The following is a 115343-nucleotide window of genomic DNA, read 5'->3' as shown; positions in this document are numbered from 1 at the left end:
TGCTTCATCGGTATGGCGGATTTCGTTGGCAAGGGCTTTTGCGTGTAGAATATTTTTAGGTTGATGGGTGAAGGTATGGTTTGCGACTAAATGACCTTCAGCTTGCATACGTTTGACGACCTCTGGATACTTTTGTATTTGTTCACCTACACAAAAAAAGACTGCTTTGGCGTTGTATTGCTCCAAAAGGTCTAAGAATTGTGGTGTGAGTTCTGAGGGACCATCATCAAAAGTTAGCGCTACTGTTTTTACTGGACGCCCCTTTAAGAAGTATTGTGTTTTAACAAAATAAGAGAGGCGGATATCGAATACGCCCCAAGAGGTAATGCCTAAAAACAACACTATTAATAACACATATACCCACCAAGGAGCATTTTGTATAAATGCTGTTACAAGAGCACTGATAAATATTGCGATTGTAAAAAGATGTTTGTTCAATGTTTAAATAATAAAATGTTGGTACTTTGTCAAGGAAAATCTCACACGGATTTACACTAATTTGATTTGGCTTAAAATACTTTACAATGTATTTACCTACGAATGTCTTAAGTGAATTAAATATTTTGTATTAGTTTTTTTATACAATGAAAGTATATTTATATTAAGCACGGCAAAAATAACATACATTTTACTTCCTTACAAATATTTTAATTACTTTTTCTCGAAACGTAGAAAATAAGTTTTTATTGAAAATCTTTTTACTCTTTTAGTACAAAACTTTCTTCTTAAAAATTAAATAAGAACAATTTCATTATGAATCTTAATATGTTATTTATGTAAACACCTATCTTTCAAAGAGAAATTTTACACATAACTTCATATTTTATCAGCTCTAATGATGAAGGTTAAATATTATTAAAATACTCATATGCTGATAAACACAACAAATATAGAAAGAAATGAAACCTTCCGAAAAGTTTAATTTTGAAAGAAGCTTACTAAATATCATCATAAATATAGCTCAAATATAATTGATTACCAGACCAATACTAATACACTTTGGGAAAGTCTACAAACTAAAAAGCGACCTTAAAAGTCGTTTTTTTTATTTCTTCAACAGTAGAAAACTAAAATCTTTGCCTCTATACGAATTTACTAATAAAATATGTTGTATGGGGGTGGAGAGAGTAAGCTCGCAAATGGCAGGAAGGGTTTGCTTTTGTAGTACTTGGCAAGCAAACCAAAGTCCGAAGGATGAGGCTGTGTAATACTCACTACTTAGGGTTTTGTAGTGCAAGGTAGGGCGTTGCCAAGAACGGTTTTCTGTTTCACCGGTAAGTATCAAATCTATGTTAGAGAGAGTAAGATGGTGGCGAAAAAGAAAGTCGTTTAGTGCTGTTTGTTGTTGCTCGGGGGTGAGTTCATTGTACAAAGCCACATCTACAAGTTCTCCATAGGTATTGGGGGTAGCCTCTGCTGATAAAGCAAAGAAACTCGCGCCTTCTCCCTTTTGGTCAAGCCCTACTAAATCATATAAATACAAAGTGTGCGGGCTGTGTTCATCTACACCTCCTACCAAAGCCGTATTGATAGCATCTTGTTCCATTTGCATTTTAGCATCTAACAAAGCCGATTCAAATGATACAGCCCCATTTACATAGGTAAAGTTTTCTCCTTTGCATTGCAACAAAAGAGCTATCTGCCCCGCAACAGTATTATGAGTAGATTGTATAAAAGCCGTGGGGGTGAGGTGCTCCTCGTTGTCGTTGATAAGCGCTGTAAGGAATTTTTCAGAATCTTGTAGGCACCCCATACCCGTACCCACCAAAATAGCATCAGGGGTAGTGATATGCGCTTCTTTAAGGGCTTCAGTAGCTGTGGCTATACCCATTTTTACACCTTTAGCCATACGACGGCTGGCATTAGGGGCAATATATTCTTTATAAGAAGGTTCTTGAGCGTAACACACTTCCTCTGGAGTAACCTTTAGGGCTTCATCGAGGAAATGAGGTGTTAGGAAAGTAGGTTGAGCCGATATGCAGGCTATTCCGTTGATATAAGAATTCATTCAATTAACAATTTACAATTAATAATTAACAATTTAGGAGTTAGAAATTAGGGATTAGGAATTAGTATTAGAGTTCGGCAAAACTTGTGATGCTTTTTTCACTCTCAAATACGATACCAATCCTAACAACAGCACTATCCCCACAGCATAATACACAAAAGCAGGGGTGATAATTTTATCGCCTGTGGCATAGCTGTGCATACCTGTAAGGTAGAAATTCACACCAAAATAGGTCATTAGAATACTGCTAAAGGCAACAATGCTCATAAAGTTGAACACCCATCGTCCGCGCCAATGGGGTATCAAGCGCAGGTGTATCACCAAGGCGTAAACCATAATGCTAATCAATGCCCAAGTTTCTTTAGGATCCCATCCCCAATAACGTCCCCAGCTTTCGTTTGCCCACATACCACCCAAAAAGTTGCCTATGGTGAGCATTACGAGTCCTACTGTAAGAGCTAATTCGTTTACAATAGTGAGTTCTTGTTGTATAAGATTGATTTTATGAGCGTTCTTGCGAGTGGTAACTATCATCAGTAGGAGGTTGATAACACCTAAGAGCATTCCTAAGGCAAAAGGTCCATAACTACCTACAATCACGGCAACGTGCAACATTAGCCAATAGCTATTGAGTACGGGTTGGAGGGTACCAATAGCAGGATCCATCCAATTCCAGTGGGCAATCATCAGTATCATAGCGGTTACAAAAGCGGTAGCAGCAACCGTAAGAGGGGAACGTCGCGAAAAGAAAAGTCCTACCCCAATAGCCGACCATCCTACATATATCATACTCTCATAAGCATCGCTAAAAGGTGCGTGACCTGAAAGATACCAACGTACAGCAAGTCCCACAGTATGCAGGATAAAACAGAGCCACAACAAGGCTATCCCTATTTGAGTAAATCTTCTAAAAATTTGTTTTGGCATAAAAATATGCCATAGTAGTACTATAAATAACACTGTACCAAGATACAAATATGCTTGAAAGAGTTGTTCAAAAATATTGATGCGATTGTACCACAATTCAGTTTGTACTTTGGCTGGAGAGGGCAATACCTCAGCCGAGTAAAACTCTTGTTGTAGTTTGATATTGTTGAGCACCTTATCAGCTTTGCTATAATCGCCTGTTTCAGTGGCTTGTTGTAGCAAAATAAGGTAAGCAGGCAGTGCATTTTTTACAAATTGTTTGTACAGTGGGTCGGTGATTTGGAGGGTATCGTTTACGTAATCTAAGTGCGAAATCCACTTATGATTAGGGTCATTAGGCACAGGGAAGACCTTAAAGATATCGCCTTGTAATGCTCTGTTAAGCAAGCCAATACGTTGGTCTACTTCCTTAAAATCTTTTTGAAATTGGTTAGGAGTATTCGTGTTGTAAATATCTTTCAATAAAGAGGCGAGCTTGTACTGCCCTTTTGCATCAAAAAAATCTTTAGGCTTTACCCATTTGGTTCCTTTAGGGACTCCCAAAAAGTGATGTAAACTGTCATTAGCTTTCTTTACATAGATAATGTCGGATTCATACCACGCTTGCGGACTGAGGAGCATAGAAAGCAAAACTTGATCGGAAGTAAGCCCTTTATAAGTATCGTGTTTGCTAAGTTTTCGTAAGAGTTCTGAAGAGAAGGTATTCACGGGCTTAAAGCGTCCATCATCTTGAATAAGCATTGCACCAAACTTTTCAGCGTGCGCTTTGTTGGGTACTACCATAGGAGTTTGGGCAGTAGCCAAAGAGCCAAAACATAATGCCAAAACGATTGCAACCCTTTTAGCTTGTAGGTCTTTAAGTTGCTGATTGAGTTTCCTAAATCGGGATTTGCCTACAAACATAAATGCCAACATACTACCGAAGAGCAGTATATAACCTATGTAAGTGATGAGGGTACCCCAAAAGTCACGATTTACCGAGAGTATAGTACCTTGTTCATCGGGGTGAAAAGAAGATTGAAACAAGCGATAACCTTCATAATTGAGAATGTGATTCATCTCAATATCATAAAGGAAACTCTCCCCTCCCCTACTCACAGTTACTTTGCTTTTAAAGGAAGCATAACTATTCTCGGTACCAGGGTATTTTTCAGCTATAAAATCGTTGAGGGTGAGACTAAAAGGCAATTTTTCTTCGCGTGCTCCGTAGCTTAGGTGAAACTGCAAGCCATTCAAATCTATAGTGGTAGAAGGGTGTTGCACACCGCGTTTGCCCATTACTGTTACTTCTTTGCGCTGATTATCTGAAACAACTTCCAATACCAAGGCATTCATTCCCTCACTTATACGTTTAAACGATTTATAGGTAATACTAAAAGGTTTGCCTTTAAAGTCAGACGACCACTGATAATGATTAGAGGTATGTGAAGAAAAAAGCACCTCTTTTTGTTTCTTTTTGCGCAAGGGAGCTCCTTGATAATTGCCGTCTACCATTACAGTGATATAAGTGCGGTCGGAAAGGTAAGTATTTGTAGTTTCTCCTTCGCGTAGAGAAATCATACCTTCATTGCCAAAGTAGCGCGTAACCCCAGCCCCTACAATGATAAACACCCACGAGAGGTGTAACACCAGCACTGCCCAATTTTCTTTTTTGAGCAATCGATAGCGAGAAATATTCCCTATAAAATTTACCACAAAAAGCCCCATTATCGCCTCAAACCACCAAGTGTTATACACCCAAATGCGGGCGGTATCGGTATCATAGTCGTTTTCTACGAAAGTACCCACTGCCATAGCTATGGCAAAAGCAATGAAGAGAATTGCCATCAGCTTGGTGGAATAGAGGAAAGAGATGAATCTGCGTACTATCATAATTGGGGGCAAAGGTAGTGAGTAATTAACAAATTAGCAAATTCTTCAATTAACTAATGAAGAGAGCTGAGAATCCGGAAGAAAACAAAAAGGTTCGGAAGATGTTTTTTAGTGAAAAATTAAAAAATAGCTTCTGGAGGAATATAGTTAGCTTATACAAAGCTTATAGGAAGCTTGAACGAATCTTGGACGATTGGTATACAATAGCTATATAAAAAATTGAGAATTAGCAGTTAAGAACTAAGAGAAAAAAGAGTTTTGAGCGAAGGTAAAGTAATAAAAAACGAAAGGAACTACCTAAAAAGGCAGTTCCTTAATTGTATAACTATAAAAATACTTATTTACAATTGATAAGCTGTTTGAGTGCAGTCATTTCTTTATATTTCTCACGGGCCTCCCCAGCAGGATAACCAAAGTAAGTTTGTCCGCCCTCCAACGATTTAGAAATACCGCTTTGAGCTAAAATCACCGCTTTTTCACCTATGGTGATACCGCTGGTTATTCCTACTTGTCCCCAAATAGTTACTTCGTTTTCTATCACTACACAACCAGCAATCCCTGTTTGTGAAGCAATGAGACACTTCTCTCCTACTACCGTATCGTGACCTATATGCACTTGATTATCTATCTTTGTTCCTTTTTTGATAGTGGTATCACCTGTTACTCCTCTATCAATGGTACAAAGAGCACCTAAATCCACATTGTCCTCAATTACTACACGTCCGCCTGACTTGAGTTTATCAAAACCTTCGGGGCGTTTTTTGTAATAAAAAGCATCTGCTCCGAGCACTGTGCCGGCGTGAATAGTTACGTTATCACCTATCACACAATCGTCGTAGATACTCACATTAGAATGAATACGGCAGTTGTTGCCTATTACTACATTGTTACCCAAAAAAGTACCTGGTTGCACTACTGTATTTTCACCTATACGAGCTGAAGGGGCAATAAGTGCAGTTGCTTTTTGAAAAGGTTTAAAAAAGTCGGTGAGTTTATTAAAATCGCGAAAAGGATCATCGGATATTAAAAGGGCTTTCCCTTCAGGGCATTCTACTTCTTTGTTGATAAGTACAATAGTAGCCTTAGAATGCAAAGCCTTCTCATAATACTTAGGATGGTCTACAAAGACTATATCTCCTGCTTGTACCACGTGAATTTCGTTCATTCCAAGTACGGGAAAATCCTCTGCACCTACGTATTTCGCATTGATGATAGTAGCTATTTGCTTAAGGGTATAAGGCTGTGAGAAACGCATAATTAGTCTTTCATTCTTTCGACGTAAGTACCTTTTTCAGTTTCTACCTTAATGCGGTCACCTTCGTTGATGAAAAGAGGTACATTCACAATAGCTCCTGTTTCGACAGTAGCAGGTTTGGTAGCATTAGTAGCTGTATTACCTTTTACTCCTGGTTCTACGTGCGTAACAGTAAGAATAACGTTAGCAGGCATTTCTACTGAAAGCGGTGTTTCGTCTTCGGCATTGAAGATTACCATCACGGTTTCACCTTCTTTAAGTAAATCGGGGTAATCGAGCATATCTTTGCGAATATGCACTTGGTTAAAGTCGTCGTTGTTCATAAATACGAACTCATCGCCTTCGGCATACAAATATTGGAAAGAACGAGTTTCGACACGTACATCTTCAATTTTGTGACCAGCAGAGAAAGTGTTGTCAAGAATTTTGCCTGTGGTAACACTTTTGAGTTTAGTACGTACAAAAGCAGGCCCTTTACCTGGTTTTACGTGTAGAAATTCAATAATTTTGTAGATATCGTGATTGAAGCGAATGCACAATCCTTTTTTAATGTCTGCGGTTGTTGCCATTTATTCTATTTTAAGTTATTTGTTTTTAGTTTTAAGTTCTTACTCTTTTATTAATTCACCGTGATAGCCTTTCATAATACCGTGCTGTGAGCGACGCACGAATTGCAATATCTCATCGCGTTCTACAGTGGCTTCCATTTCAGCTTCTATATAGTCCAAAGCGTGAGAAGTACTAAGCTTCTTTTGGAAAAGTACACGATAAATATCTTGTATCTCACGTATTTTCTCAGTAGTAAATCCACGACGATGTAACCCTATAGAATTCACTCCTACATAAGAAAGTGGATTGCGTGCGGCCTTTACATAAGGAGGAACATCTTTACCTACGAGCGAACCTCCTGTTACAAAAGCATAACTCCCAATAGAACAAAACTGATAAACAGCAGTCATTCCTGCCATCACAGCACAATCACCTACAGTTACGTGTCCTGCAAGAGTAGTACCATTAGAGAAAATACAGTTGTCCCCCACAATACAATCGTGAGCGATATGAGAGTAAGCCATTATCAAGCAATTGTTGCCTACTACAGTTCTCATACGGTCGACGGTACCTTTATTGATGGTTACACACTCTCTGATAGTAGTACTATTGCCTATGTGAGTAGTGGTTTCTTCACCTTTATACTTGAGGTCTTGCGGAATGGCTGAAATTACAGCTCCAGGAAAAATTTTGCAGTTTTTCCCAATACGCGCTCCCTCCATAATGGTTACGTTAGGTCCTATCCAAGTACCCTCACCTATTTCTACATTTTTACTGATAGTAGTAAAAGGCTCTATCACTACATTTTTAGCGATTTTGGCATCGGGGTGGACATAAGCCAAAGGTTGAATCATATACTTTTATTTTACTTTAACAATTTGAGCCATTAGCTCAGCTTCAGTAGCCAACTTTCCGTTCACATAAGCGTAAGCTTGCATATGGCAAATACCACGGCGAATAGGCGTTAGCAATTCTAACTTGAATATAAGGGTATCCCCTGGCACTACTTGTACCTTGAACTTTACATTGTCTATTTTCATAAAATAAGTGAGATAATTTTCGGGGTCAGGAACAGTACTAAGTATTAATACTCCTCCCGTTTGTGCCATTGCTTCTATTTGGAGCACTCCAGGCATCACAGGAGCTCCTGGGAAGTGCCCTACGAAGAAAGGTTCATCCATTGTTACATTCTTTAAACCTACGACGTGTTTGTCAGAAAGTTCAAAGATTTTATCTACCAACAAGAATGGCGGACGGTGAGGTAACAACTTCATTATATCAACAGTATTGAGTAACGGCGGTTGATTGATATCTATAGAAGGAACGTTGTTACGACGTTCATTTTTTATAATCTTAGAAAGTTTTTTAGCAAATTGAGTATTGGTGAAATGCCCAGGTTTGGTAGCAATTACTTTACCACGAATGCGTGTACCTACCAATGCCAAGTCGCCTATTACATCCAATAGTTTATGGCGAGCAGCTTCGTTAGGGTAATGCAAAGTAAGATTATCGAGCACTCCGTTAGGTTTTACTGAAATATTATCTTTGTTGAAAATCTTTTTAAGTTTCTGCATCGTACTATCAGAAATTTCTTTATCTACATATACGATAGCATTATTCAAATCTCCTCCTTTAATCAAACCGTGATCGAGTAAAGCCTCGAGCTCGTGCAAGAAACTAAAAGTACGAGCATCAGCTATTTCGGTTTTAAATTCGGAAAGTTTATTGAGGTAAGCATTTTGAGTGCCCAAAATCTTAGTACCAAAATCTACCATTGTAGTCACTTGGTATTCCTCGGCAGGAATGAGAGTAATCTCACTACCTGTTTCATCATTTACGTAGGTAATTACTTGTTTTACTATATATTCATCACGCTCTGCATCTTGAGGAGTGATACCCGCTTTTTCAATAGCTTCTACAAAATATTTAGAGGAACCATCCATAATGGGAGGTTCAGAGGAGTTGAGCTCAATAATCACATTATCCAAATCCATACCGACGAGCGCTGCTAAGATGTGCTCACAGGTCTGGATTTTCACCCCCTTTTTCTCTAAAACAGTGCCACGTTCTGTACTTGCTACATAGGTAGCATCAGCTTCGACAACGGGGTTTCCTTCTAAATCGGTACGTACAAAGGTAAAACCATTGCCTACTGGTGCAGGTTTGAGCACCATTTTTACTTGTTTACCAGTATGTAACCCAATACCTTCTAAGGTAATTTCTTTGGATAAAGTATTTTGCTTTACCATAGTGTATTTATTTTAATTTTTTTTCTAATTCTTCTAAGCGTTTAAGTAAGTTAGGTAATTTTCTAAAAATGACATAAGCTTTGTTGTATTCGGCGTGCCCCAAAGCGGGAGAGCCTTGTATTGCTTCATCGTCTTTAAGGTTGCGACCTACCCCTGTTTGGGCTTGTATTTTCACGCGATTGCCTATTACTAAGTGACCTACGATTCCCACTTGACCACCTATCATACAATTTTCGCCTACTTTAGTTGAACCAGCGATACCTGTTTGGGCAGCAATCACTGTATTTTTACCTATTTCTACATTGTGGGCAATATGTATTTGGTTGTCTAACTTTACCCCCTTACGAATGATAGTAGAACCTAAAGTTGCACGATCTATAGCTGTTTCTGCACCTATATCTACAGAATCTTCAATCACGACATTACCTATCTGTGGCACTCTGCTGAACTCTCCTTTTTCATTGGGCTGGAAGCCAAATCCGTCAGCACCTAATACTACTCCACTGTGGAGCATACAATTTTTGCCTATGACAGTTTCGGAATATATTTTACAGCCTGCAAAAATAGTAGTCCCCTCACCTACTGATGAGTTATCACCTATGTAAGTGTTAGGATAGATTTTCACATTATCGCTTATCACTACATTTTCGCCAATATACACAAAAGCTCCTATATATACATTTTGTCCTATTTTAGCAGATGAAGCGATAAACGAAGGTTGTTCTATACCTACTTTATTCATTTTCACTTGATTGTAAAATTCTAAGAGTTTAGTAAAAGCGGCATAAGCATCGTCTACTCTCACTAAAGTTGCTGATATTTTATCTTCAGCCTCAAAGTCCTTATTTACAATCACTATAGATGCTTGAGTAGTATAAATGAAATGTTTGTATTTAGGGTTTGCCAAAAAAGATATACTCCCTTCACTTCCCTCTTCAATTTTTGAAAGTTTATAGACTTCAATTTGGGGATTTCCTTCTACTTCACCGCCGAGTACATTGGCTATTTGTAATGCTGTAAATTTCATTTAATTAGTTTATAATCAAAACGATATAAAACAATATTTATATGTTTTTGTCTTAAAAAAGGTTGTTTTTCGCAACAAAAATATAAAAATTATTTCATATAGCACTCTTTTTGCTATTTTTTTTCTCTATTGGTAATTTTACTCCCTCCTTTTCTACCTTACTTTGGATAGCAAATATAGTATCGTTCGGTTACTTGTGAAAGAGGTTCTAAGTTGATGGCTTCAGAGGTTTTAGTAAGATCTACTACTCTTCCATTTTTGGTGAGAATCTTAATTATTTCCTTTCCTGGATTATACGCTCTGTTAGTCATCACTCCTGTAAAGACAAAGTACTTAATATGCTTTTCTTCTACTCCTTTAGCAAGAGATAGTTTCTGCAGTCTCTTTATCTTCTGTTCTTCAAAATCGTTTAAGCGGACTTTTATTTTTAGCAAATCGCGATTGAGCAACATTTTGCTGAGTTTAGAAAGGACTACATCGGGGTGGAACTGCCATTCTTTCATTGCTGAAATAATATCTGTATCGTCTAAAAGAGCAAACATCTCAAGTACTTCTTGTGAGAAATTATCTTTGGATATCTTGTTTTTCACAAAGAAAGCTAAGGCGGTGGACATAGTCAGTTCTTGCCCTTGTTGCACCAACTCTTTGGCACGATTGAGCAACCTGATGAGTATCTGCTCGGCTACTACGCTGGTTTTGTGCAAATACACTTGCCAATACATCAAGCGGCGAGCTATTAGGAATTTCTCTACTGAGTATAAGCCTTTTTCTTCGACTACTAATTCGTCGTTGCGTACGTTAAGCATTGAGATAAGGCGTTCAGAATTTATATTCCCCTCGGCGACTCCTGTGTAAAAACTATCGCGTTTTAAGTAATCGGCTCTGTCCATATCTAACTGACCAGAGATGAGTTGATGCATAAACTTACGAGGGTAAGTACCTTGAAATATTGCTATAGCGGTATCTAATTTGCCATTAAATACCTTGTTAAGCTCTTGCATAAAGCGCAGCGAGATTTCCTCGTGAGAAATACCTTCGACAATGCTGTGTTCCATTGCGTGAGAAAAAGGCCCGTGACCTATGTCGTGCAACAATATGGCAATATAGAGCCCTTCAGCCTCTTTTTCAGAGATTTGTATTCCCTTGAAACGGAGCATCTCTACTGTTTTCTGCATCAAGAACACACACCCCAATACGTGCTCAAAACGAGTGTGTTTAGCCCCAGGGAACACCAAATATGAAAGCCCCATTTGGTTAATGCGTCTGAGTCGCTGGAAATAGGGGTGCTCAATAATGTCGAACACCAGAGTGCTGGGGATATGGATAAACCCATAAATAGGGTCGTTGATAATTTTTAGCTTATTTCTTGAGCGCATTGAACTGTTTGTTTTTTAACCACTCGGCAGTAGCTTGATAAGTACCAATACAAGCATCGGCTTGTTCCTTATTCACATTATTTTCTTTTATTTGCTTATAAAACAACGGATACTCTTGTGAGGGTTGTTCGGCTTCTTTGTGCAAACTGTATTGAGTGGTTTTTCTCAAAGGTGATATAATAGTGAGTTTATCAGGGGTTAAGTAACCTAAATCCTGATAAGTAGCAATATAAGCGCGTGGCTGATAACCTTCTTTTAGTACATCTTGCCCTATGAACTTAGAGGTATAATTAAAATTTAGCAAACCAAAAACGGTAGGCATTACGTCTATTTGTGATATCATTGTATCTACTTTTTTAGGAGCGATAAAATCGGCAACAATAAAACAAGGGATGCGATAGCCATCTAAAGGCAGTTCGGTGCTACCTGCACTCGATGCACAATGGTCGGCTACAATCACGAAAAGAGTATTTTTGTACCATTCTTGTTGTTTTGCCATCTCAAAGAATCGCTTGAGCGCATAATCGGTATATTTTACTCCACCTGCACGTCGTTTTTCAGTAGGAGGGATATCAATTTTACCTTCAGGATAAGTAAAAGGGCGGTGATTGCTCACGGTCATCCAGTGATTGAAGAATGGTTTGCCAGCTTTAGCTTGTTCATTCATCACCTTTATAGCTTTGTTTGCCATATCTTCATCGCAAACGCCCCAAATATTAGAGAAAGTAACTTCTTCGGGTGCAAAGCTCTTGCTATCTACAATATCGTAGCCATTACCAGTGAAGAAATCCTTCATATTATCAAAATAACTATCGCCTCCATATAGGTATTTTACATCATAGCCTTTACTTTTGAACACGCTACCCGTGGTAAACTTATCTTTATTGTCTTTGCGCTTCACCACGCTTTCCCCTGGAGTAGGTGGTATACAAAGAGTTAGGGCTTCCAGACCACGTACTGTACGGTTACCTGTAGCATACAAATTAGTAAAAAACAAGCTGTTATTAGCTAAGCTATCCAAGAAAGGTGTACGGTTATCAGTATTACCATACATTGTAAGGTATTCTGCCGAAAGACTCTCTACTGAAATGAGGAGCACATTGCGGTGTACTTCGGTAGTATCGCCTACAATTTTTCGTTCGAGGGCAGGAGCATTGAGTTGTTTGAGCACAATGCTTTCAGCCTCTTTATCTGGTAAGGTAGGATAAAACTGAAAGAAATCTAACTCACTATGGGTAAAAGCATAATAAAACTTGTAAACACCATTACTTTGTATTTCTTGAGCAAAAGTATTTTCGGCAGTCATAGCATCAAGCTGGGGTAATCTCCACATTCCTATAAGCACTAACAGCAAATAGGGTACTACTATAACCGTTTTTTCAAAGAGGGTAGGTATTGTTTTGAGCGCACTCTTAGTCTTGAGAAATAAATATATAGTAATTGCCAATACTACTACAAAAACCCCTGTAAATAAGGGTACTACAGGGTAACTCTCCATTATATTACCTATCACTTCATTGGTATAAATAAGGTAATCTACTGCTATAAAGTTATAACGAATCCCGAACTCATTCCAAAAGAAATATTCGCTTACTGCATTCATCACTATGGCAAATACATAGATAGCCAACGTAATAAAATACAATGCATTGCGCAGTTGGGCTCTGTACTTAGGCAAAAAGAGCAAAAGAGCAAAACACAGCGTTTTAAAGCCGAAGAAAGCTAATGCGATTTCGGGAATCACACCTCCGTATTGAGCAAATATATTGTTAGGATAAAACTGTATATAGAGTAGTATGAGGATAAATGCTCCTAAAATAATGCCTCCGTAAGGTTTTTTGTACTTCACATTGGCAATAAAGAGGAAATAAAGCATTAAAATACTACTTGCCAATACTATTACAAAAGCGTCGGATAGTAAGCCTATGAAAAGCATCTTAAACACACTCCACACCGAAAATGTGGTAGCAGTGATAGGGTGCACCATAAAAACGATGCGCATCACAAACGATACGATAAGGTATAAGCTAGCTATATAAGTAAAAGGCTTTATTCTTTCTAAAATGGACTTCATAGATAGTTATTTTTGAATGGTAAACATTGTAATTTCTCTCTTAAAAAAAGAAACGCCTTAAAAAGACTCATAAGGCGTTTCTTTTTAAAAATGAAAATTTCTTTATTTATTGATTTGTGTTGAGCATAATTGGCATTGCCAACATTAGCACTTTCTCACCCTCATCAAGTCCATCAACAGGCGTGATAAGTCCGGCGCGATTTGGCAACGACATTTCTATCAAGATTTCATCAGAGTCTAAGTTATTAATCATCTCTTTCAAGAACTTAGAGTTGAAGCCTATTTCTAAATCGTCTCCCTGATAGTTGCAAGTGAAACGTTCCTCACCTTTATTGCTATAATCTACGTCCTCAGCTGAAATTACCAAGCTAGAACCAGCTATTTTCAAGCGCACTTGGTGGGTGGTTTTATTTGAAAACAACGACAAACGGTTAATAGAACTATAGAATTGCGAACGATTTAAGATAAGTTTGTTAGGATTTTCTTTAGGAATTACTGCATCGTAGTTAGGATATTTACCATCTATAAGGCGGCAGATGAATTCCATATCGTCAAAAGAGAATTTTGCATTGCTCTCGTTGTATTCTATTGTTACTTCTGTTTCGCTACCTGCTAAAATACCTTTGAGAATGTTCAACGGTTTTTTAGGCATAATGAAATCAGCCGCTTCATTAGCTTTGATGTCTAAGCGTTCGTATTTCACTAATTTATGAGCATCAGTACCTACAAAGGTAAGTCCGTTTTCACTGAATTGGAATAAAATACCGCTCATTGTAGGACGTAAATCGTCATTTCCTGCTGCGAAGATAGTCTTTTGCACGGCAGTAGCTAATACATCGCCTATCATCGTTACTTTGCTTGCTTCAGGCAAAGCCACAGGGCGAGGGAACTCCTCTCCATCTAAATAAGCTAAGGTATAATTACCGGTAGTAGAGCTAATTTCTATTACATTATTCTCTTTTACCAAAAAGGTAAGGGGTTGTTCTGAAAAGGTTTTAAGAATATCTGTCAATAATTTAGCTGATACTGCTATGCTCCCTTCTGAATCTGATTCTACTTCCAAAGTACCTCTTACAGTAGTTTCCAAATCGGAAGCAGAGATAGTTAAAGAATTGGTAGACAGTTCAAACAAAAAGTTATCGAGTATAGGCATTGTATTGTTGTTATTGATTACACCGCCAAATACTTGTAACTTCTTTAATAAGTAAGAACTTGATACTATAAACTTCATATTTTTATATATTTTAAATGACAAAACTTACCCCTTTGCGGAGTAATAATGGCAAAAGTAGAAAGAATATTTGTTACTACCAAATTTTTTTAGATATTTTTTAATTTTAATGTGAGTTCGACATAAGAGATAGTATGACTTACACTACAGAAATTCTTAGCACGACAAGCAATTACAAATAGGTAGTTTCGTCGTTTTTTTAAATCTCCCACGAATTCCAAAAAATAGAAACTTTGTCAACAATAGAAAAACGAATCTATAAACAACAAAGAAAGACAGTTTTTATTTGAAGCAATCTTATACTTAGCTTATACTAATCTTATAGGAAGAACGAACAATGAACGGTGCGAGCCGCACGGGCAGATAAACGAAAGACGAAGAAAAGACGAAGAAAAGACGAAGAAAAGACGAAGAAAAGACGAAGAAAAGACGAAGAAAAGACGAAGAAAAGACGAAGAAAAGACGAACAAAGGACGAACAAAGGACGAACAAAGGACGAACAAAGGACGAAGAAAAGACGAAGAAAAGACGAACAAAGGACGAACAAAGGACGAACAAAAGACGAACAAAAGACGAACAAAAGACGAACAAAAGACGAACAATGAACGAACAATGAACGAAGAAATACTAAAGAGAAGAGGAAGATAAGATGGCGTTAATAGCTTTTTAAAAATAAAAAATAATATATTTTGCTTATTTCTATTTGTAATTAAAAAAAACTTTGTATTTTTGTGCCATTATTTTAAACATAAAATTATGGAGAAATTTGGTGATATCATCAATGTAAATACACCTGTGCTCATTTGTTTTTATTCTGAAGGTATTGAAGTTTCACTACATATGAATGCTGTATTACGCGAAGTAGTTACTATTTTGAGGGATAGAGTAAAGGTTGTGAAAGTAGACATTAACAAGAATAAAGAATTAAGTAAGGCACTGAAGATAAGTGTCTTGCCTACTGTTATTATCTTTAATAATATGAATCTTATTTGGCGGGCAGAAGGCTTTCAAGACAGTGAAGTTTTACTAATGGAACTTAACAAATTTCTGTAATTAATGATTAAAGGTCAATAATTAATGGTTAGTTCTAATTCCTAATTTCTAACATAATGAGGAATTAGTAATCCTACCACTAAATCGTAACTATTGATACCTTGTGATTGTTTGTTTGCTTTCAAGAATGCATCGTAGCTTGCTTTAAAAACAGGCTCAGCTTTGTTCTCATATTGTTGCCAAAACAAACGCACTTCTTTATAGTTTTCAAAGATACCTTTGTGAATTTGAGAGTGAAGGCTTTCATATTCAGTAGGGGCTACTTGAGCTACTTCATTGAGAAAATAGCGCAAGGCAAAGAGTTCTGCACTGTATTTAAAATAAGGATTATCAGTTTTTAGAGCTGCCAAATACCCTAAATAATTTGCTTCTTCTTCGGCAGCATAACCCATTTGATGTGCTATCTCGTGGCAAACAGTAATAGGCACACTATAACCTATCATCTTTCTGTTTACTTGGGCTTCATTAGTAAACGGATTCAAATACCCACTATATCCCATATAGGTAAGCAGTTTACTGTAAAGAGAAGGTTTAACACTTTTCATTGCTTTAAAGTCTGTAACACCTTGTTTCTCCAGAGGATAGCTGTTATAAGCAATGCGATATATTTCTTTTTGTGAAAGCCAAAAGTCTACTTTAGTAGTATCATTGGTTGCTAATCGGGAATGGATTGTGTTGGCTCTGTCAATACACGTTTGTGTAGCTTTCAGCAGTTGGGCTTGGGTATATTCTTTAGAAATGTGCAAAGATTCCGATAAAGGTACCCTAAAATAGTTGAACCCCCAGAGGAGGAAAAAGACAAAGGTAATACGTATTATTTTTGAAAATATCTTATCTAAGATTTTTAAGGGGGCTTGCCATAACTTTTTGAAGTGTTTTACTACGGCTAAAAATATACCTATAATGAGCAACGTGTATAGAATATCGCCCATAGAAAAAGGTATCCACCCGAATAAAAAGTGCAACACTTTAGCTATATACGGGTAGATACCTTTACTATAAATATGTTCTGTAACGGTAGGAAAAGTACGAAAAACAAGCCAAATAACTATGTAAATAGCAAAAACACTATATTTCCATACTTGTTTCCTTTCCATTATTTCTTATCGTCTTTACCTTCCAAGTCTCTCTCAAATTGTTTTACTTCTTTGAGTTGCTCTATAATCTTATCAATAGTTTCTTTTTTGTCTATTTCAATAGGAATTTCCACTTTAGTGTACTCCCAACGAATTACTAAATTTACTTTTTCATTAGAAATGTTCTCGAATGAGAACTCTAAAGCTTCTTGTAAATCTTTGGTTTGAGTAACAGGCACTGTAAATTCAATAGCATTCTCATTAGGGTCATAGCTATAAGCTCCCCACGCATCGGCATCGTAATTGAGAACTACCGTCCACTGGTGAGCTTCAGGAGTTACAAAAATAGCATAATCGCCCTTTTTTACCGATTTACCTCCAAATTTTACAGGCTGAAGAAAACTAATACTCGTAGCTTGATTAGCTCCTAAACGCCAAATCTTCCCATAGGGGACTAATTCGCCAAATATTTTACGCCCGCGCACACTTGGACGACCGTAATCTACTGTAATTTGACTCACAGAAAACTGTTGTGTAATTACCTGACGTGGACTTGCCATAGGGTAGCTAAAGTTCTGCGCATAAGACGCAAGACTTATCAAAAAAACTACTATAAGGATTAGTTTCTTCATATTATTCGAAGTTTAGATTTAATAAGAACCCACGACTCTTTAAACCATTAAGGTTACCTGTCCAAGGGCTATTGGGATTATTATCGGGTATCAACTCATTATTAACTGAAAATAGGGCTCTCAGAGAAGGAGAGACTCTAAAGTAAGGAGTGTAGAAGTCAATACCTAAACCTAATTCATAGAAGAAAACATTTCTTGTAGCACGGAAAGTCTTTTCGGAGTTATCGACATTTAGATTCGCATTACTACTCAAGTTAAACACCATCGAAGCTCCTGCCGTTACGTAGGGTTTTACGTTATACCAGCGCTTAGCACTATACTTTAGCAATAACGGAATATAAATATAAGTAGAAGGAACATCACGCATCGAATCTCTCGAATCGGAGAATCCAGGGAAGATAAGAATACGCTTGTTGTACACCAAACCTGGCTCAATTCGCAAATCGAGATGTTTCACTAAACGCACAGAGCCTGTAAGACCTACGTTAAAACCTAATTTACGGTCAGTTTGTATTTCTCGCAGATTAGCTGTGCGATAATTTAAGTCGCGGTAATCTATTTTGAAGTCAAACACATTGGTACCAAAATAGTACCCCCATTGAAAGCGTTTGTCATCAAAATGTTCTAAGTTCATAATAGGCTCTTTGATTTGCCCATACAAATTCAATGCTCCTAAAAATAAGAACAACCCTATAAGACTCTTTTTAAATGTTTTCTTATTCATTTTTTATTGTTAAAGTTCTATTTATTAGCTATGTAAATGGTGACTACTCCACCTAAGGTTTTAGGATAATATTCAGTTTTCTGATAACCTACCTTATCTAATATCTCTTGAAACTTCTTCCCGTAAGGAAAATGGATAGCCGAATCAGATAAGTACCTATAAGCCGACCTGTCTTTAGAAAAGAGTTTGCCAATGAGGGGCATCATATAATTTGTATATAGATGATACCCTTGTTTGAAAGGGAACTTTTTAGGTACAGAAGTCTCTAATACCACCAAGCGCCCCTTAGGTTTCAGCACTCTGAGAATTTCACTTAGTCCCTTTTCTAAATCTTCAAAGTTGCGTACTCCAAAGCCTACCGTTACAGCATCGAAAGTAGCATCAGCAAAAGGTAGTTGCTCACTGTCTCCGTGTACTAAATTAATGCGGTCAGTAAGTTTTTTTTTAGCTATCTTTTCGCGTCCTACTTCCAACATTCCCTCTGAGATATCTAATCCTGTAATTCTCACATTTGGAATAGTAGTAAGAGCAATTGCTAAATCGGCTGTGCCTGTAGCTACATCAAGCACCGTAGTAGGGTGTATCTCTGCTACTTTTTGTACTACAAATTTACGCCATTTTACATCTGAGCCCCACGAAATCAAACGGTTCAAACCATCATAAGTATCTGAGATAGTGTTGAACATTTGGGTAACTTGTTCCTTTTTACCCTGTGCTGAATCTTGATAGGGCGTAACAGTGTTCTTAGGCATATAGTGCTGAATTTTTTGCAAAGATAGAAATTAATTTTCAATTGACAATATTTTTGTCTCTTATTCACATACCGCCCATTCCACAACCCTAGCTTTACCTCTTACCTATTTAAATGCCTTTGTATTATTCTTAATAATCGCTTCTTTCTCGGCTTCTGGAATAGAGTATTTATGACCATAAGCAGCTCCTTCCCAATCACCGTAAGAATAGTTAGGGAGCACAATAAAACGCTTGCCAAACTCTGTTTTGTTCTTATGTACTGCCTCTGAACGTTCTTTTGGAGTACCACCATCGAAATCTTTGGAAAAGTCGGAAAGGTTGTCGCCCATCAAGAGCACGATGTCGTAGTCTTTTGCAATTTGTAATCGACGGTTTTCTTTACTCTTCTCAGCAGAACGCAAGATAAGCCGATTGTCCGAAGGCAAAGGAAAATTGTACTTGCGCAAGTTCTTGGTCGTACCTTCACGTTCGTTGTCACGACGATTAGTCACATAGAAAATAGCTACTCCCTTGCTATCGGCGTATTTAAAGAACTCTAACGCGCCTGTTAGCGGTTTGGCATCGCCTAAAACTGTCCATTCTTCCCACGCTTTCTGTGAATAACTAATACCCTGTTTTGCACAATAGGCTTCAAAGGGCGAATTGTCCAAAAAGGTTTCATCTATATCGGTAACAATTGCCAGCGGTTTATCGCCCTTTTTAGCAAGGGCTTCGTCCAATCGCAATTGTGCCACGTTGAAGGCTTGCAAACACAAAGCTTCATATTCAGCAGCGTTTTGCTGAAAGTAAGACGACCACAATTTGCCGTTGGCAATGAGGGCACTTTCTTGCGTAGTAGTTTGCGTTGTGGTAATGTTTTTAGTAGCACAGCAACTGCCAAGCAGTAAAGCTACTACTCCAATGAGTAAATAATTCTTTTTCATTTCTATTTAATTTGTCAATTTGCTAATTTCCCAAATTTGCTAATTATCTTGTCTACTATTATCTGCGCAAGCTTTTCTTTACTTTCTAAAGTCCAGCCTGCAATATGAGGAGTGAGAATCACATTATCCGCTTCCAATAGGTATTTAAACGATTGGGACATTTGTTCGTCGCTAAAGAAGTCTTCAAACGATGCCTTTTCATATTCTAACACGTCTAAGCCTGCCCCTAATACTTTCCCGCTTTGCAAGGCGCGTACCAAATCATCGGTAACTACGCTCTTCCCACGTGCAGTATTTAAGAGCCAAAAACTCTTAGCAAAACTATTGATAAACACTTCATTCACCATACCTATAGTTTGTAAAGTTTGAGGTGTGTGCAAGCTCACTACATCTGCCTGACGAAAAAAGTCTACTAAGGTTACTTGCTTGGCATTCTCGTCACCTTTGTTGGGGAGTATATCGTAGCAAATCACACTACAGTCAAAACCGCGCAATTTCTTAGCAAAACTCTTTCCCATATTTCCGTAGCCTATAATACCTACTGTCTTGCCGTCGAGCTCCCAACCTCTGTTCTCCTCACGCAACCATTTGCCATTTTTAATTTCGTTATTAGCTTTCTTAAACTTGTTTAGCAATGCCAGAAGCATACCGAGTGCGTGTTCGCCTACTGCATTTCTATTGCCTTCAGGGGCTGCGATGAGCGTTATACCTTTACTTTCGGCATAAGCTACGTCTATATTTTCAAGCCCTGCACCTACTCTGCCTATGAATTTCAATCGAGTAGCCTTGTCTAAGAATGTCCTGTCTATAGTAAAACGACTGCGTATAATAATGCCTTCGTAATCAGCTATTTTAGCCTCAATAGACTCTTTAGAGCTTGTATAGTCTTCATAATTTTCAAAACCCTGTGCTGCGAGTTGTGAAAGCATCAAGGGGTGGTTTCTGTCTATATATAATATCTTCATTTTAAAGTGAATCCTTTTTTATCTTTTTAAAGTGAATCCTTTTTTATCTTTAAATATAAAGAGCCTAATATAGGTCTTAATTTTTTGCAAAAATAATAAATAATTACGAACTACAAGTGAAGAACCACAAATAATTTGCTAATCCTCAAATTTGCTAATTTGCTAATTATCCCCTACCTTTGCCGTCTATTAATAAGAAAAATTATGTCACTATCCTATTTACAACCCGTTGATGAAGCTTTTACCTTAGACGATTACAAGCCACAACAAGTGGGTTTCCAACTCCATAAACACCTCCCCTCCCTTGGTTTACCTGACCTTACCGACGTGAAAATTGCCTTTTTCTGTATCGAAACCGAAGGACAGTCATTCTATCGCTTCCGTCAGCATCTGTATTCTCTCTTTATGGGAAATTGGAATTTTGCCATTGCCGATTTGGGTAACTTGCCCTTAGGCGAAACCGACGACGATACTCATTTTGCTATCAAAGAAATTGTAGCCGAGCTTATTAAGCAAGACGTTATCCCTGTGGTGCTGGGTGGTTCGCAAGACTTTACTTATTCCCTCTACCGCGCTTTCGATAGTCTCGAACAAATGGTGAATGTAGTGTGTGTAGATGCTAAGTTCGATTTTGGCGATACCGAAGAACTCTTTGTAGAGAGCTCCTATATGAGCAAACTCATTTCAGAACCTCCCGTGAATTTACTCGATTTTACCAATCTCGGCTATCAGTCTTACTACGTAGCTCAAGAAGAGCTCGATTTGCTCGAAAAAATGTGTTTTGAGGTACACCGCTTGGGCAATATAGTGAATGATTTGAAGATTATCGAGCCCGCAATGCGTGATGCCGATATCGTGAGCGTCGATATGACCTGTGTGCAGGCAAAAGATATGTTAACTGAAGGTAATGTAAATGGCTTCAATAGTAGGGAAATATGTGCTATCACGCGTTATGCAGGTATCAGTAGTAATGTGCAAGTGGCAGGTATTTTCGATATCCCCAATACCGATTTGGCAAGTCAGCTACTCGCCGAAATGCTTTGGTATTTCTACGAAGGATTTAACTTCCGTATCAAAGAACTACCTGTGATAAACGACGAGAATTATACTAAATACATCGTACCCATTGAAGATATCCAAATAGAGTTCTTCAAAAGTACACAAACCGAACGCTGGTGGATGAAACCCGGAGGCGATAAATACTCCGGACCTCAAAACCACATACCCTCCGGACTTATTCCTTGTCTACCTCAAGACTACGAAGAAGCCATTAGTGGCACTATCCCCGAACGTTGGTGGCGCTCCTATCGCAAATCAGTATAAACAAATATCTTTTCTATAAAGCCATAGAAAATCGCAATTTCATTTACTTTAAATTCGCTTTTTGTTCATTTATTCTTTATCCACCCTTGCGGATCGTACCGTTATTTGTTCGTTTTAGGTTTACTTTAGCTTCGCTTTCTCTTCAAATAAGTCTTGTCTTTCAGATTGATAGTCTTCACTAATTTCTCTTTAAGGCTTGTCCCCCTTCGGGGGTTCGGGGGCTTTCGTCATTCGTCATTCATCTTTTCCTTCACTTTTCCTTCATCTTTTCTTCGTTCATTGTTCGTTCATTGTTCGTCTTTCCTTCTTTCATTCTTCGTTCATTCTTCGTTCATTCTTCGTCTTTTCTCTATCTGCCCGTGCAGGTCGCACCGTCTTTTGTTCATTGTAGCCCCATTGTAAACCCACTGTAGACCCACTGTAGACCCACTGTAGACCCACTGTAGACCCACTGTAGACCCACTGTAGACCCACTGTAGACCCACTGTAGACCCACTGTAGACCCACTGTAGACCCACTGTAGACCCACTGTAGACCCACTGTAGAACCACTGTAAACCCACTGTAGACCCACTGTAGACCCACTGTAGACCCACTGTAGACCCACTGTAGACCCACTGTAGACCCACTGTAGACCCATTCTTTCTTCGCCTGTTGTTCGTTTATCCCATAAGCCTCCTTTAATTTAACCATTAACCATTAATCATTAATCACTAACCATTAACCATTAACCATTAATCTTTATGATTTCAAATTTTTATATATCATTTTTTTATCCTATTTTTGTCGCGAAAAAAACACTCTCTCTTCTATGTTATTATCTTTTGAAGAGAGTATAATCACTTAAATTATGTCATTAATCAAATCAATCTCAGGTATTCGTGGTACTATTGGAGGTGTACCCGATGAAAATCTAACCCCTATCGATGCCGTAAAATTCGCTGCCGCTTATGGTACGTGGCTCAAAGAAAACCTCAACAAAGCAAATATAAAAGTAGTTGTAGGAAGAGACGCACGTATTTCGGGCGAAATGATACAGAACTTAGTACAATACACCCTTGTAGGATTAGGCATTAATGTAGTGGATATCGGGCTAAGTACAACTCCTACCGTCGAAGTGGCTGTTACAATGGAAAAAGCCGATGGGGGCATTATTCTCACTGCAAGTCATAATCCTAAACAGTGGAACGCCCTAAAACTTCTTAATAATAAGGGAGAGTTTCTCAGTGCTAAAGAAGGTGAAAGAATTCTGACCATCGCTCAAGAGAACAAAGTGGTTTTTGCTGACGTAGAAGATTTAGGAAGTATTTCTCACGATAATACCTATATCCAAAAACATATTGAGGCAGTGTTAGGGTTGCTAACATCTTCCACTATCGAATCCATACGCAATTGTAAATTCAAAGTGGTTGTTGATGCAGTGAACTCCACAGGAGGTATTGCAATTCCAAAATTATTAGAACGTTTTGGCATAGAAGTAGTTCGTTTGTATTGTGAACCAAACGGACATTTTCCTCATAACCCCGAACCTTTAAAAGAACATTTGGGAGACATCTGCAAAAAAGTACTTGAAGAAAAAGCTGATTTTGGTATCGTAGTAGACCCCGATGTAGATAGATTAGCTTTTATTACGGAAGAAGGTGAAATGTTCGGCGAAGAATATACTTTGGTTGCTTGCGTCGATTATATTTTAGGAAAAACCAAAGGAAATGTAGTCTCTAACCTCTCTTCTTCTCGTGCGTTGAGAGATATAGCCGAAAAGCACGGTGTACAGTATGCAGCAGGAGCTGTAGGTGAGGTAAACGTAGTTGCTAAAATGAAGGAAGTGCACGCAATCATAGGTGGTGAAGGCAATGGAGGTATTATCTATCCTAAACTACACTATGGTCGTGACGCTTTGGTAGGTGTAGCGTTATTCCTTTCCTTACTTGCTGAAAGAAAATGCAGTGTAAAGACCTTGCGCAATAGTTATCCTGCTTATTATATGAGCAAGAACAAAATACAACTTACCAAAGACATTAACCCCGATAATATCCTACGTGAAATGCAAAAGAAGTACGCACACGAGCAAATCAATACTATCGATGGCTTAAAGATTGATTTTCCTCAAAGCTGGGTACACTTGCGAAAATCTAATACTGAACCTATTATTCGCATTTACACTGAAGCTAAAAGTCAAGCAGAAGCCGATGAACTTGCTCTGCGTTTCATTGAAGAAATGAAAGCCGTTGCTTTTGTAAAGTAACTGATTCATAATTTACTAATTATTAAAACTCCCTATAAAGCTGTTAGCTTTATAGGGAGTTTTCTATATCTTTTTCTCTAATTCCTTAGAGCTCAAGAGCTTGTTTAGGATTGCTATTCATTAGAATTTCTACAGGATTTTCGAGAGCTTCTTTTACAGCTACTAAAAATCCTACTGATTCACGCCCATCGATGATACGGTGGTCGTATGAAAGAGCGACATACATTACAGGAGCAATCACTATCTGTCCGTTGCGCACGATAGGGCGGTCGACGATGTTGTGCATACCCAAAATCCCTGATTGTGGCGGATTGATGATAGGAGTAGAAAGCATAGAGCCAAACACGCCCCCATTAGTAATCGTAAAAGTACCACCGGTCATTTCATCTACCGTAATTTGTCCATCACGAGCGCGGGTAGCTAAGCGTTTTACTTCGGCTTCCACACCTCTAAACGAAAGGTTCTCGGCATTGCGAATCACGGGAACCATCAAGCCTTTAGGTCCTGAAACGGCTATAGAGATGTCGCAGAAATCGTAAGTTACCTTGTCTTGTCCATCAATCATCGAATTGACATCGGGGAAGAGTTTAAGGGCACGCACGACGGCTAAAGTAAAGAACGACATAAAGCCGAGACTCACATTATGGCGCTCTTTGAAAGCGTCCTTATATTTGGCGCGCAACTCGTAAATAGCCGTCATATCCACCTCATTGAAGGTAGTGAGCATAGCGGTTTCATTCTTAGCACTCACCAAACGTTCGGCTACTTTGCGACGCAACATACTCATCTTAGTACGCACTTCTTTGCGAACGCCACCCGTAGGAGTCCCCATCGAAGGTTTAGAGGCTTTAAGTGCATCATCTTTGGTAATACGACCGCCTTTACCTGTACCCACTACTGCTGATACAGGAATCTCGCGTTCTGCTAATATTTTACGAGCGGCAGGACTTGGAACTTGCTTTGCAGAAGATGCAGGTGCTATAGGAGCTGTAGGTTTGGGTGCCATAGGAGCTTCCTGTTTAACTGGTTGTGATGGTGAAGTACCTGCTGATGAAGCTCCTGCTGGTGCTTTTGCTTTAGTATCAATCAGGCATACCACTTGTCCTACTTTTACAGCTTCGCCTTCTTCGGCTTTCAGTGTAATGACTCCACTGGCTTCAGCGGGAAGTTCGAGAGTTGCCTTATCGGAATCCACTTCGGCAACAGCTTGGTCTTTGGTTACATAATCACCCGTTTTTACAAGCCAACGGGCTATTTCTACTTCGGTGATAGATTCCCCAGGTGAAGGGACTTTCATTTCCAACATATCGTTTAGTTTTAGGTGTTAGGTATTAGTTATTTTGTTCTCAAAATGTTTTTCAATTTTGCTAAGAATCCTTTGCGTTCTTGCCTGTCGTTTTCCAAAAGAGCTTTGAGTTCTTGTCGGTTGAGAGTTATAAGCATATAGTGACCATCGAGTTTTTGTATTTTCTCTTGAGGCAATCGCTCTAAAAAGGTTTGGTAATCGAGCCCATCAAGTACCTCATAAGCATCAGGGTCGTTTTCATCGCCGTTGATAACTACCAAACTAATGCGCCATAACTTTATATCATCTTGACTGAGGTTTACTTGGGTGAAATCTACAAAAGGTGGGTATTCATATGGCAAGATAGTAGGAACGCCCTCTGTAAGGGCATAAGCTCCCAGCACCTCTCCTTTGTCATTTCTAAAAAACTGCTGACGTGCGATATATGCATCAGGGTGTTCATATAGTTGTTTTTCTATGAGCTCGCTAAACGCTTTAACCTTATCTTCAGCGGCTAATAACCCGTTTATCATTTCGTCTGACAAACATATAGGACGGTAGACACCGAACAGATAAGATCCTCCTTTTTCACCTTCATAACATTTGATGCCAAATTTAATATCGTTTCTATAATCGTACGTAATGGCATTAGGTTCATAAACTTCTCCTTCTTCATCAACTACTTTGCTACCCAATGCGGTGGCTACTTTGCCAATAAACTCATACGCACCTAACCAATCGGCTTCGGTACTGGGAGTAAAGACGCGCACACCGTAGTCTTGGGTTTCGGTGTCGTAAGAGACCTCAAAACCGCGACCACTGATGCCTTCTTGTCCCATCAGCATATAGCCCCAATCACTGAGCGGTGCGTTCATCACTTGAGAGTAATGCTCGTCGTTATCATCAATAGAGTATTGTACAAATCCGTCACGTTGGAGGTCGAGCAATTGCTGAGGAGTCATTTCCTTAGGTGCTTGTGTATTTTTAATGTAAAAAGTTCGACTCATTTTTTTAGGTGTTATGTGTTAGAAAGCTCCGTTCCCCATAGGGGTTGAACTTTACCAAAGTTTGCGACGAGTTGCTCGTCGTACTACGATTTAGGTTCATAAGGTGGTATATCTAACTTTTCAGGATTTCCTTTTAGAGTAACTAAAATCACTCCGTTTTTAGCTTTCTCACCGTATTTTTCAGTAGCTTTTTTGTCTTTTAGCACTACGATACTCTCTACTCTTTTAGGGCTGACATTGTTCATAAAAAGCTTTCCTACTTCAGGATCTGAAAACTCTACATCATTGACAATAACCAGAGGAAAATCTTTGTTAGGATTTTCTATTCCTGATAGGTTATCTTTCTTAGAAGTGTCTTTGCTTTTCTTCAACGTAATGATAACCACTCCTTTTTCGGCTTTACTGCTACATAAAACAGTAGCAGAAGGATCTTTAAGTGCGCTTTTAAGTACGTTGATATTCTCAATATCATTAGGATCAATTGCGTTTAAAAAGATACTACCTATCTTGTTATCGTCTATCAGAACGCCATTCACCACGAGCAAGGGTGAATTCTGCTCTCGTGACACAATTTTGGTAACTGTTTTTTGCGCTGATAGTGCATAAGTGGTTATCAGCAATAGTAATGTAATAATTCGTTTCATATCAATTGGTATTTTTAGTTTTTTATTATTCAAATACAGCTGCGATAGCTTCGTTGTGGCGTTTGCGGTCACGAGTATGGCTACCAGAAGCAGGGGCTGCATAGGCGGGAGTACCTACATAATGCCATTTTACCAAATCGAAATTCATTAACATATAACCATAAGCGCCCATATTTTTAGGTTCTTCTTGCGCCCAAATAAAGTCGGTGGCGTGTTTGTACTTCGCTATAATGGTTTTGAGCTGTGTTAGCGGTAGCGGGAACAGCTGCTCGATGCGCACTAAGGCTATATCGTCTCTGCCAAGTTTTTCGCGTTCGGCATAGAGGTCGTAGTAATAGCGACCAGAGCAAAATACTACGCGTTTTACTTTTTGAGCTTTAACGAGAGGGTCGTCTAACACCTCTTGGAACTGTCCACCAGCTAAGTCTTCCACAGTTGAAATCACTTGGGGGTGACGCAATAAGCTTTTAGGAGTGAATATTACCAACGGCTTACGGAAGGTAGTCTTCATTTGGCGACGTAATAGGTGGAAAAAGTTAGCGGGGGTAGTACAATTGGCTACATACATATTGTTCTCAGCACAGAGTTGCAAATAGCGTTCTATGCGTGCTGAAGAGTGCTCAGCTCCTTGTCCTTCATAACCGTGAGGGAGTAACATTACCAATCCGTCTTGCACTTTCCATTTGTCTTCACCACAACAGATATACTGGTCAATCATTATTTGTGCGCCATTGGAGAAGTCGCCGAACTGTGCTTCCCATATGGTGAGCGTGCGCGGACTTGCCATTGCATAGCCGTACTCATAGCCCAAGACTCCATATTCGGATAACAACGAATTGTAGATATGGAAAGTACCTGTTGCCAATTGTTTGGCTTTGAGGTCTTGCAAGAAGCATATTTCTTCTTCGGTATCTTCTGTTTTGAGCACAGCGTGACGGTGTGAGAACGTACCGCGTTGCACATCTTCCCCAGTAATACGTACATCGTAGCCCTCAGTAAGGAGTGAACCATACGCCAAGAGCTCTGCCATTCCCCAATCGATATGGTTGTGTGCATACGCTTCTTTACGGTCGGCTACAATCTTCTTCACCTTACTGATAAAAGGTTTATCGGCAGGCAATTCAGTAAGTACAGCAGCTATTTCGTCGAGTTTTCGTTTGCTAATAGTCGTATCTACCTTTTGTAACATTTGTTTTGGCGACGCTATTTCAAAGCCTTGCCATTCGGTTTGCATAAAAGGCTTTAATATCGTAAGTGGTTCGCGACGAGATGCTTCGAGGTCGGCATCAAGAGTAGCTTTATAAGCATTCTCTATCTCGGCAACATAACTTTGCTGTATGAGCCCTTCTTCGATTAGCTTCTGTGCGTAAATATTGCGGGGATTGTCGTGCTTACTTATAATTTTGTACAAAAGAGGTTGTGTAAAACGCGGTTCATCGCCTTCATTATGACCGTATTTACGATAGCCAAAGAGATTGATATACACGTCTTTGCCAAAGGCTTGGCGGTAATCGATTGCCAAGAGAAAAGTGCGCACTACGGCTTCGGCATCGTCGGCATTTACGTGAAGCACAGGCGAATCGTTCATCTTTGCAATATCGGTACAGTACAACGACGAACGCGAGTCGGCAAAATTAGCAGTAAACCCTACTTGGTTGTTAATCACTATATGCACGGTACCCGCGTTGGTAAAGCCTCTCAAGCCACACATCTGCACTGTTTCGTAGACGATACCCTGCCCTGACACAGCAGCATCACCGTGAATAATGATAGGCAAGGCTTGTCGGAAATTCCCTTGACAATAACGGTCTTGTTTCGCACGAGTAATACCTCCCACAACTGCATTTACAGCTTCGAGGTGCGAAGGGTTAGGAACCAAATTCATATCTACGTTTTTTCCGGCACGAGTAGTGCGTTGGGTGGTGATACCCAAGTGGTATTTTACATCACCGTCGAACCAATCGTCCATTTCGTAATCCTTACCGTCGAACTCGGAAAAGATATCCTTTGGATTCTTGCCGAACACATTGGCTAATACATTTAATCGCCCACGGTGCGCCATACCGAGTACTACGTGTTTTACGCCTTGCTCGGCAGCAGCTTCCACCATAAAGTCGAGACCTGCGATGAGCGCATCGTTGCCTTCAAGCGAAAAGCGTTTTTGACCTACATACTTAGTATGAAGGAAGTTCTCAAAAGAAGTGGCTTCATTAAGTTTGTTAAGGATTTGCAGTTTTTCTTCCTTAGAAAACTGAGGTTTATTGTGATTTTGCTGTAATCGTTTGGTGAACCAATCGCGCTCTTGGGGATTGTGAATATACTGATATTCTACCCCTATCGACTTACAATAAGTAGTATTCAACGCCTCAATAATTGCACTTAAAGGCGAGGGAGCTAAGCCTATTTCACGGGCAGCATCGAAGGTAGTATTGAGGTCATCCGTCGTAAGCCCGTAGTTTTCGATAGCCAAAGTAGGTGTATATGGCTCACGAGGACGTAGCGGATTAATTTGTGCGAATAAGTGACCGTAAGTGCGATACCCATTGATGAGGTTAAGCACGGCAAACTCTTTCTTGACAGTTTCGGAAAGCGCAGGGTTTTCGTTACCCACCACTTGTTGTACCATTACGGGTACCGCTTCTTCTACCGGAGTGCCGTATTGCTCTTGAGCAAAATCGAAGCCTTGAAAGAAAGCGCGCCAACTGGGTTCTACCGCATCGGGGTTTTCGAGATATTTATCGTATAAATCGCCAAAATAAGCCGTACTTGCGGCATTCAAAAAAGAATACTTATCCATAAAAAGCAATTGTTTCGTTTATTTTTCATTAATGATAGGCAAAGGTAATGTTTTGTTTTGGAATAACCATACTTTTTATGAAATATTTTTAAGATAATGTATTAGTAATTTGGGAATTAGCCAATTAGAAAATTAGCAAATGAGAATTCAGAATAAAAAAGGAATATCTAACCTTATGAAAATCTTAAAAATCAATAAAAATTGAAACTACAAAATAGTTATGATATTTAAAAATATCAACTCATTAAGCGGATAGTTTTCTTTATATAGATATTATCTATGAGAAATGAGGAAAAAAAAGCCATTTTGGAGGGAGTTTGACCGAAGCTAAAGCGAACCTAAGACGAAGCTAAGACGAACAAAAGACGAACAAAAGACGAAGGAACGCTATTAATAACCTATATATTAGATGTTTATAAGAGCCATTTATGATAGATAAAATCTATTGAAAAGAGGAAATTTAGTAATGTTTATTGTGAAGGCAATTTGCCAATCGCCCCTACAATGTAACTAAAAGAAATTGATTATCAATGTAATCAACTTTTCCAAAGGTGCGAGCCACACAGGCAACTTTGGCAAAGTGTAGCGACGCAAATGCAATTTAAGACTTTTAGAACAGCCTCAATGTAGCTCTTGAAGTATCTTGGCACTTTTTTTGTAATTATATATTTTCAAAAGATTTGGTTTTTATGAAGAAATACTTTTTTATAGCACTCCTCTGCTGGGGAGGTACTGCTCTTTGGTCTCAAAACAGCGAGGAAATAAGTAAAGAACGCGCTGGTTATGAACAACCTTATCACCCTGAGGAAGACGGTGATGCACGTATTACACAACTGCTAAAACAAGCTAAAAAAGAACACAAAAAAGTGTTGGTGCAAATAGGTGGGAATTGGTGTGTGTGGTGCTTGCGCTTTAACCATTTGGTGACTACTACGCCTGAACTGAAAAGTATTTTGGATAAGAAATATATTTTTTATCACCTAAACTTCTCACCTGAAAACAAGAATGAAAAGGCTTTTAAAAAGTATGGAAACCCTGGCGCACAATATGGTTATCCCTCTTTTTTGATTCTGAACGAAAAAGGAGATGTGCTTTTCACTCAAAAAAGTGAAGATTTAGAATCGGGGAAGGGGTATGACGTGAAGAAAGTAAAGAAATTCTTGCAAGGAAGGTTATAATTTGCAAATTAGAAAATTAGAGAATTAGCAGATTGTGTTATTGGCTAAATTGACTAATAATTTTGATAATTTCAACGGCTTGAGTGGCAGGTACGGGATTAGCACCTTTGCCTGTTAAAGCTTGGTAAAGGTCGTTGTAAAAAAGCCAATAGTTACCGTGTTGTGCAGTGGTAAACAAACGTTTTTCAAGTGTATGGAGAATGCCATTAGGCTCGGTAACAGAAGGTAGCCACTGAGAGGCTGAAGGGATAGTGCCCGCTACTAAGGCATTTTCTTGTCCGTCGAACCGCTGTTGAAGAAAGGAACCCTTAGTGCCGTGCAAGGTGTACTCCCATTGGCGTTCCAAAGCATAGGTAGTGGATTTAAGGCGGACGCGTAGTTCGTTTTCGTAAAAGAAAATCAGTTCAAAATAATCGTCGGTTTGAGTACCTTTGCGAAGGTAACCCAAATCGGCATACACGTTTTTAGGAGTACCGAATAGCTGGAGCGCTTGGTCTATGAGATGTGCTCCTAAATCGTAGAGAGCCCCTCCCCCACGTTCGGGAGTTTCCTTATGAGCCTTGACACTAATTTCACTTCGGAAACGGTCGAAGCGGATTTCTACTTCTTTAAGTTCGCCCAGTACACCACTGTTTACTATTTCTTTTACCTTTAAATAATCGCCATCATAACGCCTATTTTGGTAAACGGAAAGCAACTTGCCTTGTTTTGTAGCCAATGTATTGAGTTCTTCAGCCTGCTCGACAGTAACCGTAAAAGGCTTTTCAACCAATACATTCTTATTTGCTAATAACGCTTCTTTGGCGTACTCATAATGGGTTTGCACGGGGGTATTGACCACTACCAAATCTATCGCAGGGTCTTGTAGCATTTCGTTTACTGAGCGATAGAGTTTAGCGCCAGGATATAGAGCGTGCGAATCGGAACGATGGCGTTCTACTATCGCATAGAGGTGATACTGTGGGTGTTGTGCTATGAAAGGGGCATGAAATACCCGTCCACTCATACCAAAGCTGGCAAGGGCTACATTAATAGTCATTAGATAAGTATTTATAATTCTTTTAGGGAATTGATAATGTCCTTCATCTGCTGGTAATTCTTTTCTTTTTTGCTAGCTAACGTCCAGGTAAAAACTTGGTAGTAGGTCTTTTTAGTTTCGACAATAGCCACCACGTAAAAGACTCCGATACCATTGACGGTTTCGGTAGTTTCAACTACTACAGCAGGATATTTATTAATGGTAGTTTCGGTAATTTGTTTATCAGTAGGGCGCATCATCTTGGCTTCTGCCCAACCTTTTTTGCAGATGCTAAAATAGTCCTTTAATCCGAAGGATTTAACAAAGGCTTTTTTGTTTTTAATATGCAAAGAGTCCTTTAACACTTGGTAAAGTACCTCATTAAGCTCCTTGCGGTCTTCATCGATTACTGCAACAAAAAGCTCGGACTTACCGTTGCCATATTGCAGAGAGGCTTCTTCATAAAGATTATTTTGGCTGGTAAGAGAGTTAGGTAGTGTCATTTCATATCTATCTTCAACTTTCACTACTTGAGTGGCTTCAGAGGAGGTATCGCTCACTCTGCAAGCCGTAGCTAAAAGGAAGACAAAGATGAAATGCAAGTTACGTTTTAAACGCTTCATCTCTTTCCTAATTTAGTTTTTTCCGCCACAAAAGTATAAATAATTTTTAAACTAATCAACTTTTTAGCAAAAAAATAACACAAATACTTTTTTAGTTGAAAAAAAAGGTTGAATTTTGTACCCGAAAATACAAGAAGATGCTACCGCTGAAAGACACATTAAAACACAAAGGTTTACGGAATCAATTAGCTGATTTATTGAGAGAAAAAGGCATAAAGGACAAGCGTGTATTGGAGGCTATTCGCACGATACCACGCCACTTGTTTATGGATAGCAGTTTTGAAGACCACGCTTACCAAGATAAGGCTTTCCCGATAGAGGAAGGACAAACTATCTCTCAACCTTATACCGTAGCTTTCCAAACGGAATTGCTACAAGTATCACCTCGACAAAAAGTATTGGAGATAGGTACGGGCAGTGGCTATCAAGCTAGCGTACTGCTATATTTAGGGGTACAGCTTTACACTATTGAGCGACAACAGAAACTCTTTAAGCAAACACAAAAACTACTTCCCAAACTAATGAATCGTACTGTGCATATGTACTTTGGCGACGGTTATAAAGGGATTCCTAACGAAGCGCCTTTTGACCGTATTTTGGTAACGGCAGGCGCTCCTTATGTGCCGAAAGCGTTGCTTGCACAATTGGCGGTAGGAGGACGTTTAGTAATTCCGATAGGAGAAGAAACTCAAACAATGACGCTTTACGAACGCATATCGGAAAAAGAATTTCACAAGACTACGCACGGGACTTTTCAGTTTGTACCGATGCTAAAAGAGAGAAACTGATGATTAATGATTAATGATTAATGGTGAGTGATTAGTAGTGAATGATTAATAATAATTTATATGAGAACCATTGCTTTTGTTTTACTATCGTTATTGCTGTTTTCGTGTAAAACAGTACAGCGCCCTAAAATGACAGCTCCTATGGATGAAGCTGCTATTAAGATCCTTAATGAAGGAACGTATTATGTGTATTCTGAACCTATAGAAAAGCAAGCACCCTTGTTCTTTCCGCTACTGCCCAAAGAATACCAAGAAAAAGCACAATCTTCAAGTAAATTCAAATTGCAAGTAAAAGCCGATTCGCTTTATGTGAGTTACCAAAAAGTAAAGGATAGTACAAAAACCGTTACGATGAGGGCTGGCTTCAAAGGCAAACAGAAAAAGAACTTTTGGCAACGCTATAATAGGTTTAGAATCTATCCGTTTATTCCTATTTATTTAGGAGTGGATATTGATAGAATACGCATAGCTCCTGATAAAGATGGGGATTTGTTAGTAGAAGTTTACAAAGACCGACAAGGTGCGGTTATGTTTGTACAGTTTTTCAATACTTACTACGATACTTTTGTATTTAGACGCGAAGAACATAATGAATTACCTGAAAAAACTACAACAGAGTAAGTTAAGATTTTTGGAGTTAGCAGATTAAAAAAGAGCAAAGCGACTTAACGTTTTGCTCTTTTTGTTCCTTAAATAAGTTTCTAAGGGTAATGATACGGGAAGTTTACTGCTTTACATAGGTTTCTACTAAAGTATGCTTTTTACCTTTTTCATCTTCTCCTGAAGCACTAAGAGTAAGTTTATTCCCTACTATAGACATAGATTCTGCTTCTCCAGTAGTTGATTTTAAAACTATAGTATTGCCTGAGACAGTGTAAATAAATGAAATAGATTCACACTTACATTCGTTGTTTTTTAAAGTATCAAGCGCACAATTAGAGAATACCCCTTCTTTTTCTAAGAAAGTGAAAGATCTACGATAAAGGCATTTTTTAGAGGCTTTAGATATCTTTTCACCATCGTCAAAAACAATATCCTCTACATTCTTTCCATCAATAGTCATACTTTCTAACTTCCAAGTGCCAATTAAGTTCTTGTTTTCTACACTTCCCCCGCTGTCGCTTTTACCACAAGCGATAAGGGTTACTAAAATTACTGCCATAATGGCTACTACCTGTGTAGCAGTGCAAAAAGTCGCCCACGCTACGTTTTTGTTTTTGTTTTTCATTGCTATTGTTACATAAAATTAAGTTTATACCTACTCTGTTCAGGCTTTTCGGTTACCGCCTTTTAGGTAGGTTTCGCTATAATAAAGCAATAAAAAACGTGGGAACATTCCTTATTGCTCAATTTCTGAAGCCCGACCAAAGGCTATGTTACAAAGCAAAAGGAATGCCCACGTAACCGCAGGCATTTCCACTTTCACTTTCCTTGTAACATTGAAAAATTGGTCGTTTTCAGAAATTAGGAAACTGTAAAGCGAAACGCTATATGTTATTTTATAATATGTTTTAAAAACTATACAAGTTAGTACTTCTTATAATAGTTATTTTGGTTTGATGAGGCAAATGTACAAAAAAAATATCATTCCTGCAAAATAAAAGAGTATTTTTGACAAAAATATTGTGTTATCAACTTTGGCAAAGTTTAAAACTTTGCCAAAGTATGTGAAGCAACAAAAAAGCAATGTGCTTTTTCTTGCACATTGCTTTTTTTATTTATTACTTCTTATTTCTTATTTGTAAAGATTGCGAAGTTCTTTAGCGGTATCCACCATTGCGTGGAGAGCTGCTTTGGTTTCTGGCCAGTGGCGCGTTTTGAGTCCGCAGTCGGGGTTTACCCACAATTGCTCTTTTGGCACTACCGAAATGGCTTTCTTCATCAAGTTGGTCATTTCTTCTTGTGAAGGTACGCGTGGTGAGTGAATATCGTATACCCCAGGTCCTATTTCGTTAGGATATTTGAAGTCGCCAAAAACATCGAGGAGTTCCATTTGTGAGCGAGAGCACTCTATGGTAATCACATCGGCGTCCATATCGGCGATAGCTTCAATCATATCGTTGAACTCGGAATAGCACATATGGGTGTGGATTTGAGTTTCGTCTTTCACACCTGAGGCTGAAATGCGAAATGCTTTGATTGCCCAATCGAAGTAGGCTTTCCACTCGCTCTTGCGCAATGGCAAACCTTCGCGGATAGCTGGTTCGTCAATCTGAATAACTTTGATGCCCGCTTTTTCGAGGTCTACTACTTCATCGCGGATTGCTAAAGCTATCTGCAAACAAGTTTCAGAACGCGGTTGGTCATCGCGTACAAACGACCATTGCAAGATAGTTACAGGCCCTGTAAGCATACCTTTTACGGGCAATTTGGTAAGCGATTGTGCGTATTTACTCCAGCGTACAGTCATTGGTTCAGGACGAGAAATATCACCAAAGATAATCGGTGGTTTTACGCAACGTGAACCGTAACTTTGTACCCAACCGAATTTGGTGAAGGTGTAACCTTTGAGCAATTCACCAAAGTATTCCACCATATCGTTGCGCTCAAATTCGCCGTGTACGAGAACATCGATATTGGCATCTTCTTGGAAACGAATAGACTCTTCAATTTCTTTTTCCAATAACTTGTCGTATTCAGCTTGAGTGAGTTCTCCTTTTTTGAAACGAGCACGCCAGCTGCGTACCTCGTCGGTTTGAGGGAATGACCCAATAGTAGTTGTAGGGAAAAGAGGTAAGTTTAACGCTTTGTGTTGTGCTACTTTACGCTCGTTGAACGGACTATGGCGCACATCGTCTTTGGCTGTGATGTTGTTCACGCGCTCTTTAACTTTGTTGTCGTGGATAAGCGGTGAAGTTTTACGTGTTTCAGCTGCTTTTTTGTTTTCTTCAAAAACGGCTTTTACCTCAGGAGTTATGTGACCTGTAGCAAGGGCTTGCAAAGTAGTTACTTCTTTTACTTTTTGTTTAGCAAAAGCCAACCATTGTTTGATTTCAGGGGTAAGCACTTTCTCGTTGTTTTCGAGTTCGAGGTTGCAAGGAGAGTGCAATAATGAGCAAGAAGTAGCTATCAATAGGCGATCAGCACCGATAGCTTCTTTAGCTTTCTCAATCAATGCTAATGAATGTTCGAAGTTATTTTTCCAAATATTACGTCCATCTACTACTCCAAGCGATAGTTTTTTATCGGCAGGAAGAGCTTTGAGCACTTTGTCAAGCTGAGCTGCTGCGCGCACTAAATCGATGTGCAATACATTGAAAGGCAATGATACAGCTAATTCGGTATTATTATCCAATGCTCCGAAGTAGGTAGTGAGGATAAATTCGGTAGTAGGGAATTTGCTTCTTAGCTCGGTATATACTTTTTTGTATACATCGGCAGCACCTTTAGGAAGGTCGAGAGCTAAGTAAGGCTCATCTATTTGAATAGTTTTAGCACCTGCATCTACTAAACTTCGTACGATTTGTACGTACACAGGCAATAGACGTTCAGCCAAGTCTAAACGGTGGAAACCTTGTTCTTTTTCTTTACCGAGAAGCAAGTAAGTTACCAAGCCGATAAGTACAGGTTTAGTGTCGAAACCGTGTTTTTTAGCCAAGTTATACTCTTGCAAAGGTTTGTTTACAAGAATTTTGAAAGATTGGTCTTTGGTAAACTCGGGTACGATATAGTGATAGTTGGTATCAAACCATTTGGTCATTTCCATTGCAGTAATATCGATACCATCTTTTTGATAGCCACGTGCCAAAGCGTAATAACGTTCTAAATCACGCAAATGTTTAATTGGTGCAAAACGCTCAGGAATAGTGCTTACTGTAAACGAAAAGTCAAGCATTTGGTCATAAAGAGAGAAGTCGTTAGAAGGAATCAAATCTACTCCTGCTTCTTTTTGTAGTGTCCAGTTATGTACACGAATATTTTCAGCCACAGCTAAGAGTTCTTCTTCTGATATTTTACCAGCCCAGAAAGACTCATTGGCTTTTTTAAGTTCTCGTTTTTCACCGATACGAGGATAACCTAATACGTTTGATTTCATATATTTTTATTGAAATTTTAATTGGGCGCAAAGATATGAAAAATAATATCGGTACACAAATTTTTAATAATAAAATTTGTGTACCGATATGAATTTAGAATATTTTCCTAAGAATAAACTTCAAAACAGAAAAGCTAAAAATATTATCTGTTGTTTATTGTAATACTTCTTTTACTTTATCGGCGGCTTCTTGGAAGAGGATTGCTGAGTGAACCGCTAAGCCTGAATTGTCTAATATTTCTTTAGCAAGCTCGGCATTCGTACCCTGCAAGCGCACTATGATAGGCACTTTGATAGCATCGCCCATATTTTGGTAGGCATCTACTACCCCTTGTGCTACACGGTCGCAACGCACAATACCACCAAAGATATTGATAAGGATAGCCTTTACATTAGGGTCTTTGAGGATAATACGGAAAGCAGCTTCTACGCGTTTGGCATCGGCGGTACCTCCTACATCAAGGAAGTTAGCAGGTGAACCACCCGCTTGTTTGATCAAGTCCATCGTAGCCATTGCTAAGCCTGCACCATTTACCATACAGCCCACGTTACCATCAAGAGCAACATAGTTGAGCCCTACCGCTTTAGCTTCTACTTCTACTGGGTTTTCCTCTCGTGTATCGCGATAAGCCGCATACTCAGGGTGACGGAAAAGCGCATTGTCATCAAGAGTTACTTTGGCATCTACTGCCATTATCTTATTGTCAGAAGTTTTTAGAACAGGGTTAATTTCAAACAAACTGGCATCAGAAGACACATAAGCATTGTAGAGTGCTGTTACGAACTTCACCATTTCTTTTTGAGCCTCACCCGTAACGCCTAAGTTGAAAGCAATCTGGCGAGCTTGGAAAGGTAAGAGCCCTACGGTAGGGTCGATTTCTTCGGTGAAGATAAGGTGCGGCGTTTTTTCGGCAACTGCCTCAATATCCATTCCTCCTTCGGTAGAATACATAATCATATTTTTACCTTTGGCACGGTTCAATAGTACCGACATATAGAACTCTTTAGGCTCGCTTTCTCCAGGATAATATACATCTTCGGCGATGAGCACTTGATGTACTTTTTTCCCTGAGGGGGGCGTTTGAGGGGTAACGAGTTGCATACCTATAATTTGAGAAGCTATAGGCTCTACTTGGTCTAAACCTTTAGCTAACTTAATGCCTCCGCCTTTTCCACGCCCTCCAGCGTGTACTTGTGCTTTTACCACGTACCACTGAGTATTAGTGGCTTCGGTGAGTTGTTTGGCTGCCTCTACGGCTTCGGTGGGGGTGTGAGCAACAATGCCACGTTGTACGCGCACCCCAAAACTCGAAAGGATTTCCTTTCCTTGGTATTCGTGTAAGTTCATACGAGAATGATTTGGTAACTATTTGGCAAAGATACAAAACAATTTATTAATTAGCAATAAATAATGAACAATTTTTAGTGTTAACTTCTTATCTCTTACCTGAAAGTACCTCTTTCGGCACTCCGCCTTTGTGAAGCATAATGGCAGTTGTTTTGAACTCTACAAAGGCTTTAGTTACATACAAGTAGCCTTCATAATCGTTGCGCAAGCCCCAAGAGTTTTTCACGATGTAGTACTCACGTCCGTTTTGGTCTTTGGCAAGCCCTACGATGTGCATTGCGTGGTCATCGGTAGTTTGATAGTTGTCAAAATCACGCTGACGCATCTCGGGGGTGATGGTTCTCTCGGCAGTAGGAGGATTAGAAAAAAGATACAAGGCTTCCTCGTTACTCATCTCACTCACTTCTTTTTCAGGCACAAAAGCCACTCCGTTTTTCCAACTGAAATAACGCTCACTCACATCGGCTGCCCACGCTACAGTATAACCTTTTTTAAGAGCGTTGTCAATGGTTTTTGTAAGGTCGGTCATTGCGATATTGTAAGCATAATCAAAGCTCCAGTTATCGGGTACTGCCATAAATACGTTTTGGTATTTAGGTTGGTCGGCATACGATACCATTTCTATATAGTCGGCAGGATTGATACCTACGCGCTCTTTAGCAAAGCTCTGAGGAGTATATTTTTTGCCTTCATACATAAAACTTTCGGGTACTGCACCTAAATAGGCATCGATGGTCGCTGTGAAAGCAGGTAACCAATTAGGAGTGAGTTTTTTCTTCTTTTCACCATTTCTTATCATTCCTTTTAAAAAGCCTTGTAGGATAGCGTGCAGTTCACCAAAATCATTGCGAGTAGTACCATAGTGCAAGCCTGTATAAACATTTTGAGGTACAGCACCATATTTGGCGTACATATTGATTACATCGTGGAGTTCACCTCCTTGTCCGTAATCTAAATTGCCGTGCATACGCACATATTGTTTAGCTTTTTCGATATAGCAATTGCGAGCAGTGAAGATTTCGGCAAGGTCAATAGGATTTTTGCCCATACGTTTCATTTCACTTTCTATAAACGAAGCCCCTGCATAGCTCCAGCAAGTGCCGCTACTACCTTGGTCTTTCACGTCGGTGCGTTCGAGGTTGATAACGGTAGTAAACTTAAAACCAGCGTTTTCTGAGTGGTTACCAGCTACCGATTTGATAAGGTCGTCCTGTGCAGTTCCTATAAAAAAGGAAGATAGTGCTACAAATAATGTAATGTTTTTCATAAAAGAATACTTAATAATGAAGCGCAAAGGTATGAAAGAATTAGCAGAATAGCAAATTTGGCATAGTTATCGCTATAAAAAAGTAAATGCTCAAACATTATGAAATATTTATGCTTGTACATATCACTTTTATTAGGATGCTTAGCTGCTCAGGGTCAACCTTTTGAAATACAAAAGAAAGATAATAAGGTTGTCATTCCGTTAGAGAAATCACCTGAGTTAGAGTATAAGGGAACGCCTATCAATCTGCGGGTAGCTCCTAAAAAAGAGGAGAACCCTTGGATGAAGATGCCCGAAAAAAGCATTGATTTTACGGGAAAGAGCAATTTGGTACAGCGCAAAGTAGAGTTTAAACCTAATTATGAGGTACTCAACGACCATAAGCAAGAAGATTATGAAGCACCTAAAGGCGATCAGTTTTTTGGTGACTTCACCAATAATGGGAAGTTTGTAAATGTATATTGTCGCGACTTCGCTGCTATTGATGGCGATCGAGTGAGTTTATATGTGAATGGAATAGAAGAAGTTCGCGACATTTTTCTCCTTGGAGAGTTCAGAGGTTTTAAAGTAGAATTAAAACCAGGTTTCAACAAAGTAGAGTTTTTGGCACTCAACCAAGGCGAATCGGGGCCTAATACTGCCGAGTTTATGGTGCTGGACGACAAAGGCAACACCATTATACGCAACCGTTGGGATTTAGCAACAGGATCAAAAGCACAACTCGTAATTGTAAAAGACCAATAAAAGAGAAGAATTATTTTTATTTGTTACTTTTTTTAGCTCATATTTTTATAGGAGATTTCCTATAAAGATATGAGCTTTTTTGTAAAATCGTTTAAAGGGGTTTTTGAACAACAAGAGCAATAGCATCTAAGTTCTTTTGGTGTTTTCTAAACGTTTTCTTCATATTCATCACGCGTTTGCGCAAATCGGGGTGGGTAAAGAGATTGAAGAAGAATTTAAGCGTGCGGAATATCCCTTCATCTTGCCATACACGCTTGTTTTCAAGTAGGAGCATTGCGTTGTGCTGTTCTTTCACCACCTTAAAACCTTGCTCTTCAAAAAGAGTTTTCCACTCACTGGGGGTCATAGGGCGTGCGTGTACACGTATATTGGCACTTAGTTCTTTAAAAACATCGTTTTTCACCTCGTCGCTCACATTGTCTGGCTGTAAGCCTAATTCGTGAATAGCGTAATAACCTCCTGGTTTGAGTATCCTAAAAGCCTCTGCAATAATAGCTTTTTTGTGTTCAAGAGGTTGCATAGTGAGCATTGCCTCTCCATACACTTTATTAGCAAAAGCATCAGGAAGTGTAGAAGCTGCGGCATCAGCTACAATCACACGTGCATTTTCATAGTGAATATTCTTTTTAGCCAAAGCTGCGGCTGCCTCATTCATATCTACTCCCGTATAGCTGAAAGGCTTGTAAGAACAGGCTATATTAGCCGTAAATCCTAAGCCTGGGGCAAACTCTACAATATCATCTTTGGAGGTAATCTCTAAGTTTTTTACTAACCATTCGCTGAGTACTCTTCCTCCTGGGCGCAACACTTTCTTGCCGAGCTTGGCGAGAATCCAGTGCCCTTGTTTTTCATTTAATGATGTTTCTGTCTTCATCGTTTCAATGGTTTTTATAATTTAGGAGACAAAAGTACGAATTTATTTTGAATGTTTCAAAATAAATTAACAAATCTGCTAATCAAAAGAAAGTCGCGCTTGGGCAGTTACTTCTTGTGCTACAAAATTCCTTTCCAAAAACTTGTGATACCCTACGATACCTATCATCGCTGCATTATCGGTACAATACTGAAATTTAGGTACAAAGGTTTGCCAACCGTACTGCTTTCCTAAAGCTGTGAGGGCATTGCGAATACCCGAATTAGCCGATACCCCTCCCCCAATAGCCACTTGCTTGATACCTGTTTCTTTTACAGCTTTTTTGAGTTTGCTCATCAGTATTTCTACAATCGTGTGTTGTACTGAAGCGCAAATATCAGCTAAATGTTCAGTTATGAAATTAGGATTTTCTTCAGTGTTTTTCTGTATAAAGTAGAGAATACTTGTTTTAAGTCCCGAAAAACTGAAGTTAAGACCTGATATTTTAGGCTTAGAAAAACTGAAGGCTTTAGGGTTGCCCTCTTGGGCGTATTTATCAATGAGAGGTCCTCCAGGGTAAGGCAGTCCTAATATTTTAGCGGTCTTGTCGAACGCCTCCCCTACTGCATCGTCAAGGGTTTCGCCCAACACCTCCATATCAAAAAAGCTGTTCACCTTCACAATTTGGGTATGCCCTCCGCTAATGGTCATTGCGAGAAAAGGGAACTCGGGTTTAGGCTGACCTTCCTCTATAAAATGTGCCAAAATATGTGCCTGCATGTGGTTCACTTCAATGAGCGGGATATTCAGTCCCATTGCCATCGATTTAGCAAATGAAGTCCCCACGAGCAACGAGCCCATTAATCCAGGCCCTCTGGTAAAGGCAATAGCCGAAAGTTCTTCTTTGGTTATCCCTGCTTTTTTGAGTGCTTGAGCCACTACGGGTACTATGTTTTGCAGGTGAGCACGTGAAGCCAATTCGGGCACTACCCCGCCGTATTGTTTATGCACCTCTTGATTTGCCACCTCATTAGAAAGCACTTTATCATTGCAAAGCACTGAAGCTGAAGTATCATCGCAAGAAGATTCTATAGCTAATATATAGGTATTTTTCATTCTTTTCAGTTTAAAATGCAAAAGTAAGGATTATTTACTAATTTTAAAAATTCTACTTGGTTGTGAAATGGGCGTTAAAATAAAAACTGAAATTTATTTGCTTTATTCGTTTTTTATCTATACATTTGTAGCCTTAAACAACAAATAAATAAAACACTATGAAAGTAACTTACTTAGGTCACGCTTGCGTGAATATAGACATTGATGGCACTCATTTCCTCGTCGACCCATTTATTACACCTAACCCTTTGGCTTCGCATATCGATATCAATACGATCAAAGCGGATTATATACTCATCACTCACGCCCACGGCGACCACATTGCCGATGTAGGAGCTATTGCCAAACGAACAGGTGCTCAACTGATTACCAATCCCGAGATTCTCGCTCATTTTGAGAAATTAGGGCTTAGTGGTCACGCTATGAACCTCGGGGGTTCTCACCGTTTTGTAGATGGAAAGGTAAAAATAAAGATGATTAAGGCAGAACACTCGTCTTCTTTCCCCGATGGCTCTTATGGAGGTAATCCTGCTGGTTTCTTGATTGATTACAACGATGATACTATCTACATTTCAGGAGATACCGCCTTGCATTACGATATGAAGATTATCCCTCATCAATATCGCGTGAACTTGGGTATTTTTCCTATCGGCAACAACTATACAATGGGCGTACGCGATGCTCTTACAGCGGCTCGTTTTGTAGAGGTAGGCAATGTGTTAGGTGTGCATTACGACACCTTCCCTGTAATTAAAATTGATAAAGAAGCGGCTAAACGCAAATTCAAAGACGACCACCGTCGCTTACACCTCTTAGAAATAGGTGCTACTCTTGATTTAGAAGATTTGAACATCAGCACGCTTTAAGAAATCTTATCACACGAACTTTGCTAAAGCCATAGAACTTTGGCAAAGTTTTTTTTCATACCTAAATATCTAATCACTAACAAAAAATTGTTAATTTACTAATCTACAAATTGGCTAATTAACAAATTATTCTTACTTTTGCGCCGTTTTTACAAAAGCAAAATATTTTAAACGGAAACAATGAAAAAACTTATCGCTTGCTTATTATCCAATCTTTTACTTTTTACCTCTTACCTCTTACCTCCTACCTTAGAAGCTCAGTCTTTCCAGGTCGCAATGCCTCTCAACACTAAACCTTTGCTCGCAGGTAATTTCGCTGAATTGCGTCCCAACCACTTTCACGGTGGCATCGACCTAAAAACCGAAGGTCGTGAAGGATTGCAGGTGTTTGCTGCCGAAGATGGCTATGTGTCTCGTATCAAAGTAAGTCCTTACAGTTATGGCAAAATGTTGTTTATTACTCACCCCAATGGTTATGTAACTACTTATGGGCATTTACAAAAGTACGCTCCTGAAATAGAAGCTTACGTAAAGCAAAAACAATACGAAAAGCAAAGCTATGATATCGATATACTTCTTCCCGAAAAACAATTTGTCGTAAAAAAAGGCGATTGGATAGCTCTCAGTGGTAATACAGGCGGAAGTAGAGGTCCTCACTTGCATTTTGAGGTACGCGATATTCACAATAACGGTTGGAATCCTCTGCTTTTTGGTTTTCAAGAAATACAAGACACCACTCCTCCTGATGTATTGCTTGTATATGCTTATTCACTAAGTGATGACGCACAAATAGATAACACTCAGTTACCACGTCAGCTCAATAAAAATAAACAGATAGACGGCACTTACCTCACCGAAAAAGTTAATGCGATTGGCACCATAGGTTTTGGTATTTTGGGCTATGACCGTCAAGATGAAACAATGCACCGCAATGGTATTTACAAGGTGAGTTTACTTCTCAACGGAGAGACCCAGTTAGAAACTGTCTTTGATAAAGTAAACTATGACGAAACGCGTTATCTTAATGCACTTATAGACTACGAACGATATGCACAACACAAAGGGTTTGTACAGCTTTTGTACAAATTGCCTAACAACAAACTCGAATCAGTATATCCTACCTTAAAACCTAATAAAGGTTATCTTACTATTGAAGAAGGTAAACAATACACCGTATCTATTATTGCAGAAGATTTTAAAGGGAATACTACTAAAATCAATATTCCCATAGAAGGCAAACGAGAGCCTTTAAAAACAGCTCGACCAGAACCTAAAGGCAATAAGCAACTAGTTGCTACTCGTGATAATTTTTACGAAATGGAATACGGAAGTGTATACTTCCCCGAAGATACTTTTTATAAAGACTATTTGATGAATATTACTAGCACTAAAGATACTTTAACCGTAGGTAGTTCGTTCATTCCTGCTCAAAAGTTCTTTACTGTAACTATCAAAAGTGATACTTATGCCAATGAAGATACTTCTAAGGTATTTATAGCTCGTTCGAACGGGGGCTATGAACCAACGGTCTATAAAGATGGTGTGTTTACAGCCAAATCGCGTAACTTAGGAAAGTTTTATTTACGTAAGGATACTATTCCGCCCACTCTTAAAGCTGTGAATTTTAGGAACGGAGGCATTGTGAAAGGTAATACTCTCAAAATTTTAGTAAGCGATAATCTTACCGGATTTGAATCTTGTTCTGCCACCCTAAATGGGCAGTGGATTCTCTTTGAATATGAACCTAAAAACCGATGCCTTACCTTTCATTTCAGCGATATTGATACTACCCAAACCAATAGATACGAACTTATTGTAAACGCAAAAGACAGAGTAGGCAACGTAGGAACTCTGAAAGCCAACTTTACAAAACTAACGACAAACAATTAACGACTAATAACTAATAGCTATATGAAACATATCATTTTTACAGAAAAAGCGCCAGCGCCCATTGGTCCTTACACACAAGCCGTGAAAGCTGGCAACACTCTCTACGTATCAGGACAAATACCGGTAAATCCTGCAACAGGAGAAGTAGTGAAAGGCATAGAAGCCGCTACCAAACAAGTAATGGAAAACCTCAAAGCTATCCTTACCGAGGCAGGAGCTACTTTTGAGAATGTAGTGAAAACTACTATTTTCTTAGCTGATATGGGGCAATTTGCGCAAGTAAATGGCGTATATGCACGCTATTTCAACGAGGCAACAGCACCTGCACGCGAAACCGTACAAGTAGCACAATTGCCTAAATCCGTAGAAGTAGAGATTTCTTGCATTGCTGTATTGTAGTGATGCTGTGTAGAGACAAAAATCCCCGCAAGACTTGCAATAAGTTTTGCGGGGATTTTGTGTAATTCTACTATTAGATGATTTATTACTTCCAATCTATTACGAGGTCTGAGAGTTCAAGATATGTCACTTCACGATCCCAACCATCAGTAGGACCAAACTTTGTTAATATGGAAGCAAATTTCAAACCTTTAACACTTGGTAATATTTGTTTAAAAGTTACAAAAGCTTTTACAGGCACTTCAGTAGGAACTGTATTACAAGCATAATAAGAGTTTCTGTCACTTCCAATACCTACTTCTTTAGATAGATATGTATTACCTTCAAAATCGTATGCTTTAGCATTATACCAAAGATGGCTAGAATCTTCATTAAAGCATACCTTTTGATGCACTAATTTATGAGAAATCAAGAGATTTACAGTTACGGTTTGAGCCTTTTTGTCTCCTACTACTGAAAGGATCTTTACATCAAACTTAGGTGAAAAACTCTTTACAGTACCATTGCCATCACCTTTACCTCTTGTAGCATCGGCAAAGATTTTATCAGCGGTAGTTTGAAAGTCTTGGGCTTGTGATTTAATTTCACCGTTTTGTAAAGCCTTATCAAAGAAAGCTCTTATCTCTTTCTTATTATCTAATTTTAGAACTACCAACTTATTATTCTCTATACCATTAGCAAAATATTTAATAGTAGCCTTATTACCTAAAGCAGAAAGTTGTTCTTTAGTAGCATTGTCCGAACTTTTCTTTTCAACAGAACCTCCCGTGAACATAGAAATATAGTCACCAGTGGTTATAATATCATTGATAAAGATATTTTCGTACTGAGTACCTCTTGCTGGCACACCGAAAGCTAATGTTTCCCCTTTTTTATAGGTGTGGTTATCTACAGCGGTATACTCTTTCCTAGAGTTTTTAGCTTGAGCTACTGCAAAACCGAGATTCAACATTAAAAATACAGTTAAAATGATTTTTCTTTTCATTATATTTGGGTTTTATGGTTTTAAATTAATTATAGTAGGTTCACAACCTTCTCTTACTTCAAAGTTTATAGTTTTCACAAGTTGAATAGTATCATTTGGTGAATCATAAAGCATTAAAGTATGTTTATAATAGCTATCCAATGAAGAGATTTGATTATTGTCATAAACTTTGGGTTTAATTGTTATTTGCCTACTACTATTTGAGAACCACATATTTTGGTCATCAATACCTTCGTATTCAGGCTTGTCAATTGTATAATAAACTTCTTTCCCTAAGAAATTATTGACAATAATATTTGATTCCTGATAGAATTCAACATTATATACTAAAGTATTATGATATGGTTCTATTTTTACTTTATTTTTCTCCTTAGTATTTCTTAGGCAACTATTATTTTTAGTTATTATTATGTATGTATACCCAACTTTTAAATTCGAAAAAAGTATATAGCTACCAGTGTTGTCAGTAATATTTTGTCCCCTTATTGATCTTGTACCATCAATAGTACCTTCTTTATCTTGTTCCAATAGAGTAACTGCTACCTTTTCAGGGTTAATAAAAGCATATATCTTCCTACCCACTAAAGGATTATCATATTCTCCATAGGTAAGATAAACTTTAAGTGTTTTCCCTTCTTCTCCTTTGTTTTCATCTTTCTTACAAGCTGTGATTGCAAGAAACCCAGCTATGAAAGCTACTAAAAATAATTTGTGTTTCATTTTTTTTGAATAGTTTAAATTTTTCCTACTCTATTACAGGCTTTTCGGATTCTGCCTTTTCTGTTCATATAAGCGCATAAAAAAAGCGTAAACATTCCTCTCTTTGCTTGTTATAGAAGCCCGACCAAAGGCTATGTTACGAAGCAAAAGGAATGCCTACGCTATAACGCAGGCATTTCCACTTTTACTTTCCCCGTAACATTAAAAAATGGTCGTTTTCTATAACAGGAAATTATAAAGCGAAACGCTAATTTATGTCTTTATGTAAGTGTTTTTCTGTTTCTTTTAAATAGTGTTAAAATGGTTTTTAAATTCGCTACAAATGTACAACTAATTTTTAATTGTACAATTTTTTGGTGCATATTTTTTTAGGTACGAGCTACAAGCTCGCACTAGCAAAGAGATTAATGATTAATGATGAAATTAGGGGTAACTTATACAGAGCTTATAGGATAAACGTATAATGAGTGGGTCTACAGTGGCTCTACAGTGGCTCTACAGTGGCTCTACAGTGGCTCTACAGTGGCTCTACAGTGGCTCTACAGTGGCTCTACAGTGGCTCTACAACGAACAAAAGACGAACAATGAACGAAGATAAGGTGAAGATAAGAGGAAGATAAAATAGAGGCAAGGTGAAATTAAAATGGAGCTTGATAAAATAGGAATTGTAGCGTTTTTGAAAAAATAATTTTTCTTGCTTCATTGTTAATTACTGATTATTTTGTACTTTTGTCGCTTTGAGTGCTAACCATTGTTTACTGATGAAAAAACAAATTACCAATACTGTACTAATGGTGCGCCCTGTGCGCTTCCGTATGAACGAAGAAACCGTTGTGAACAACTATTTCCAGGAGGAAATGGATTTGAAGAACGAGGAAATCAATCGCCAAGCGCAACAAGAGTTTGATGCCTTTGTGCATAAACTGCGTGAGGTAGGAGTAAAAGTGATTGGCGTAGACGATATTTACGAACAAAACACTCCTGATTCGGTATTTCCGAATAATTGGATTACCTTTCACCAAAATGGCAACGTAGCAATTTACCCTATGTTTGCTGAAAATCGGCGTCGTGAGCGTCGTGAGAATATTTTGGACAAGGTAGAGGAAGAAGGTTTTCTCATCGAAAATGTGTATGACTATACTGATGCTGAGCAAGAAAACATCTTCTTGGAAGGTACGGGAGCTATGGTGCTCGACCGCGTGCATCGCAAGGCTTATTGTGCGCTCTCGCCCCGCGCTGATGAGGAACTATTTATTGAGTTCTGTGAAGATTTTGAGTATACGCCTGTAATTTTCAAAGCTTACCAAAAGGTAGATGGTAAGCAAGTACCTATCTATCATACCAATGTGATGATGGCTTTAGGTGAAAATTTTGCGGTGGTGTGTTTAGATACCATCACCGACAAAAGTGAGCGCAAGAACCTTTTGCATCACCTAAAAGAAGACAAGAAAGAGATTATCAGCATCACCCCTGAGCAGATGTGTCAGTACGCAGGCAATATGCTACAAGTGCAGGGTAAGGACAGTACTTATTTGGTGATGAGTGATGCCGCTTATAACGCCCTTACCCCTCAACAGATACAGACGATTGAGAAATATACCCAGATACTCCACAGCAATTTAGAAACTATTGAGACTTGTGGAGGAGGCAGTGCGAGGTGTATGCTAGCAGAAGTGTTTAATCCACGTAATTAGGTAACAAGTAAAAAAATGGACAAAAAAGAATATATCAAAAGTAAAATTAGAGATATTAAAGATTTTCCAAAAGAGGGAATTATCTTCAAAGATATTACACCATTGCTAATGGATGTGAAAGCAGGGCAATATGTAATCGACTTGCTCGTGGAGAACCTGCACGGACAGAAAATAGACAAAGTAGTGGGGATGGAAAGTAGAGGTTTCTTCTTCGGAATGTTGCTTGCACAACGATTGGGGGCTGGCTTTGTACCAGTACGCAAAAAAGGGAAATTACCTTATAAAACACTCTCACAAACCTACGATTTGGAGTACGGGCAAGACGTATTGGAAATTCACGCAGACGCTATTATAAAAGGTGAAAAAGTCCTCATTCACGACGATATCCTCGCTACCGGTGGTACTGCTGAAGCGGTAGTAAAACTTGTAGAACGCCTCGGTGGCGATATTGTACAACTAGATTTCTTGATGGAACTCCATTTTCTGAACGGCAGAGAGAAACTCAAAGGACACCCTGTGTATAGCATTTTATAAGAATTAGAAGTTAATAATTAGAGCGAAACCTAAATTTCAACTGCTAAAATATAACTTCTGTATTTCAGTAGGTTATATTATATTAAGTAAAAAAATGTGTTAAATAATTTCGCCACTTAAATAAAAACTCCTACATTTGCACGAATAAAAACAAAACAAGTAATGAAAATAAAGAATTACATTCTATATATCACTTTATTTGTAACCTCACTCATTCCTCTACAAGGTTTTGCAACTGAAAATGAGGAAGGAGAGCCTTTTCAAATCAACGATTTGATTGATGAACACATCAACGATTCACACGATTTTCACTTGTTTGATTATAAAGGGCACACTTATTCGTTACCCTTGCCTATCATTCTTTATACCGATAAAGGATTAGTGACTTTCCTATCGAGTGCCTTCCATCACGACAACAAAGGTACGGTAGTAGTAGATAAAGACGGACAGCGATTTGTGCGCTACAAAGAAGATATTTACTACGCAAATGCTGATACACCTCTCTCTTTCAACGCGAAAGGAGAAGTAACCAATACACGTCCGTTAAACTTTTCTATTACTAAGAACGTGTTTTCATTGCTTTTAGTATCGGTATTGATGGTGCTCATCTTCACCTATATGGCACGTTCTTACAAGAAGAACCCCAAAGCCCCTAAAGGCTTAACAGGAGTTTTAGAACCTATAGTGCTTTTTGTGCGCGATGAGATAGCGATTCCTAACATAGGCGAAAAGTACTACAATAGGTATATGCCTTATTTGCTTACTGTGTTTTTCTTGATTTGGATAGGAAACCTCTTCGGATTAATTCCGTTTTTCCCGTTTGCTGGTACGGTAACGAACAATATTCTTTTCACAGGTATGTTGGCTATCTTTACCCTTATTCTCACTTTATTTAGCAGTAACAAACACTATTGGAAGCATATTTTTGCTCCCCCAGGAGTTCCTACTTGGATATTACCAATTATGATACCTATTGAAATGTTGAGTGTTTTTACTAAGCCTTTTGCCTTGATGATACGTTTATTTGCCAATATGACGGCAGGGCACATCATTGTACTGAGCTTGATTTCACTCATCTTCATCTTTGGAACGGTGTATATATCGCCTGTGTCGATAGTTTTTACCTTGTTTATCTGTATCTTGGAGCTATTGGTAGCTGTTTTGCAAGCCTATGTGTTTACATTGCTATCAGCTTTGTTTATAGGACAGGCAGTGGAAGAAGAACACTAATCAATTGATAATTAACAATTGACAATTAACAAGTAACTAATTAATTTTATATATATGGTTTTAGCAGGAATTGGGGCTGGATTAGCAGCCATTGGAGCCGGAATCGGTATTGGTAAAATTGGTGCTTCTGCTGTTGAAGGAGTAGCACGCCAACCCGAAGTGTCTTCAAAAATTCAAACTGTGATGATTATTGCTGCAGCACTTATCGAAGGGGTAGCCCTTTTTGCTGTGGTAGTAGCACTCATCGCAAAATAGGACGACAAAACCGTTGTGCAACGGTTGGTTACACAACGGTTTTATAAAATTAGGGCGTATGCCACTAATGGTGAATTGCCTTTTATCCCTACATAAAGGGACACAAAAGAGAATAAAATAATCATATTATTAAAGACTAAATAACAACTAAAGAAATGAATTTAGCACACCCCGAAAGTTTATTATTCTGGAATACTCTCATATTTCTGATATTGCTTTTCCTCTTAGCAAAATACGCTTGGAAGCCCATAATGAATGCGGTAAAGCAACGCGAAGACTCTATCAATAAGGCTTTGGAAGCTGCTGAAGAAGCTCAAAAACAAATGGCAAATCTCAAAGCCGATAATGAGCGTCTTTTAGCTGAAGCACGTGCCGAGAGAGATGTAATTTTGAAAGAGGCAAGAGATGTTAAAGATAAAATAGTAACAGAAGCCAAAGAAGAAGCACAACGCGAAGGCGAAAAACTTATCAAACAAGCTCAACAAGCGATTGACAGTGAGAAGAAAGTAGCCTTGGCACAGCTGAAAGACCAAGTGGCAGCTCTTTCTGTTGAAATGGCTCAGAAAGTGATGATGAGCGAACTCTCAGACGAGAAGAAACAAACTGCCCTCATCAACGATTATCTAAAAGGTGTTACATTAAACTAAAATAGGTTATGTACGGATTGAGAGTAGCAAATAGATATGCCAAGGCACTCTTGGAATACGCTCTTCTACAAAAAGCATTAGAAGGGGTTTTCGCTGATATGACCTTGATAGATAAAACAATAAAAATGAATAAGGACTTGGAGCGTATGCTCATTTCGCCTATTGTGAAAACAACGGTAAAGAAGAATGTCCTTACTGAAATATTTACAATGGTTACTCCTGAAACGCAACGTTTGTTCGATTTGCTTATTCAGAACCGACGCTTGCCAATACTCGGAGCAGTAGCCGAGAAGTTTGTTGTATTGTACAACGATTATAAGCATAACAAAACAGCAGTAGTAACTACGGCAACTCCACTTAATGAAGCTACCCGCAAAGAGATACTCGAAAAGGTAATGATGCTTACTAAAAATAAAAATGTTACCCTTGAGAACAAGGTAGATAAAAATATTATTGGGGGTTTTATTCTTCGTGTAGATGATGTGCAATACAACGCCAGTGTAGCGCATAAACTTAGCAGATTACAACAAGAGTTTCAAGAGAAACTGTTTCTGTAAGTAAGAGACGAATGGTAAGGAGAAAGAATTGTTTAAAGATTGATATAAATAAGACTGACAACTAAAAACTAACAACTAAGAAATAAAAACTGAAAAAATGGCAGAAATAAAAGCCGCTGAAATTTCAGCAATTTTAAAAGAACAATTAGCTCACTTCGACGCCAATGCTTCTTTAGAAGAAGTAGGAACGGTATTACAAGTGGGAGACGGTATTGCGCGTATCTTCGGACTATCGAATGCACAATACGGTGAATTAGTAAAATTTGACAACGGACTACAAGGGATTGTCCTCAACCTCGAAGAAGACAACGTGGGGATTACTCTCTTAGGTCCCTCTACTGATATTAAAGAAGGGGATACCATAAAACGCACAGGGCTTATTGCTTCTATCAATGTAGGTGAAGGCATCGTAGGGCGTGTGGTAAATACCTTAGGACAACCTATTGATGGAAAAGGACCTATTACCGGCAAGCTATACGAAATGCCGTTGGAACGCAAAGCTCCTGGGGTAATCTTCCGTCAGCCTGTAAACGAACCTCTACAAACAGGTATCAAGGCTATCGACGCAATGATTCCTATCGGTCGCGGACAACGTGAGTTAGTGATTGGCGACCGCCAAACGGGTAAAACTACCGTGTGTATCGACACTATCCTCAACCAAAAAGAATTCTACGATGCGGGCAAACCAGTATATTGTATCTACGTGGCTATTGGTCAGAAAGCTTCTACCGTAGCAGGTATCACTAAAACCTTAGAAGATGCGGGTGCTTTGGCTTATACTACCATTGTAGCGGCTAATGCTTCCGATCCTGCTCCTATGCAGGTATATGCACCTTTCGCAGGAGCTGCTATTGGGGAATACTTCCGTGATACAGGTCGCCCAGCTCTTATTATCTACGACGACCTTTCTAAACAAGCGGTAGCTTACCGTGAAGTATCACTTCTATTACGCCGTCCACCTGGACGTGAGGCTTACCCTGGTGATGTGTTCTACTTGCACTCTCGCTTATTAGAGCGCGCTGCCAAAGTAATTAATGATGATACTATCGCACGCCAGATGAACGACCTACCCGAAAGCATTGCACCACTCGTAAAAGGGGGAGGTTCTCTCACTGCTTTGCCAATCATCGAAACTCAAGCGGGTGACGTATCAGCCTATATCCCTACTAACGTGATTTCTATTACCGACGGACAGATATTCTTGGAGTCTGATTTGTTCAACTCAGGGGTACGTCCAGCCATCAACGTGGGTATTTCGGTATCGCGTGTGGGAGGTTCAGCACAGATTAAATCGATGAAGAAAGTAGCGGGTACCCTCAAATTAGACCAAGCACAATACCGCGAACTCGAAGCTTTTGCCAAATTCGGCTCTGACCTCGATGCAGCTACTATGGGGGTTATTGAGAAAGGGAAGCGCAATGTGGAAATCTTAAAACAACCACAAAACGACCCTTACCCCGTAGAAAACCAAATTGCGATTATCTATGCAGGTTCTAAAAACTTATTGAGACAAGTGCCTGTGGACAAGATAAAAGAGTTTGAGAGAGAATATTTAGAGTTCCTCAATGTATCTCATCGTGACATTTTAGACGAGCTAAAAGCTGGCAAACTCACCGATGAGATTACAGCTACTCTCGAAAAAGTAGCGAAAGATTTGAGTGAAAAATACGCAAAATAGTAAATACATCTTTTTAAACATTTATTCTTATGAGTGTTATTATATGGGTAATTATTGGAGTCGTCTTTTTATTTGCGCTAAAGATTTATGTAAACAAAGTATATACAAGAAAACATTTGCAAAAACAAATAGGGCACATCAATCAAAACCCTTTAACAGAGGAACAGATACGATTACTTACTTTTGGAGCAATACTGACGTATTACCGTGGTGAAAATCTACTAAACCTGATACCTACTGAAATATTAGAAACATATCAGAAAGGATTACGTCGACAATGGGAAATAACAGATACAGCATCTGCTAAAGAAACTATAAGTGACTTATTGGCAGAGAAACGTTCGTTACAGTTCCGACATCTGCTAACGCAAACCTCACCTGAGCTTAGCAAAATACAGAAACAAATAGCCAAAGGTTTGGAGATAGAATTAGCACAAGTAGAAGCAGTAAAATCGGCTTATGCGTGGGATTTGTGTAGAGCAGCTTCTTTGGCTAAATGGTGTTATTGGTGCCAATATATCACAGAAACTGAAATGTGGGATATATTGCAAAAAGTATCAGAAATAGCAAAAGAACAAGGTAAGAATTGGCAAGAATATACCATATCTTTCCTTTTAGGACGTACTATTCAGGGTTTTGATTTGGAAAACCTTATTATTCTAACCTCTCAGCTATTCCATAGCAAATCACCTTCATTAAGGAAGATAGAAGGAATAGATGTTTATCAAAGGTATTCTTTTTAACAGCAATGATAAAATTGCTAACTGTTAATTGATAAAATGGCGAATTTAAAAGAAATACGAAGCAGAATTTCATCGGTAAGTTCAACGATGCAAATCACAGCAGCGATGAAAATGGTATCGGCAGCCAAACTGAAAAAGGCGCAAGATGCTATTGTAGCGATGAAACCTTATGCTTATAAACTCAAGCAGTTATTAGAACATCTTAGTGCTGCCTTGGGTGATGACAATGTTTATAATCCGCGCAAAGGAGAAGTAAAAAAAGTACTTTTGGTACCTATCACCTCCAATAGAGGACTCTGCGGGGCATTCAATGCCAGCGTGATTAAAAAAGCGTTAGAGTTAGAACAAACTACCTATAAAGACAAGCAGGTACAACTCTACACCATAGGTAAAAAAGGCAATGATGTGTTGAAAAAATACGACAATATTGTAGCTCATAACAGCGAGATTTTCGATAAGCTCACCTTTGCTACAGCTGCTGCTTTGGCTGAAGAACTAATGGAATTGTACACTTCGGGTAAATATGACCAGATAGTATTGGTGTACAACAGCTTTAAGAATGCAGCTACACAAATTCTTACGGAAGAAACATTTTTGCCTATTCAGCCTATAACTACTAAAGCAAAAGGCAAAGAACTAAACACAAATTATATTTATGAGCCTTCTAAGCAAGAGATTGTAGAAGAACTCATTCCGCGTTCGTTAAAAACAGAGATTTTCAAAGCCTTACGCGACTCAGTAGCAGCAGAGCACGGTGCTCGTATGACAGCTATGCACAAAGCTACCGACAATGCTCAAGACCTCAAAAACGAACTCATACTTACCTACAATAAAGCCCGTCAGGCTACTATTACCGGTGAGATTATAGAAATCGTAGGAGGTTCAGAAGCCTTAGCATAATGTAATGCGTCGGCATACATAATAGAGAGATTTAATTTATATGGAAAACAAAAAATTTAATAATTACAAGAAGAATAGCTATTCCTCTAATGGGAATTCAGAGAAAAAGCCTTACAATTCTTCTTATAACAGCGGTAACAATCGCAACAACAACGGCAATAGTTCATTCAAAAAGAAAACTTACGGACAGAACGAAGGACGCAATTACAGCAATAACAGTGGCAACCGTTATGAAAATAATAGCGGTAATCGTTATGAAAATAACGGTGGCAATCGTTACAACAATAGTAACAACGGTTATAATTCCGAAAACAAAAAATCTTACAATCCTAACTTCAAAAAGAATGAGGGATATAACAAGCCTAACAACTACAACCGTAATGAAGGTTATAACCGAAACGATAATTATAAAAAACCTTTCAACGAAAAACCTTATAACAATACCTACAAACCTCAAAACAACGCTCCTATAGACTACTCTACTACCACTCCAGCTGAAGTGCGTTTGAACAAATATATTGCCGATGCTGGTATCTGCTCACGCCGTAATGCCGATATGTATATTTCGGCAGGTAATGTAACGGTGAATGGTGAAGTAATGACCACGCTCGGCTATCGCGTAAAGCCTACCGATGAAGTTCGTTTTGATGGAAAACTCCTTTCTTCTGAAAAGAAAGAATACATCTTGCTCAACAAACCCAAAGGTTTTATCACCACTACTAACGATGAGAAAGGACGCAAAACTGTAATGGATTTGGTCGCAAATGCTACCAATGTACGCATCTTGCCTGTAGGTCGTTTAGACAGAGCTACTACAGGTTTGTTATTGCTTACCAATGATGGAGAGCTTACCAAAAAACTCACTCACCCCACTCACGGTGTGCGCAAAATATACCACGTAATTCTCGACCGCAAACTCGACTACAAAGACTTTATGAAGGTACAAGACGGATTAGAGTTAGAAGATGGTCTTATTGAAGTAGATGAAATCAGCTATGTGAACGACAAACCTAAGAATGAAATAGGCATCAAAATTCACAGTGGTCGCAATCGCATTGTACGTCGTATTTTTGAACACTTGGGCTATCAAGTAGAAAAACTCGACCGTGTAGTATTTGCTGGGCTTACTAAAAAAGATTTACCTCGGGGTCATTGGCGTCGTCTCACTCAGCAAGAAGTAATCAATCTTCGCAATATGAAGTGACACTATCTCCTAACTCTTATATCCCCTAAATCCTAAAAGCTTGAATAAAAACTTAGATCCAAATAAAGAAAATTATTCGGCGCAAGAACTCGATATAGAAAGAGCCTTGCGCCCTTTGTCGTTTGATGATTTTGCAGGGCAAGAAGCAGTTTTAGAAAACCTAAAAGTATTCGTAAAAGCTGCTAATATGCGTCACGAAGCACTCGACCATACCCTTTTTCACGGGCCTCCTGGACTTGGAAAGACTACCCTCGCTCATATTTTAGCTAACGAATTGGGCGTAGGCATCAAAATTACTTCAGGCCCTGTGCTTGATAAACCTGGTGATTTAGCTGGATTACTCACTAATTTGCAAGAGCGTGATGTGCTTTTTATCGACGAGATACACCGCTTGAGTCCAGTAGTAGAAGAGTATCTTTACTCAGCTATGGAAGACTACAAGATTGATATAATGATAGAATCAGGCCCTAACGCCCGCACAGTACAAATCAATCTCAATCCATTTACGCTTATAGGGGCGACTACCCGTTCAGGGCTACTTACAGCTCCTATGCGTGCACGTTTTGGTATTCAAAGTCGATTGCAGTATTATTCTACCGAACTTTTGGCAGATATCGTTCAGCGCAGTGCTTCTATCCTTAAAGTACCAATTTCTATGGAAGCTGCTATAGAATTAGCAAGCAGAAGTAGAGGTACCCCGCGTATTGCCAATGCTCTTTTGCGCCGTATTCGTGACTTTGCTCAGATAAAAGGCAATGGTGAAATAAATATTGCTATTACCCGCTTCGGACTTAAAGCCTTAAATGTAGACGCACACGGATTAGACGAGATGGACAACAAAATTCTCTCAACCCTTATTGATAAATTCAAAGGAGGGCCTGTGGGAATTACCACTTTGGCGACTGCCGTTTCCGAAAGTGCTGAAACTATTGAAGAGGTGTATGAACCTTTCCTCATTCAAGAAGGATTTATCGTACGTACTCCTCGCGGACGCGAAGTAACCGATTTAGCTTATAAACATTTAGGTAGAGTAAATCTTGCAAGGCAAGGCACTTTATTTGATTGAATAAATAACAATTAGATAGAAAAAATCCCTTAAAGTAACATCATACTTTAAGGGATTTTTATTGTTTATCTATTTTATACTTGTATCACACCCAAATTAAACGCTCTTTCAATAGGGGCGTTGTTGGCAGCTTCTATACCCATTGCTATCCATTGGCGGGTTTCTAATGGGTCTATAATGGCATCCGTCCAAAGGCGAGCAGCGGCGTAGTAGGGTGATATCTGCTCGTCGTATTGCTCTTTGATATGAGTAAAAAGCACGGCTTCTTTTTCAGGGGTAAGTTCCTCTCCTTTTTTCCTTAGGTTGGCAGTTTCTATCTGCAAGAGTACTTTAGCAGCTTGCGTGCCTCCCATTACCGAAATGTTTCCACTGTGCCACGATACGATAAGACGCGGGTCGTAAGCCTTACCGCACATTGCGTAGTTACCAGCCCCATACGAGTTGCCTATCACGACCGTAAATTTAGGCACTACCGAATTAGCAACCGCATTCACAAGTTTAGCCCCATCTTTGATAATCCCTCCGTGCTCTGATTTGGAGCCTACCATAAAACCGGTAACATCTTGCAAGAAGAGCAAGGGAATTTTCTTTTGGTTGCAATTGGCTATAAAGCGGGTCGCCTTGTCGGCACTATCCGAGTAGATTACTCCTCCAAACTGCATTTCCCCTTTCTTAGTTTTTACCACTTTGCGCTGGTTGGCAACAATGCCTACCGCCCAACCCTCAATACGTGCATAGCCTGTGAGAATGGTTTGTCCGTACCCTTCTTTATATTCGTCAAATTCTGAATTGTCTACCAATCGAAGGATAATTTCCTTCATATCATAAGGCTCTGTGCGCAATCTAGGCAAGATACCGTAAATTTCGTTAGGGTCTTTCAGCGGTTTATGAGCTTCAATGCGGTTAAAGCCCGCTTTTTCGACATCGGAAAGTTTAGCCATTGTACGGCGTACACGGTCGAGAGCGTCTTTATCATCGGTTGCTTTGTAGTCGGTTACCCCGCTAATTTCACAATGGGTAGTGGCTCCACCTAAGGTTTCATTGTCGATGTTTTCGCCTATCGCTGCCTTCACTAAATAGCTACCTGCCAAGAAGATACTGCCCGTTTTATCTACTATCAGTGCCTCATCGCTCATTATTGGTAGGTAAGCCCCACCCGCCACACAACTGCCCATTACTACGGCTATTTGGGTGATGCCCATACTACTCATCAGGGCGTTGTTGCGAAAGATGCGACCAAAGTGTTCCTTATCGGGAAAAATCTCGTCCTGCAAAGGCAAGTACACCCCTGCACTATCCACCAAATAGATGATAGGTAATCGGTTCTCCATCGCAATTTCTTGAGCGCGTAGGTTCTTTTTGGCAGTAATAGGAAACCACGCTCCCGCCTTTACAGTAGCGTCGTTAGCTACTACTATACATTGTTTACCAGCCACATAGCCTATCACCACCACTACACCAGCCGAGGGGCAACCGCCGTGTTCTTCGTACATTCCCTCACCGGCAAAAGCGCCTATTTCTATTTGGGGTTTATCGTTGTCTAACAGATATTCTATGCGTTCACGAGCCGAAAGTTTACCTTGGCTATGAAGCTTTTCGAGGTTCTTTTTGCCTCCGCCTTCTTTTACTTTTTTCAAGCGTTTGCGTAGCTGACTAAGGGCTAATTTATTGTAATCTTCGTTTGTATTGAATTGAATGTCCATTGTAATGTTATGAGGGTGCAAAGGTAGGAAATAATTATGAATTACAAATGATGAATGATAAGTAAGAAAATAATACAGAAAATGAATCGTATAGACCTTTTGTATTTTTACATCAGTTCAATATAATAAAGTAGTACTTTTCAATCACTTTTGCGTTGTTACAATCTCCCTCAGAAGGTAGACAACTTTCGTTTTTCATTACTTTTCTTTCGCCTAAACCTCTTTTCATTCTTCACTCTTAACCATTCACTATCAACTACTTATATATCCTTTCTATACCAATCGTCCAAGATTCGTTCAAGCTTCCTATAAGCTCCCTATAAGCTAAGCATACCCATTTACCCTCTATTTTTCACTTTTTAGCCAATTTACTCTTTCCGAACCTCTCCGAAATCTTTCGATAATCCAACTCTCTCAGCTTGCTAACTTAATCACCTGCGTAGCTCGCACTGTCCATTATGCCACAACTGCCCGTACAGCTTACACCTAATTTGCTAATCAAAAAAATTGGCACTAATTTTGTAAAGGTAGAAATAAGGTATATGTTACCTAACTCTAACTAAGAGAGAAATTGTTAAAAATGTTAAATTAAAAAGGAAAACTGTACAACTTTTAAGAAGTTTTTGTACTTTTGTGCCTTAATTTGAAATGAAAAATATGAAGATAAAAGTATTATTTGCGCTATTCTTAGGAGGTTGCTCCTTAGGTTTTTCACAAATAAAAGTATCTCCTGTCGAAATTTATAACACAGTAGTAGATAGAGGATATGAAATACAAGAAGTTGTAGAACGATTAGGCGATTATTACTATGCTAGCAAAGATTATCCTAAAGCGTTCCATTGGTATGAAAAACTGATGAAAGACGGCAACTACTCTCCCCAACCCATCAACCGTTACCGCTATGCAGTGGTATTGCAAGCCTTAGGTAAAAAAGACGAAGCTAAAAAACAATTTAACCTATTTGAGGTACTCACAAAAAAAGGTGACGCTCCTCAAACTAACCCTACACCAGATTGCTCTCGTGAAATTATAGGCACTGTAACCGATGCCGAAACAGGTGCCAAAATTTCTGGTGCTCAAGTTTATATATTCGATAGTGCTATGGGAGCTCTTTCCAGCAATACAACTGATAGTAAAGGCTCTTTTACTACCAAAAAACTGAACTGTAACTTCCAAAATGGCTTTGTGGAAATCGTAAAAAAAGATTATGATATTGCCGATGTTCCTATCGTTTTTGAGAACAATAACACTCTCAAAAAAACAATATCATTAGCCCCTCACACAATAAGCCTTAACGAGGGCGATGATTTAGCCCCTGTTTTTGCCATTGATAATATTCATTTTAACTACGGAAGAACCAATATCCGATATGACGCCTCTGTGCAATTAGCTAAAATTGTGGCTTTTTTGGAAGCCAATCCTACTGTAAAAATAGCAATTAAAGTGCACACCGATAGCCGAGGAGAAGACGGTTACAATATGAACCTCACCGAAACTCAAGCACAATCTATCTATCAATGGCTTGTAAGCAAAGGTATTTCTCCTAACCGATTAACTGCCAAAGGTTATGGCGAAACGCAATTGGTAAATGGTTGCGAAAACGGAGTGCCTTGTAGCGAAGAAGAACACCAAGCCAATAAACGCGTAGAATTTATTATTATCGAAAAATAAAATACTTTTTTCATTAATTTTCATAGCTTCTACACTTTGTTAAACAGCAAGTTTAGCAAAGTGTAGTTTCTTTGATTTTAAAATTAAAAAAACTTACACAATATGAAAGGAAAATACTTACTCCTATTTTTCGTTTTACTAATCGCTTGTAAAGACGAAAAATCAAATCCTGAAAACAAAGAACCAAAAGCAGGAGCAGGATTAAGAATTGCTACTGCTTATGGAGCTCCTAATGTCGATAAATGGATTGTTAATGCTAAAGCTATGGGTATTAATTGTATGCGATTGACTGATATGATACAAAAAGATAAAGGTCATTTGCAAGATTTAACCAGTGATCCTGAACATAAGTTTGACGAAATGGATAAAAAAGTAGCCAAAATAGTCGCCAGCGGTATGACTTATGTTTTAGATTTATCCTACATACGAAATCAACTCATAAAAGAAGGTATCAACCCTTATTCACCTTCTACCGATTGGACTCCGTATTTAGAAGTTGTTTTAAACAGAACCCCCATAAAGGGATATACTTATAAAAACGACCCTCACCTTGCTTTCATAGCCATAGCAGGCGAGCCTTTTAGTAAATACAATGATAATCCAATAGAGAAAGCGGGTAATAAAGCTAATCTCATTGCCTTCTATAAACGGTTAGCCCTTCAGCTAAAGAGAATGGGAGTAACTCGTCCTATTTCAGCAGGTGCGTTCCTTCATCAAGGCAAAGACGGCTGGGGTACCGATGCCGATTTAGGTTTTAAAGAAATATGGTCGTTGCCCGAGATTGATATCCCCACCATACACGTATACGACGACGACGCTATTAATAGCATTCCCCAATTAGTTGCCTTTTGCCATAGCATTGGTAAACCTTTAGTTATTGAGGAAACAGGAAAAGAATACAAAGGAAATGATGCTGAGAGAGCTAAATGGTTTGAGAAGATTGCCTCTAAAATTAAAGACTCTCAAGCCTTCCCTGATGGTATAGGTTTGTGGAATATAGGCGAAATGAATGGTTTTGATGTTCGTGCCGATGAACACCCTATAACTACCAAAGCTGTACGAGAACTAATGCTATTAACTCAAAGCAAGCTACTAAATTAACAAACAGCTTATTATCGTCTGATTATGACTATTATTATCCCTAAAAACTACTCAACTCCCTACGGAATAATGGATACCGAGCGAGCTATAAAACTAATCAAAGACTCTTTTGAGCAGGCTTTGGCGCGTGCTTTAAACCTCACACGTATTTCGGCTCCTTTATTTGTGAAACGTTCCACAGGTCTTAATGATAACCTCAACGGAATAGAACGCCCTGTTAGCTTCGAAATGAAAGATTACAAAGGTGAAGTGATAGAAATTATCCATTCTCTTGCTAAATGGAAACGTTTAGCCCTGAAACGCTATGGTATTAAAGCAGACGAAGGCATTTATACTGATATGAATGCTATCCGTAGAGATGAAGAATTAGATAATACCCATTCTATTTATGTAGACCAATGGGATTGGGAAAAAGTGATAACTCCCTCTCAGCGCACTTTATCTTATCTCAAACAAACCGTAAAACAGCTATATAATGCCTTTCTCGAAACAGAAGCGCTTTTAGTAAAAGAATATAACAAGTGTAAGGTTTTCCTACCTCGTGAAGTAACATTTATAAGTTCACAAGAATTAGAAGATATGTATCCTAACTTATCACCTTCTGAACGCGAACATAATTTCACCAAAGAAAAAGGAGCTATTTTTATTACTCAAATAGGCAAAACACTTCTTTCAGGAAAAAAACACGACAATAGAGCCCCCGATTATGACGATTGGGAACTCAATGGCGACCTTATTATTTGGAATCCTGTACTAAACAGCGCTTTAGAACTTTCTTCAATGGGTATTCGAGTAAACGAAGCCTCTCTACATTCTCAACTGAAAGCTTCAAAATCAGAAGAACGCGAGAAGTTAGAATATCATCAGATGCTATTACGCGGTGAATTACCCTTAACTATTGGGGGAGGTATCGGTCAATCTCGTATCTGTATGCTACTCTTGCAAAAAGCTCATATCGGTGAAGTACAAGCATCCATATGGACAGATGATATGGTTCAGTTATGCGATAAGAACGGAATTCATTTATTGTAAACGGATATTGTACATATTGAGAAAAGATGTATCTTTGCACCAAAATATAACAAGATAAACTATGAAATGGGAAGGAAGAAGACAAAGTAGCAATGTAGACGATCGTCGCGGAATAAGTGCCAAAGGTGGTCTTATAGCAGGCGGTGGTATCGTAGGTATCATTGTAGTATTGTTACAACTTTTTGGAGGCGAAACAGGACAACAAGTAGCCTCTGTAGTAAATCAAGTAACAGGTAGTAACCAAACTCAACAAGCGGTAGAACGTGTAGAACTTACTGCCGAACAAAAGAAAATAGGTGAATTTACCGCTACAGTACTCGCCGATACCGAAGATGTATGGGATAAAATATTTGCTCAAAATGGCTTAGGAACCTATAAGAAACCTACCTTGGTACTCTTTACCGCTAATGTAAATACAGGCTGTGGAACTGCCTCTTCTGCAGTAGGTCCATTCTATTGTCCTGCTGACCAAAAGCTCTATATGGATATGGATTTCTTTGAAGAACTCAAAACACGCTTCGGAGCTAAAGGTGGCGACTTTGCTATTGCCTACGTAATGGCACACGAGGTAGGGCATCATATCCAAACGCTTTTAGGCACTTCGCAACAAGTACGCCAAAAACAACAAGGGCTCTCCAAAGCAGCTGCCAATAAATGGTCGGTAGCACAAGAATTACAAGCCGATTTCTATGCGGGAGTATGGGCACATCACAACCAAAAATATTTAGATGCCGATGATATTGACGAAGCTCTTAGTGCGGCTAACGCTGTAGGTGATGACGCTATACAAAAACGTATGCAAGGACACGTAGTACCCGATTCATTTACTCACGGTACTTCTGAACAACGCAAATATTGGTTTACCAAAGGGTACAATACTGGAGATATCCGTCAGGGTAATATTCAAACTATTTATGAACAAACAAGTAATCGTTAAGGATTTAGGTAATAAAGACTACAAAGAAACGTGGGACTACCAAGAGTCGCTGTTTGAAGAAATAGTCGCGCAAAAAACAAATAACAAAGCTAATGGCACAACCTTGCCTACTACTAATTATTTCCTTTTTGTAGAACATCCTCACGTATATACACTTGGCAAAAGCGGTCATATAGAGAATCTGCTCATCGATGAAGAAGGACTAAAAAATAAAGGGGCTACTTTTTACAAAATCAATCGTGGTGGAGATATCACCTATCACGGACCTGGACAGATTGTGGGATATCCTATTTTAGATTTAGAAAACTTTTTTACCGATATCCACAAATATTTGCGTTCTTTAGAAGAAGTGATTATCCGTACTCTTTCCGATTATGGTCTCAAAGGCGAACGCAGTGAAGGTGAGACAGGGGTTTGGCTTGATGTAGGAACGCCTTTTGCTCGTAAAATTTGCGCAATGGGAGTCCGTTGTTCTCGTTGGGTAACAATGCACGGTTTTGCCCTAAATGTAAATACTGATTTAGGCTATTTTGATAATATTATCCCTTGTGGTATTCGCGGTAAAGCAGTAACGTCCCTAAATGTAGAATTAGCAAAAGATAAGATGGATACTCAAGAAGTAAAACAACGTATCTTAACTCATTTTAAAGAAATCTTTGAAGCAACATTATAAAGAATAAAAAAGGGAGGTATCAAAATGATAACCTCCCTCCTATTTTATAGAAATATTCTTTTCTTACATTGATATAATAATAAATTCACTACGACGGTTAGCTTGATGTTGTTCTTCAGTGCAAGGCACTCCATTTGAGCAACCATTTACTAATTGCGTTTCTCCATAGCCCTTACCCGTAATCCTATCTTTGTGAATACCGTGAGCTATAAGCCACTTAATAGTTGATTTTGCACGTCTTTGTGACAATGCTAAGTTATAGCTATCAGAACCTCTACTATCAGTATGTAAGCGCACATCTATTTTCATAGTAGGGTATTCTTCCATTACTTTTACTATTTTAGCCAACTGTTCAGCTGCATCAGGACGAATATTAGCTTTATCATAGTCGAAGTATATATTATCTATTTTTAATTCCTTTGATAAATCATCTCCTATTTTTATAGGTTTCTTCTCAACAATAGGAGATAACAATACTTCAGCATATGCGTCTTTTAATCCTGTTAAATTAATATTTTGCTCATCAGAAGAAAAACCTTCCCTTATTGTTTTAATTATTAGTTGTTCATCTTTGCAATTGGAAGTATAAAGAAAACTAAAAGTCCCCTCCTTATCCGAGATTTGTTCTTCTATTAACTTCAATGACTTATCTAATAAAGTAATTTTAGCATCTGCTATTACTTCTAAACTTTTTGCATTTTTAACAACCCCATTAATGGCTTGTTTGCACGAGAACTGTACTGGGGCTTCCTCATAAAAACTATAAATATCATCACTTCCTTTACCTCCTGGTCTGTTTGAAGTAAGATAACCTATTTTAGTATGAGTGTTAATTACATAACAGAAATCATCTTCAGCACTATTGGCAGGGCGACCTACATTCACAGGTTTAGAAATAGGATTGCCTTCCTCATCTAATTTTACGGCATAAATATCTAATCCCCCTAAACCTGGAAAACCATCTGATGAATAATACAATATGTTATCATCTGAAACAAATGGGAAAGACTCTCTACCTTGTGTATTGATAAGTGCTCCTAAATTCTCTGGCTTCCCATAACCGTTTTTCAGTATTTTAGCACGATAAATATCCGATGCTCCAATAGTACCTTTCATATCCGATGCAAAATAAATATATTTGCCATCAGGACTTAAAGCAGGGTGGGCTACACTATGAATATTACTATTAAAAGGCATTTCTTTTACATCTTCCCACTTACCGCTCTTATTTTTAGTAGCTTTAAATATCTTCAACAATACTGTTTCGTCCCCATTAGTCTTTACTTCATTATGAATAAAGTTATTACGAGTAAAATAAATCGTGTTTCCATCTTTGCTAAACGCAGCTGTCGATTCGTTAAACTTAGTATTAATACCATTGAGCCTTCCTTTCTTAGAAACTTGCAAGCTATCAGTAGTTGCCTCATACAAACTATAAAAATTATCGCCTGTCCAATCTGCACGCTTCTTTAAGATACCACCTTTGCTAGTAGCATATACTATATTATTACCATAAAAAGCTGTCCCATACTCTGATTTATTAGTATTAATCTGCAAGGGGTGTAATACCATTCTATCAGAATTTCGCTTAATTTCTGCCTGATAATCTCTATTTTTTTGAAAGAGTACTGCACGCGAATCAGTATTCCCTTTAAGAGCCACAAACTTATCCATCATTTTGTCAGAGGCTTCATAATCTTCAACTGATTTTAAAGTTTGCGCATAACGATAGTAATATTCAGGATTAATATTATAAGGTTTTCCTGTCTTAGCATCAGTATTTGCAAAGAGTTTTGCATACCACTTATTCGCTTGTTTGTAATCGGCATTATAGTAGTAAGCATTAGCCAAATTTTCTAATAGCTCTTGGGTTTCTACTCCTTTACGGGCAATACTTTCATAGGCATTAATAGCCTGTACATAATCCAAGTTCCTGTAATAGTTAGCTGCTTTCTGTAAAGCTTCTTTTTCACTTTGTCCACAAATAGTTTGTGTGAAAGTACTTACAAGAATGGCTAATAAATAGAAAGGTATTTGTTTCTTCATAAATCAATAAAAGGAAAAAATTATAAAAAAGAAGGTTTGTAATATCAACTGGGTAAATAGAAAAATAGGAGTTAATTTATAACTCCTAATCTTTCATTACAATATTTCTATTATTCCATACTTACCACAATAAACTCACTACGGCGGTTAGCTTGATGTTGTTCTTCAGTGCAAGGCACTCCATTTGAGCAACCATTTACTAATTGCGTTTCTCCATAGCCTTTCGCTTTCAATCGCTTGCGGTCAATACCTTGCTTAACTATCCATTCAAGAGTTGATTTAGCTCGACGGTCAGATAAAGCTAAGTTATAAGCATCTGTAGCTCGGCTATCGGTGTGCGAACGAATATCTATCTTCATCTTAGGATATTGTTTCATCACTTCCACAATCTTAGCTAATTCTACCGCTGCATCTGGTCTGATGTTCGACTTGTTTAAATCGAAGTATATTTCTTTTATCTCAAATACTTTAGCTAAATCAGTATCCTTTGAGATAGCTATTTCTCTCGGTTTTAACAAGAACTCGTAGAAGATATCTCCTTCTTTACCCGTTAATACTTTCACTTCTGTGGTTTCATATTTATCTTTTTCAGCTCTTAGGTAATAATATAATTCTTTACAATCCACTTTCTTGAATGCAAAAGTACCATCTCCTTTAGTTCTTTGAGTATCTATCTGTTTCATTGTTCTATCTGATAGTACTATAAGAGCATCTACAATAACGCTTTTTGTATTAGCATCTTTCAGTACTCCTTTCAGCATTTTCTCACAGTCAAAGGATAAAGGTTTCTCTTCATAAAAGCTGTAAATATCATCTTTACCCTTTCCTCCAGCTCTGTTAGAACTTAAAAATCCTATCCTACTGTCACTATCCATTATAAAACAAAAATCATCATCAGCACTATTACCTGGCTTACCTATATTAATAGGTTTTGATACTGTTCCGTCTTCATAAAACTTTACCGCAAAGATATCCAAACCTCCTAATCCTGGAAAACCATCTGATGAGTAATACAACACATTGTTCTTAGAGATAAAAGGGAAAGATTCACGCCCCGACGTATTAATAACATCTCCTAAATTTTCGGGTCTACCGTATTTATTATTTCCTAAAATCTCTACGCGAAAGATATCCGAACTCCCTAAGGTTCCTTTCATATCTGAAGCAAAATAAAGATATTTTTCATCAGGACTCAAGGCTGGGTGTGCCACATTGTATTGGTTACTATTAAATGGCACTTCTACCACATTTCCCCAATCTCCTTTTTCATCTTTCGTTGCTTTAAGTATTTTTAGTAAGATAGTATTTTCTCCATTCGTTCCTATCTTTTTATTTATATAGTTATTACGGGTAAAATACACTGTTTTTCCGTCTTTTGTAAATACAGCCGTAGATTCATTAAACTTTGTATTTAAAGCTGATGAAAAAGGTTTCTTATTACTTAATTCTTGCTTATTGCGGTCTGCCATATACAGGTCATAAAAACCCTCTCCTGTCCATTGTGAAATTCCTCCTTTAGAAGCTCTACCGCTATTAGCTGCTGCAAAAACTATTTTATCACCATAAAAAGCTGTCCCATATTCTGAATATTCGGTATTAATAGCTACTGGGTGTAATTGCAAACGTCCTGAATTACTCTCTATCACTTCCCGATAGTCCTTATTCTCTTCATAAAGTACAGCACGCGTATCATTATTACCTGTAAGCTCAGCAAACTGAGACATTAGCTTATTCGCTTCGTCATATTTCCCTACTGATTTTAGTACTTGTGCATAGCGATAGTAATATTCAGGTTTGATTTTATATTTCTTATTCTCAAATAGCTGTTTGTACCAAGGTAATGCTTTCTTGTATTCGGCATTGTAGTAGTATGAATTACCAAGATTTTCTAATATATCTTGACTCACAAATCCTTTCTTAGCAATGCTTTCATATATTTTTATAGCATCAACATAAGCAAAGTTTTTATACATTTCCTTTGCCTTTTGCAACTCTTTCTCATTCTGGGCAAATAGTACAGATATTCCACAAAATAAGGCTATTATAAAAGTGTATTTTCTCATCAACAATTCAATTTTAAGTAATTTATAAAGGCTTATACTTTCTGTTCTCCTTCCTAACTAAAAGAAACGAGGAGACACTATTTTCTTATAGGTTTTGAGTAGTTCATAACGCAAAAAGATTTCGTGTGAACCTGAGTTATATTTTGATAATTCAGTCGTCTCAAAGTCATAAGCATATCCCGCAAACCAACGTTCGCTTATCTGAAAACCTGCCATTACACTCACTGCTGCCGACCATCTGTAAGCTGCCCCCAACACAAACTTCTCATTAAACATAAAGTTTGCCGATAAGTCCAATTGCAAAGGTGCTCCAAAAGCTATCTTAGAAAGCACTGCGGGTTTGAATTTTGTGTTCTCTGACAAGTTGAACACATAACCACCGATTAAATACATATGCTGCGTATTCTTCAACACAGACACTGAACTCTTGTTGTAATGAGTGGTTTCCAACATATTAGGCACTGAAAACCCTAAATAATACTTATCAGTATACCAATAAATCCCCGCTCCTATATTAGGTGAAAAAACGCTCTCACTGCCCGATAAGTTAGGGTCTGCTTGGTCTTGTTTGTTTAGCTCATCATAATTTATTTGAAATAAGCTACCCGAGCCATTGATACCAAAAGCTAATTTGGAGTTCTCAAAGTTCAAAGTATATGAAAAATCAATCGCTAAATCCGTTTGATTTTGAGGTCCTATACTCTCTCTAAAAATACTTCCTCCCAAACCTACATTGCGTAAGCTCTCCATTGGTTGATGATAACTAATGCTTCCATTAGTGGGAGCTCCTTTGATGCCTACCCATTGGGTACGAAACATACCAAAGAAACTGCCTACCTCTCTAGAGCCTGTATAAGCTGGGTTAAACATCATAGTGTTGTACATATACTGGGTATATTGCGACTCTTGTTGTCCATATACCCCTACACTAAACATTGTTAATACTAAAATAAACGCTTTTTTAATCATTTTTAAACTGTGTATTACTTAACTATTTTTCTTCATTGCTGTTAATCAGGTAGATAGCAAATCTAACTGACTTTTATTTCGGCAAAAGTACAACTTTTTTACATTTCTACCACTTTTTACACAATATTTTATATCTATACCCTTATTATTTTTGTATATACAGCCACCCTATTTGTGTTTCTTTCCGTTGAGTATCGTAATATTCTAACACATAGTAGTAAGTTCCTAAGGGCATTTTATCTCCTTTTAATACGCGAGAAGTATTGTCATATCCTTTTATATCAAACACTTTTTCACCTGCCCGATTGTATACCTTAACTCTATTATTGGGGTAATACTCTATCCCTCTGATATAAAAATAATCATTCTTTCCATCTCCGTTTACTGATAAGCCATTGTAAACAGTAATTTTTTTCAATTCACTTGTTGTTGTAAAAGTATCTGCTTTTACCTCTATTTTGGCTACTGAACTCGTTACAGTGCCACATCTATTGGTTATAGTCACATAATAATACCTCTCCCCTACTGTTTCAGTTGAAGGTGTATAACTATTCGCGTGAGAATCTATTGCCTTACCACCGATATTTGTATTCATAGCACTCTCATACCACTGATACACAGGTGTAGTGGTACCCTTCACTATTACATATAAAGGCGATGGTAAAGCTTTCTGAATATAAACACCTGAGGTAGGTTGTTGTTCGATAGTTAAATAATTCACCTTCAATATTGCTTCCTCAGAGTACTGAACGGTAGCAGTTTTTACGTCCGTATAACTATATTTCACCCTATACTTATTCTCGTTTAAGTCAGCATTGGCAGCATCAAAAACTAAGGTTACTTTATCTCCTCTTCTAACAGAGCCCTTTTCTGTATCTATATCCTTCCATTGGGTGCTTTTATTAGTTAATTCTTGCCACTGATAGTCGATGTTTTTTCCCGTAGCACTTGCTGAGATAAGTTTAGCCTCAGAAGTAAATACAGCTCTTTCTCCATTGCATAACACTTGACTCTCAGGTTGTGTTACAACAACAATATCAGGTGTTACTCCTTTTTCACTTTCTACATTATACACAAGTTGTTGCATATTGCATTCCATTAAATTATCATTACAATTCCTGCCTGCATAAACCTCAACGGTAAAATGTGTCATATCGAAGTTAGTCACTCGGCATTCCAATCGATAAACCATTTCTGCATAGGCTCGTAGCTCACTTAAAGAATAATATTTCTTGCCTTGCACATCTTGGGCTGTGATAACTCTTTGTTCTTTCTGTTTAATAGGGTCTATTGCTAACAATCTCAATACTTCTATACCTTGTATATTGCGGAGCATAAGCCAAATATTATCTACGGGCTCCCTATTCAAATTTTGTAACCTAAAGTCTATAAAAAAGGTCGTGTTATGTATTTTTATATTCTGAGGGGTGATAGACTGCAAAGTAATAGAGCGCTGTCCCCCATAAAGCAAAGTATTCGATGTATTCTGTTTTATAATCTTTGTCTGTCCACTATTAGCATAATGATAATAGAAACCTTCATAGGTTACCCCCATAATTACTAATTGATTATGGTTAAAGGCTTCTTCTTCGCTTGTGCATACTTTTGCTTTACAAGTAGGCTGTACAAAAACTTCTATATACTGAATCTCATCATTTTGTCCCGAAATAATTTCTGGAGGTAAATATCCCTCCGTTCCTTTCTTAGGGTTAGTATAAGTATACACTTTAAAATCCTTATCTTCTTCTGTTGTAAAGCTATCTAACGGAATATGCACTACATTAGTTGCCGTGTTATCTAAATAATGATACGCCACTGGCTTTAGCAAATCATAACCTTTAGGCACTTTTATCTCTATAACCTTTACAAGCCTCTTAGGGCGATATTCATCTTTGAATATTCTATCGGTAGTCTGTTGAATAACACTCTTCCCTGCCTTATTTCGTAAAGGAAATAACATACAATCTTTCATCTTATAGCAAGAATAAACATCTTCATCAGGTATATTTACAATATAAAATACACTTTTACTCTCTTCTCCACAATATAATTCCTCCGTATGATAACCTCTTTCATTTATGGTTTGTTCTTTTGTTCCATCAATTCTATAAAAAAAAGAACCTATCTCTTCTTTTAATTGAGAGGTTAAAGTAACATCTTCGCCAGTACAACTCTCCACTTGATAAGTAACAACAGCAGTAAATTTCTCATCTGCTAAAACTCCTCGAGAAGGTAATGCCTCTGTTAAATTCCACAAGAAATAATTATTTTTATCATCGGTGGCCTGACGAAGGACACCCTGCTTGGCAACCAATGTTATAAGATGTTCTCCTATCTTTAAACTAACCTGTTTAGGCAATAATACCACTGTTTTAGGCACCCGTACATAATAATAAAGATTCTTAGTAGAGCCCCCCAATTGTACACCCTCCGATATTATTTCAATATCGTCTAAGTAAAGTGCTCGCTTGCGGTCTTCTTGTCTCACTTTTGCACGCTTTTGCCGTTTGGTCATTGTATAATCTGTCCAACCATACGAATTTTCAGCCCTTTCTATTGTTGTTGAAAGTGTTTTAGGGGCATTCTCAAAGCACACATCAGGACACTTGGCAACTATCGTCCTTTGTGTACAAATATAGGGTATTTTGCAATAAGTATTATACCTATTCTTATCCATTTGCCAAATTGAATATTGCAAAGAAACCTTGTTTGCCTTACAGGTTGTTAAAATCATATCAAAAGTGATATATCCCCAAACCTCATCTGCTGTGGTATAACTGAATGTTCCTCCCGAAGGGACATCAGGCAGAGTTATTGCAGATGCTACCGAACCCCCATAAGCATCGGCTTTATAAAACTTTATATTCATCATTGCCATTCCTTCGGGTAACAACAGCTCATAACGATACTTCCTTTCTGCTATTTCTTTGTGATGTGATTGTAATTGTTGAATATTGTCTTGTGTAGTTACAGAAGCAGTAAAAGATATTGAAGCCGGTATAGGTTGGTCAAGTGCTAATAAGGTAGGAAATTTTGAAGTGTCCTTCACATCTTTTATTTTTCGTTTAAAAGTATGGTCACTTAATGACTCTTGTTTATGAAAAGAAATACCACACAAGTTATGGTAAGAAAGCTCAGCAATAATACTTACTGCAAATATCCCTTCGGTAGATGATAAACAGGGAATATTATCATTTCTAACTAAATCAAAACGTATTTCTAACTTTTCTTCTGGTGCCAAATCATCTCTTATCCCGTCACCATCTTCATCAGTAAGACCTATATTGCTTTGTCCTAATGCTAAATCCTTAAAACTTTCTAATTCAGCAAAGCTAATGATGCGTTTTCCTAACACACCATCAGGCATTTGTATGGCTTTATCAGGGATAATGATTTCTTTTTTCTCACTATCTATAATACGGAAATTCGTGGGTTTATAAGCCTTAAATTTCACCAAATCCTCTTCTTCATAAAGGGTCAGTTGAAGGTCATAAGCCGTTGCATTCCCTTTATTAATGTATTGTGCAGTAAACATTCCCAAAGTATTTCCACAGAAGCCTTCACTCCATTTAAAATAAGTTGCTGTACTCTGTCGATTTAAAATAACATTAGGTTTTTCATCAGTTGCCACTTGCATTGTAATCGATTGAACAGCACTACTCACTTCATATAATTCCAAAGGATTTTCTCCCCAATAAGCCTCATAACGCACCTCTCCATTGGCTTTACAACCTTTCGCCGTATACTCTTCTGTAATCCAAACTCCTTCCTTCTCTTTTAATCCTTCCGAAATTCGTATCACATACAAATCCTCTCCTCCATTTTGCCCTATATGCTGTGGCACTTTACTTATGGGAGTAAGTACTTTTTTATTGTAAATCATTTTTTGTGTTTTAACCCCTAACGGGTGTTTCACCGAAAAATAAATATCGTTTATGATACCTACTCTTTTTCCTTCTATGGTTTTATTCTCAATACTGAATACTCTCGAATAATCCCCCATAGGATTCTCTTTCACCTTTTGTGTCGTAATTTGCAGATTAGGAGTATTCAAAAAATATTCATTAGATTTTTTAGTAGCAACCGTTACCTCATCAATCATTACCCCCACTTCATCTTGAAGAGATAGATGTGTTTTCAGATAGTTGTACCCTCTTTTAGTAATTCTGCGTTTCACTAAAAGATGTGTTGTACTTCCTGGTCTACTTAGTACAGTAAGCACAGGGTTATTAGGTAAATTTATATCTTTGGGAGTAACTTTTCGTATGGCACTGTTCTTTTCAAGAGTATATCCCGCATATTCAATTCCTTCAGGAAAAGTAAATCTTACATCTATCTTTTCTTTATCTTTAGGAAAAATAATTCTCACGGAAATATAAGTACCTTCTTGAAAACCAGAAGTAGTAAATTTTATATTCTCTGAAATTACAGTTTTTAGTTGCTGTGCTTTAAGAATCTCTGTTGAAGAAAAGAGTATAAGTAGTAGTATTAGAGTAAATACATTTACTGTTCGTTTAAAATCCCACATCATTATTAAGCCTTAAAAAACTTCTTTCTGCACGGCAAAATTAGGTCTTCACCCATAAAAACACAAGATTTTTAACATTTATTTTTTATCAGTGCCTAATAAATATATTATTCATCTATAATAGCTGTCATTACACTACCCGCTTAACAGATATCAGCAATTGGAAAATAAGTGAATAAAGAAACCTTTTTAATATATCTCTCCTTCACTTTACTTCCACTTTACATTCGTTGTTCCTTCGTTTATCGTTCGTCTTTTGTTCGTCTTTTGTTCGTCTTTTGTTCGTCTTTTGTTCGTTGTAGAGCCACTGTAGAGCCACTGTAGACCCACTGTAGACCCACTGTAGAGCCACTGTAGAACCACTGTAGAACCACTGTAGACCCACTGTAGACCCACTGTAGACCCACTGTAGACCCACTGTAGACCCACTGTAGACCCACTGTAGACCCACTGTAGAGCCACTGTAGAGCCACTGTAGAGCCACTGTAGAGCCACTCATTGTTCGTTTATCCTATAAGCTCTGTATAAGTTATCCCTAATTTCACCATTAACCATTAACCATTAATCATTAACCATTAATCATCTTCTATTTAATTCCTTTGTCATCAACCCATCTTGTATATTGCTTTTTCCCTTGTAGGTGTTGCATATAGGTACGCGAAAATTTGTGATAACCGTAGTTTTCAGTATCAGCAACAAAAAAGAGATAATCGTGTTGCTCAGGGTTGAGCACAGCTTCAATACTCGATATATCGGGCATCGTGATAAGTCCCACAGGTAAACCGTAATTCCGATAAGTATTATAGGGGTTTTGCAAACTTGTATGCACCTCGGTAACGCGTTTTATTACCATATTGTAATCACCCGTATGGTTTTTCATAGCAAAGATAGCAGTAGGGTCAGCCTGCAATTTCATATTGATATGTAAGCGGTTCAAGTAAACCCCTGCTATGCGCGGACGCTCGTCTACCTTAGCTGTTTCTTTCTGCACAATTGATGCCAATATACTCACTTCTATAGGAGTAAGCCCTTGCTTTTGGGCTTGAGCTTTGCGTTCAGGCGTCCAAAAACGCTCATATTCTTTGAGCATACGGTCACGAAATTCTTCGGCAGAGGTATTCCAATAGAACTCATACGTATTGGGGATATACATTGCCAATGCAGTAGCATCGGTGAAACCGTTTTCTTTGAGGAAGTTAGCGTCTAAAAAAGCACGCATTAAAGTAGTGCTATCAGGCTCTATTTGTGCAGCGATACGTCCTGCAAAGTCTTCTAATCGCTCCTGATTGTTGAATTTGAGTTTTACTGGGGTATTACGATTGCGAAGAGTGCGTACGATATCTATATTGTTAGCCCCTTTTTTGATAATGTATTTACCTGCTTTTACTTTATCGGCATAACCTATACGCTTAGCTACTTGGATAAAAGAAGTACGGTCTTTCAACAAGGGACTCATCACGTGCAACACATCGCTAAAATCGGCTCCTGTAGGGATATATACTATTTCTTCTTTGGTTTGAAAAGCTGTATTGCTCACCAGTACAGCGCGATAAATAAAGAAGCCTAATACGGCTATCACGGCAATCACCGCTCCTATAATCCATTTTTTCATAGTTGTTTTTCTATTTTAAAATTTCCATTCTATGGTTTTGTCTTCTTTTTCTCTAAAATCCTTCTCTTTAGCAATCTCATTTTGTAAATGCTTAGTATACTGACTGAACATAAAAGCATTATATACCTCAAAGTTTTCGTTTGTTTGCACAGAGTTCAAAGCCTCGTAATAAGCTGCTTTATCTTCTGCAAATACAATACCCAAAGGCAAACCATACCACTGCTGAATAAAGTTCATCAGCAGGCGTGAGGTTCTGCCATTGCCATCGAGAAAAGGGTGAATATTCACTAACTCATAATGAGCATAAAATGACAGTGCTAATTGAGCTTCTTCGGTAGTTTGCTTAGGGAGTAGTTCATTTAGTTTTTTTACTAACTGCTCTAATGCTGCCGGTACTTTTTCAAAACTCATAAACGATACACCTCCTGCGGTTACTCTCACCTTACGCAATTCACCTTTGCTGGCATCTACAGTACCTAAGGCATTAGTAAGCACTTCTCCTGTAGTTTTCATCACTTTGGCAGCTATTTCCTGAATAAAAGTTACTGATAGAAGTCGTTGTTGTGTAGCTTCTTTTAGTACAAAATTCAATGCCTCATAATGATCTTTAGTTTGATTGGCAAACAATAGAGGCTTACCATTAGGAGTGTTGCCTTCTTCAATCAGTACGCGAGTTTCGTTTAAAGTTAAAGTAGAGCCTTCTATACGGGTAGAGTGACTGGTAATAAGAATCTTGTTGAACTCATTATAATTCAACGAGGTTTCTAAACCAAGTGCTCTGTAGGTTTGTATAATTTCTGGAATAGTCATTGGCTTCTATCTTTTAAACAACTGCCCCCCCCATTTTGGGATAAGATAAACCCCTATGAGGCAGGTTACCATTACTGGGGAATAAGAATGGGTGAAATAGCTTACCAAGATATGCCATACCAAAAAGAAACTCAATCCTGCGAGGTATATCCCAAGAGCAATTCTTGTAGCTTTTTCGTTCTTTCGACATAAAAAAGCAATGACCACTACCAAAACGAGTTGTCCTATAGAAGCCCCTATAAAATATTCAGGGTGTTCATTGGCTAAATGAGCATTCTCAGCAATTCTAGGGAGTTGCAACCATTGGGGTATCTTATCTACAAAGTCAATATACCATTGCCAGAATGAAATACTCTCTTCTACTTGATGCAAAGCGTGTAGTCCCATTATGGGTAGCCACAAATGTATGTATCTATTGGTTTGCATATACTTCTGCTTTTAATGCGGTAATATTGTTTTGTTGTATCCGTTTTAAATTCCAAAAGAGAGGTGCTATAAGTCTTAAAAAGAAGTTTTTGATATAAATTTTCTCTTGAAAGCAAACTTTAGTACCTCCGTTATACGATTCAAACTTTCCTTCCCATTCTCCATAAAATAGTTTGTGTTGCATTGTAAAGGCATAATACTCATTTTCTTTCTTCTGAATATTCTTAAAAAGCGTGTGTCCCCCACCTTTGTAATATTCAATAAAACCATCTTCTAATAACTCAATGTTTTCCACTTCTTTTCGCCACTGAAAGTTCTTGTTATCAGTAACAATGTTATATATCAATGCTACAGGTGCATCAATCACATCAGTTACTATTGAAATTAGAAAGGGTTTCATTTTTGAAATCTTTTATCTGATGGCAAAGATACTAAAAAAAAGAAAAACCGAAAACTTTATACTATAAAAGTACAAAATCTTCGGTTTAAAAATATTATGAATACAAAAATTCTTATAACATAACGCCTATTCTTGACGTGGTTTTTGGTGATTATTGTGTCCTTTATTGCGGTCGTTGCGAGGCTTGTCGTTGTAAGGCTTGTCAGACTTAGGACGATCTTCACGCGGTGGACGTGGCAACAAAGCTTTGCGCGATACTCTTGTTTTCTTGGTTTTGGGGTCGATACCGAGATATTTCACTTCTATAATATCACCCTCTTTAAGAACGTCTTCTATTTTGTCTACTCTGTCCCAAGATACTTCTGAGATGTGGAGCAATGAATCTTTACCAGGTACAAACTCTACAAAAGCCCCAAACTCTACCAAGCGCACTACTTTCACAGTGTAAGTTTCTCCTTCTACAGGTTCAAATTTCACTGCATTTACTGCTTCAATAGCTTCTTGAATACCTGCTTCGTCGGTACCTAAGATTTCTATAATGCCCAATTCGCCCACTTCTTCTACCACGATAGTAGTATTGGTGCGCGCTTGTAAGTCTTGGATATTCTTACCACCCGTACCGATGAATGCCCCGATGTATTCCTTAGGCATATCCATCTTAACGATTTTAGGCGCGTGAGGTTTCACAGTAGGGTTAGGTTTGGCAATCGTATCGGTGATTTTACCCAAGATGTGCATACGTCCTTCGCGGGCTTGGTTCAAAGCTTTTTCGAGTATTTCGTAAGAAAGACCTTTGATTTTGATGTCCATTTGGCAAGCGGTAATACCATCGGCTGTACCGGTTACTTTGAAGTCCATATCACCTAAGTGGTCTTCATCACCTAAGATATCGGAAAGTACTGCATAACGCTCGCCATCGGTGATGAGTCCCATAGCAATACCCGATACAGGTTTTACCATTTGTACCCCTGAATCCATCAAGGCTAAAGTACCTGCACATACGGTAGCCATAGATGATGAACCGTTAGATTCCAAAATCTCGGATACTACACGCACGGTATATGGGCAATCCTCAGGAATCATACGTTTGAGGGCGCGTTGTGCTAAGTTACCGTGACCTATCTCACGGCGTGATGTTCCGCGTAACGGACGTGCTTCACCGGTAGAGAAAGGAGGGAAGTTGTAATGCAAGTAGAAACGTTCTTCACCTTGTTCTGAAGGCAAATCGATTACGTTTGCTTCACGTGAAGTACCCAAGGTAACGGTAGTAAGCGATTGGGTTTCACCACGTGTAAAGATAGATGAACCGTGTGCTGATGGTAAGTAGCCTACTTCGCACCAAATAGGGCGTATTTGGGTAGTGTTACGACCGTCTAAACGAATATTTTCGTTTAAGATAAGGTTGCGCACGGCTTCTTTTTCAGCCTCGTCAAAATAACGAGTGATGATAGGAGTAAGCTCTTCTAATTCTTCTTCGGTGAAGAGTGCTAAGCATTCTTCTTTTACCGCATTGAACTTTTCACCACGTTCTTGTTTGGTTGTATTTTCTTTGGCAATAGCATAGCATTTTTCGTAAGCCAAAGGATATACTTTTGCTTTTACCTCTTCGTTTTCTACTTCTGGCTCATAAGTACGTTTTTCGGTCTTACCTACTTTTTCAGCCAAACGCAATTGTGCCTCAATATGAGGTTTGATAGCCTCGTGTGCGAATTTAATAGCTTCAGCCATATCCTTTTCGCTCACCTCGTCCATTTCACCTTCTACCATTGCCACAAAGTCTTTAGAAGCACCTACCATAATATCAATATCAGAAGCTTCTAATTGTTCACGGCTTGGATTTACGATAAATTTACCGTTTACACGACCTACGCGTACTTCGGAAATAGGACCATCGAACGGAATATCGGACACTGCCAAACAAGCAGAGGCAGCAAGACCTGCCAAAGCGTCGGGCATTACATTCTCGTCGTGAGAAATAAGCTGAATCATCACCTGAGTTTCAGCGTGATAATCTTTAGGGAATAGTGGACGCAATACGCGGTCTACCAAGCGCATTGTAAGTATTTCTTGATCGCTAGGGCGCGTTTCACGTTTGAAAAAGCCCCCAGGGAAACGACCTGCTGCTGCAAACTTCTCACGATAATCTACAGTAAGAGGCAAAAAGTCAGTTTCAGGATTGATTTCTTTTGCAGATACTACAGTAGCCAATAGCATCGCATTGCCCATTTGCACCACAACAGCACCGTCGGCTTGTTTAGCCAACTTGCCAGTTTCGATAGTGATGATACGACCATCACCTAATTCGATGATTTCTTTTTTTACTTCTGGAATCATTCTTTAATTGTTAATTAATAATTAATAATTGTTGTGTTGTGGGCTTTAGGGTTTAACCAATGAAAAACTGCTGTAATAAACAAAAGGAGGCACAAAGCCTCCTTACTATTGCTTATTTTCTGATGTTTAGCTCTTTGATAATCGCACGGTATCTTTCGATATCTGTGTTCTTCAAATAATCGAGCAAACTTCTGCGTCTACCTACTAATTTCACCAAGGAACGCTCGGTATTAAAATCTTTGCGATTTACCTTTAAGTGTTCTGTAAGGTGATTGATTCTAAGGGTAAAAAGAGCAATTTGCCCTTCTGCTGAACCAGTGTTGGTTTCTGAACCTGAGTACTTTTTGAAAATTTCCGCTTTTACTTCTTTTGTTAAATACATTCCAATATTAATTTAATGATTATTATGTAATTTTTTTTTTCGGGCGCAAAGATAAAAAGATTTTATAAGCTGTGCAAATTTATAGATAGATTTTTCCTCTTCTCAACTTATGCTTAGCTTATACAGAGCTTATAGGAAGCTTGGACGAATCTTGGAAGATTGGTATACAAAGGGTTATGACATATTGATTATCATTAGATTACAAATTTATTTTTTACTACAAAAATATAACATTTTATATTATATTTTTAGTTTGCTAGCATATTCTTTAACAACTTGCTTATCGAAATAAGGTTCTTCATCTATACGTAAGAGCACGGGGAGTCCTGTTTTATGAAGAATAAACTCCTCGGTAGACGGTGTGGGGGTACCACTGAAAATAATGCCATGAACGTTGAGTCCTTTGTTTTTAAGGGCTTCATAAGTGAGCATTGTATGATTAATACTACCCAAATAGTGGCGAGAGACGAGCACTACCTTATCGGTGGGGAGGATAAGATCGAGCATAGTATCTTCATCATTTAAAGGAACATAGAGACCTCCTGCTGCTTCAATAATTAAAGTGTTATCGGTAGTAGGACGCACAATTTTGGAAAGCTCAATACGAACGCCATCTAACTGAGCAGAAAGATGTGGACTGGCAGGTGTGTGTAGCCCATAACTATTAGGGTGAAATACTGTGCGGGAGTTGCTAATGAGGCGTTTTACCTTATGAGTATCGGAGTTTTCTAAATCGCCAGATTGGATTGGTTTCCAATAATCGGCTTGGAGAGCTTCGGTAAGGATAGCCGAAACGACGGTCTTACCGACTTCGGTGGAGATGCCCACCACAAAATAAGTGTCTTTCATTTTGAATGGTTTATTAGTTTTGAAAGTGCAAAAGTACATAAAAAGCACATAGCATAAAATGAAAAAGTAAAAAGAATGTCAAAAATATTTTTAAAGATAATTTGGAGGATTTGCTAAAAGTCCTTACTTTTGTTGCTTGAAAATAACCATCAGGAGGCTTCTCCTGACTTAAATAATAGATTATATGAAAGTTACAGTAGTAGGCGCTGGTGCCGTAGGAGCAAGTTGCGCAGAGTACATTGCTATTAAAGACTTCGCGTCTGAAGTAGTTTTAATTGACATCAAAGAAGGTTTTGCCGAAGGTAAAGCTATGGATTTGATGCAAACCGCTTCCCTCAATGGGTTTGACACTCGTATTGTAGGGGTAACCAATGATTATTCAAAAACAGCAGGCAGTGATGTAGCTGTGATTACCTCAGGTATTCCTCGTAAACCAGGTATGACTCGTGAAGAGCTTATCGGTACCAATGCAAACATTGTGAAATCGGTTGTAGAACAATTGGTAAAATACTCACCTAATGTGATTGTGATTGTAGTAAGCAATCCTATGGATACTATGGCTTATTTGGTACATAAAGCTACTAAGTTGCCTAAGAACCATATTATTGGTATGGGTGGAGCACTCGATAGCGCTCGCTTTAAATATCGTTTGGCAGAAGCGCTCAATAGTCCGATTTCAGACGTAGATGGTATGGTAATCGCTGCTCACAGCGATAGTGGTATGTTACCTCTTACTCGTTTGGCTAGCTATCGTGGAGTGCCTGTAACTGAGTTTTTAAGTGCTGACCGCCTCAATCAGGTTGCTGAAGACACCAAAGTAGGTGGCGCGACTCTTACTAAACTCTTGGGAACTTCGGCTTGGTATGCACCAGGGGCTGCCGTATCAGCTTTAGTACAAGCAATCGCTTGCGACCAAAAGAAACTCTTCCCTTGCTCTGTATTGCTCGAAGGAGAATACGGACAAAAGGATGTGTGTGTAGGGGTACCTGTAATCATCGGTAAAAATGGTGTAGAAAAAATTGTAGAAGTAAAACTCAACGATGCTGAAAAAGCCAAATTTGCTGAAAGTACCGGAGCAGTACGCGAAGTAAACAAAGCGTTAGCAAGCGTATTATAGTTGGGATAGAACAACTATATAAACACTAAAAAAGTGATTATTTTCAAGAGAAAGTAATCACTTTTTTATTTGAGTAAAAAACTTAGTTTTTACTTAGATGTATATCGTCTAAAACTGGAAGTAAATAAAGGGTTGTGCTCCACTTGAAGCAGTGGCATATACCACCCAAAAAGTAAGTGCCAAAATAATTGCTTTAAAGAGAATAGGCATTGCACCAAATACCTTTTTAAGCCATTCGTTTAAACTGGTAGGGAAAAAGTGCCAAACAAAGCCTATTGCCATTAACAAAAATACATTTTGATAGCCCTTGGCAATAACTTGAAATTGATGAAGATCATAAGTTATAGACTGGATATTGTAGATTACACTTAAAGCGATATCGAAATCTTTGGCTCTGAAAAATATCCAGCAAAAAGCTACAAAGTGGAAAGTAATCACTACAAAAATGATATTAGCGATACCTTTAAAAAAAGTTCTTTTCTCAGGATTCTTATTAGGAAAGAACTCCGTAAAGGTTTTATGGACAGCCAAAGCTAACCCGTGTAATGCTCCCCAAATAATGAAACGCAAATTAGCTCCGTGCCATAAACCACCTAGGAGCATTGTCGTCATCTGGTTGAAATGACTACGCACTGATTTTTGTCGGTTTTTAGAGATAAGTATAGCCAATACAAACACAACGATTGCTCCTAAGGTAATGTAAAGAGGCAACATTGTTTTTTCTTGCATATGAAATGCCCATAGCAAAGTGGAAGCAAAAAAGACGGTTGGGAAGAAGTAGCCCCAAAAAGTACCTTTGCGGTTTCCTCCTACTGAAAAGTAAAGATAATCTTTTAGCCAAGTAGATAAGGAAATGTGCCAACGTCTCCAAAACTCAGTGATATTTTTAGACTGATAAGGAGTACGGAAGTTTATGGGGAGAGTGAAGCCCATTAGTAGCGCTAAACCTATAGCCATATCGGAATAGCCTGAGAAGTCACAATATATTTGTAAAGAATAGCCATATACTGCCATTAAGTTCTCAAAAGCTGTATAACTGTTAGGAGCATCGAAAACTCTATCTACAAAGTTTAGGGAGATATAATCGGAAATAACTGCTTTTTTAATCAATCCTCCAATGATAAGGAATAAAGCAAAAGAAGTTTCTTCTTTCGTTAAGCTTATTTTTTTGTATATCTGTGGTATAAAATCCTTGGCACGCACAATAGGCCCTGCCACTAATTGAGGGAAGAAACACACGAAGAAAGTAAAATCTAAGAATGATTTAGCAGGTTCTATCTCTCGGCGATATACATCAATAGTGTAGCTCATTGTTTGGAATGTATAGAACGAGATACCTATAGGCAAGATGATATCTTGTAGGGCAAAGTTGCTTTGAAGTAGTGTATTGAGACTATCAATTAAAAAGTTAGTATACTTAAAATAGGCTAAAATACCCAAATCGGCAACCATACTCACTGCCAGAAAGAACTTGCGCAATGAGGCATTCTGTCTTCTATAGATTTGTCCTGCAAAGAAATAATTTAACAATGAGGAGATTATCAGCAACACAAAGAAGTTACCTCCTGCCTTATAATAGAAGAATAAGGAAAATAAGGTAACATAAACAGTACGGAAATGAGCGTGTTTTTTGGTAATAATATACACCAAATAAAACACCAAAAATAACCCTAAAAACAAACTACTATTAAATAATAGTGGATGATTAGGGTCATAAATGAACCATTGTCTTACTTGTTCGGTTGTGAATGAGAAATTATCAACAAACCATTTAGATATGTTTTCAGTTGTGAATGTATCAATAAACCATTGCAGTAAGGCATCTATACTCAATTTAGATAGGGTTTTAAAGATAGTTTATATTGTTTTTTATAATTCAAGTAATTGCTCATAAAAGCATCATAAAAGAGAGCGCCTTGCTCAGTATAGCCACTTCTTGTGTAATGTATGCGGTCACCAGCAATAAGATTTTGCTGAATAAAGCGTTGAATCGCTTCATTTCCTCCTACAGCTCGATAAAGGTCGAAAACACTGTAATTATCTTTTACTGAATTATCAATGAGGGTATCGGCGTATTCCATACACAAGGGGTTAGGACTTTTCTTTTTGTAAAGAGAAGGCGGAGGTGTAGTAAGCAATATAGGACATTGACCATATTGAGAGCGAATTGCTCTTATAAATTTATTTACCTCTTCGTCATAACGAGTTGCAGACATTCGACAATAAGCCTCATTAGTACCCAAAGATATAATGATTAAATCGGGTTCTAAGGCTTTGATTTGGTCGAAAAAGAGCTGTGATTTGTTATAATCAGAGAAATGAGCACCATTTACCCCTATACTGTGATATATAACTCCGTTTTTATCATTTTCTAAGACAATTCCATTAAGCGTAAATGAAGAGCTCTCGGTATTGGCTGTGAGATAAACCTTATCGGAAGGGGTTAGATTATCATAAGAATAATAGCTATATAAAGAATTACCGTTTAAAATGGTAGCATTAGATAAATCTACTTTTTGTTTAGGAGTAGAAGCTACCATCTCTTTAGTAGGGATACGCAATACTTGCCCTATTCTTATTTGTGCGCTTTTTAAGTTATTAGCTTGTTGTATTTTTTCTACTGAAGTGTGATACTTCTTTGAAATACCATAAAGTGTTTGCCCTTGCTCTACTTTGTGTGAAAGTGTTTTAGGAACACTAGGTCTCAAACGAGCTACTTTACCTACATTGGTAGCTAATTCGAACAAACGTTCGTTATTAGGGGTAATAATCTTTACCGTATTAAAGGTGTAGTTTTTATTTTTTAAGTCCAATTCAATAACAAAATTCTTGTTACTGGTAGAAAGAGAATAACCTGTAATACCAACAGTTGCAGAAGAAGTATTCTTCTCACTATTCCAAGAGATATTGGAAGTAAAGCTCACATTATGCCCCCCATTGGTTCTAATAAGTGAATACGGGAATACCAAGCCTAAACCAGCATTTCCAAACTCTTCCTGCAAGCGTTGTCTTACAATATTAGTCATTACATCGGCTTGAATGTGAGAGTCGCCAATATGAACAATATTAATCTTCCTATCTTTCAAATTCTCCAAAGCAGCAAGCTTTTCGAAAAAAGGGTTCAAGGCTGAGGCATTGTACAAATTATTGTACTCCTTAGGAGAGTCATCATCACCTGCAGCATATGCCAAAGGCTGGGGAATAGCTTCCTTGAAGGCATCTTTATCGATTCCTTCTTTATTCTCTATATTTGCTATCTTTGAAGTAAGTGAAGATAAATTAATAGCTGTAGTATAATTAACATTAAAATAGAGGGCTACTGTAATGATAAACAATACAGGAGCTATTAGTTTCTTTATGAATGGCGTTCGCTTTTTCATTGTTCTATTTTTTTAGTGTGTTATCTATCTTGTTATGTTATCTATGTAAATTGTCTTTTTTTTCTTTAATAGTATCTTTATGCACTTTATTTGTAATATTCTGTACTGCCTGAATTGTTGATGGTTGTACTCGTTGAGTCGTTGGTGATTGCACTCGCTGAGTAGTCGCACTTTGTACTCGTTGAGTCGTTGTACTTTGCACTCGCTGAATAGTTGTACTTTGCACTCGCTGAGTTGTTGCACTTTGTACCCGTTGAGTAGTCGCACTTTGTACCCGTTGAGGAGTCGCACTTTCTACTCGCTGAGGAGTTGGTGATTGCACTCGCTGAGTCGTTACAGTTTGTGTTCTTGTTCTATTTACATTAGGTTGAGTAGTAGGAGTAACGGTTCGTACTGTTTGAATTTCTTTTATTCTTTCTTGGAACACATCGGCTTTTTCACTATTACGAGGATCTTTATAGTGCTCATACTCTTCCATAAGTTTATTATAGATGAGGTGGGCTACTTTTTTAGCTCCTCTTGGATTAAAGTGAGTATAGTCTTTACCTGCTAACGGTGGATTTGCCTCTACCCATTGTTTCATAGAGCCTCTACCCCCCATCAGTTCATATAAATTAATAAAACCAGAGCGAGTATCTTGTGCATATTTCCGTTGTGCATTTGCCAAAGGTACTACTGCTTTATCGGTTTGCATCTCCATCTCTACTTTAGTAGACTTATCGGCGGTAGAGATAACAAGAATTGAGGTATGAGGAAAGCAAGCTCTTATCTGGTTAATCACCTTTGTCATTCCGCGTTCATACCACGAATAATCGAGTGTACCGTAATTGAGTACATTAGCACCAAAGTGTAATACTACAAGGTCATATCCGCCTAACGCTCTATCGAAAGCTCTCATTAAATCAGGATTAAAGAGCGATAAGGGTAAGCCTGAGTTACCTCTGCTTGAAAAGTTATCTATATATACGCCTTTACCTTGCATTGAGCCCACTCCATAAATAGGAATAGAATCGGACTTATAGAAAGTAATACGCACTGATTTAGTGTTTGCACCTTCGGTTAAAGGCAATACATTCAGCAATTTATCAGTATCTAATGATTTTACTACTCTTACAGTATCATTATAGGCAATTTCTACTTTTGCCTCTTTATTACCAGAAGCACCATAAAACAATGCTGGTGCATACAACTGACTAATATGAGCTTGGTTTGATGACCTATATTGTACCCACGTGCCATTGCCTTGTGTAAAGAACACTTGCCCAGAGACACCAAAAGGACGCTTAGGGCGTTTTACATTCACATAAGATTGGGTTTTCCAAGTATTGGAATAAGAATGGAATACGCTTCCTCTTGATTTAGCCGACTCAGAAGCAATGGGCAAAAAGCCAATTCCTAACCCCCCGAAAGCGTTTTGGAAAAGAGCTCTCAAATCTTGCACTATGAGGTCGCCATCAGTCATCGAATCGCCGTAATAAGCGATTCTTATTTTACCATTTTTAGTTTGTTCTAACTCTTCTAATTTTTTAAAGAAAGAAAAAAGATACTGGTCGGACTTTTTAAGTCGTTGTTCTTGTGCTAAGGAATCATTGGCTTGGCTGAGTACTTTGTCGATTTCTTTACCTGAAATGGCTTCCAACATTAAGCTATCTACTACTACATTGCTTCCTGAGGCTTTAGTTTCGGGAAAAATACGCGCGGGCAAACAGTTCTTAAATCCAATGAAAATGAGTGTTGCAAATAAAACAATAAGAAAAGATTGTTTAAAATAGGGTGTCTTCACAAGTTAGCTTCTTTTTCTTCCAGCGGGCAAAGATACAAATAAATAATGAATCAACAGCAAATTTTTTACAAATTATTTTTCTAAGGCTTGTTTAAAATCGGCGATAAGGTCGTCAGCATCTTCAATTCCTACTGCTACGCGGATGAGTGTACGGGTAACGCCTCGTGCTACTTTTTCTTCTTCGGGAAACTCGGTGTGAGTAAGTGAACTGGGGTGAGTTACCAATGTTTCGACTCCTCCTAAGCTCACTGCAAAAAGGGCTACTTTTAGACTCTCGAAAAACTTTTTGGCTTTGGCTTCGGTTTTTACTGTAAAAGAAAATACTGAACCTCCACCAGAAGCTTGGCGTTCTTGTATTGCTTTCCCTTTATTTTGTGTATCAGTAGGATAATACACCTTTTCTACTTCAGGGTGTGTTTTAAGGAAATTTAATAGTTTAAGGGTATTGGCTTGAGCTTTTTCGACTCTTAGTTTGAGGGTTTTCATACTGCGCAAGAGCAACCAGCTATCAAACGGAGAAAGCAATGCCCCTATGGCTACTTGTGCAAAACGTATTTTCTCGGCTAAGGTTTCATCATTTACCACCACTGCTCCTGCGATAATATCGTTATGACCTCCTAAATATTTGGTAGCACTGTGTAATACTATGTCGGCTCCTAACTCTAAAGGGCGTTGTAACACGGGCGACATAAAGGTATTATCGACCATAGTGAGCAGATTATGTTTCTTGGCGATTTCTATTACCCCGCATATATCGGTAACGTCTAACAGAGGGTTGGAGGGTGTTTCTATAAAGATGGCTTTTGTATTAGGGCGAATGGCTTTCTCTATTTTGGTTAGGTCGGTCATATCGACAAAAGTAGCTTCAAAACCAAATTTATTGAAAATATCGTGCATAATGCGATAAGTACCTCCGTAGATATCTAAGCCTAACACAAAATGGTCGCCTGTTTTAAACATTGTAAAAACAGAAGAAATGGCAGCCATACCCGATGAGAATCCGAATCCGTGTATGCCACTTTCTAATTGAGCTATAAGACTTTCAAAATCCTTACGAGTAGGATTTGAAACGCGTCCGTATTCAAACTCTTGTTCTACACCGTATTCTTCAATAGGGAAAGTAGAAGCCATATTGATGGTGCTTCCCCAGTTTTCTGTGTTTTTATTGGCAGTTCTTACGCCGTGAATGGCTTTAGTTTCAAACTTCATTTCTTATATCTTTGCTATTAGAGCGACAAAAGTAGTACTTTTTTATATGTTACGCAAAAAAAGTTAATTATTAATGATGAATGGTCAGTGGTTAATGGTTAATGGTTAATGGTGAATTAGAGGTAGGGAATTATACAAAGATTATAGGAAACTTATAGGATAGATGGACAAAGAGTGGGGTTACAGTGGGTCTACAGTGGGTCTACAGTGGCTCTACAGTGGCTCTACAGTGGCTCTACAGTGGCTCTACAGTGGCTCTACAGTGGCTCTACAGTGGCTCTACAATGAGTAAAAAGCGATTAATGAATGAAAGGTAAATGAACAAATTATAAATGTAAGATGAATGTAAGGCGGAGGTAAGGTAAAGAAAAAATAAACTTTGTAAAAGGTCGTAGCACGACGGGCAAGTGAAAACTTTGGCAAAGTATAGGACGTAAAAGCAATGACAAGATGTAAGATAAGGTAAAGGGAGGTTAAACACAGCTTAGAAAATTATTTTACAAAAATATTTGTAAGTTTAGTAAGAAAAAAATACTTTTGTAACCTGTACTAATAACAAGACGGCACAGTATTTGTATTAAAGAAAAACGCTAAAAAAATAATTTGTACTATGGAACAAAGAACATCTGTAGATATCAGTCAGATAAACGAAATGATAGAGCGTGAAAGTGTGTTTATCGATGCGCTCACCAATGAGATGAACAAAGTGATTGTAGGGCAAAAACATATGGTAAATGCCCTGCTTATCGGGTTATTAGGCAAAGGACATATCCTCTTGGAAGGGGTACCTGGGCTAGCAAAAACGCTATCCATCAACACCCTTGCTAAATCGGTACACGGGTCGTTTAGCCGTATCCAGTTTACACCGGACTTATTGCCTGCCGATGTGATAGGAACAATGACCTACAACATCAAACAAAACGAGTTTTCTATAAAAAAGGGACCTATCTTTGCGAACTTTGTATTGGCTGACGAGATTAACCGTGCGCCTGCCAAAGTACAGTCTGCCCTATTGGAAGCAATGCAAGAGCGACAAGTGACCATTGGTGATTCGACCTTTAAGTTAGACGCTCCTTTTATGGTAATGGCGACTCAGAACCCTGTAGAGCAAGAAGGAACTTACCCACTACCTGAGGCACAAGTAGACCGTTTTATGCTTAAAACGGTTATCGACTATCCTAAATTGGACGAAGAGCAACGGATTATGCGCGACAACCTCAGCAATAGTTATGCAGTGGTGAACCAAACAGTGAGTTTGGAACAAATCCTAAAAGCACAAACAGCCGTGCGCGAGGTGTATATGGACGAAAAGATTGAGAAATACATCTTAGACATTGTTTTTGCGACTCGTTATCCTGAAAAATACAACTTGGCAGAGCTTAAACCACTTATTAGCTTTGGGGCATCGCCACGTGGTAGTATCAACTTGGCAATGGCGGCAAAATGTTATGCTTTCATCAAACGTCGTGGTTATGTAATTCCTGAGGACGTACGTGCGGTAGTATTTGACGTATTGCGCCATCGTATCGGTATCACCTACGAAGCAGAGGCTGAGAATATTACCTCAGTAGAGATGATTCACAAGATAGTGAATACCATTGAAGTACCATAGGAGATAAAAGGTAAAGCCAGCAAGGGCTCACAGTTGGGTATGTGAATGAGTAGCAGTTTTTGGGGTTACCAAGCAATGATAGAAGTACTCGAAATAGGCGAAACTAAAGCAGAGGTGAAAAACTACAAGGAGAGGCTTTCTCGGTGTGGTTACGACTTGCCGTGGGACGAAAAAGAGTTTGATATACAAAGCATCAATGAGCAACTCATTGCTGATGTACAAGAGAATTACGAGAGTTTTAAATGGCATTAAAATAGTTAATTAATTTTGGATACTAAAGAACTATTAAAGAAGGTACGCAAGATAGAGATAAAAACGCGCAAGCTCTCCGATAATATTTTCGGAGGGGAGTATCACTCTACCTTCAAAGGTCGGGGTATGACCTTCAGTGAAGTACGTCCGTACCAATTTGGTGATGATATTCGCAATATCGACTGGAACGTAACGGCGCGCTACAACGAGCCTTTTGTGAAAGTATTTGAAGAGGAACGCGAACTTACGCTAATGCTGATGATAGACGTGAGCGGTAGTGAGCTTTTTGGTACGAAACAGGAATTCAAAAGTGAAGTGATTACCGAAATAGCAGCTACCTTGGCGTTCTCAGCTTTACAGAATAACGACAAAACGGGCTTGATACTCTTTTCTGACCAAATAGAACTGTATATTCCCCCTAAAAAAGGGAAATCGCACGTGTTGCGCATCATTAGAGAGCTTATAGAATTTCAGCCCAAAAGTTTTAAGACTAATATCTCGGAGGCTTTGCAGTTCCTCAGTAGGGTAACGAAGAAAAAGGCAATTGTGTTTATGCTCTCGGACTTTATGGATAAAGGCTATGAGAAACCTATACAGATAGCTGCCAGAAAACACGATATTACCGGTATTCGCATTTATGACAAAAAAGAAACTGAATTACCTAACTTAGGTTATGTGATGGTAAAAGATGCTGAAACGGGAGCGCTGATGCGTGTGAACACCGCTTCATCGGCAGTGCGAAATGAATATGCAAAACAATATCACGAGACGGTGAACTATTTTGAGATGCTTTGGCAAAAATCGGGTGCAGGGGTAGTGAGCTGTAGAGACGATGAGAGTTATACCCAGAAGCTGTTGGGATACTTTAAAAATAGGTAAAAGGTAAAGCCAGCGAGGGCTCACAGTTGGGTATGTGAGTAAGAGGTAAGAGACTAAATTAAGTATTAAGCGGTAAAATGAGACGAATATTATATTTCATATTAATATTATTTGTATTTCCTACTCTTTACGCACAAGAGGTGAAGGTAGAGACTAATACAAAGAACATAAAAATAGGGGAACAGATAGAATACAAGATATCGGTAGAAGCCCCTGCTGATGCGGCTGTGGTATTTCCGGAAGGACAGAGTTTTAGTCCGCTAGAAATGGTAAAAGCCGACCCTACTGATACCTTGAAAGAGGGAGGTAAGTTTCGTTTGGAAAAAGCCTACTACCTTACCCAATTTGATGAAGGGAAGTACACCATTCCGCGACAAAGGATACACATCAGTAACAAAGACTACTATACCGACTCGCTACTTGTAGAAGTACATACCGTAGCGGTAGATACGCTCAAACAGCCTTTATACGACATTAAACCTATTACGGAAGTAGCCTCACCTACGGCTTCACGTATGTGGTTATGGATTATTTTAGGAATTATAGGACTTCTTTTAGTAGCAGGTGGATTATACTTCTTCGTCTTCCGCAAGAGAAAACTAACGGCTGAAGAAGAGCGCAAAAAGTTACCTCCTTTTGAGCGCGCCATACAAGACCTAAAAGACTTACAAAATTCTAAATACCTTATAGAATCACAACACAAAGCCTATTATACTCGGCTTACCGATATTGTAAAAGAATACTTGGAAGACGAGGTGCATATTTTAGCCAAAGAGAGTACCACAGATGAGCTTTTGGCTAAAATTAATGTTTTGCAAGAAGCAGGAAAGCTACACTTATCGGAAGAGACTATCAGCAACCTCAAACGGGTATTACAAAATGCCGACTTGGTGAAATTTGCCAAGAGTAAGCCCTCGGACAACAATGCTGAATACGACCGTGAGACCATTGAGAATGTGGTTATCAAAACTAAAGAGGCTATCCCTGTGGTAGTAGCCGAAGGGGAAGTACCTACACAAGACGCTTTCGCGATGAGCGTACTGAAAATAAGAGAACGCAGAAAAAGACGCAACCGAGTGGCTCTTATCGTCGCGCTTTGTTTTGTAGTATTAGCTCCTGTATTGCTTACGGGATATAGTATCTTGTACAACAAATACTTCAATACTTATGCGAGTATCAATCGCAGCGAGTGGGTAACAAGTGATTACGGTTATCCTATTACTGAGCTCACTACGCCAGAGATACTCATTCGCAAGCAAATAGTAGACGTAACGGAATACAAATCGATTATAGATAAGCAATATACTTTCTATTACGGCAGTCTTAATTCACCTTTATACATAATGACCAATATCATTACCTTTAAGAAAGACGCCCAACATACAGCACCTCAACAAGAGGAACAAGGCGGTGGACTTACCTTAGACCCACAAAAGGTGAATGAAATAGTGCTTTCGCAATTGGATAAAGCTAAGGCAAAGAACATCACTACCTTGCAGGAAGAATACACCTCGCCCGGCGGTGCAAAAGGTATAAAAGTTTTTGGCAAAATGAGTATTCCTAATGAGAAAGGTAAATACTTTAGCGCTTCTTATGAGCTGTACAGTTTTACTGAAAACAATGCGCTCCAACAAGTTCTTATCACCCATATAGACGAACCTAACGCCGATAAGATAGCACAAAGAGTTATCAATTCTATTGTATTTAAAACAGAATAATATGCTTAAAAATATTACTTTTGCCAATCCACAGTTCTTTTGGTTACTATTAGTCTTACCACTAATGGTGGCGTGGTATTGGTATTGGAATAAGAAATCTAAACCGAATGTAACTATATCTTCCACTATCGCTTTTAAGAAGATGAGTTCGTGGAAAGACCATTTATACCATTCTTTATTTGCCTTGCGCTTATTGGCAGTAGCCTTACTAATTATAGCATTAGCACGCCCACAAACCCATTCAGAAACTGCACACACAAAGATTACTGATGGAATAGATATCGTAATGGCAATAGACGTATCGGCGAGTATGCTTTCAAAAGACTTAAAGCCTAACCGTTTTGAAGCACTAAAAAAGGTAGCTTCACAATTTGTAAAAGACCGTCCTAATGACCGTATTGGACTTGTTATCTACGCAGGGGAAAGCTATACTAAAACTCCTGTGACTACGGATAAAGGTATTATCTTAAACGCTCTTTCGGAACTTACTTATGGACAAATAGAAGACGGTACAGCCATCGGTATGGGACTGGCAACGGCTGTAAACCGACTCAAAGAAAGTAAAGCCAAGAGTAGAGTTATTATCCTCCTTACCGATGGGGTGAACAACACAGGGTTTATAGACCCACAAACCGCAGCTGAGTTGGCTGCTGAGTATGGTATTAGAGTATATACAATAGGGATAGGCACCAATGGAACGGCGCTCTCTCCTTACGCACTCAATCCTGACGGTAGCATAATGTACCGTATGTTACAAGTGGAAATAGATGAGCCTCTAATGAAAAAGATAGCTGAAGTAACACACGGGAGATACTTTCGTGCCACTGACAACCAAAAGCTCCAACAGATTTACGATGAAATCAACAAGATGGAGACTACCAAGATTGAAGAGTTTAAATACACTGAGGTAGATGAGAAATTCAGACCCTTAGCGATAATTGCTGTTGTTTTATTACTTCTTGAGTTTTTATTAAAAAATACTATCTTTAGAAACGAAATATAAAAAATTGTCGTATCTTTGCCCCCGCAATGAAAAGAAAACTTATCAACATATTATTATCAGCGCTTATCCTGTTCTCCAATTCAGGGTGGGCGATTACTTTTCATTATTGTAAAGACACCTTATCGTCAGTGTCCTTAGAGTACCCTACTTCTGCGAGTGAGGAAGAGGAAGACTGTACTACAATGGACTCTTGCTGTGCTTCGGATGACGATGAGGACGAAACAGAAACTTCACATAAAAAATGTTGTGACGACATATCTATCACTTCTTCTATTTCTGATAGTACATCGGTAGTAAAGGTATTGGAGTTGCAATTACAACCCTTTGTAATAGCTACCCCTACCCTACCTATATTAGAGGAGGTAAGCATTACTGAGACGGTAAAGAAATCTATCACTACTGATTTCTTTACACAACTGAATGCTCCGCCTCTGTACGAATTGTACTGCCAGAGAGTGTTTTATTCAAGTAACAGGTAAAAGATAAAAGGTAAGAGGTAAGAAATTTACCTCTGTTTTCTAATCCTTAAATTCTAATTCCTGAATTGAATAAAACAGAACAATAATGTACAAAAAATATATCTTTTTATTAGGGCTGTTGTTGCCCTTGTCGCTCTTTGCTCAAAATTTTAGCAAAGGGAATGTAGTCGATGAAAACAACACACCACTTATAGGTGCTGATGTATATTGGGAAGGTACCCAAATAGGGACTTCTACCGATAACGAAGGAGCTTTTACCTTGAAACGACCTGAGGGAAGTTCTACTTTAGTAGTAAGCTATGTAGGGTATAAAAAGAAAACTGTGAAAGTAAGTGGTAACACACCCTTACACATTCAGTTAGAGCCCGAAACTACTTTGGAAGAAGTAGTAGTAAGCTACAAACGTGCTAATACAATGAAATCGCAGTGGCAAGTAGCCGATGTGCACACAATGAGCAGTGGGGAACTGCTGAAAGCCGCTTGTTGCAACCTATCGGAGAGTTTCTCTACCAATCCGTCGATTGATGTGAACTTCTCGGACGCTGTTACGGGTAACAAACAGATAAAGATGTTAGGTTTAACCAGTCCGTACATACTAATGGCAGAGGAGAATATTCCTACGATGCGCGGAGCTTCGCAAGCCTACGGACTCTCGTTTGTGCCTGGTACGTGGATTGAGAGTATCCAGATTACCAAAGGAGCAGGGAGTGTGATTAACGGGTATGAAAGTATTTCGGGGCAAATCAATTATGAAATAGAGAAGCCTATCAGTGCCATTCCTTTTTTCTTGAACTTATACGCATCGGAGGATAACCGCTACGAAATCAACGCACATACCAATAAAAAGCTCTCTGATAAATGGGCGACTACCCTCTTTGCTCACGGCAATGTGCGTCAGCAAAAAGCTGACCACAATCACGATGGTTTTATAGATAACCCGATAGGTAACCAAATCAACTTGTTGAATCGTTGGCAGTACGCCGATGCTCAAAAGGGTTGGGTAGGCTTTTTGAACCTCCATTATATGAAAGATGAGCGCCAGGCAGGCGAATTGCGCTTTAATCCGCTGACTGACAAAGGGACTACCAAAGCTTGGGGCAGTGAGGTAAACTCCGAACGCCTCAGCGCATCTAACAAAATAGGGTATGTATTTCCTGATACGCCTTATAAGAGCATAGGCTTACAAAACTCTTTCCAATCGCACAAGCAGGATTCCTACTTTGGTTTGAATCGCTATGATATACACCAAAAGAGTTGGTATGGCAACTTGATATACAACTCTATCATCACCAATACCAAGCACAAGTTTGCCACAGGGCTCAACGGTACTTACGACGATTACAACGAGATGCTTAGTACTAGGGCTCTCACAGAGGATTTTTCACGTGTAGACCGCTCGGTGGGTGCCTTCTTTGAATACACTTACGACAATTTGAGCAACTTCAGTTTTGTGGCAGGGGTACGCGCCGACAGTCATAATCACTTAGGAAACTTTATCACTCCACGCTTGCACGTGCGTTACAATCCTTGGAAGCAAGCTACTTTTAGAGTATCGGCAGGACGAGGCAAACGAGCTGCTAATGTGATTGCTGAGAACCAACAGCTCTTGGCTTCTGCACGAGAGTTTACTATCGTAGGAAGTAATGGTGGTAAGCTCTACGGTTTGAACCCTGAAATCGCTTGGAATTACGGCGTGAGCTTTTTGCAAGCGTTTAAAGTATTGGGCAAGAACGCTGAGTTCTCTATAGACTTCTACCGCACTGATTTTGACAATCAAGTAGTAGTAGATTTGGATAATTCACCCCAACAAGCCTTGTTCTATAACCTCAATGGTAATAGCTTTGCTAACTCTTTACAAGCTGAGTTTAGCATCACGCCTGTCAAAGGTTTGGACTTTAAAGCAGCCTACAAGTATTACGATGTGCAAACACAGTTTACCAAAGGACAATTGGAGAAAACTCTTACTCCCAAACACCGTTGGTTTGCCAATGTAGCTTACGAGACTCCCGAGCGTCACGAGAACAAACATTCGCAATGGAAGTTTGATGTAACTTTCAATTGGTTAGGAGAACAACGCTTACCTACTACGGCTACGAACCCAGTGGCTTATAGGCTTAACGATTACGCTCCCTCATTTGCTACACTCAATGCCCAAATCACCAAAGTATTCTCTAAGACTTTTGAGATATATGTAGGCGGTGAAAATATCACCAATTATAAACAAGAGAACGGAATTTTGGCTGCCAACGACCCTTTTGGTGCGTATTTTGATAGTACTATACAGTACGCTCCTGCTTTCGGACAGATGTATTACGCAGGATTAAGATTTAAAATTCTATAATTAGCAAATAATAGTTAGTGGTTAGAAAGCTAACGATTAATGACTAAAAACGAACAACTAATAAGTATTTTTCAGAATGAAAACACGTATTTTATTATGGGTAGCTTTGAGTTTCTTTGGACTCACTACCGCAAGTGCTCAACAAGCACCTAACAAAAACAAGAAAGTAGAGTTTGCCGTAGGAGGCAACTGCGAACAGTGCAAAGCGCGCATAGAAAAAGCAGCTTACAGTGTAAAAGGCGTAAAGAGCGCTAATTGGAACATCAAGAGTGGGAATATGACCCTTATTTTTGACGAACGCAAATGTAGCGAAAGCGATGTACAAAAAGCCATTGCCAAAGTAGGACACGACGCAGGCAAAGAACGCGCTGATGACGAAGTGTACAATAAGTTACACCACTGTTGCTTGTACCAACGCTTGCCTTAGAACCTAAGCAAAAACATAATCATAGGAAGAGATAAGTCCATCTCTTCCTATTTTTTTATCATTTGTATATAAAATATATCAAATAAAGTAGTATCTTTGCGACTGTTAAATTATTAGAGATGATAGATTACTATAAAACCTTAGGGGTAGAAAAAACTGCTACCCAAGACGATATAAAGAAAGCTTACCGCAAGTTGGCGCGCAAGTATCACCCTGATATGAACCCCAACGATAAGACGGCAGAGCAGAAATTTAAAGAGATTAACGAGGCTAACGAAGTACTTAGCAATCCTGAAAACCGTGCTAAATACGACAAGTATGGCGAACACTGGAAATACGGAGAAGAATACGAAAAAGCCCAACAACAGCAACGCTCCCAAGGTGGTTTTGGAGGATTTGAAGGCTTTGGCGGAGGTAACTACTCTGAGGGAGACTATTCTGATTTCTTCAGAGATATGTTTGGCGGACGGACTTCGGGATTTGGTAGAGGTTACGGTAGTGCCTCAGGTAAGTTTAAAGGACAGGATATTTTTGCGGATATGTCGCTACCACTGCGAGAAGTGGCAACTGCTCAGCAACGTACTTTTACGGTGAACGGCAAGAATATACGCATCACAGTACCTGCGGGGGTATATGAAGGGTTGCAAATTAAGCTAAAGGGTCACGGATACGAAGGATATAACGGAGGACCTAACGGTGATTTGTATATCACTTTCCATATTGAACCCGACGCTCAGTTTGAACGCAATGGCAACGATTTGAAAACTACTGTAAATATCGACCTATATACAGCTATGTTAGGTGGCGAAGTGCAGATAGACACCCTCAGTGGTAAAGTGAAAATGAAAGTAGCTCCTGAGACACAAAATGGCACTACGGTGCGCTTAAAAGGTAAAGGTTTTCCTGTGTACAAGCAAGAAGGCTCATTTGGCGACCTTTTTGTAACGTATCAAGTACAATTGCCTAAAAATCTTACGGAACAACAAAAAGCATTATTTGAACAACTTAAAAATTCATAATTATGAAAGATAGAATTTCAAGAGAAGACATCGTTCGTTTGTACAATATAGAAATCACATTCTTTGACGATTTAGAATCAAGTGGACTTATAGAAACGGAAGTGATTGACAACACTACTTACCTGCATTACGACCAGCTTTCGGCTTTTGAACGTTTTACTAATTGGCATTACGACCTTGATGTGAATATGGCTGGGTTGGAGATTATTCATAGGCTATTACAACAAATTGAAGAATTAAAGGGAGTGAGATTGGAGGTAAAAGATAATGGTTAATGATTAATGGTTAATTTGGGAGAAGCTTATAGAAAGCTTATAGGAAAGACGGTGCGAGCCGCACGGGTAGTCGTAGCACGACAGGCAGGTGCGAGCCGCACAGGCAGATAAACAATTAACGAACAAAAGACGAACAAAAGACGAACAAAAGACGAACAAAAGACGAACAAAAGACGAACAAAAGACGAAGGAAGGGCAAACAAATGACGAACAAAAGACGAAGGAAGGGCAAACAAATGACGAAGAAATGATGAAGGATAATGGGGGAAAGCTTAAGGATTGATTATTGCAGATTTAAAGGAGGTATGTTAACTTCATACTTATATATTTATGCTGTTTTAAACTTGATATCATTATAACAAAAGGAATGAAAATCATTACATTAACTACTGATTTTGGTTTACGAGATTACTCGGTGGGAGCTGTAAAGGGTGCTATTTATAGTAAGTGCCCCGAAGCTTGCGTGGTAGATATCTCGCATTTGATATCACCTTTTGATGTGTTTCAAGCTGCCTTCATCTTAAAGAATGCTTATGTACATTACCCAAAAGGGAGTATACATATCATAGGAGTAGATGCGGAGCGCACTCCTGAGAAAAGACATATGGTAATGAAACTGAACGGGCATTATTTTATCGGGGCTGATAACGGTATTTTTCATCTTTTAGCAGAAGATAAAAAGAACGCTGAACTGTATGAAATAAAAGGCGAACAAAGCACTGAACTTTTCCCTACGCTGTATTCATTCCCTTTGATTGCCCAGAAAATATGTGAAAATATCCCCCTTAACAAAATAGGCAAGAAAACCGATACGTATTTAGAGGCTACTCATTTTAAACCAGAGATATCTGCTGATAGACGTTTCGTTTACGGTACGATTATTTATATTGACCACTATGGCAATGCGGTGAGCAATATCAGTAGGAAATTATTTGAAGAAATAAGGCAGGATAGAGCTTTTGAGGTTATCTTTAATATGTATACCTTCAAAAAGATTTATAACCAATACAGCGAATTTATTGATTTTAGTGTTCCTCTTGACCTTCGCGCTCCTGATGGAAAACGAATGCTTCTGTTTAACGACCTCGACTATTTGCAGTGTAGTGTTTACAAAAGTGATACTCATACAGTGGGGGGAGCTTCTTCTTTATTAGACATCAATTACCTTGATAGAGTGAGCGTTCACTTCATTTAATAGCAAATAAAACAACCCAATGAAGAATGAGAAAAAAGTGAACGAAGGTAAAAATATGGAAACTTTTTTTGTTTATTAAGTTTTTTGTTATACCTTTGCCCCCGATTTAGAACACTTAATACAGTAATTTAAGAAAAATGAAAAAAATAATTACTACAGTTATCATAATAGTCCTTGTAGGATTAATGGGGCTCCGCCTATATTCTAACAAACAGAAAAATGCTGAAGAGGTAGCTATTGTAGCCCAAAAAGAAGCCCAAGTAGCCGTACGTGCTGCCAAAGTAACAGAAGAAAAAGTAGCCGACCTTTTTACGGCTAACGGTACTTTTGTAGCGGAACAAGACCTGAATGTATCTTCAGAAGTAGGAGGACAAGTCATAAAAATTTACGTAAAAGAGGGTGATTTTGTGAGAGCAGGGCAAGTATTGGCACAAACAAAAGCCGACAGAACCAATGTGCAGTTAGACAATGCCAAAGCGGTACTCGAAACTGCAAAATCGGATTTAAAGCGCTTTGAAAGTGCTTACCAAACAGGAGGAGTTACCGCTCAACAATTGGAACAAGCGCGCTTGCAACTCAAAAACGCCCAAGCAAACTACAATTCGGCAGCTATTGTATCGGGTGATACAGCGGTACGTAGTAAAATCAACGGGATTGTAACTAGCAAAGAGGTAGAAGAAGGAACACTTGTAAGTGCCGGACAGACGTTATTCAACGTGGTAAATATCGACAATTTGAAATTGAAAATTACCGTAGATGAAAGTCAAGTAGGAGAACTAAAAGTGGGGGATGTTGTTAAAATAAAACCTAGTACTTCCTCAGAATTAGTAGACGGAAAGATTATTTTTATCGCACCGAAATCTAATGGAGCTCTCAAATTCCCCGTAGAAATATTGGTAGCCAACAAAGATAAAAAGCTAAAAGCGGGAATGTATGCGACTGCACAGTTCGGCAGTGGTAATGATGAGGTTACAGCTCTTGTGGTACCTCATTCTGCTTTCGTGGGTAGTGTGAGCCAAAATAAAATTTTCAAAATAGTAAGTAGCAAAAATGCTAAAGGTCAGGAGGTGCTTAAAGCTGAAATGGCAAATGTGAAAAGCGGTCGCAATTTTGGTGATAAGGTAGAAATCATCAGCGGACTTACTGTTGGTGAAGAAGTGATTACCAGTGGACAAATTAATATAGATAACGGAACACCTGTGAAAATAGTAGAGTAACTTACTATTTATCTTAATATTTGAATCTCTCCGTCTGTATCAAACCTAATCAGACGTGAGGGATTTTTTATTTGAGTATCGTCTTGACGGTAAGGTACTACATAATCACATTGCGCAATAATTTGGGGATTAATGAGTTGGTAATACAAAGGTGTTGGCTCTCCACTGATATTAGCAGAGGTAGAGACTATAGGTTTGCCAAAATCGGCAATCATCTGTTGGCAGAACACATCTTGCACGACCCTAATGGCCACTGTATTATCAGCAGCTATCACGTTCTTAGCCAAATGCAAAGGGTGACTATAAATAATAGTGGTAGGCTCTTGCAAGGTTTGAAGATAGGTAAGCACCTTAGGAGGTATATCTGTTACATAGTGCTGTAACATCTCTGTATCACTCACTAAAATGATGAGGCTTTTGCTCTCACTGCGTTGTTTTATTTGGAAAATCTTAGCTACCGCTTCAGGATTTGTAGCATCACACCCCAAACCCCAAACGGTATCGGTGGGGTATAGAATTACCTTTCCTGCCTTTAATATTTCAGTTATCAGATGGTTATTTGCCATTAGTTTTGTAATTTTGCCCGCAAATATATGTAAAAAATGTATACCTCCATCATATCATTCTTTAAAAGTTTTTCTTTCTTCAAAGGGTGCCTCAAAACCATTGCGGTGCTTATTCCCTTAGGGTTGGGCTATTGGTTTGACCTAATGGATATTGGCTTACCCATAGCTTTGAGTATTGTTGCAATTTCGCCCAGCGATATTCCAGGGAATCAAAAACACCTCTATGGTGGTCTTTTCATAGCAACATTACTAGCAACTATCAGTTCTACTTTGGTAAACCTCACGGCTCCTTACGAATACTTGTTACTGCCTACCATATTTCTACTCACCTTCGGAAACGCTTATATTTCGTTATACGGACATCGCGCTACAATGGTAGCTTTCGCGGGATTATTTGAGATAGCCTCTACTTTAGCCCACTTGCAAACAGGGTGGGGTATTGTTTTGTACAGTGGTTGTGTGTTATTAGGAGGTTTGTGGTACAGTGTATTAGTGTATATATTCCTAAAAATACGTCCACGTTTGTACAGTGAACAGCTATTAGGGAAGTGCTTTGCTCTTACGGCAGAGTATTTTTCGGTAAGAGCTGATTTACTCATCGCCAAAGACAGAAGCGAGGGACTCAAAAAGCTCATCAACCTGCAAACAAGCCTCAATGAAAAATATGAAAAGCTCCGTGAAGCCGTACTTGATTCACGGAGCAAATCAGGTAAAACCGATTACCTGCAACGCCAATTTTTAATGTTTATAGAGCTGGTGGATATCTTCGAATTAGCTTTAGCCAACCCCGTACAATATGAGAAAGTGGACAAGGCTTTTGCCGAGCATCGCGAATATTTACAAACTTATGTAGATTTCCTCAAAGAGCTATCGAGACAGCTACAACAAATGTCCGAATACATTGGGTCACGCAAAAAGATACAATTAGACAACTGTTTAAAAGACTTATTAACGCAAACCAAAGAGAAGAACGAAGCCTTGAAAGCACTTTCAGAAGTATCGGAAGAAGATAAAGAACGCGCTTTGCTGTTGCGAAATTTTTATATCTACATAGAAAGTCAGTATCATTCTATTGAAAATATCCGACATATTTTTGAGAACTATTACAGCAACGATGCAGGGGTACGCGATGAGAGTACTTATCGCAAGTTTGTGAGTTACCAAAACTACTCGTGGCGACGGCTCAAAGACCATATATCTTTAAAATCTACCTTTTTTAGGCACGCAATGCGCCTATCTATAGTGGTATTTTTGGGTTACCTCATAGGTGATATATTCCCTATCAACAATGCCTACTGGATTATCCTTACCATCTTCATTATTATGCGCCCTGGTTTTGGGATTACCCAAGAGCGCTCACTCAGCAGGGTTTATGGCACTATGATTGGTGGGGTTACTTCGTTTGCAGTGATTTACCTACTCCCCTACCCTAGTTTGTACCTCTATGTCGCTATTTTGTGTATGCCTATTGCTTTTGGGTTGATTCAGGAGAACTATATGTACGCTTCTATATTCATCACTATCAGTGCGATATTTATTTTTGCACTGATTACACCTAATGTTTACAGCCTTATTTATGACCGCCTATTGGATACCGTTATAGGGGTTGGGCTATCGTTTGCAGGGAATTATCTCATTTTGCCTACGTGGGAACACAATACTTATAGGGAAGCGGTTACCAAATCAGTAAAAGCTAATATCGGTTACTTACAGCAAGTAAAAGAGATTTTTAACACCGGAGAAGGGATTACCACTGCCTATAAAGTATCGCGCAAAGAAGCTGTGTTGGCACTCTCAAACCTAAATACCACCTTCCAACGAATGTTACAAGAGCCGAAGTTTATGCAGTACAAAAATCCATCAGTATACGGGATTATCGTGATACAGCAAGCCTTCTTAGCCTCTGTGGCTTCGTTTGGTATTAGGTTGAACAGCAAGAAAGTAACCTTCCCTAAAGCGGTATTCAACGAGGCAATTGAGAGTCTTATAGCAGCCTTGCAACACTGTTTGACGTTACTTGTTGAACCTACGGCTACTGCTCAAACTGATTATAAAATGCCTATTGAACAATTTAATCAGTCCATTAGAGAAATAATAGACACTCATCAAAATACAGATACCTCTTCACCTATCTCAATGCGAGAGACACAATTCTATGGAGAACAGTTCAACTATCTGTTTGGATTAGCGAAGAACTTAGAACAAGCTATTCGGTCTATCAATACGTAATAAAAACTAAGGCGTCACCAAATTGATGACGCCTTAGTTTTTATTATTTATCTTATAATTATAATTGTTCTACAAATGGAATAGTTACTAACCAAAAGCCTTAAAGTAAAGCTTCGAGGTTATTGAAAACTTCTAACATAAGTATAGTATTTTAAGATAAAAAGCAATATCTCTTAGCGAATTGTTTTGGGGTCTACCCCCATATTCACAATCGCTTGGCGAATATCAGCAAAAGTTTTGAGATTAGCCTTCCCTTTTACCAATTCGTAATTGGTTCCTTTTTTAAGGTAATTAATCAAGCTAGTCTGTCCTCCAAAGTAAGAAGGTTTAACTTGGTCAATAGAAGTACCATTTTTAAGTGCTGTAAAGAACATACTATATTGGTTCGCACGTTCCTCTATCTCTCTTCTACCTTGGTTAAATTCAAACATTACCACACTCCAATCATTGCCTTCCAAACGTTTTAAATTCATTTTCACTCTATCTACAACTTCTTCAGAACAAGCCTGTGAATTAAAGCGTTTCATATCTGTAACAAAGGTTTCTGTAAGCGATACATTTTTAGCGATAGGTCGAGTAGTATTCTCTCCTCGTTTCACTGTTTTAGGATCGCGTGGCTCACTTATAGTTACAGGTCTTTCAGTATTGTAAGAAGGGGTAACTGTTTTAGGTGTTCTTCCTACTGTAGTTTCATTTCTATTAACAACAGTTGCTTCAGATTTGGTAGCAGGTTGCTCTTCTCTCTTAGGTCTTTCTACAGCCACTTCCACTTGGTCACGTGCTTTACTTTCTCTAATTATTCTTTGCAAATCTGTTTGATAAGACTTTAATTCAGAACTACCTCCTTTTAAATAAGGACGCAAAAGGCTATCTACTTGTTCACTATTATAAGCAGAATAATCAAAATCCTTTAAGAAATTTTCCCATACGGCTTTTTCAAACTCAGGTCGTAATTTATCTGTAAGGAAATTGCGCTTTTGGGCTTCTGCTATAAAAAGACTTCCCTTAGGGTCTGCGTGAGTTTCTTTCCAATTATTCACATCCAAAAGAAATGCCATTGCAGGCGAAATCAAATCTATTTTAAGAGTATCTTTGCTATTTGCTTCCACCATTTTAGCTAACTTATTGAGTTGTTCTTCACTTAATAACAGAGTGTCTTTCCCCTCTTCTTTGAAGCTAACAACCAATTTTGTCTCAGCGATAGGCAAGCTCTTTTTTAACCTAATATAAGAATCCTCAATCTCGTAAGTGCGCTCATCTATATTGGTTAAGAAGTGCATTTCGTCTATTTCACTCTCCGAATTGATTGCCACATAAGCCTTCACAGGATTTTTAAGCATCGGGAAAATAAACCAATAGCCTACACCTACTAATATTAAAACAAAAGCAACAGCCGAAGCAATCTTTATCCAAAACGCACGAGACTTAGTGTTCATCTCTATCGCTTCGCCTCGTTCAGTGGTAGCAACTCCTCTGTTTACTACTGATAAACCATTAGAAAACTCAGGACTCTCTGAGCCAATCATTTGTGGATTGTAAGCTCCTTTAGCTCTATCAAAATTAACCTCTCCGCTCTTCGATATACTAATAACTCTTCCTGTATCTTGATTTTCAAACTCAAAATGGTATAAGTTCTCAGGTAAAACAATCTCTACAGGCGAATCACTACGCAAGTTTTTACTAAATACAATACCATTGATTTTTAGAGATACTGAAGTTATAGTACTCGAAATAATCGTAAACTGATACTTTTCAAAAGGTACTGATAAGGCTACCCTATCATCTACCATATAGTTACTCTTGAAAACAATACCATTGTAACTAAGGTTGAATACATTACGCGCCTCATCTCCTTTTAGTAAAAAGTAATATCCCTTTGTATTAGAGTATAGCTTAGCTTTAAAAGTCGTACTCTCTAATGATAAGAACGAAATGTATTTCTCAAATTCTCGTTGAGGAGTTTCCACGTACACCTTAAACTCTTTTGGAGCAAACGGAATTAAATCAAAAGTATAATTGTTTTGTACTTTCTTGATATAACCTCTTTTTATTGCTTTCTTAATCGTATCGTGATAAGAGAACATCTCGTGGTATCTTGATTTTTCAAGAAGCACTTCAATAGTATCATCGTCCGAAAAGACTTCGTTCATATAGGTAGCTCCCACGTCTTTACCATTCTTCATAAAAGCTAATATCTTAATATTAGCATTAGAAGGCACAAACCGAGAAGCTCCACTACTTCCTCCTGCATTGGTTGTTTGGAAAGTAGATGTACTTGTTCTGGGTATTGCGTATTCTGGAAAGAGAAAGTCAATACTATAAGCTCGAGGGTCTTCCACAAATTCTTTGCGCAAGAACACAAGGTCTTGGTATTTCTCAAACTCAGGACGGTAAGGCATATTGAAGTACTTATCTACCTCATAAATATCCATATAAGGGAAAACCTTAGGCATATAGCTTTGGTCTAATGCGAAAGAAGCCGTTACTGGTTCCTCTACCAACTGCTTTTCATACCCTCTCAGAAGATTAAAATATGGGAATATATCCTCTTTTTCATTGAGTAACGGAATATTGTTCTCGTAATTGATATGCTCTGCAAAGTACATATCCATTAACAAGTTCAATACTTGTCGTACCCCTCTCCATTGTAAAAAATGTGGTATATACAATGAAATGGCTATATACACACCGCTTTGTCCATTCACTTCTTTTGAGGAACGGTATTGTGTGTATATCTTGTAACTATTGCTAAACTGCAATGTGTAAAAATCTACACGCGGGGTGTGTATGCGTATAAAGGCACTGATATCTTTCAATCTGTCCTTTACTTCTTGCAGCTGAAAGTTAACTCCTTGTGAGGCTAACACCTTGCATCCCTGCTTGTAACCCCATATTGTTAGACCTATTGTATTAATTTTGGATTCCATAGTATTTTTTGAGATTCTGCTAAAATTGGTACAAAAGTACACATTATTTTTAATATACAAAAATTTTATTGTAAAAAAAATACCTACAAAGGTAAATTTCCCTTATAGGTATCAAAAATTATAATTGATATGAACTATTTAAATCCTTATAATTTATTAGTTTCCAGCAGGTTGCTCAGTAGCAATTTCCGCTTTGGGCTCTTCAGCCTTTTCTGCAGGTTTTGCCTCTACTTTTGCTACTTCTGCTACAATTTCAAATGGAAAATCAACAATTACTTCACGGTGTAAACGGATAGAAGCATTGTATTTCCCAGCACGTTTGAGAGTGTTACCAGCGATAGAAATAAATTTCTTATCAATATCGTGACCCGCTTTGGCTAATTCTTGTGCCAAATCACCATTATTAATTGACCCAAAAAGCTTATCTCCAGCACCTACTTTGGCAATGATTTTTACCGCCAATGACGAAAGTGCTTGAGCTGTTTTCTTAGCCTCATCAATAATGTGTTGCTCTTTGTAAGCTTTCTGTTTTAAATTTTCAGCTAATACCTTTTTTGCTGAGGGAGTAGCCAAAATTGCAAATCCTTGCGGAATGAGGTAATTACGTCCGTAGCCGTTCTTTACTGTAACGACATCGTCCTTAAAACCTAAATTATGTACGTCTTGTTTTAGTATAATTTCCATAGTTTCTACTCCTGTTATTATTTTAATAAATCGGCTACATAAGGCATTAATGCCAAGTGGCGTGCTCTCTTCACAGCGGTAGCCACCTTGCGTTGAAACTTCAATGAAGTACCAGTAAGACGACGAGGTAACAACTTACCTTGCTCGTTTACAAACTTCAAGAGGAAGTCAGCATCTTTGTAATCAATGTATTTAATACCTGATTTTTTAAAACGACAATATTTCTTTTGTTTTGAAGTGTCGATGTTTAGCGGAGTAAGATATTTGATATCTCCTTTTTTTTGTTCTACTGCCATTTTCTTACGCTTTTTTAGTGTTTAACTTTGCTCTTCTCTTTTCAGCCCACTCAATGGCGTGCTTGTCTAATTTCACAGTCAAGTAACGCATCACGCGCTCATCACGACGGAATTCTAATTCAAAAGCATCAATTACTTCACCAGCTACTTTAAACTCGAAGAGGTGGTAAAATCCGCTTTTCTTGTTCTGGATTGGGTAAGCTAATTTCTTCAAGCCCCAATTCTCTTTTGCTACAAATTCTGCACCCCTTGAAGTAAGAAAATTCTCAAACTTTTCTACTGCTTCCTTTATCTGTGTATCAGATAAAACGGGATTCAAAATGAAAACAGTTTCGTATTGATTCATAAATAAAATGATTAATTTTTAATTCGAGGTGCAAAAGTACTACAATTATTTTACCTGACCAAATAATCTGCAATATTTTTTACAAAATAATATCCAAATACCTGACAATGAACAATCATCAGAACTCTCTCACCTTTCTTAAAATCTATATTAAACCTTCTTGTATCAAATTATGCAAGTGTATAATCCCCTCGTATTGCCCTTCACGCGTTACCAATAACTGCGTAATTTTATTCTTCTCCATTAGGTGTAACGCATCAATAGCCAAATTCTCTAAGTCAATCGTCTTAGGGTTAGCACTCATTATATCTTTAGCCACCAATCCTTTTATACTATCCGTTTTACTGAGCATTCTGCGGATATCCCCATCAGTCACTACCCCCACAATTCGTCCATTATCAATCACAGCAGCTACCCCCAACATCTTTTCCGATATTTCCACAATCACCTTCTTAATATCAGTATCCGGAGCCACTTCGGGTTTTTGGTTGTGCACTACAATGTCAGCCACTTTCAAATACAAACGTTTCCCTAATGCTCCACCGGGGTGATATTTAGCAAAATCACTGCTACCAAAATGCTTCATTTCAAGCAAACACACCGCTAAGGCATCTCCCAAAACCAACTGAGCGGTAGTGCTAGTCGTCGGAGCTAAGTTATTAGGGCAAGCCTCTTTCTCTACGTGAGCGTAAAGCACACTATCAGCCTGTTGGGCTAAAACCGAATTTCTGTTAGAAGTAATTGCTATCAATTTGTTATTACCGCGTTTGAGCAATGGTACCAATACTTTTATTTCGGGCGTATTACCACTTTTTGAAATGCATATCACCACATCGTCCTGTTGTATGATGCCCAAGTCACCGTGAATCGCATCAGCAGCGTGCATAAAGATAGCAGGCGTACCAGTAGAATTCATTGTCGCCACTATTTTATTAGCAATAATAGCACTCTTCCCGATACCCGTAATCACCACACGCCCCTTCGATTGCAATATATACTCCATCGATTTAGTAAAATCGTCATCTATATAGTCTACTAATTTAGCAACTGCCTGAGCTTCTTCACTGATAGTTTGTTTGGCAATGGTTATAATTTCTTCTGTTTTCATTCTCAATAAATTGTTTTGCGTGAGGCAAAAGTAATACTTTTTTTGTTCATATAAAAACACCATTCGCTTTTTTGCTTTCTAACAAACATCTTTTCTATACAATTAAAACGCTTTATTCACTCGCTTTTTGCGACACTCTCTTGGCTAAAAAGAACTGTTTGCCGTGCTACGACCTTCTGTATAAGATGAAGCCTTGAATAGCTATTTTACAAGGCACATCTTTGATTTTGTTTTAAATTTGAAATCAATTTTGCTTAATTTCTGAAGCACAGCTTCACTTCTCTACTTCAAACTCACACTATCTACTATCCCCACATACTTTGCCCAAGTTTGAGATTTTGGAAAAGTTGGAATCACCTTCGCCCTCCTATCCATTTTTCACTTTAAACCTTTCGTTTTTCCACTCTTCACCCTTCGTCTAATTAACACTTTTTAACTCTTCAATCTTCGCTCTTAATCCCTCATTCTTAATTACTTATGTACCCTTTCTATACCAATCTTCCAAGATTCGTATAAGCTTCCTATAAGCTTTCTATAAGCTAACTATACCATAACTCTATCTTCGATACTTTCCGATTCTCTCCGAGATTCTCCGATAACACACCTTTGCAATCCCCACTCTATTGAAAAAAAATAAGGCAATGGTTTCTTACCATTGCCTTATAATAATTATTTTTTGTTCTCTTCTTTGCTCATTCCTTTTTCACTTCTTGTGCCATTACATCACAAGAACTAATAAGTATAATAATACCTGTTTCATAGCCTTATCTTTTATTCTTCTCTTTCTCAGCCCATTCTTTTTTGAGTTCTTCAGCCCAAAGTAACTCTCTACCTACTTCTTTTTTTATAGCAGGTTCACTGTTATGTGAGTGACGCGAACTTTGAGTGTCAAACAAAAAATCATAACTTCCCGCTACAATGCCTTTGCCCTCTATATAAGCAAAGCGGTCAATGCCACGATGATAAGCCTCTAACCCCGAGCGATTATTCCAAGCAGTGAACGTCCAAAACAGATAAACAGTATCTTTACCCCGTTTTTCTGTACCCGATAAGTAAATACTTTCAAAACAACTATCCAAGAAAGATTCTTTATCTTCCATCGGTGAAGCATATTTACTAATATGTGTTCCTTTGTTCAATTCTTTTTTTAACTCAGCATAAGTGACAAAATCTTGCTTTGTATTGATGATATTACTATCGTTCAAGTGCACTTTTGAAGAATAATCCATCAACTGAAAAACTTCTACTAAACAGCATCTCGCTTTATAATACTTGTCGCCTTCTTTTTTTACTAAAGAGAAGGAGTTTAAGAATTTATTTTTATTACTTCTGCGAACTTCTTCTATCTTAACAACAGCTTTTTCGACCTCTTCCTTAGAGACTTCTACCCAAGAGTTAGCATTGTTCATATTAGGTAATACCGAGATGAGGGTTAAATAATTATAACCAAAGAAAACTCCCTGATTATAAACGTTATACATCTCAATCTCTTTTCCTTCATAAAAAGAATGAGGGCGTAATGTATAGTGTTTTACTTGATAGTTCTTTTCTAAATCCTCTAAAACTAAATATTTCTGTGAAAAAGAACACTGAAATAGCAAGAGAATAATAATTGCAATTAATCTTTTCATAGCCTATTAAATTCTTTTTCTTCTCGTTCTTTCTCCTTTTCAGCCCACTCTTTTTTGAGTTCTTCAGCCCAAAGTAACTCTTCCTTATAAGGACGTCTTACTTTTAGCCAGTCTCCCCCTCTATAATATACTTTTCCTTTTGGAAAAAAGTAATCATCATAAGTACCAGCTACAATTCCTTTGTTTTTGATATAAGCAAACTGATAGATACCTCTATTAAAAACATTTGCAAATTGATAAAAATAATAGATAGTATTACCTTCTTTTTCTTCAATATTAGCTAAATAAATATGTTCCTGATGTTTAGGAATTTCTATAGGAGGATACTCATTCCAATCAAGAGGAAATTTGGTATTTACCTTTTTTTGATACACTTCTTTTAATAAAGTAATAGGCACTATAGGTTGGTGGGTATTGATAATATAGTTTCCTGTAGCAATAATCATTTGCTCAGGAGAGTCTATACAATAAAAAGATTCTGCCATACACTCTTTACTTACATAATATGTATTTTTTACTTTTTTTACTAACTTCAGTGTATTAGGTATAGGTTTGATTTCCTTTTCACTAATTATTTCATAGCCAAGTACTTTATTTTCCAATCCTTCAAAAAGCTTCTTAGTAGAAAATAAATTATTCTGAACCTTTTTTAAATCTATTTCTTGCCAACTATTCTTGCTTTCAAGGTCAGGGAGTACTGAAAACAAGACTATAAAATCACTATCCAAGTCTTTGCCATAGTTTTTAGAAAACACATTGTAGATTTCTATTTCATAATCCACCTTATAAGGCAAAGTACTAAGAGTATATTTTTTTACGGTATAATTGCTTGTAATACTATCTAATAGTATATATTTTTGTTCTTGTGCCATTACAGCACAAGAACAAAATAATAATAAATATAAAATTAACTGTTTCATATCCCCATTCTCTTTCTCTCTTCTTCTTTTTTAGCCCATTCCTTTTTGAGTTCCTCTGCCCAGAGGAGTTCATTTTCGGGAAGACGTTTTAGTTTACGCCAATTACCTGTTTTATCAATAAAAAAAGGGCCTGGCATAAAATGATTAAAATACACACCTGCCACAATTCCTTTCCCTTTAACATAGCCAAAACGACTTATGTTCGTATGTAAATTCTCATAAAATTGGTAGAAACAATATATCATATCCCCTCCCCTTTCTTCTATGTTCGAAAGATAAGTATTTTTAAGAAAATCGGGGATTCCACAAAAAGAATCGGTATTTTGTTCAAAAGGGAAATCCTGACAAAGAGGAGATAACTTCCTAAAAAAATCTCTTAAAGCACCAATAGGTGTTATAGGCTGATTGACATTGAGAATAAAACTTTTTGTAGCTATTGGTATGGGAAAAGAGTCGTTTATACAATAAAAATCTTCCACCCAACAATACTTACTTGCATAATATTCTCCCTTTATTTTTTTGACTAATTTTACCTTATTAATATATATATATTTTCATTAGAAAATACTCCGAATACTTTATGCATAATTCTTCTAAAAATGTTTTTTGTTGGAAAAAAGTTATTTTTAATAGTTTTATAGTCTATTTTTTCCCAATTTGTTTTGCTATCAAGCTCAGGGAGCACCGAAAAAAGCACTATATAGCAATCATCTTTACTATTCCCGTCATAAAATACATTATACATTTCTATTGTATTCTTAGCTCCATAGGGTGAAGTATCAAGTGTATACTGTTTTACCTTATATTTAGCGGTAAGACTATCAAGCAATATATATTTTTGTTCTTGGGCTTCTATAGCCCAAGAACAAAAAAGTAATAGGTATAATAACTGCTTCATTTTCCTTTCTTCCAGTTTTCCAATTGTTTCTCTTTATCCGCCCATTCTTTTTTAAGCTCCTCTGCCCAAAGTAGACGATTTTTAGGTTCATTTATTATTTTTGTCCAATCGCCACCTAAAATATCTCTTTTTCCCCTTGAATAGAAGAAATCACCATAGGCACCCGCTACAATTCCTTTATCTTTAATATAAACAAGTTCATCAATACTTCTGTCCTCATAATTACAAAATTGATAAAAATAATACATTACATCACTCCACTTTTCTTCTATATTAGAAAGATAAGTGCCTTCAAGAACATTAGGAATATGAAAAGCCAAATTTTCTCTATCTAAAGGGAAAGGGTGATTTGGAAGCACTCTTTTATAATCTTCCTTTAGTACATTTATAGGCTTTATAGGTTGATTAGTATTAAGAATAAAATTCTTGGTTGCTACTTGCATATCACGTGGATAGTCCATACAATAAAACCCTTCTATACGACACTTTTTTCCTACATAATATTTGTCTTTTATCTTTTTTACCAATCTTACTCCGCTAATATCAAACGCTTTTTCAAGAGAAACATTAAACACTCTATGTTCAGTTTTTTTAAAAATTTCTTTAGTAGGAAAAAAGTTATTTTTTATCTCCTCATAATCTATCACTTCCCAATTTGTTTTACTACTAAGGTTAGGAAGTACAGAAAACAACACTATATAGTCTCCACCTTCATTTAAACCATAAAGTTTTGAAAAAACATTATATATTTCAATAGTATTCTTAGGACCATAAGGAGAAGTATCAAGCGTATAGTGTTTTACCTTATACTTGGCGGTGAGGCTATCTAATAGTATATATTTTTGTTCTTGTGCCATTACAGCACAAGAACAAAATAATGATAAGTATAATAATACCTGTTTCACAGTTTATGGAGTTTTAGGGAGTACAAGTTGTTCCACTTTTACCCAATTTTTGTTGTTTATCTAAGTCTTTTTCTTTCTCTGATAATGAAGTTTCTTCTACTACTCCTGCTTTTGCCATAGCACGGGCAGTTTCCAATGAAATCTTTGTATTAGGGAAAGACATTATACTCTGTGCTAAACTCTCTATAAAATTAGAAAACTTATCGTGTTGCTCTACTCTTATAAGTGTGTACATCTTTGTTTTGTTTCTATTTCCTATAGGAAACTCTTTCATATATACAGAAGGATATTTCTGATTAAAAGCTACAGCTCCCAAAGTTTGTAGTTCATATATAAGATAAGAATGTATTACTTCGTGATAAATAGTGGCTAAAATATATTCTTGTGAAGCCCTAGTTATAATATCATCATTTAAGTATATATCACAATCTAAGGTGTGTACATTGCCAGATATGCTTCCCTTAGGTACAGTATAAGCTACATCACCTTTATGGAGAGTATCTGTTGCAAAAGATTTATTATGAACTGTAATATTAAACTTATCACTTGTCCCAAAAGTATTCCGCATCAATCTCGCTATATCGTTATTTAAGTTAGGGGCTTGAGCTAAAAGCGCCTTTGCACACGGGTTGGTAAGAGAGTCTTTTATAGTATCTTCTCTTTTGTCTTGCTTTTTCTCTTCTTTTTCCTCTTCCTCTTTTGCCATACCTGCTCCTACATTACTACTGCTACCTCCGCCACCTATGGCTCTTCTTTTTTCTCTTAGCTCTTGAAGAGCTATTCTCTTATCTTCTCTATCTCTATCATCATAAAAGTCGCCATAACCATATGGTGAATAATCATAATACGTATAATGAGGAAAGTCAGATTTATTTCTACTTTTTCTAGGAAATCTACCATAAACAGTAACAGGCTCTAACATAAAGTAGTCTTTTCCTCCACCCCCACCTTCGCCTCTTCCCTTTTGGTCACCGTCATCTCCTTCATCATCTATAGAAAAAGGCAGAGGTGCAATAATAAAAGGACAACTTCTACATATAGGCTTTTCCGCAGTTGCT

Annotated in this window: 103 protein-coding genes and 1 pseudogene (2 of these 104 only partly in view); 44 read left to right on the top strand and 60 right to left on the bottom strand. The window is 38.1% G+C overall.

Features of this window, described 5'->3' with window-relative positions; genetic code table 11:
- The 11 genes from AM608_RS01290 to dnaN all read right to left on the bottom strand — a co-directional run.
- Nucleotides 1–438, bottom strand: partial view of a polysaccharide deacetylase family protein gene (locus AM608_RS01290; protein WP_053580507.1) — the 5' portion only. Its footprint begins 294 nt before the window's first position; only the first 438 of its 732 coding nucleotides appear in the window; it begins with the start codon at nt 436–438; the stop codon falls past the left edge of the window.
- 607 nt (nt 439–1045) lie between these two features.
- Nucleotides 1046–2008 carry a beta-ketoacyl synthase chain length factor gene (locus tag AM608_RS01285; protein ID WP_053580506.1) on the bottom strand — a complete coding sequence of 321 codons (963 nt, stop codon included), beginning with the start codon at nt 2006–2008 and terminating at the stop codon, nt 1046–1048.
- A gap of 54 nt (nt 2009–2062) precedes the next feature.
- Complete coding sequence (ccsA, locus tag AM608_RS01280) at nt 2063–4807, bottom strand: cytochrome c biogenesis protein CcsA (RefSeq protein WP_053580505.1); 2745 nt, start codon at nt 4805–4807, stop codon at nt 2063–2065.
- Between the two features lie 337 nt (nt 4808–5144).
- Entirely contained in the window at nt 5145–6062 is a 918-nt protein-coding gene (locus AM608_RS01275; RefSeq protein ID WP_053580504.1) for a UDP-3-O-(3-hydroxymyristoyl)glucosamine N-acyltransferase, read from the bottom strand.
- A gap of 2 nt (nt 6063–6064) precedes the next feature.
- Nucleotides 6065–6631 (bottom strand): elongation factor P, encoded by a 567-nt coding sequence (gene efp, locus AM608_RS01270; protein WP_002671577.1) that lies wholly within the window; start codon nt 6629–6631, stop codon nt 6065–6067.
- Nucleotides 6632–6670: 39 nt separating this feature from the next.
- Nucleotides 6671–7465 carry an acyl-ACP--UDP-N-acetylglucosamine O-acyltransferase gene (gene lpxA / locus AM608_RS01265; RefSeq protein ID WP_053580503.1) on the bottom strand — a complete coding sequence of 265 codons (795 nt, stop codon included), beginning with the start codon at nt 7463–7465 and terminating at the stop codon, nt 6671–6673.
- A gap of 6 nt (nt 7466–7471) precedes the next feature.
- Entirely contained in the window at nt 7472–8860 is a 1389-nt protein-coding gene (locus AM608_RS01260) for a bifunctional UDP-3-O-[3-hydroxymyristoyl] N-acetylglucosamine deacetylase/3-hydroxyacyl-ACP dehydratase (RefSeq protein ID WP_009421141.1), read from the bottom strand.
- A 7-nt stretch (nt 8861–8867) separates the two neighbouring features.
- Nucleotides 8868–9887 carry a UDP-3-O-(3-hydroxymyristoyl)glucosamine N-acyltransferase gene (lpxD, locus tag AM608_RS01255; RefSeq protein ID WP_053580502.1) on the bottom strand — a complete coding sequence of 340 codons (1020 nt, stop codon included), beginning with the start codon at nt 9885–9887 and terminating at the stop codon, nt 8868–8870.
- A gap of 158 nt (nt 9888–10045) precedes the next feature.
- Entirely contained in the window at nt 10046–11263 is a 1218-nt protein-coding gene (locus AM608_RS01250; RefSeq protein ID WP_053580501.1) for an HD domain-containing protein, read from the bottom strand.
- A complete protein-coding gene (locus tag AM608_RS01245; RefSeq protein ID WP_053580500.1) occupies nt 11247–13337 on the bottom strand; it encodes an LTA synthase family protein in 2091 nt (696 codons plus the stop codon). Before AM608_RS01245 ends, AM608_RS01250 begins: the two co-directional genes overlap by 17 nt.
- A 106-nt stretch (nt 13338–13443) precedes the next feature.
- Complete coding sequence (gene dnaN / locus AM608_RS01240) at nt 13444–14568, bottom strand: DNA polymerase III subunit beta (RefSeq protein ID WP_002671565.1); 1125 nt, start codon at nt 14566–14568, stop codon at nt 13444–13446.
- A 344-nt stretch (nt 14569–14912) separates the two neighbouring features.
- Here dnaN and AM608_RS11955 point away from each other — a divergent pair, with 344 nt between their 5' ends.
- Entirely contained in the window at nt 14913–15173 is a 261-nt protein-coding gene (locus AM608_RS11955) for a hypothetical protein (RefSeq protein ID WP_053580499.1), read from the top strand.
- Nucleotides 15174–15324: 151 nt separating this feature from the next.
- Complete coding sequence (locus AM608_RS01230; protein ID WP_053580498.1) at nt 15325–15621, top strand: co-chaperone YbbN; 297 nt, start codon at nt 15325–15327, stop codon at nt 15619–15621.
- Between the two features lie 41 nt (nt 15622–15662).
- Here the strand turns inward: AM608_RS01230 and AM608_RS01225 are convergent, their stop codons facing one another.
- The 6 genes from AM608_RS01225 to AM608_RS01200 form a co-directional block, all read right to left on the bottom strand.
- Complete coding sequence (locus AM608_RS01225; RefSeq protein WP_053580497.1) at nt 15663–16718, bottom strand: DUF3810 domain-containing protein; 1056 nt, start codon at nt 16716–16718, stop codon at nt 15663–15665.
- Complete coding sequence (locus tag AM608_RS01220) at nt 16718–17329, bottom strand: DUF2911 domain-containing protein (protein WP_002671558.1); 612 nt, start codon at nt 17327–17329, stop codon at nt 16718–16720. The genes AM608_RS01225 and AM608_RS01220 overlap by 1 nt, the downstream gene beginning before the upstream one ends.
- 1 nt (nt 17330) lies before the next feature.
- Nucleotides 17331–18053, bottom strand: a complete 723-nt coding sequence (locus AM608_RS01215; protein WP_016478769.1) for a porin family protein — start codon at nt 18051–18053, stop codon at nt 17331–17333.
- 17 nt (nt 18054–18070) lie between these two features.
- On the bottom strand, nt 18071–18805 hold the full coding sequence (gene ubiE, locus AM608_RS01210) for a bifunctional demethylmenaquinone methyltransferase/2-methoxy-6-polyprenyl-1,4-benzoquinol methylase UbiE (RefSeq protein WP_009411357.1): 735 nt from the start codon (nt 18803–18805) through the stop codon (nt 18071–18073).
- 105 nt (nt 18806–18910) lie between these two features.
- Nucleotides 18911–19729, bottom strand: a complete 819-nt coding sequence (locus tag AM608_RS01205) for a 5'-nucleotidase, lipoprotein e(P4) family (protein ID WP_009411356.1) — start codon at nt 19727–19729, stop codon at nt 18911–18913.
- A gap of 14 nt (nt 19730–19743) precedes the next feature.
- Entirely contained in the window at nt 19744–20694 is a 951-nt protein-coding gene (locus AM608_RS01200) for a 2-hydroxyacid dehydrogenase (protein WP_053580496.1), read from the bottom strand.
- A gap of 204 nt (nt 20695–20898) precedes the next feature.
- On the opposite strand from AM608_RS01200, the gene AM608_RS01195 reads away from it, so the two are divergent.
- A complete protein-coding gene (locus AM608_RS01195; protein WP_009411354.1) occupies nt 20899–22017 on the top strand; it encodes a formimidoylglutamase in 1119 nt (372 codons plus the stop codon).
- A 320-nt stretch (nt 22018–22337) separates the two neighbouring features.
- Here the strand turns inward: AM608_RS01195 and AM608_RS01190 are convergent, their stop codons facing one another.
- Nucleotides 22338–22634, bottom strand: coding sequence for a hypothetical protein (locus AM608_RS01190; protein ID WP_172672736.1), 297 nt, complete (start codon nt 22632–22634; stop codon nt 22338–22340).
- A 232-nt stretch (nt 22635–22866) separates the two neighbouring features.
- On the opposite strand from AM608_RS01190, the gene glmM reads away from it, so the two are divergent.
- Nucleotides 22867–24261 carry a phosphoglucosamine mutase gene (gene glmM / locus AM608_RS01185; RefSeq protein ID WP_053580494.1) on the top strand — a complete coding sequence of 465 codons (1395 nt, stop codon included), beginning with the start codon at nt 22867–22869 and terminating at the stop codon, nt 24259–24261.
- Between the two features lie 85 nt (nt 24262–24346).
- On the opposite strand, the gene odhB is transcribed toward glmM, so the two are convergent.
- The 4 genes from odhB to AM608_RS01165 form a co-directional block, all read right to left on the bottom strand.
- A complete protein-coding gene (gene odhB / locus AM608_RS01180; protein WP_053580493.1) occupies nt 24347–25567 on the bottom strand; it encodes a 2-oxoglutarate dehydrogenase complex dihydrolipoyllysine-residue succinyltransferase in 1221 nt (406 codons plus the stop codon).
- A gap of 29 nt (nt 25568–25596) precedes the next feature.
- A complete protein-coding gene (locus tag AM608_RS01175; protein ID WP_053580492.1) occupies nt 25597–26553 on the bottom strand; it encodes a DUF4299 domain-containing protein in 957 nt (318 codons plus the stop codon).
- An 83-nt stretch (nt 26554–26636) separates the two neighbouring features.
- Nucleotides 26637–27197 carry a TonB-dependent receptor plug domain-containing protein gene (locus tag AM608_RS01170; protein ID WP_053580491.1) on the bottom strand — a complete coding sequence of 187 codons (561 nt, stop codon included), beginning with the start codon at nt 27195–27197 and terminating at the stop codon, nt 26637–26639.
- 25 nt (nt 27198–27222) lie between these two features.
- Nucleotides 27223–29994, bottom strand: a complete 2772-nt coding sequence (locus AM608_RS01165) for a 2-oxoglutarate dehydrogenase E1 component (RefSeq protein WP_053581813.1) — start codon at nt 29992–29994, stop codon at nt 27223–27225.
- Between the two features lie 689 nt (nt 29995–30683).
- Here AM608_RS01165 and AM608_RS01160 point away from each other — a divergent pair.
- Nucleotides 30684–31172 carry a thioredoxin family protein gene (locus tag AM608_RS01160; RefSeq protein WP_009411346.1) on the top strand — a complete coding sequence of 163 codons (489 nt, stop codon included), beginning with the start codon at nt 30684–30686 and terminating at the stop codon, nt 31170–31172.
- Nucleotides 31173–31209: 37 nt separating this feature from the next.
- Here the strand turns inward: AM608_RS01160 and AM608_RS01155 are convergent, their stop codons facing one another.
- Together AM608_RS01155 and AM608_RS01150 are read right to left on the bottom strand one after the other, a co-directional pair.
- Entirely contained in the window at nt 31210–32211 is a 1002-nt protein-coding gene (locus AM608_RS01155) for a Gfo/Idh/MocA family oxidoreductase (protein WP_053580490.1), read from the bottom strand.
- 11 nt (nt 32212–32222) lie between these two features.
- A complete protein-coding gene (locus AM608_RS01150) occupies nt 32223–32813 on the bottom strand; it encodes a hypothetical protein (protein WP_002671504.1) in 591 nt (196 codons plus the stop codon).
- Between the two features lie 137 nt (nt 32814–32950).
- Between AM608_RS01150 and AM608_RS01145 the strand changes: the two genes are divergently transcribed.
- Both AM608_RS01145 and AM608_RS01140 read left to right on the top strand, forming a co-directional pair.
- Nucleotides 32951–33601, top strand: coding sequence for a protein-L-isoaspartate(D-aspartate) O-methyltransferase (locus tag AM608_RS01145; RefSeq protein ID WP_002671501.1), 651 nt, complete (start codon nt 32951–32953; stop codon nt 33599–33601).
- Nucleotides 33602–33661: 60 nt separating this feature from the next.
- Complete coding sequence (locus AM608_RS01140; RefSeq protein ID WP_053580489.1) at nt 33662–34222, top strand: hypothetical protein; 561 nt, start codon at nt 33662–33664, stop codon at nt 34220–34222.
- Nucleotides 34223–34325: 103 nt separating this feature from the next.
- On the opposite strand, the gene AM608_RS01135 is transcribed toward AM608_RS01140, so the two are convergent.
- From AM608_RS01135 to AM608_RS01120, 4 genes are all read right to left on the bottom strand, one after another.
- Complete coding sequence (locus AM608_RS01135) at nt 34326–34829, bottom strand: lipocalin family protein (RefSeq protein WP_053580488.1); 504 nt, start codon at nt 34827–34829, stop codon at nt 34326–34328.
- A gap of 507 nt (nt 34830–35336) precedes the next feature.
- On the bottom strand, nt 35337–37637 hold the full coding sequence (gene metE, locus AM608_RS01130) for a 5-methyltetrahydropteroyltriglutamate--homocysteine S-methyltransferase (protein WP_053580487.1): 2301 nt from the start codon (nt 37635–37637) through the stop codon (nt 35337–35339).
- A gap of 154 nt (nt 37638–37791) precedes the next feature.
- The gene (sucC, locus tag AM608_RS01125) at nt 37792–38985 is read right to left on the bottom strand and encodes an ADP-forming succinate--CoA ligase subunit beta (protein ID WP_053580486.1); all 1194 of its coding nucleotides are present in this window, start codon (nt 38983–38985) and stop codon (nt 37792–37794) included.
- Between the two features lie 88 nt (nt 38986–39073).
- On the bottom strand, nt 39074–40252 hold the full coding sequence (locus AM608_RS01120; RefSeq protein WP_053580485.1) for an aminopeptidase C: 1179 nt from the start codon (nt 40250–40252) through the stop codon (nt 39074–39076).
- A 99-nt stretch (nt 40253–40351) separates the two neighbouring features.
- Between AM608_RS01120 and AM608_RS01115 the strand changes: the two genes are divergently transcribed.
- Nucleotides 40352–40996, top strand: a complete 645-nt coding sequence (locus AM608_RS01115; RefSeq protein WP_053580484.1) for a hypothetical protein — start codon at nt 40352–40354, stop codon at nt 40994–40996.
- 91 nt (nt 40997–41087) lie between these two features.
- Here the strand turns inward: AM608_RS01115 and AM608_RS01110 are convergent, their stop codons facing one another.
- Together AM608_RS01110 and tsaD are read right to left on the bottom strand one after the other, a co-directional pair.
- Nucleotides 41088–41870 carry a class I SAM-dependent methyltransferase gene (locus tag AM608_RS01110; RefSeq protein WP_053580483.1) on the bottom strand — a complete coding sequence of 261 codons (783 nt, stop codon included), beginning with the start codon at nt 41868–41870 and terminating at the stop codon, nt 41088–41090.
- A 78-nt stretch (nt 41871–41948) separates the two neighbouring features.
- Nucleotides 41949–42965 (bottom strand): tRNA (adenosine(37)-N6)-threonylcarbamoyltransferase complex transferase subunit TsaD, encoded by a 1017-nt coding sequence (gene tsaD, locus AM608_RS01105; RefSeq protein WP_053580482.1) that lies wholly within the window; start codon nt 42963–42965, stop codon nt 41949–41951.
- Between the two features lie 158 nt (nt 42966–43123).
- Here tsaD and AM608_RS01100 point away from each other — a divergent pair, with 158 nt between their 5' ends.
- From AM608_RS01100 to AM608_RS01090, 3 genes are all read left to right on the top strand, one after another.
- Complete coding sequence (locus tag AM608_RS01100) at nt 43124–43831, top strand: metal-dependent hydrolase (protein ID WP_053580481.1); 708 nt, start codon at nt 43124–43126, stop codon at nt 43829–43831.
- Nucleotides 43832–44011: 180 nt separating this feature from the next.
- Nucleotides 44012–45721, top strand: a complete 1710-nt coding sequence (locus tag AM608_RS01095; RefSeq protein WP_053580480.1) for a M23 family metallopeptidase — start codon at nt 44012–44014, stop codon at nt 45719–45721.
- A gap of 21 nt (nt 45722–45742) precedes the next feature.
- Nucleotides 45743–46120: a RidA family protein gene (locus AM608_RS01090; RefSeq protein ID WP_015782777.1), complete on the top strand. Its 378-nt coding sequence runs from the start codon at nt 45743–45745 to the stop codon at nt 46118–46120.
- Nucleotides 46121–46205: 85 nt separating this feature from the next.
- On the opposite strand, the gene AM608_RS01085 is transcribed toward AM608_RS01090, so the two are convergent.
- Entirely contained in the window at nt 46206–47105 is a 900-nt protein-coding gene (locus AM608_RS01085; protein ID WP_053580479.1) for a hypothetical protein, read from the bottom strand.
- 12 nt (nt 47106–47117) lie between these two features.
- Nucleotides 47118–47825 carry a hypothetical protein gene (locus AM608_RS01080; RefSeq protein ID WP_053580478.1) on the bottom strand — a complete coding sequence of 236 codons (708 nt, stop codon included), beginning with the start codon at nt 47823–47825 and terminating at the stop codon, nt 47118–47120.
- A gap of 463 nt (nt 47826–48288) precedes the next feature.
- On the opposite strand from AM608_RS01080, the gene AM608_RS12215 reads away from it, so the two are divergent.
- From AM608_RS12215 to ruvB, 12 genes are all read left to right on the top strand, one after another.
- On the top strand, nt 48289–48423 hold the full coding sequence (locus AM608_RS12215) for a hypothetical protein (RefSeq protein WP_371179196.1): 135 nt from the start codon (nt 48289–48291) through the stop codon (nt 48421–48423).
- 163 nt (nt 48424–48586) lie between these two features.
- A complete protein-coding gene (ctlX, locus tag AM608_RS01075) occupies nt 48587–49519 on the top strand; it encodes a citrulline utilization hydrolase CtlX (RefSeq protein WP_053580477.1) in 933 nt (310 codons plus the stop codon).
- Between the two features lie 15 nt (nt 49520–49534).
- A complete protein-coding gene (locus tag AM608_RS01070; RefSeq protein ID WP_053580476.1) occupies nt 49535–50053 on the top strand; it encodes an adenine phosphoribosyltransferase in 519 nt (172 codons plus the stop codon).
- 162 nt (nt 50054–50215) lie between these two features.
- A complete protein-coding gene (gene atpB / locus AM608_RS01065; protein WP_009411910.1) occupies nt 50216–51283 on the top strand; it encodes a F0F1 ATP synthase subunit A in 1068 nt (355 codons plus the stop codon).
- Between the two features lie 54 nt (nt 51284–51337).
- A complete protein-coding gene (gene atpE, locus AM608_RS01060; RefSeq protein WP_002671466.1) occupies nt 51338–51538 on the top strand; it encodes an ATP synthase F0 subunit C in 201 nt (66 codons plus the stop codon).
- A gap of 155 nt (nt 51539–51693) precedes the next feature.
- The gene (locus AM608_RS01055) at nt 51694–52185 is read left to right on the top strand and encodes a F0F1 ATP synthase subunit B (RefSeq protein ID WP_002671464.1); all 492 of its coding nucleotides are present in this window, start codon (nt 51694–51696) and stop codon (nt 52183–52185) included.
- Between the two features lie 8 nt (nt 52186–52193).
- Nucleotides 52194–52742, top strand: a complete 549-nt coding sequence (atpH, locus tag AM608_RS01050) for an ATP synthase F1 subunit delta (RefSeq protein WP_053580475.1) — start codon at nt 52194–52196, stop codon at nt 52740–52742.
- Between the two features lie 97 nt (nt 52743–52839).
- Nucleotides 52840–54420, top strand: coding sequence for a F0F1 ATP synthase subunit alpha (gene atpA, locus AM608_RS01045; RefSeq protein ID WP_002671460.1), 1581 nt, complete (start codon nt 52840–52842; stop codon nt 54418–54420).
- Nucleotides 54421–54449: 29 nt separating this feature from the next.
- Nucleotides 54450–55163: a DUF1266 domain-containing protein gene (locus AM608_RS01040; RefSeq protein ID WP_053580474.1), complete on the top strand. Its 714-nt coding sequence runs from the start codon at nt 54450–54452 to the stop codon at nt 55161–55163.
- Between the two features lie 36 nt (nt 55164–55199).
- Entirely contained in the window at nt 55200–56063 is an 864-nt protein-coding gene (gene atpG, locus AM608_RS01035) for an ATP synthase F1 subunit gamma (RefSeq protein WP_053580473.1), read from the top strand.
- Nucleotides 56064–56103: 40 nt separating this feature from the next.
- Entirely contained in the window at nt 56104–57267 is a 1164-nt protein-coding gene (locus AM608_RS11320) for a pseudouridine synthase (RefSeq protein ID WP_082315775.1), read from the top strand.
- 40 nt (nt 57268–57307) lie between these two features.
- Nucleotides 57308–58333 carry a Holliday junction branch migration DNA helicase RuvB gene (gene ruvB / locus AM608_RS01025; RefSeq protein WP_053580472.1) on the top strand — a complete coding sequence of 342 codons (1026 nt, stop codon included), beginning with the start codon at nt 57308–57310 and terminating at the stop codon, nt 58331–58333.
- Nucleotides 58334–58407: 74 nt separating this feature from the next.
- Here ruvB and AM608_RS01020 read toward each other — a convergent pair whose 3' ends face one another.
- Nucleotides 58408–60036 (bottom strand): acyl-CoA carboxylase subunit beta, encoded by a 1629-nt coding sequence (locus tag AM608_RS01020; protein WP_053580471.1) that lies wholly within the window; start codon nt 60034–60036, stop codon nt 58408–58410.
- 648 nt (nt 60037–60684) lie between these two features.
- On the opposite strand from AM608_RS01020, the gene AM608_RS01015 reads away from it, so the two are divergent.
- The 5 genes from AM608_RS01015 (at nt 60685) to lipB (ending at nt 65450) form a co-directional block, all read left to right on the top strand.
- Nucleotides 60685–61707 (top strand): OmpA family protein, encoded by a 1023-nt coding sequence (locus AM608_RS01015; protein ID WP_053580470.1) that lies wholly within the window; start codon nt 60685–60687, stop codon nt 61705–61707.
- Between the two features lie 102 nt (nt 61708–61809).
- The gene (locus tag AM608_RS01010) at nt 61810–62808 is read left to right on the top strand and encodes a hypothetical protein (RefSeq protein WP_053580469.1); all 999 of its coding nucleotides are present in this window, start codon (nt 61810–61812) and stop codon (nt 62806–62808) included.
- 24 nt (nt 62809–62832) lie between these two features.
- Nucleotides 62833–63840, top strand: a complete 1008-nt coding sequence (asnA, locus tag AM608_RS01005) for an aspartate--ammonia ligase (protein WP_053580468.1) — start codon at nt 62833–62835, stop codon at nt 63838–63840.
- A 61-nt stretch (nt 63841–63901) separates the two neighbouring features.
- Nucleotides 63902–64777 (top strand): neutral zinc metallopeptidase, encoded by an 876-nt coding sequence (locus AM608_RS01000; protein WP_053580467.1) that lies wholly within the window; start codon nt 63902–63904, stop codon nt 64775–64777.
- Nucleotides 64755–65450 (top strand): lipoyl(octanoyl) transferase LipB, encoded by a 696-nt coding sequence (lipB, locus tag AM608_RS00995; protein ID WP_053580466.1) that lies wholly within the window; start codon nt 64755–64757, stop codon nt 65448–65450. The genes AM608_RS01000 and lipB overlap by 23 nt, the downstream gene beginning before the upstream one ends.
- A 63-nt stretch (nt 65451–65513) precedes the next feature.
- Here lipB and AM608_RS00990 read toward each other — a convergent pair whose 3' ends face one another.
- The 12 genes from AM608_RS00990 to bioD all read right to left on the bottom strand — a co-directional run bounded on the left by AM608_RS00990 (nt 65514) and on the right by bioD (nt 81869).
- A complete protein-coding gene (locus AM608_RS00990) occupies nt 65514–67496 on the bottom strand; it encodes an OmpA family protein (RefSeq protein WP_053580465.1) in 1983 nt (660 codons plus the stop codon).
- 110 nt (nt 67497–67606) lie between these two features.
- Nucleotides 67607–69559, bottom strand: a complete 1953-nt coding sequence (locus AM608_RS00985) for an OmpA family protein (protein WP_053580464.1) — start codon at nt 69557–69559, stop codon at nt 67607–67609.
- A gap of 57 nt (nt 69560–69616) precedes the next feature.
- A complete protein-coding gene (locus AM608_RS00980; protein ID WP_053580463.1) occupies nt 69617–70528 on the bottom strand; it encodes a type IX secretion system membrane protein PorP/SprF in 912 nt (303 codons plus the stop codon).
- A gap of 145 nt (nt 70529–70673) precedes the next feature.
- Nucleotides 70674–75059, bottom strand: a complete 4386-nt coding sequence (locus tag AM608_RS00975) for a gliding motility-associated C-terminal domain-containing protein (RefSeq protein WP_253273494.1) — start codon at nt 75057–75059, stop codon at nt 70674–70676.
- 202 nt (nt 75060–75261) lie between these two features.
- Nucleotides 75262–75555 (bottom strand): hypothetical protein, encoded by a 294-nt coding sequence (locus tag AM608_RS12365; RefSeq protein ID WP_053580462.1) that lies wholly within the window; start codon nt 75553–75555, stop codon nt 75262–75264.
- 87 nt (nt 75556–75642) lie between these two features.
- Nucleotides 75643–76668, bottom strand: coding sequence for an endolytic transglycosylase MltG (mltG, locus tag AM608_RS00965; RefSeq protein WP_053580461.1), 1026 nt, complete (start codon nt 76666–76668; stop codon nt 75643–75645).
- A 15-nt stretch (nt 76669–76683) separates the two neighbouring features.
- The gene (locus tag AM608_RS00960) at nt 76684–77478 is read right to left on the bottom strand and encodes a Fic family protein (protein ID WP_053580460.1); all 795 of its coding nucleotides are present in this window, start codon (nt 77476–77478) and stop codon (nt 76684–76686) included.
- Nucleotides 77479–77484: 6 nt separating this feature from the next.
- A complete protein-coding gene (locus tag AM608_RS00955) occupies nt 77485–77904 on the bottom strand; it encodes an HXXEE domain-containing protein (protein WP_053580459.1) in 420 nt (139 codons plus the stop codon).
- Nucleotides 77891–78304 carry an SRPBCC family protein gene (locus AM608_RS00950; RefSeq protein WP_053580458.1) on the bottom strand — a complete coding sequence of 138 codons (414 nt, stop codon included), beginning with the start codon at nt 78302–78304 and terminating at the stop codon, nt 77891–77893. The genes AM608_RS00955 and AM608_RS00950 overlap by 14 nt, the downstream gene beginning before the upstream one ends.
- Before the next feature lie 126 nt (nt 78305–78430).
- Nucleotides 78431–80638: a polyribonucleotide nucleotidyltransferase gene (locus AM608_RS00945; protein WP_053580457.1), complete on the bottom strand. Its 2208-nt coding sequence runs from the start codon at nt 80636–80638 to the stop codon at nt 78431–78433.
- A gap of 112 nt (nt 80639–80750) precedes the next feature.
- Entirely contained in the window at nt 80751–81020 is a 270-nt protein-coding gene (gene rpsO, locus AM608_RS00940) for a 30S ribosomal protein S15 (protein ID WP_053580456.1), read from the bottom strand.
- A gap of 240 nt (nt 81021–81260) precedes the next feature.
- Nucleotides 81261–81869 carry a dethiobiotin synthase gene (gene bioD / locus AM608_RS00935; RefSeq protein WP_034543244.1) on the bottom strand — a complete coding sequence of 203 codons (609 nt, stop codon included), beginning with the start codon at nt 81867–81869 and terminating at the stop codon, nt 81261–81263.
- Between the two features lie 184 nt (nt 81870–82053).
- On the opposite strand from bioD, the gene AM608_RS00930 reads away from it, so the two are divergent.
- Nucleotides 82054–82986 (top strand): malate dehydrogenase, encoded by a 933-nt coding sequence (locus tag AM608_RS00930; protein WP_009418361.1) that lies wholly within the window; start codon nt 82054–82056, stop codon nt 82984–82986.
- A 108-nt stretch (nt 82987–83094) separates the two neighbouring features.
- Here AM608_RS00930 and AM608_RS00925 read toward each other — a convergent pair whose 3' ends face one another.
- The 4 genes from AM608_RS00925 to AM608_RS00910 form a co-directional block, all read right to left on the bottom strand.
- Nucleotides 83095–84819, bottom strand: a complete 1725-nt coding sequence (locus AM608_RS00925) for an MBOAT family protein (RefSeq protein WP_009411884.1) — start codon at nt 84817–84819, stop codon at nt 83095–83097.
- Entirely contained in the window at nt 84816–86366 is a 1551-nt protein-coding gene (locus AM608_RS00920; protein WP_053580455.1) for a LysM peptidoglycan-binding domain-containing protein, read from the bottom strand. Before AM608_RS00920 ends, AM608_RS00925 begins: the two co-directional genes overlap by 4 nt.
- A 37-nt stretch (nt 86367–86403) precedes the next feature.
- Nucleotides 86404–88149 (bottom strand): GDSL-type esterase/lipase family protein, encoded by a 1746-nt coding sequence (locus AM608_RS00915; protein ID WP_053580454.1) that lies wholly within the window; start codon nt 88147–88149, stop codon nt 86404–86406.
- A gap of 72 nt (nt 88150–88221) precedes the next feature.
- A complete protein-coding gene (locus AM608_RS00910; RefSeq protein WP_015782746.1) occupies nt 88222–89358 on the bottom strand; it encodes a PLP-dependent aspartate aminotransferase family protein in 1137 nt (378 codons plus the stop codon).
- Nucleotides 89359–89521: 163 nt separating this feature from the next.
- On the opposite strand from AM608_RS00910, the gene AM608_RS12665 reads away from it, so the two are divergent.
- From AM608_RS12665 to AM608_RS00850, 14 genes are all read left to right on the top strand, one after another.
- Nucleotides 89522–89650 (top strand): hypothetical protein, encoded by a 129-nt coding sequence (locus AM608_RS12665; protein ID WP_256379113.1) that lies wholly within the window; start codon nt 89522–89524, stop codon nt 89648–89650.
- A 318-nt stretch (nt 89651–89968) separates the two neighbouring features.
- On the top strand, nt 89969–90970 hold the full coding sequence (locus tag AM608_RS00905) for a MoxR family ATPase (protein WP_002671404.1): 1002 nt from the start codon (nt 89969–89971) through the stop codon (nt 90968–90970).
- A gap of 45 nt (nt 90971–91015) precedes the next feature.
- On the top strand, nt 91016–91222 hold the full coding sequence (locus AM608_RS12210; protein ID WP_172672728.1) for a hypothetical protein: 207 nt from the start codon (nt 91016–91018) through the stop codon (nt 91220–91222).
- A gap of 15 nt (nt 91223–91237) precedes the next feature.
- Nucleotides 91238–92101 (top strand): DUF58 domain-containing protein, encoded by an 864-nt coding sequence (locus AM608_RS00900; protein ID WP_053580453.1) that lies wholly within the window; start codon nt 91238–91240, stop codon nt 92099–92101.
- Between the two features lie 77 nt (nt 92102–92178).
- On the top strand, nt 92179–93819 hold the full coding sequence (locus tag AM608_RS00895; RefSeq protein WP_053580452.1) for a hypothetical protein: 1641 nt from the start codon (nt 92179–92181) through the stop codon (nt 93817–93819).
- Between the two features lies 1 nt (nt 93820).
- Entirely contained in the window at nt 93821–94822 is a 1002-nt protein-coding gene (locus tag AM608_RS00890) for a VWA domain-containing protein (RefSeq protein WP_053580451.1), read from the top strand.
- A gap of 26 nt (nt 94823–94848) precedes the next feature.
- Nucleotides 94849–95301, top strand: coding sequence for a hypothetical protein (locus tag AM608_RS00885; RefSeq protein WP_053580450.1), 453 nt, complete (start codon nt 94849–94851; stop codon nt 95299–95301).
- An 85-nt stretch (nt 95302–95386) separates the two neighbouring features.
- Entirely contained in the window at nt 95387–97642 is a 2256-nt protein-coding gene (locus AM608_RS00880; protein ID WP_053580449.1) for a TonB-dependent receptor domain-containing protein, read from the top strand.
- A 76-nt stretch (nt 97643–97718) separates the two neighbouring features.
- The gene (locus AM608_RS00875) at nt 97719–98069 is read left to right on the top strand and encodes a heavy-metal-associated domain-containing protein (protein ID WP_002671387.1); all 351 of its coding nucleotides are present in this window, start codon (nt 97719–97721) and stop codon (nt 98067–98069) included.
- A gap of 119 nt (nt 98070–98188) precedes the next feature.
- Nucleotides 98189–99088: a DnaJ C-terminal domain-containing protein gene (locus tag AM608_RS00870; protein WP_009422336.1), complete on the top strand. Its 900-nt coding sequence runs from the start codon at nt 98189–98191 to the stop codon at nt 99086–99088.
- Nucleotides 99089–99090: 2 nt separating this feature from the next.
- Nucleotides 99091–99363 carry a chaperone modulator CbpM gene (locus AM608_RS00865; protein WP_009422326.1) on the top strand — a complete coding sequence of 91 codons (273 nt, stop codon included), beginning with the start codon at nt 99091–99093 and terminating at the stop codon, nt 99361–99363.
- Nucleotides 99364–99451: 88 nt separating this feature from the next.
- Entirely contained in the window at nt 99452–99646 is a 195-nt protein-coding gene (locus tag AM608_RS11950; RefSeq protein ID WP_053580448.1) for a hypothetical protein, read from the top strand.
- A gap of 84 nt (nt 99647–99730) precedes the next feature.
- Complete coding sequence (locus AM608_RS00855) at nt 99731–100558, top strand: S-adenosyl-l-methionine hydroxide adenosyltransferase family protein (RefSeq protein ID WP_053580447.1); 828 nt, start codon at nt 99731–99733, stop codon at nt 100556–100558.
- A gap of 137 nt (nt 100559–100695) precedes the next feature.
- Nucleotides 100696–101775, top strand: coding sequence for an efflux RND transporter periplasmic adaptor subunit (locus tag AM608_RS00850; RefSeq protein ID WP_053580446.1), 1080 nt, complete (start codon nt 100696–100698; stop codon nt 101773–101775).
- Nucleotides 101776–101783: 8 nt separating this feature from the next.
- Here AM608_RS00850 and AM608_RS00845 read toward each other — a convergent pair whose 3' ends face one another.
- Nucleotides 101784–102341, bottom strand: coding sequence for an L-threonylcarbamoyladenylate synthase (locus tag AM608_RS00845; protein WP_015782738.1), 558 nt, complete (start codon nt 102339–102341; stop codon nt 101784–101786).
- A 36-nt stretch (nt 102342–102377) separates the two neighbouring features.
- Between AM608_RS00845 and AM608_RS00840 the strand changes: the two genes are divergently transcribed.
- Nucleotides 102378–104570 carry an FUSC family membrane protein gene (locus AM608_RS00840; RefSeq protein ID WP_053580445.1) on the top strand — a complete coding sequence of 731 codons (2193 nt, stop codon included), beginning with the start codon at nt 102378–102380 and terminating at the stop codon, nt 104568–104570.
- 173 nt (nt 104571–104743) lie between these two features.
- Here AM608_RS00840 and AM608_RS00835 read toward each other — a convergent pair whose 3' ends face one another.
- The 10 genes and pseudogenes from AM608_RS00835 to AM608_RS00790 all read right to left on the bottom strand — a co-directional run.
- A complete protein-coding gene (locus AM608_RS00835) occupies nt 104744–107497 on the bottom strand; it encodes a hypothetical protein (protein ID WP_053580444.1) in 2754 nt (917 codons plus the stop codon).
- A gap of 156 nt (nt 107498–107653) precedes the next feature.
- Nucleotides 107654–108181 carry a 50S ribosomal protein L9 gene (gene rplI / locus AM608_RS00830; RefSeq protein WP_053580443.1) on the bottom strand — a complete coding sequence of 176 codons (528 nt, stop codon included), beginning with the start codon at nt 108179–108181 and terminating at the stop codon, nt 107654–107656.
- Between the two features lie 17 nt (nt 108182–108198).
- A complete protein-coding gene (gene rpsR / locus AM608_RS00825) occupies nt 108199–108477 on the bottom strand; it encodes a 30S ribosomal protein S18 (protein WP_002671374.1) in 279 nt (92 codons plus the stop codon).
- Between the two features lie 4 nt (nt 108478–108481).
- Complete coding sequence (rpsF, locus tag AM608_RS00820; RefSeq protein WP_002671370.1) at nt 108482–108823, bottom strand: 30S ribosomal protein S6; 342 nt, start codon at nt 108821–108823, stop codon at nt 108482–108484.
- A 145-nt stretch (nt 108824–108968) separates the two neighbouring features.
- Nucleotides 108969–109931, bottom strand: a complete 963-nt coding sequence (locus tag AM608_RS00815; protein WP_002671366.1) for an SIS domain-containing protein — start codon at nt 109929–109931, stop codon at nt 108969–108971.
- A 764-nt stretch (nt 109932–110695) separates the two neighbouring features.
- Nucleotides 110696–111562, bottom strand: coding sequence for a hypothetical protein (locus AM608_RS00810; RefSeq protein ID WP_053580442.1), 867 nt, complete (start codon nt 111560–111562; stop codon nt 110696–110698).
- On the bottom strand, nt 111559–112482 hold the full coding sequence (locus tag AM608_RS00805) for a hypothetical protein (RefSeq protein WP_053580441.1): 924 nt from the start codon (nt 112480–112482) through the stop codon (nt 111559–111561). Before AM608_RS00805 ends, AM608_RS00810 begins: the two co-directional genes overlap by 4 nt.
- Nucleotides 112479–113380 (bottom strand): annotated as a pseudogene (locus tag AM608_RS12755) (hypothetical protein). The gene AM608_RS00805 and the pseudogene AM608_RS12755 overlap by 4 nt, the downstream one beginning before the upstream one ends.
- The gene (locus AM608_RS00795) at nt 113377–114237 is read right to left on the bottom strand and encodes a hypothetical protein (RefSeq protein WP_053580440.1); all 861 of its coding nucleotides are present in this window, start codon (nt 114235–114237) and stop codon (nt 113377–113379) included. The pseudogene AM608_RS12755 and the gene AM608_RS00795 overlap by 4 nt, the downstream one beginning before the upstream one ends.
- 61 nt (nt 114238–114298) lie before the next feature.
- Nucleotides 114299–115343, bottom strand: partial view of a hypothetical protein gene (locus AM608_RS00790; protein WP_053580439.1) — the 3' portion only. 548 nt of this gene lie beyond the right edge of the window; 1045 of the gene's 1593 nt are visible here — the last part of the coding sequence; the start codon falls outside the window, past its right edge; its stop codon occupies nt 114299–114301.

It is taken from the genome of Capnocytophaga sp. oral taxon 323 (assembly GCF_001278825.1).
In the GTDB taxonomy this organism is placed as follows: domain Bacteria; phylum Bacteroidota; class Bacteroidia; order Flavobacteriales; family Flavobacteriaceae; genus Capnocytophaga; species Capnocytophaga ochracea.
The sequence above is the reverse complement of the archived record's forward strand: the minus strand, read 5'-3'. Positions and strand labels throughout refer to the sequence as shown.

Excerpts from the sequence above, each read along its gene's own strand:
- AM608_RS00865 (WP_009422326.1), top strand. The coding sequence starts at position 99,091 with ATGAAAGATAGAATTTCAAGAGAAGACATCGTTCGTTTGTACAATATA.
- AM608_RS01080 (WP_053580478.1), bottom strand. The coding sequence starts at position 47,825 with ATGAAACACAAATTATTTTTAGTAGCTTTCATAGCTGGGTTTCTTGCA.
- asnA (WP_053580468.1), top strand. The coding sequence starts at position 62,833 with ATGACTATTATTATCCCTAAAAACTACTCAACTCCCTACGGAATAATG.
- AM608_RS01020 (WP_053580471.1), bottom strand. The coding sequence starts at position 60,036 with ATGGACATTCAATTCAATACAAACGAAGATTACAATAAATTAGCCCTT.
- AM608_RS01085 (WP_053580479.1), bottom strand. The coding sequence starts at position 47,105 with ATGAAAAGAAAAATCATTTTAACTGTATTTTTAATGTTGAATCTCGGT.
- lpxA (WP_053580503.1), bottom strand. The coding sequence starts at position 7,465 with ATGATTCAACCTTTGGCTTATGTCCACCCCGATGCCAAAATCGCTAAA.
- AM608_RS00810 (WP_053580442.1), bottom strand. The coding sequence starts at position 111,562 with ATGAAAAGATTAATTGCAATTATTATTCTCTTGCTATTTCAGTGTTCT.
- bioD (WP_034543244.1), bottom strand. The coding sequence starts at position 81,869 with ATGAAAGACACTTATTTTGTGGTGGGCATCTCCACCGAAGTCGGTAAG.
- efp (WP_002671577.1), bottom strand. The coding sequence starts at position 6,631 with ATGGCAACAACCGCAGACATTAAAAAAGGATTGTGCATTCGCTTCAAT.
- AM608_RS12210 (WP_172672728.1), top strand. The coding sequence starts at position 91,016 with ATGAGTAGCAGTTTTTGGGGTTACCAAGCAATGATAGAAGTACTCGAA.
- AM608_RS11320 (WP_082315775.1), top strand. The coding sequence starts at position 56,104 with ATGGAAAACAAAAAATTTAATAATTACAAGAAGAATAGCTATTCCTCT.
- AM608_RS01285 (WP_053580506.1), bottom strand. The coding sequence starts at position 2,008 with ATGAATTCTTATATCAACGGAATAGCCTGCATATCGGCTCAACCTACT.
- atpH (WP_053580475.1), top strand. The coding sequence starts at position 52,194 with ATGTACGGATTGAGAGTAGCAAATAGATATGCCAAGGCACTCTTGGAA.
- AM608_RS01135 (WP_053580488.1), bottom strand. The coding sequence starts at position 34,829 with ATGAAAAACAAAAACAAAAACGTAGCGTGGGCGACTTTTTGCACTGCT.
- sucC (WP_053580486.1), bottom strand. The coding sequence starts at position 38,985 with ATGAACTTACACGAATACCAAGGAAAGGAAATCCTTTCGAGTTTTGGG.
- rpsR (WP_002671374.1), bottom strand. The coding sequence starts at position 108,477 with ATGGCAGTAGAACAAAAAAAAGGAGATATCAAATATCTTACTCCGCTA.
- AM608_RS00975 (WP_253273494.1), bottom strand. The coding sequence starts at position 75,059 with ATGATGTGGGATTTTAAACGAACAGTAAATGTATTTACTCTAATACTA.
- AM608_RS00910 (WP_015782746.1), bottom strand. The coding sequence starts at position 89,358 with ATGAAGTTTGAAACTAAAGCCATTCACGGCGTAAGAACTGCCAATAAA.
- rplI (WP_053580443.1), bottom strand. The coding sequence starts at position 108,181 with ATGGAAATTATACTAAAACAAGACGTACATAATTTAGGTTTTAAGGAC.
- AM608_RS01225 (WP_053580497.1), bottom strand. The coding sequence starts at position 16,718 with ATGGAAAGGAAACAAGTATGGAAATATAGTGTTTTTGCTATTTACATA.
- dnaN (WP_002671565.1), bottom strand. The coding sequence starts at position 14,568 with ATGAAGTTTATAGTATCAAGTTCTTACTTATTAAAGAAGTTACAAGTA.
- AM608_RS01195 (WP_009411354.1), top strand. The coding sequence starts at position 20,899 with ATGTCACTATCCTATTTACAACCCGTTGATGAAGCTTTTACCTTAGAC.
- AM608_RS01175 (WP_053580492.1), bottom strand. The coding sequence starts at position 26,553 with ATGAGTCGAACTTTTTACATTAAAAATACACAAGCACCTAAGGAAATG.
- AM608_RS01100 (WP_053580481.1), top strand. The coding sequence starts at position 43,124 with ATGAAAGTAACTTACTTAGGTCACGCTTGCGTGAATATAGACATTGAT.
- AM608_RS00895 (WP_053580452.1), top strand. The coding sequence starts at position 92,179 with ATGAGACGAATATTATATTTCATATTAATATTATTTGTATTTCCTACT.
- AM608_RS00980 (WP_053580463.1), bottom strand. The coding sequence starts at position 70,528 with ATGATTAAAAAAGCGTTTATTTTAGTATTAACAATGTTTAGTGTAGGG.
- AM608_RS00840 (WP_053580445.1), top strand. The coding sequence starts at position 102,378 with ATGTATACCTCCATCATATCATTCTTTAAAAGTTTTTCTTTCTTCAAA.
- AM608_RS01010 (WP_053580469.1), top strand. The coding sequence starts at position 61,810 with ATGAAAGGAAAATACTTACTCCTATTTTTCGTTTTACTAATCGCTTGT.
- AM608_RS01040 (WP_053580474.1), top strand. The coding sequence starts at position 54,450 with ATGAGTGTTATTATATGGGTAATTATTGGAGTCGTCTTTTTATTTGCG.
- tsaD (WP_053580482.1), bottom strand. The coding sequence starts at position 42,965 with ATGAAAAATACCTATATATTAGCTATAGAATCTTCTTGCGATGATACT.
- AM608_RS01165 (WP_053581813.1), bottom strand. The coding sequence starts at position 29,994 with ATGGATAAGTATTCTTTTTTGAATGCCGCAAGTACGGCTTATTTTGGC.
- AM608_RS00815 (WP_002671366.1), bottom strand. The coding sequence starts at position 109,931 with ATGAAAACAGAAGAAATTATAACCATTGCCAAACAAACTATCAGTGAA.
- AM608_RS01220 (WP_002671558.1), bottom strand. The coding sequence starts at position 17,329 with ATGAAGAAACTAATCCTTATAGTAGTTTTTTTGATAAGTCTTGCGTCT.
- atpA (WP_002671460.1), top strand. The coding sequence starts at position 52,840 with ATGGCAGAAATAAAAGCCGCTGAAATTTCAGCAATTTTAAAAGAACAA.
- AM608_RS01230 (WP_053580498.1), top strand. The coding sequence starts at position 15,325 with ATGGAGAAATTTGGTGATATCATCAATGTAAATACACCTGTGCTCATT.
- AM608_RS01155 (WP_053580490.1), bottom strand. The coding sequence starts at position 32,211 with ATGACTATTAATGTAGCCCTTGCCAGCTTTGGTATGAGTGGACGGGTA.
- AM608_RS00955 (WP_053580459.1), bottom strand. The coding sequence starts at position 77,904 with ATGCAAACCAATAGATACATACATTTGTGGCTACCCATAATGGGACTA.
- AM608_RS12365 (WP_053580462.1), bottom strand. The coding sequence starts at position 75,555 with ATGAGTGGCTCTACAGTGGCTCTACAGTGGCTCTACAGTGGCTCTACA.
- AM608_RS01145 (WP_002671501.1), top strand. The coding sequence starts at position 32,951 with ATGCTACCGCTGAAAGACACATTAAAACACAAAGGTTTACGGAATCAA.
- AM608_RS01090 (WP_015782777.1), top strand. The coding sequence starts at position 45,743 with ATGAAACATATCATTTTTACAGAAAAAGCGCCAGCGCCCATTGGTCCT.
- rpsO (WP_053580456.1), bottom strand. The coding sequence starts at position 81,020 with ATGTATTTAACAAAAGAAGTAAAAGCGGAAATTTTCAAAAAGTACTCA.
- AM608_RS00920 (WP_053580455.1), bottom strand. The coding sequence starts at position 86,366 with ATGAAAAAGCGAACGCCATTCATAAAGAAACTAATAGCTCCTGTATTG.
- AM608_RS00930 (WP_009418361.1), top strand. The coding sequence starts at position 82,054 with ATGAAAGTTACAGTAGTAGGCGCTGGTGCCGTAGGAGCAAGTTGCGCA.
- AM608_RS01205 (WP_009411356.1), bottom strand. The coding sequence starts at position 19,729 with ATGAAAAAGAATTATTTACTCATTGGAGTAGTAGCTTTACTGCTTGGC.
- AM608_RS01250 (WP_053580501.1), bottom strand. The coding sequence starts at position 11,263 with ATGCGCTCAAGAAATAAGCTAAAAATTATCAACGACCCTATTTATGGG.
- AM608_RS01070 (WP_053580476.1), top strand. The coding sequence starts at position 49,535 with ATGGACAAAAAAGAATATATCAAAAGTAAAATTAGAGATATTAAAGAT.
- AM608_RS00885 (WP_053580450.1), top strand. The coding sequence starts at position 94,849 with ATGAAAAGAAAACTTATCAACATATTATTATCAGCGCTTATCCTGTTC.
- AM608_RS01245 (WP_053580500.1), bottom strand. The coding sequence starts at position 13,337 with ATGAAGTCCATTTTAGAAAGAATAAAGCCTTTTACTTATATAGCTAGC.
- atpE (WP_002671466.1), top strand. The coding sequence starts at position 51,338 with ATGGTTTTAGCAGGAATTGGGGCTGGATTAGCAGCCATTGGAGCCGGA.
- AM608_RS01015 (WP_053580470.1), top strand. The coding sequence starts at position 60,685 with ATGAAAAATATGAAGATAAAAGTATTATTTGCGCTATTCTTAGGAGGT.
- AM608_RS00805 (WP_053580441.1), bottom strand. The coding sequence starts at position 112,482 with ATGAAACAGTTAATTTTATATTTATTATTATTTTGTTCTTGTGCTGTA.
- AM608_RS00960 (WP_053580460.1), bottom strand. The coding sequence starts at position 77,478 with ATGACTATTCCAGAAATTATACAAACCTACAGAGCACTTGGTTTAGAA.
- AM608_RS01120 (WP_053580485.1), bottom strand. The coding sequence starts at position 40,252 with ATGAAAAACATTACATTATTTGTAGCACTATCTTCCTTTTTTATAGGA.
- AM608_RS01215 (WP_016478769.1), bottom strand. The coding sequence starts at position 18,053 with ATGAATAAGAAAACATTTAAAAAGAGTCTTATAGGGTTGTTCTTATTT.
- AM608_RS00835 (WP_053580444.1), bottom strand. The coding sequence starts at position 107,497 with ATGGAATCCAAAATTAATACAATAGGTCTAACAATATGGGGTTACAAG.
- AM608_RS01110 (WP_053580483.1), bottom strand. The coding sequence starts at position 41,870 with ATGAAGACAGAAACATCATTAAATGAAAAACAAGGGCACTGGATTCTC.
- metE (WP_053580487.1), bottom strand. The coding sequence starts at position 37,637 with ATGAAATCAAACGTATTAGGTTATCCTCGTATCGGTGAAAAACGAGAA.
- AM608_RS01055 (WP_002671464.1), top strand. The coding sequence starts at position 51,694 with ATGAATTTAGCACACCCCGAAAGTTTATTATTCTGGAATACTCTCATA.
- glmM (WP_053580494.1), top strand. The coding sequence starts at position 22,867 with ATGTCATTAATCAAATCAATCTCAGGTATTCGTGGTACTATTGGAGGT.
- AM608_RS12665 (WP_256379113.1), top strand. The coding sequence starts at position 89,522 with ATGGACAAAGAGTGGGGTTACAGTGGGTCTACAGTGGGTCTACAGTGG.
- AM608_RS01160 (WP_009411346.1), top strand. The coding sequence starts at position 30,684 with ATGAAGAAATACTTTTTTATAGCACTCCTCTGCTGGGGAGGTACTGCT.
- atpB (WP_009411910.1), top strand. The coding sequence starts at position 50,216 with ATGAAAATAAAGAATTACATTCTATATATCACTTTATTTGTAACCTCA.
- AM608_RS00795 (WP_053580440.1), bottom strand. The coding sequence starts at position 114,237 with ATGGCACAAGAACAAAAATATATACTATTAGATAGCCTCACCGCCAAG.
- lpxD (WP_053580502.1), bottom strand. The coding sequence starts at position 9,887 with ATGAAATTTACAGCATTACAAATAGCCAATGTACTCGGCGGTGAAGTA.
- AM608_RS00850 (WP_053580446.1), top strand. The coding sequence starts at position 100,696 with ATGAAAAAAATAATTACTACAGTTATCATAATAGTCCTTGTAGGATTA.
- ctlX (WP_053580477.1), top strand. The coding sequence starts at position 48,587 with ATGAAAAAACAAATTACCAATACTGTACTAATGGTGCGCCCTGTGCGC.
- AM608_RS01275 (WP_053580504.1), bottom strand. The coding sequence starts at position 6,062 with ATGCGTTTCTCACAGCCTTATACCCTTAAGCAAATAGCTACTATCATC.
- AM608_RS01095 (WP_053580480.1), top strand. The coding sequence starts at position 44,012 with ATGAAAAAACTTATCGCTTGCTTATTATCCAATCTTTTACTTTTTACC.
- AM608_RS12215 (WP_371179196.1), top strand. The coding sequence starts at position 48,289 with ATGAGTGGGTCTACAGTGGCTCTACAGTGGCTCTACAGTGGCTCTACA.
- odhB (WP_053580493.1), bottom strand. The coding sequence starts at position 25,567 with ATGTTGGAAATGAAAGTCCCTTCACCTGGGGAATCTATCACCGAAGTA.
- AM608_RS00945 (WP_053580457.1), bottom strand. The coding sequence starts at position 80,638 with ATGATTCCAGAAGTAAAAAAAGAAATCATCGAATTAGGTGATGGTCGT.
- ccsA (WP_053580505.1), bottom strand. The coding sequence starts at position 4,807 with ATGATAGTACGCAGATTCATCTCTTTCCTCTATTCCACCAAGCTGATG.
- AM608_RS00950 (WP_053580458.1), bottom strand. The coding sequence starts at position 78,304 with ATGAAACCCTTTCTAATTTCAATAGTAACTGATGTGATTGATGCACCT.
- AM608_RS00880 (WP_053580449.1), top strand. The coding sequence starts at position 95,387 with ATGTACAAAAAATATATCTTTTTATTAGGGCTGTTGTTGCCCTTGTCG.
- AM608_RS00990 (WP_053580465.1), bottom strand. The coding sequence starts at position 67,496 with ATGAAGAAACAAATACCTTTCTATTTATTAGCCATTCTTGTAAGTACT.
- AM608_RS00855 (WP_053580447.1), top strand. The coding sequence starts at position 99,731 with ATGAAAATCATTACATTAACTACTGATTTTGGTTTACGAGATTACTCG.
- AM608_RS01000 (WP_053580467.1), top strand. The coding sequence starts at position 63,902 with ATGAAATGGGAAGGAAGAAGACAAAGTAGCAATGTAGACGATCGTCGC.
- AM608_RS01260 (WP_009421141.1), bottom strand. The coding sequence starts at position 8,860 with ATGGTAAAGCAAAATACTTTATCCAAAGAAATTACCTTAGAAGGTATT.
- lipB (WP_053580466.1), top strand. The coding sequence starts at position 64,755 with ATGAACAAACAAGTAATCGTTAAGGATTTAGGTAATAAAGACTACAAA.
- rpsF (WP_002671370.1), bottom strand. The coding sequence starts at position 108,823 with ATGAATCAATACGAAACTGTTTTCATTTTGAATCCCGTTTTATCTGAT.
- mltG (WP_053580461.1), bottom strand. The coding sequence starts at position 76,668 with ATGAAAAAATGGATTATAGGAGCGGTGATTGCCGTGATAGCCGTATTA.
- AM608_RS01170 (WP_053580491.1), bottom strand. The coding sequence starts at position 27,197 with ATGAAACGAATTATTACATTACTATTGCTGATAACCACTTATGCACTA.
- AM608_RS01115 (WP_053580484.1), top strand. The coding sequence starts at position 40,352 with ATGAAATATTTATGCTTGTACATATCACTTTTATTAGGATGCTTAGCT.
- AM608_RS00845 (WP_015782738.1), bottom strand. The coding sequence starts at position 102,341 with ATGGCAAATAACCATCTGATAACTGAAATATTAAAGGCAGGAAAGGTA.
- ubiE (WP_009411357.1), bottom strand. The coding sequence starts at position 18,805 with ATGCCTAAGAACACTGTTACGCCCTATCAAGATTCAGCACAGGGTAAA.
- AM608_RS00905 (WP_002671404.1), top strand. The coding sequence starts at position 89,969 with ATGGAACAAAGAACATCTGTAGATATCAGTCAGATAAACGAAATGATA.
- AM608_RS00875 (WP_002671387.1), top strand. The coding sequence starts at position 97,719 with ATGAAAACACGTATTTTATTATGGGTAGCTTTGAGTTTCTTTGGACTC.
- AM608_RS00870 (WP_009422336.1), top strand. The coding sequence starts at position 98,189 with ATGATAGATTACTATAAAACCTTAGGGGTAGAAAAAACTGCTACCCAA.
- atpG (WP_053580473.1), top strand. The coding sequence starts at position 55,200 with ATGGCGAATTTAAAAGAAATACGAAGCAGAATTTCATCGGTAAGTTCA.
- AM608_RS01150 (WP_002671504.1), bottom strand. The coding sequence starts at position 32,813 with ATGAAGCGTTTAAAACGTAACTTGCATTTCATCTTTGTCTTCCTTTTA.
- AM608_RS01140 (WP_053580489.1), top strand. The coding sequence starts at position 33,662 with ATGAGAACCATTGCTTTTGTTTTACTATCGTTATTGCTGTTTTCGTGT.
- AM608_RS00890 (WP_053580451.1), top strand. The coding sequence starts at position 93,821 with ATGCTTAAAAATATTACTTTTGCCAATCCACAGTTCTTTTGGTTACTA.
- AM608_RS00985 (WP_053580464.1), bottom strand. The coding sequence starts at position 69,559 with ATGAGAAAATACACTTTTATAATAGCCTTATTTTGTGGAATATCTGTA.
- AM608_RS01200 (WP_053580496.1), bottom strand. The coding sequence starts at position 20,694 with ATGAAGATATTATATATAGACAGAAACCACCCCTTGATGCTTTCACAA.